A 92,937-nucleotide genomic window follows, 5' to 3' on the forward strand; every position below is an offset into this window, starting at 1 on the left:
CCGGGCCGGGGGGGGGGGGGGGGGGGGGGGGGGGGGGGGGGGCCCCCGCCCCCCCGGCCGGGGGGGGGTGGCCCCCCCCCCCCTGGGGGCCCCCCCCCCCCCCCCCCCCACCGCCCCACCTCTGACAGATTTCAGCGATCGGGTAGATCCACGCCAATCGAATATCTCGACAATTGATCGAAGAGCATCCACGCATGGCGTGGATCTACTGTGTCGACCAAGGTCGACACCTACCAACAGCAGCGGAATTCTGTCAAAGGCGGGGTGGGTCCGGTTGCGGGGGTGTCCGCGGCATGGATGCCGCGGCCAAGCCCCCAGGGACGGGTTTACGGCGCCCCCCGCAACCGGACCCACCCCGCCTACCCACAGGAAACCAGCTGTTGCTGTAGCTGTTGCCGGCCAGCGGCCGGCACTACCGCGGGTGCAGGGCGCAGCCCTGCCATACACCTACCCCTGGGCCATCGCCTGCCACCACTGCGACAGCAGCTCAGGCCTGCGCAGTCGCTCTCTCCACCAGCGCAGTGCCGCACCGTCCTCTCCGGTGCGCCAGGCCAGCCAGAAGGTCTCTTCCGGCTTGTGCTCCTCCACTTCGCGGATCACCAGCTGGCCACGGGCCACCGCCGCACGCGCGCAAGGCTCGGGCAGGAAGCCGAAGCCAACGCCTTCGCACTGCAGCTTCAATTTGCTGGCCATGTCCGGCACCGTCAGCATCTCCTGCCCCATCAGCAGGCCGACCGTACGTGGCAACAGCCGTCGCGCTGAATCGGAGACGGCAATCGCGCAATGCTCGACCAGCTGTTCACGACCGAGTACGCCTTTCATCGCGGCCAAGGGATGGCCGGGTGCCACCGCGAATACAAACTCCACCGTGCCCAGCGGCTCGACCACGTAGCCGCCGCCACTCGGCCCCTCGCCCGGTGCGCCGACCAGCAGATCGGCACGTCGGTCCAGCAATGCCTCCCAGGTGCCGGACAGGGCCTCGCCGATCAACCGCAACCGGGTCGGTGCCTGCGCCTCACGAAACGCGGCAATGTCCGGCCCAAGCAGCCAGGTCGGGAACACCGAGTCCACCGCCAGGGTCAGCTCCGTCTCCCAGCCCGACGCCACCCGGCGCACCCGCAGTTCCAGCTCACGGGCCGCGCGCAGCAGATGCCGCCCCTCGTCCAGCAGCGCGCGGCCGGCCTCGGTGGGTTCGGCGCGCGGGCCGACCCGGTCGAACAGCTGCACGCCCAGGTCCTCCTCCAGCTTGGCCACGGTGTAGGAGATGGTCGAAGGCACCTTGTGCAGCGCCTTGCCGGCTGCGGCGAACGAGCCGCGGCGGTCGATGGCGTCCAGGATCTGCAGGGCATCGAGGCTGAGCTTGAGCATTCGAATTTTTCGATGATGGCTGTCAAAACTATCCGTTTTTCAAACCCGGCGCGCAAGCGGATACTTCTCTCCAACGGGGAAACACAGTGGCCAGCGGCCCACCCCGCCCCATCGAAACCATCGAACAAGGAGATTCCATCATGCTGCAGATCCGCAAGAGCGTTACCCGTGGCCTGGCCGAGCATGGCTGGCTGTCCTCGCGCCACACCTTCTCCTTCGCCAATTACTACGACCCGCGCTACGTCAGCTTCGGCCCGCTGCGGGTGATCAACGAGGACAAGGTGATCGGCGGCCAGGGCTTCGGCACCCACGGCCACAGCAACATGGAGATCATCTCCTACGTGCTGGGCGGTGCACTGGAGCACAAGGACTCGATGGGCACCGGTTCGGTGCTGCGCTACGGCGACGTGCAGCGCATGAGCGCCGGCAGCGGTGTCACCCACAGCGAGTTCAACCACTCGGCCGACGAAGCGGTGCACTTCCTGCAGATCTGGATCTTCCCGGACACGGAGAACATCACCCCGTCCTACGAGGAAAACCACTTCACGCCGGACAGCAAGCGCGGCCAGCTGCGCCTGATCGCTTCGCCCGACGGTGCCGACGGTTCGCTGCGCATCCACCAGGATGCCCGCATCTTCGCCACCATCCTCGATGGCGGCCAGAAGCTGCACCATGCTCTCGGCAACGGCCGCGGCGCCTATGTGCAGGTGGCGCGTGGCCAGCTGCAGGTGAACGGCATCACGCTGGAAGCCGGTGATGCACTGCAGGTCAGCGACGAGGCACAGCTGACCCTGGAAAACGGCAACGACGCAGAAGTGCTGGTGTTCGACCTGCCGCTGTAACGAAAACGCCCGCGATGCCATCAAGCCTCGCGGGCGTTTTCCTGTACCTGCGTCAGAACCTGTACGTCATCGCCAGCCGCACGTTGCGCGGCTCGCCCCAGGTATAGGTGCTGTACCAGCTGAAGATCGTGTAGTAGCGCTTGTCCAGCAGATTGTTGACATTGAGTGTGGCCGACAGGCGATCGTTGAATTCATAACGTGCCATCGCATCGAGCAGCCAGTACGGCTGGGTGCGATGCACGACCTGCGCGTTGGTGGCCGGGTTGGTGATCGCGCCGAAGGTGGAATCCTGCCAGCGCGCGCCGCCACCCAGCGTCAGCCCCTTCCAGTCACCGCGCAGGCGATAGCTGGTGTGCAGGCTGAACTGGTTCTCCGGTTCCAGCGTGGTCACCTTGCCACCGGCCTGGCGGGCGATCTTGTGCGAGAACCCACCCTGCACCTGCCAGCCCTCGGCCAGCTGGCCCGACATCTCAAGCTCGTAGCCCTTGGTGCGCACGCCCATCAGGGCGCGATAGGCATCCTGCCCGTCCGGCGTCTTGCCACCGGTGGGCTGGGCGAAGTTGTCCTGATCAAGCTGGAACAGCGCTGCACTGGCATTGAAGCGGCCATCGAGGAACTCGGCCTTCAGGCCCATCTCGTAGCTGCGGCCCTCCAGCGGATCCAACGCCTTGCCCTGTTCGTCGCGCTGCCCCTGCGGCTTGAAGATGGTGCTGTAGCTGGCGTACACCGAATAGTGCTCGCCCAGGTCGTAGACCACGCCGGCGTACGGCACGAAGACACCGGTCTCGCGCGTATCCGGCGAGCGGTAGCTGGCCAGGCGACTGCCAACGATCACCTTCAGCGGATCGGCCAGATCGAAGCGGCCGACCACATACAAGCCGTTCTCGCGGGTCACTTCATCATTGCCGTAGCCGCGCTGCCATTGCGGCTCGGGAATGTCACCCTGCCATGCGCGGTAGTTGGGCACTTCCGTCGGGTAGCCCGGCTGCGGCGAGTAGCCGGTATTGGTCCAGCGCTTGCGCGAAGCACTGCCGCCCACCACGAGTTCATGCTCGCGGCCGAACAGGCCGAAATGACCGCTCAGGTAGAAGTCGGCAGCGTTGCTGACGGTCTTGCCGACGTACTTGCCCAACCACAGCGACACGCCTTCGCCGGTGACTGGGTCAGGATTGCCGCCGGCCGCGCCCGCCAGTGCGGCGTCATAGCCGTTGACCTGGTGATTGAGCTGCAGCTTGGCCACCCAGTCGTTGTCGAAGGTGTGCTCCAGCGTGGCAAAGCCGGTACGCACATACTGGCGCCAGCCACTCCAGCGGGTACCGTTGTTGAACGAGCGCGGCATCTCATTGAAGTTGCCGGCACTGTCCAGCAGCGGAATACCGCCCCAGGTCGAGCCCTTTGGATCGCTGTCCATCGCATCGCCACCCACGGTCAGCAGCGTGCGCTCGCCCAGATCGGCTTCCAGTACCGCGTACCCGACCTTGCCGGTGCGCTGGTAGTAATCGAGATTGGAATGCTTGTCCTGCCAGGCACCCACCGCACGGCCCCGCACGCGCCCATCGGCGGTCAGCGGGCCGCCGACATCGATCTCGGCGCGGTAATCATCCCAGCGCCCCACACCCAGCGTTGCACTGCCGGCAAAGTCCTTGCCCGGCTTCTTGCGCACCAGATTGATGGTCGCACCGGGATCGCCCATGCCGGTCAACAGCCCGGTGGCGCCCTTGAGCACTTCGATGCGGTCGTAGATGGCGGTGTCGCTGAGGGTGTTGCCTGCCGAATAGGCCGAGTCACGCGACATCGGAATGCCGTCGTACTGGAAGTTCTGCACAGCGAAACCGCGTGCGTAGTATTCGGTCCGCTCGCTGTCGTAAGTGACGATGCTGATGCCCGGGGTCACCCGCATCACGTCATCGATGCCGCTCAAGCCGAAGTCATCCATCTCCGCGCGGGTGATCACGCTGATGGTCTGCGGCGTCTGCCGTGGCGTCAGCACCAGGCGGGTGGCGGTGGCGATGGTGCCCGGGGTGTAGGCACCGCTGCCTTCGGTGATGGTGCCCAGCTGGTTGGCCGTGACCTGCACGGTCTGCAGGGTCTGCGAGGCCGGCGTCTGCTTGGCCTTGTCCCCTTCCGGCGTGGACTGGGCGGCAGCAGTGCCACCGGTCAGTGCGACCAGCAGCAGACCCAGGGCCAATGCCTGCGGCAGCGGCAGGCGACGCGGAAACGGGAGCGGAAAACGAACAGGCACAGACGACACGACAGGACCTCCACGATCGGGTGGGATCCTCTGGCGGCGGCTGGAGGGGATGGGGATTCGGCCAGGTGGCCGCAGGCGCAGGAGTGTACTCCCCTGCGCCCCGGCTGTCGTGCAACATGCTGTCGTGCGCAGCGATGGCGCGGGATCAACCGCCCACGGCGGCGCAGGCTTCAAGGATCAGGGCGGATACCTCGGCCGGCTTCGACGCCAGCGAGGCGTGGCTGGCATCCAGTTCCAGCAGGCGCTTGGGCTGCATCCGCTCGGCCATGACCTTCTGGTTCGCCGGCGCGATCATCCGGTCGTGGCGGGACAACTGGTACCAGCTGGGCTTGTGCTTCCACGCCGGGTCGCTGACCGCATCGCCGAAGGTACTGGCCAGCGGCGCCTTCTGGGTCACCGCCATCACCCGGCCTTCGTCGGCCGTCAGGTCCTGGCAGAAGCTTTCATGGAACTTGTCCGCGCGCAGCCACAGATAGCCATCGCTGTCCGGCGCCAGGTTGGGGGCGGCCTCGGGCAGATGCTGCTGGGTGATGCCGCCCGGGCTCTCGCCGGCATCGGGTGCGAACGCTGCGATGAAGACCAGTCCCTTCACGTTGGCCTCGTTGCCTGCCTGGCTGATCACCGCGCCGCCGTAGGAATGCCCGACCAGCAGCACCGGCCCGTCGATCTGGCGGATCATTTTCTGCGTGCGGCCAGCATCATCGGCCAACGAGGTGAGGGGCAGCTCCACCGCCTGCACGCGGTCATGGCCCTTGCGATGCAGTTCCAGGATCACCTTGGCCCAGTGTGCAGCGCCGCCCCAGAAACCATGGACGAGGAGGATGGTCGGTGTAGTGCTCATGCGCAGATCTCCGGAAGCGGCCAAGCGGAATGCGGACCGTGCAGCCACTGTCCCTGTGCGGCGTTAACCACTGGTGACGCAATCGGGACACTGCAATCGTATGCGTCGTTCGACGTCGTCCATGGCACTTGCCGATCCACCATGAAAACGTTTTCATTGATGCATTCACTGGAGCCCTCGAACGCGCATGACGCCCCCATCCCCCCGTGCCCAGCAGCATGCCACCCGTGCCGCCTTCTTCATCCCTGGATTTGCCACCGCCGCCTGGGCACCGATGGTGCCCTACGCCAAGGCCAAGGCCGGTCTGACCGATGGCAGCCTGGGCGCGGTGCTGCTGTGCCTGGGACTGGGGTCGTTGCTGGCGATGCCGCTGGCCGGCGCACTGACCGGGCGGCTGGGCTGCCGCCGGGTGATGGTCATCACCTGCGCGATCATGTTGTGTGCCCTGCCCGTGCTGGTACTGGCGCCGTCGCCGCTGGCGCTGGGCGCGGCCCTGTTCGTGTTCGGCGCCGGCGTTGGCGCGCTGGACTGTGCGATGAACATGCAGGCCGTGGCGGTCGAGCGCGACGCCGGGCGACCGATGATGTCCGGCTTCCACGCCTTCTACAGCATCGGTGGTTTCGTCGGCGCGGGGTGCATGACCGGACTGCTGATTCTGGGAACGCCATTGTGGATGGCTGCACTGGCCTCGGTGATGGCACTGTTGCTGGTTGCCGTGCTGTCGGCCCCGCACTGGCGCCCGCAGCGGATCCTGCATGAAGGCCCGATGCTGGCCCTGCCGCATGGCGTGGTGCTGTTCATCGGTGTCCTGGCCTTCGTGGTGTTCCTCGGCGAAGGCTCGATGCTGGACTGGAGTGCGGTGTTCCTGGCCGAGGTGCGGCAGGTACCGCGTGACCAGGCCGGTGCGGGCTTCGCCGTGTTCACGCTGGCAATGACGGCAATGCGCCTGTTCGGCGATGGCCTCGTCGAGCGCCTGGGCCGTACCCGCACGATCGTCATCGGCGGCATCACTGCAGCGGCCGGATTCACGCTCGCCACGCTGGTGCCGTCGTTCCCGGTGGCACTGGTGGGCTACGTTCTGGTCGGGCTGGGTTGCGCAAACATCGTGCCTGCCCTGTTTTCGATGGCCGGCCAGCAGCGGGTGATGCCCGAGAGCATCGCCATCACCGCAGTGACCACGCTCGGCTATGCGGGCATCCTCGCCGGACCCGCCGCGATCGGTGCACTGGCGCATGCCACCAGCCTCGGTTTCGCGTTCCTGTGTGTGGCCGCGCTGCTGCTCGGCGTGGCCGCATCTGCACGCGCGCTGGCAAACCGCCTGCCCTGACACAAAAAGGGGACGGAGGGGATTAAGTCGTACGTGACCCAAGTGGGCTGGAAACGACTTAATCCCCTCCGTCCCCTTTTTATCAGGTGCGTGTCAGCCACTCGGCTTGGGCCGGCAGCTGCGGGGCCGGGCAGGCGGCTTTGGGGTGGTGTTCGTCGCGCGCCATCCAGTCATCGACCACGCCGGCCAGCAGGTCCAACCGCAGCGGCAACGTGATGTGGTCCTCACCGCGCATCTCGATGTAGTGCGCGCGCGGATTGGCCAGGGCCAGCTCGCGACCCTGGCTGACCGGAATGTGCTGGTCGCCCTGCCCGTGCAGCAGCAGCACGCAGGCACGGGTATCGGCCAGCGCGCGCGCCACGTCCACGCGGTCCAGATCGACGTCGATGCGGCGGCTGGCGGTGGCGATCACCTGGTTGATGTCCTGGCCGCCATAGCGCCAGCGCGCATAGGACGCCACGGCCTGCGCCTTCAATCCTTCCGGCTGCAGCCCCATCAGGTGCGGGATCATCGTGCGGATCGCCACGCCGGCATTGGCGAACGATTCCATCGCCACCACGCCGGCCACCTGATCGCCCAGCTTGTCGGCAGTGAACACCGCCGTCGCTGCGCCATAGGACACGCCGAACAGGTACAGCGGACCGGTCACTTCACCGCGCGCGCGCAGCTCGCCGATCACATCCACCACGTCGTCGGATTCGTAAGTGCCATAGCCGGACGGGCCGGTGCCGGACTGGCCATGGTTGCGCAGATCAAGACTGATCACCCGGTAGCCGGATTCGGCCAGCTGCAGCGACCACGGCAGCATCGAATCACCATTCATCATCCAGCCGTGCAGCACCACCACGGTGCCGCGCGGCGCCTGTGCACGGAACGGCTGCGGCACGGCCAGGCTCAGGCCGGTATCCAACGGCAGACCGTTCTCGTGGCGCTGTGGCAGGTAGTGGTAGCGGGCGCCGTAGTCGCCCGGGTCGAACACGCGCCAGAAGATCGGCACACCATCGCGCCCCGGTGCGAAGCCATGGCGGTTGGGCAGCTCGGCAATGGCCGCGGCGATGCGCGGGCGATCGAGCAGGGTCGATACCCCACCCGGCGCGATCAGACGATCGGCGAGCGAGGTGGACGAGGCATTGATCGAAGAGGAGCATGCAGCCAGCCACAGGCCGGCGCACGCCAGCAACAACAGCAGCAGGCGCTTCATGGGCAATCAGGGAGAAGGTACGACAGCGTGGCAGGGTAACGACGTCGCCGCGGGCGTTCTATCGCACCCCGATGACGGCTTGATGACAGCGCAGGAACGATTCAGCTTGGTGCACAAGCGGTACCTGTTCAGTCATTGATCCGGATCAATGAACGCGCGCGCGGCAATGCCCACAGTGCGGCCATGCGCACCTCGCTCAAGCTCGCCCTTGCCCTGGCCGCCACCGTGGCCGCCACGTATGGCATCGCCCGCACGACACCCTACTGGTTCGCGCCACGACAGACGGCACAGGTCGACATCCATGATCCAACCTTGATCGCACAGGGCCAGTACCTGTCGCGCGCGGCCGACTGCGCGGCCTGCCACACCGCACCGGGTGGCAAGCCGTTCGCCGGTGGCCTCGGCATGCAGACGCCGATGGGCACGATCTACTCGACCAACATCACGCCTGATCCCGAAACCGGTATCGGCGACTACGCCTACGCCGACTTCGAGCGTGCCGTGCGCCGCGGCATCCGCCACGACAGCCAACCGCTGTATCCCGCGATGCCGTACGCCTCCTACGTGATCGCCAGCGACGCCGAGATCAAGGCGCTGTACGCCTACTTCATGGGAGCGGTGCAGCCGGTGAAGCAGAGCAATGCCGACAGCACGATTCCCTGGCCGGCCAACATGCGCTGGCCATTGGCGTGGTGGCAGCTGCTGTTCGCGCGCCCGCGCAGCTTCAGCCCGGACCCATCGCTGGATGCCGGCCAGCAGCGCGGCGCCGAACTGGTAGAAGGCCTGGCCCACTGCGGCGCCTGCCACACGCCACGCGGCCTGGCGTTCCAGGAAAAGGCGATGGCCGATGATGGCGGGCGCCAGTTCCTGTCCGGCTCAGTGCTCGAAGGCTGGTATGCGAAGAACCTGCGCAATGAATCCACCGGCCTGGCCAGCTGGAACGAGGGCGAAATCGTCGACTTCCTGCGCACCGGCCGAACCGACCGTTCGGCCGCCTTCGGTGGCATGGCCGACGTGGTCGAGCACAGCACGCAGTACCTGTCCGACGCCGACCTGCTGGCCATGGCCCGCTACCTGAAACAGCTGCCCGCGCGCGAAGGACGCAGTGCGCAGTGGTCGCCGGGCATCGACATCACCACTGCAGCACTGCGCAGCGGCAACTATCGTGTGACCGGCGCGCTGGCCTATGCCGAGCACTGCCAGGCCTGCCATCGCGCCGACGGCCGGGGCATGCCGCGCGTCTATCCAGCGCTGGCCGGCAACTCGATCGTGTTCGCCGACGACCCCAGTTCGCTGGTACAGGTGACCCTGATCGGTGGCCGCACACCGCATACCCCCCATGACCGCATGGCGTTCACGATGCCCGGGTTCGAGCAGCTGCCGAATGCACAGCTGGCACAGATCCTGACCTTCATCCGCAGCAGCTGGGGCAACCAGGCCAGCGCGGTAAGCGAGATCGACGTGGCGCGCATGCGCCGGGTGGTGCGCGACAAGCCAGTGCACTTCGTTCCACAGGAGACCGCACGATGAAGCGTTCGCGTACGCGTTCTCGCAAGCGTTCACGCGCGCTGATCAGCGGCACGATCGCCGTTGCGCTGCTGGCCGCGGCCGGCACCCTCGCCTACCGTCATCTGTATCTGGACCTGGATGCGGCAGTGGCCGGCACGCTCGACATCCTCGATGCGCAGGACAAGGTGGTCGGGCACTACCAAGCGCCCAGCGCCGAAGAGATTGCAGGCCTCGGCAATGCCGGATCGGTGATGCTCGGCCGTCGTATCCTCAACGAGACCGCGCGGCTGCTGCCTGACAACGTCGGCAATGATCTGAACTGCAACTCATGCCACATGGCGGAGGGCAAGCGGCCATTCGGCAACCACTACTTCAACACCGGTGGCGGTGCCTACCCACGTTACATGCCGCGACCGGGCAAGGTGATCGGCCTGGCAGAGCGCATCAACGGCTGCCTGCAGCGATCGATGAATGGCAAGCCATTGCCGAAGGATTCGCCGCAGATGCGCGCAATGCTCGATTACATGGCATGGCTCAGCAGCCCGGTACCGGAAGGCGCACGCGTAGCCGCCCCCAGCGAAGGACCGATCGACAGCACACTGACTCCGGATCCCATCCGCGGCCAGGCGTTGTATGCAGCGCAGTGCGCCGCCTGCCATGGCGACAGCGGCGAAGGCCGGCGTGACGCCAGCGGTGACATCGCATTCCCACCGCTGTGGGGTGATCGCAGCTTCAACATCGGCGCCGGCATGGCGCGCCTGTACAAGGCGGCCGGCTTCATCAAGCACAACATGCCGCCGGCAGTGACTCGCGAACCACCGCTGGGGCAGCGGGTGATGCCCGACCAGGATGCGGTGGACATCGCTGGCTACGTCATCCACCAGCCGCGGCCGGACTTCGCCAACAAGACCAAGGACTGGCCCCGCGACCCGAAGCCGAAGGACGCGCGCTACTGAGTTGCACGTGGCGGGCGTGCCGTCCATCGCACAACACGCATCCTGCATCTGTACGTCATGCCGATGTCATTGGCACTGCCGACACTCCGGAGCTTCCCTTACCTGAAGGTCCGGTTTCGATGCGAACGATTGCGCGCTTTCCCCGTGTTTCGCTGCTTGCCCTGCTGATCGCCCCCGCACTGGACGCCCTGGCCGAAGCACCGCAGGGCGACGCGACCGAAGCGCGCAGCAGCGATGCCCGCACCCTGGACCAGGTACAGGTGATCGGCCAGGCCACCAGCTACGCCAAGACGTCGGTGCGCGCGGAGACGCTCAACCGGCAGACGGTGATGAGCAGCGTCAACGATGCGCTCAACGAAGTGCCGGGCGTGGTGGTCAGCGAGGCCGATGCCACCGGCTCGTCGGTGTGGGGTACGCAGATCAGCATGCGAGGCTTCGTCACCAACCGCGACACGCAGCAGATCGGCACCACCATCGACGGTCTGCCCAACGGCGGCTCCGGCTACGGTGGCGGCTCGCTGGCCAACCGCTACATCGACACCCTGGACCTGGAAACGGTGGAAGTCAGCCAGGGCACCGCTGACATCTCCTCACGCTCGAACGAGGCGCTGGGCGGCACCTTGAACTTCCTCACCAGCGATCCGCTGCAGGACAGCCGCCTGCGCTTCGTGATCGGCGCCGGCGACAACGATGCGAGCAAGTACTACGTGCGCTACGACACCGGCCTGCTCGCTGGCCACACCCGTGCCTGGATCAGCGCCTCCTCGTCCAAGGTGCACGACTGGATCGATGGCACCGGCCACGCCAGCAACGATCACATCGCCGGCAAGTTCATCACTGAACTCGACCGCTGGACGCTGACCGGCTACCTGTCCTACAACGACGCCGACGAGCCGGAGTACACCAGCGTTTCGCCGAAGGGGTTCGCCACCAACCCGGAGCGTGACAACCTGGTCGGCACACTGACCGGCATCCCCTACCTGGACCAGAACTACCGTTCCGGTTCGCGCGCGCTGCGCGAGAACACCTTCGGCTACCTGCGCGCCGCATTCGACGGCGGCAACGGCTTCAAGGCTTCGGTGGCCGCGTACGGACATCGCATGCAGGGCCGTGGCGACTGGCTGCCGCCTTACCTGGCACAGGTCAGCGACGATGGCGCAGGTCGCCCCGAAGCGGAATATCTCGGCGGCAGCACGGTATATGGCGGCAGCAACCGCGGCCAGATCTTCTTCGTCAATCCCGATGGCAGTGCCGCACAACGCCTGGCCAGCTGCACCCCGCGACTGGGCTTCACTGCCGAATACGACCCGAACTGCTACGCAGGCAACGTGCGGGGCGCGCAGTCCTACCGCCACACCCACTACGACAACGATCGCATGGGCGTGACCGCCGACGCCGAATGGCGGCAGACCTTCGGCACGATCGACAACACGATCCGTGGTGGCCTGTGGGTGGAGAAGCTGGACCGCTCGGCCCGCCGTGACTGGCACCGCCTGCTCAACGTCGGCCAGGACATCGCCTTCGACCATCAGCCGTACTGGGTGCAGTTCGAGGACAAGTACAAGGTTGACGAGCAGATGTACTACATCGAGGATGTGGCCCGCTTCGGCCCGTTCAGCGCGCGCCTGGGCGTGAAGCAGTTCTTCGTGGACCAGTCGCGTCGACGCGTGATCGGTGCTGCCGAGCACGTGACCTCCGATTCCAAGTCCGACCCGCTGTTGTCCACCGGCTTCACCTGGGCGCCGGGCGTGGAAGGCATGGAACTGTTCGCCGGTTTCTCGCAGAACTTCGCTGCCATTCCGTCCGGCGTGCTTGGCGAGACCGACCCGCAGCGCTTCCGCAACGTCGAGCCGGAAACCGCTGACAACATCGAGGTGGGCATGCGCATCAGCCGCTGGCCGCTGACCGCCTCGGTGACGCTGTACAACATCAAGTTCGACAACCGCATCGTCTATCTGCCGGCCGGCTTCGTCAGCGGCATCGACTATCTCGGCGAAACCGATGGTGTCTACGAGAACTTCGGCGGCGTGGAAAGCAACGGCCTGGAAGCGGCGTTCGGCTATGGCTGGGACAACGGCTGGCGGATCAACGCCGCCTACACCTACAACCGCTCCAAGTACTTGGGGAGTGGCAGTGCGGCGCGTGATACCCAGCTGGGCATCGTCGACGGCGCCAAGGTGATCGGCCAGCCGGAGAACACCCTGGTGCTGTCGGCCGACTGGCAGGGCGCAAACTGGAACTTCGGCCTGTCCGGGCGCTACCTGGGCACCCGCTATCTGGACGCGGCCAACGTCAACAAGCTGCCCTCGGCCACCGTGTTCAACGCCAACATCGGCTTCGATCTGCAGGGCCTGTCGCCGCGCCTGAAGGGCATGGGCGCCAACCTGGTGGTGAGCAATCTCACCGACAAGCGGTATCTTGCAGGGGTGGACGGTCGTGACAACGCCTTCATCGGCGCACCGCGGACCGTCGGCATCTCCTTCCGCGTGGACCTGTGAGTGAGCCCGTGACCGATATCGGCCGACGCCGGTTGTTGCAGGCCGGCGTTGCCGCCGGCCTTTCTCCGCTGCTGCCCAGCATCGCGCGGGCGGCAGCGATCGCCCCCGCCGCGCAGACACGCAGCCTCCAAGACCTTCAGCACATCGTGGTATTCATGCAGGAAAACCGCTCGTTCGACCACTACTTCGGCACGCTGCCAGGGGTGCGTGGCTTCGGCGACCGTTTCGTCGCTCCCGCCGCCGCGCTGCAGGCCGGGGGCCGCACCCGCAGTCTGTGGCTGCAACCAGATGCCAGCGGCAAGCGCGCGATCGCACCGTTCCCGCTGGATACCGCGGCGCACTTCGGCTACATGCGGGTGGAAGGCACCCCGCATACCTGGCCCGACGCACAGCGCGCCTGGGACCACGGGCGCATGGGGCAGTGGCCAAAGGCCAAGCAGAACCACTCGATGGGTTACTTCCAGCGTAACGACCTGCCGTTCCAGTTCGCGCTGGCCGACGCCTTCACGATCTGCGACGCCTACCACTGCGCGATGCAGGCCGGCACCAACCCCAACCGGGTGTTCCTGTGGACCGGCCACAACGATGCGCAGGCCCGCGCTGGCGGGCCGGTGATCGCCAACTCGCACGACAACTTCCCCGAAAAGGGCGGGCACCCGGCGTCATACCGCTGGACCACCCATGTCGAACGCCTGCAGAAGGCGGGTGTGTCCTGGCAGATCTACCAGGACATGGCCGACAACTTCACAGATAACCCGCTGGCCGGTTTCGAGGCGTTCCGCCAGGCCTACCGCACTGCGCCGGGGCATGACCCGCAGCTGCGCGCCCGTGGGGTCAGCACGCGCGGGCTGACCCAGCTGCGCCAGGACGTGGTCGACGGCCGTCTGCCTCAGGTCAGTTTCATCATCGCCGACGCGGCCGGCAGCGAACATCCCGGCCCCTCCAGCCCGGCCCAGGGCGCGGCGTATACCGCGCGCGTGCTGGACGCGCTGACCGCCGATCCGGAAGTGTGGAGCCGCACCGCGCTGTTGCTGATGTTCGACGAGAACGATGGCTTCTTCGACCATATGCCGCCGCCGGCCCCTCCTTCGCCGCTGGACGGCGGCTGGGCCGGCGTTTCATCGGTCAGTACCGAGGGCGAGTACCACCGCCATCCGGCACCAGGGGACGAGAAGTACGATGCCGCTGAGCTGCGTGGCCGCCCTTACGGACTGGGCCCGCGCGTGCCGTTGTATGTGATCTCGCCGTGGAGCCGTGGCGGCTGGGTCGATTCACAGGTGTATGACCACACTTCGGTCATACGACTGATCGAACGCCGCTTCGGCGTGGCCGCACCGGATATCTCACCCTGGCGCCGTGCCGTCTGCGGGGACCTGACCAACGCCTTTGACTTCGCCCAGCGCGATACTCGCCCGTTCGTACGTGGCCTGCCAGATGTAAGTGCGGTGGCGGCACGTGCAGCGGCGCTGCCGGGACGCACCGTGCCGACCTTGCCGGAAGGACTCAAGCCGGCCAAGCAGGAAAGCGGCGTGCGCCCGGCACGCGCCCTGCCCTACCGGCCCGAGGCATCGCTGGCCTCGATCGATGCCTCGGGCCTGGATCTGGCGCTGTCCTGCGACGGCGCGGCGGCAGTGCTGCATGTGTACGATCGGCTGCGGCTGGATGCCGTGCCACGGCGCTACACACTGGTGCCGGGTGCGCCGCTGCGGGAGCGCTGGCCGCTGGATGCCCACGGTCGCTATGACCTGTGGCTGCTGGGCCCGAACGGCTTCCACCGCCATTTCCTGGGTGCGGCCAAGGGGCCCGCGGTGCAGGCTTCAATCGATCACGCCGATGGCCAACTGCGGCTGCACCTGCGCAACCTGGCTGACAGTGCACAGCCGCTGCGCGTGCAGGCCGGGGCCTACGCCGGGCACATGCCCGAGCAGGCGCTGGCGTTGCCTCCACGCGCGGAAACCTCGTTGGCGTGGGACGCCGCGCCCACTGCCGGCTGGTATGACCTGCACATCAGCGCAGGTGAGAGCATGCTGCGCCTGGCGGGGCGCACCGAGGATGGCCGTCCCGGCACCAGCGATCCGGCGATGGGCAGCGAACCGTTGCGCTTCGAGCACGACTGAACGGTCGTGCCCTTGTGGCGTCGAGTCGTACTCGACTGCTTCTCCTGATCAATGGGAAAAGCAGCCGAGCATGGCTCGGCTCCACACAAGCGAAACAACACTGGATTGGCGCAGACCCAAGCCGCGCCCGTCTACCCGCAATCCAGGCACGCACCTACGCTTGTCTCCTCGGTGGTCACCCAGGCCACCTCCCGCGTCACGGCCCCGCCGTTGCGACCCCGCTCCAGTGCTGTGCGCCCTGCCGGTGTTGTCGCCCAGGCAGCGGTCCGACCGGCGCCCTCTGGAGACAGCCATGAACCAAGCCCACATCCCTTTCGATACCGATCCCCTGGAAACGCGCGAGTGGCGTGAATCGCTGGAGGCGGTGATGCAGGCCAGCGGCCGGCCGCGCGCGCACTATCTGATCGATCAGCTGAGCGAGCTCGACGCCCAGCAGCACGGCGACCTGCATACCCGCGCCTGGACCGCCTACGTCAACACCATTCCGATCGAGCGCCAGCCGGCCTATCCGGGTGATCTCGCCATCGAGCGCCGGTTGAACGCGATGATCCGCTGGAACGCGATGGTGATGGTGCTGCGCGCCGGCAAGCACTCCAACGTTGGCGGCCACATCGCCACCTACCAGTCGGCGGCCGTGCTGTACGACGTGGGCTTCGACCACTTCTTCCGTGGCCGCACCGAGACCTTCGACGGCGACATGATCTACATCCAGGGCCATTCCGCGCCAGGCATCTACGGCCGCGCCTACGTGGAAGGCCGCATCGACCCCGCACGGATGGACAACTTCCGCCGCGAAGCCGGCCGCGACGGCCTGTCCTCGTACCCGCACCCTCGCCTGATGCCGGAGTTCTGGCAGTTCCCCACCGTATCGATGGGCCTGGGCCCGCTGACCGCGGCCTACCAGGCGCGTTACATGCGCTACCTGGAATACCGCGGTCTGAAAGAACACCAGGGCCGCAAGGTCTGGGCGTTCCTCGGCGACGGTGAGATGGACCAGCCCGAATCGCTTGCGGCCATTTCGCTGGCCGGGCGCGAGCGGCTGGACAACCTGGTGTTCGTGGTCAACTGCAACCTGCAGCGCCTGGACGGCCCGGTGCGCGGCAACGCCAAGGTCATCCAGGAACTGGAGGGCACCTTCCGCGCGGCCGGCTGGAACGTGATCAAGCTGATCTGGGGCAGTGGCTGGGACGACCTGCTGGCGCGCGATCACAGCGGCCTGCTGCGCCAGCGCATGATGGAATGCGTGGATGGCGACTACCAGACCTTCAAGTCGCAGAGCGGCGCCTATGTGCGCGAGCATTTCTTCGGCCGCTACCCGGAGCTGCTGGAGCAGGTCGCGCACATGAGCGACGACGAGATCTGGGCGCTGGCACGTGGCGGCCATGATCCGCAGAAAGTATTTGCCGCCTACCAGCAGGCGGTGAACACCAGCGGCCGGCCGACGGTGATCCTGGCCAAGACGGTCAAGGGATTCGGCATGGGCGAAGCCGGCGAAGGCCAGAACATCAACCATCAGTTGAAGAAGATGAGCGCCGAAGCAGTGCGCGCGTTCCGTGATCGCTTCGACCTGCCGGTCAACGACGACCAGCTCGAGGAGATGCCCTATCTGCGCCCGCAACCGGGCAGCGTCGAAGCCGCTTACTTCGCCGAACGCCGCCGCATCCAGGGCGGACAGCTGCCGGCGCGCCTGACCACGGTCGGCCCGCTGCCGCTGCCGCCGCTGTCGCTCTTCAGCACCCAGCTGCAGGGCAGCGGCGATCGTGGCCAGTCCACCACCATGGGCTTCGTGCGCATCCTCACCAGCCTGCTGAAGGACCCGGAACTGGGCAAGCGGGTGATCCCGATCGTGCCTGATGAGTCGCGCACCTTCGGCATGGAGGGTCTGTTCCGCCAGATCGGCATCCATTCGTATCTCGGCCAGCTGTACACGCCGCAGGACGCCGGCCAGCTGAGCTACTACAAGGAAGCCAAGGACGGCCAGATCCTGCAGGAGGGCATCAACGAATCCGGCGCAATCTGTTCGTGGATCGCGGCCGGTACCGCCTACAGCAACCACGGCCTGGCCACGATTCCGTTCTACATCTTCTATTCGATGTTCGGCCTGCAGCGTGTCGGCGACCTGGCCTGGGCCGCCGCCGATGCGCGCACCCGCGGCTTCCTGCTTGGTGCCACCTCCGGCCGCACCACACTGATGGGAGAAGGCCTGCAGCACGACGACGGCCACAGCCACGTGCTGTCGTCGGTGATCCCGAGCTGCGTGTCATACGACCCGACCTTCAACTACGAGCTGGCGGTGATCATCCACGACGGGCTGCGCCGCATGTATGTCGAGCAGGAAGACATCTACTACTACATCACCGTGCTCAACGAAAACTACCCGCAGCCGGCACTGCCCGAAGGCGCCGAGGCCGGCATCCTGAAAGGCCTGTACCTGCTGCACCCGGCTCCCGCCGACAACGCCTCGCAGCCACGCGTGCAGCTGATGGGCAGCGGTGCGATCCTGCGCGAAGTGGAGGCCGCGGCCGAACTTCTGCTGCAGGACTTCGGCATCGCCAGCGATGTCTGGAGCGCGACCAGCCTGACCGAACTGCGCCGTGATGGCCTGGCCGCCGAGCGCTGGAGCCTGCTGCATCCGGCCGAAGAACCGCGCGTGCCCTACGTGCAGCAATGTCTGCAGGGCCATGCAGGTCCGGTGGTGGTGGCCACCGACTACATGAAGATCGTCGGCGACCAGATCCGCCCCTTCATCAACGACCGCCGTTTCATCGCGCTCGGCACCGATGGCTTCGGTCGCTCCGATACGCGTGAATCGCTGCGTACCTTCTTCGAAGTGGACCGCTATTTCATCGTGCTGGCCGCGTTGAAGTCACTGGCCGACGAAGGCCGCATCGAACGCGCGCGGATGCAGGCCGCCATCGACAGGTACGGCATCGACTGCGGCAAGCCCGACCCCGCCGCCATGTGATCGCGGACGCTGCTAGGGCATCCGCTTGAACAGGTTGGTCTGCAGGATCGGCGTGCCGTCGTGGCCGTAGAACGCCTTGGTTTCGGTCATCGTCGCGCGGTCATCGGCGACGGTGTAGATGCGGGTGGAGGCCGGCGTGCCATGGTCCACCAGCTGCATCACCAGCGTGTTCGGCGCCGGCAGTTTCAGGTTTGCCTTGTCGGCGCCATAGGTGCCGGACAAGGCACCCGGCGTGCCATCCAGCGCCAGGGTGCCATCGGACTTCATCACCTTGCCATCGTGCAGGACGATGTCCACGTGCGAGCTCCAGCGTCCAGCACCAGCATCCTTGAACTCCAGCACCACCTGCCTGGGGCGGTGCGCCTCGGGCAGCGCCGACGTCGCGGTATCCAGCGACCAGCGTCCGAGCAACGGCGAAGGCGAAGCCTCCACTGCCAGCGCCGAGGCCACCGGCAACGAAAGTGCGGACAACAACACAACGGACAACAGCTTCATACGATGCTCCGTTCGAGTGAAGAGGGCTCTGCGTGAAGCGTTGTGGGGCGCAGCGCCCTGGATCCTGCGCGCCCGCCACGTTCCGCACAAGGCAAAGCGCTGAACGAACGGCAACCGGTGCCTTAATAGCCGACCTTCACCGTGAACATCACATTGCGCGGCGCTCCGTACCAGCCCTGGTTGTAGAAGCCGATCTGCGAATAGTAGTGACGATCGAACAGGTTGTTGATGTTGACCGCCGCCGATACGTTGGAACTGAACTGGTAGCGCGCCATCAGGCTCACCAGCGCGTAGCCGGGTTGTTGCACCGGCACCCGGCGGTTTCCGGGCGCGGTTGCGGTCTGGTACATGCGGTTCTGCCAGTCCACGCCACCACCGATCGTCAGCCTGTCCCAGGCACCGGGCAACCGCCAGGTGGTGAACAGCTTGAACAGGCTGCGCGGCTTGGCGGTGTTGACCGCCCTGCCCTGCGCGTCCTGTGCGATGAAGGTGGTGAAGCTGGTACCCAGGCTCCAGCCCGGCAGCGGCTCGCCGGCCAGTTCCAGTTCCAGGCCATCCACCGTTGCCCCCTTCACTGCGCGGTACGCCGCCTGGGTGCTGCCTTCGACCAACCCGCCGGTCGCTTCGGCAAGGTTGTCCTGCTGGGTGCGGAACAGGGCCGCCGAGGCATTCAAGCGCTCCTGCAACCAGCTGCCCTTGAGGCCCAGCTCATAGCTGCGGCCGCTGATAGGCTCGAGGATCTGCCCGGATTCAGTGCGGTTGTTCTGCGGCTTGAAGATACCGGTGTAGCTTGCATAGGCGCTGCTGTAGCCGTTGAGGTCCCAGACCACACCGGCATACGGCACGAACTCGTTGCGATAGCGGTACTTCCGCTGGGTACCGAAGTAGACCTGGTCGGTCTCCCAGTTGCTCAGGCGAGCACCGACGATCACATGCAGCGGATCGGCCAGCGACAGCCGCGCTACCGCGTAGGCACCGCTCTGGTGGTTGTCCAGATCATCGGCCTGCGTCTTGCTGCTGGCCCACACCGGTTCAGGCGTGCCCGGCCCGTGCCAGTCGAAATAGCTGGCCAACGGTGGCAGCGGCGCCAGCGCGCGGTACTGCCCCAGCGCGATCTCGTCACGCGAGCGCGACCAGCCCACCGACACGGTGTGCTCGCGGCCGAACAGCTGGAACGGGCCGGACAGGCTGACACTGACCGCCTCGCGTCGCACCGGTCCATCGTAGCGGGTGAAGCTGTTGCCGCTGGGCATGGCCCCGGTCACCGGATCGGGATAGCCACCACGGTAAAGATGCTTCATTTCCATGTCGGTATGCGAGCGGCTGTAGGACACGCGAGCCCGCCAGTCGTTGCCGAAGCGATGGTTGAAATCGAAGAAGTCGTTGCGGGTATCGGTGGTCATCCGCGCCCACGGTGCAGTCGCCGACACCGAGCGATCGAATCGGGTGCGCGTGCCGTCGGCATTGAACAACGCAAAGCCACTGCCGAAACCACGGTTGTCGTTGCCCTGGTAGGAGAGGCCCGCAATCAGCCCGGTGTCTTCACCCAGGTCCACGCTGACCACGCCGTAGAGCGTCTTCGCCGTGCTGTCCAGGCCCGCCGTGTAGCTGTCGCCCTCGGCCTGCGCGGCGACCACGCGGCCACGCACCCGCCCTTCCCGGGTCAGCGGACTGGACACGTCCACCCACGCGCGGCGCGCATCCCAGCGGCCGATACTGACGCCCCCGCTGGCAGCGAAATCCCGCAGCGGTCGCTTGCGCACGTAGTTCACCGCCGCCGAGGGATTGCCGGCACCGGTCATCAGGCCATTGGCACCGCGCACGATCTCGATGCGGTCGTACACCACCATGTCCAGATTGTTCTCGCCGAAGTTCCACGGCGACAGCACCGGCATCACCACCCCGTCGAACTGGTAGTTGTCGATGTCAAAGCCACGCGCCGAGAACGAATAGCGATTGGCATCGCTGCGCGTGACCGAGATGCCCGGCGCCGTGGCCAGCGCATCGGCAGTGCTGAGCAGGCCACGATCTTCGATCTGCTGCCGGGTAACCACGCTGACCGACTGCGGCGTCTGCCGCGAGGTCAGCGACAGGCCGGTCGCAGTCCCCATGGAATCGGTGGTGTAGGAGCGCGATGTTCCGGTACTGCCATCGAGATCGGCGATGACCTGCACCGTCGGCAATTGCGAGGTCGGGGCCGCTGCAGGGCGCTCGATGGCGTGGACAGCATTGGGTAGCGCCAGGGTGATGCCGATGGCAGTGGCCAGGGCACATGGGCGGAAACAGGCAGGCATGGGAGGTCCAGCGGGAAGGAAAGGCTGGATGAGAATTATTGTCATTTGTGCGTGAGCGCACGTATGTACGGACGCAGCACACATATGCGTGCTGCCAGCATTGATCCAGTGTCAGCGCAGCTGGCTGGGGGCGACGCCGTAGCGCACGCGGAACGCCGTCGCGAAGTTCGTGGCATGCCGATAACCAACGAAATGCGCAGCCTGCTGCACGCTGCAGCCCTGCCGCAGTTGTTCGCACGCCAGTTGCAGCCGATGCTCGCGCAGCCACGCAAACACCGAACACTGGTGTTCCTGCTGGAACTTCAGGCGCAGGCTGCTGGGGCTCATGCAGGCCAGCCGTGCGAGGTCCTCCAGGCGATGGTCGGCCGCCGGAGACGCCTGCAGGCAGTCGATCACCCGCCGCAGCATGCGGCGGTCACGGGCCGAAACGCGCAGGTCAGGCGATGCCTCGGGTGCAGGTGCGCCCAGCGCCGTGGCCAGCAGCTGCAGGCCAACACCCTCGCACAGCAGCGCGTGCATCGCGCCGTGCCAGGTGCCCGACAACAGCTGATCGGCGGCGGACGCGAGATGCCCGGGCGCCTGCCATCCACGCAGCTGCGTGCGGCCGAAGCGGCGCGCGCCGTGCAACAACGTTGTGATCAGCGGATCATCCAGATCCGCCGGTGCATCCAGCGAAACATTCAGGCTGCGCATTCGTTGGCCAGCGGGATGAAGAGCGGTCATCGGCGCGGCGCCGGCCAGCACGGTCGCGCCCGCGCCCCGGCACAGGCCGAGCTCGGCCTGGCCGCCCAGCCGCGCACCTGCACGACCTTCCAGCATCAGGATCGCCGAGAACACCGGCGGCGACTCCGAGGTGGCCTCGAACGGCTGGTGGGCGATCACATCCGACAGCGCCAGCGTCACGCCCGGGCGCAGGCGGCGCTGCTCCACCCTGCCCTCCAGCACACACAGCGCATCCGAGGCAGCGCTGAGCGCAGGCAGCCGGTAGCGGAAGCCGCTGCTGCGCCCCATACGGTCCAGGTCGGCAAGGGTGAGTGTGTGCATGGGCCACCTGCGGGGAATCGTCCGTCATTTTCATATGAGAACCGCTCTCATCTCCACCCCCTCGCTGGAGAGCACGTCCCGCCCTTGCCGCTACAAATAGTTACGTTATAACATTTCACGTCATTTTCACGGAGCGTGTCATGCGTCGCCACCTGCTTGCTGCAGCCATCCTGTTTGCCGTCCACAGCGCGTATGCCGCGGATGAGCCCACCCTTCCCACTCTCCAGGTCCAGGCCTTCCAACCCTCGCGCATCGACAGCCGGGTTACCGTTGACAACCCGCAGGCGCAGAATCGCACTCTGGGCAACCTGCTTGAACACGTCTCCGGCGTGCAGAGCAGCGCGTTCGGGCCCAACGCCGGTGCTCCGGTCATCCGCAGCCTCAGCGGCAACCGCGTGCAGATCCTGCAGGACGGCCAGTCCATTCTCGGCATGAATGCGATCAGCGGTGACATCAACATTCCGTTCGACCCGCTGTTCGTGCGCAGCGTCACCGTCAACAAGTCCTCTGACACCGTGCGCTTCGGCGGCAACGCGATCGGCGGCAGCGTGGAGATCGACTCCGGCCTGATCTCGCGCACGATGGAAGACAAGGACCAGTCGATGGAGCTGGTCCTGCGCAAGGGCTTCAATGCGGCCGACGCCCAGGGCTTCCGCATGAACTTCAACAACCAGCGCAATCTCTCCACCAACCTGCAGGTGTCACGCCAGCGCATCTCGCACTACGACATCCCGGGCAACAGCAAGGCCAGCGTCTGCAACACCCGGCTGTTCCCGGCCACCGGTGGCGTCAACTCCGCACTGGCCGACAGTTGCCAGAAGGAAGCGCGCATCCAGCAGATCTACAACAAGGCCTCGCAGCCGTACATCGACCAGTTCATGACCGAGAACCCCGATTGGGCCGACGGTGATTTCTCGTTCTATACCAACAGCCCGACCTCGGTCTGGCAGCGCCGTACCTACATCAATCCCGCCAACCCGGCCTACGTGCCAGGCACGACGTCGTACGTGCAGAAGCAGATCAACAATGATGTGACGCCCGACTATCACCACCGGCTGGGCAACAGCTACTCGCGCAACTCGCAGGTGGCATTCGGCTCGACCCTGTTCTTCGACCGTGGCTACGTCGGTATCAGCATCGACGCCAAGGACAGCGAGTACGGCGTGCCGGGCTTCTCGATGCAGAACCTGTCGTTTGGTTCGAACTATGCCGATGGTCTGCCGGTGGGCGTGGTGATCAAGCAGGAACGCTATGCGCTGGAAGCGCTGCTGCGCGATCCGCTGCCCTGGTTCGAACGCGCCGAACTACGCGTTTCAAAGCTGGACAACACCTCGGGCGAGCGGCTGGGCGCCACCAGGGCCAACGACTACGACTTCGAAAGCACTCAGGCCGAGGTGCTGCTCAGCCACCAGCGGCTTGGCCCGCTCAGCGGCATGCTCGGCCTCAGCCATCAGTCGCGCGATGTCACCGGCAGCGGCTCGCTGCGCTACCTGCCCGACGTGGACACCCGCAGCAATGCGGTATTCCTGAAGGAGTCGCTGGACTTCGGCTGGGCCACCTTCGACGCTGGCGTGCGCCACGAACGCGTGGATCACGAACTGCGGCCCAGCCGCTTCAAGACCGCACGCAACGCTGCCAACACCCGGCTGGAGGATCGTTCCTACCGGCTCAACAGCTACAGTCTGGGCGCCTATGTCGAGCTGGGCCCGTTGTTTGCCGTCAAGGCGCGCTATTCGTCCTCGCAGCGCGCGCCGGAGATCAACGAGCTGTATGCCAGCAACGCGCACTACTCGGTGATGACCCAGGAAGAAGGCAACCAGAACCTCGAGCCGGAGCGCGCGAAGAACCTGGAGCTGACCGGTCTGTTCCATCTGGGCGGCTTCGAGCTGTCGGCCACCGCCTACCGCATGCGCTATGAGAACTATCTCTACCTCGGCTACTCCGGCGTGCAGACCGCCAACCGCCTGCCGTTGAAGTACTGGAAGCAGACCGACACCACGGTAAAGGGCTTCGAGATCGACGCGTCGCAGGCGCTGGACCTGGGCCGCTATGGCACCTTGAACGTCTCCGCCTTCGCCGATCTGGTGAAGAACAAAGCAGACCGCCCGGACTCGCTGCGTGCCCACAACGATGGCCAGTACCTGCCGAACATGCCGACCAACCGCTATGGGGCCAACCTGCAGTGGCAGCGCGAAGGCTGGAAGGCGCAGTTGTCCAGCACGTACTACGACACCCAGAGGTACCTCGGACGCAACGTCAGCGAGGAAGTGCCGCTGGATGCGTTCAACCTGGTCGATCTGCAGATCAGTCGCGAACTGCCGGTGCGCACGGCCTACATCGCCGGGATGGAAGTATTCGTCAACGGCAGCAACCTGCTCAACGAGGAAGCCCGCCCGCACAACTCGCCGCTGAAGTACATCGCGCCGCTGCCGGGACGTGGGTTCCAGGTGGGGGTGACCGTCAAGCTCTGAGGAAACACATGCTGAAGCGCCTGCAGGTCGATGATCTGCAGGCGCATCCCTGAATCTGGCGGAGTGGGAGCGGCCGCGATTTCCGCTGATGCCCGCCACACGTCACCCGCTAGCGCATTTCAACACAGCAGTCGTCGTATACCTTCGATGCGAGCTTCCGCGCAGCCTCGCGCTGCAGCGGATCCAACGTCGAGGCGAGTTCCTGTAGATCGCGTGGCCTCATGTGCACCGGGCTTGCCTTAGCTGCCGCCAATGCATATGCGTAAGCACTTACGCCATCGTGGGGAGTGATCCTCCCGATCGCGTATGCGCGCGACAACTGACTGACCGCGTCGATGCTGCCCGTTCGAGCCGCGTCATGGAGGTGGCCCATCGCGTTTTCCTTCCACCTGATCAGCGCTTCCGGGTGAACCAACCACTCCGATCGGGGCCCAACCACGGCTTCCGGATCAATGGCATAGAGCAGTTTCGCTTCTATTGACCCTTGGGACGCTGCCCTGGCAAGCCAGTGCCCGTGGTAAAGGCTCGGCGCAGCCACCAATGACTCGCACTCTCCAAGTCGCCGCTCATTGTCAACCAGACCCACTGGGTCCGGATGCATACCCGCATTGCGAAGAAAATCGAATGAAGCGACCGGGTCATTCTCTATCAGATCTCGGCACTCACGTACGGCAAGCTCCATCAGGTAGCTCGCGTCCGAATCACCCGCATCCGATCGCTTCTTCAGCGCGACCATGTACTCCAGCGCGTCCCCGGGAGGTCGTGGCTCACGGCTTCCCCCGATCTCATAGGCCTTCGGGCCAATCCAGCGGAAAACGGGGGAGTTCCTGGGCGGCCCCGCAAGTGGTACGGCGGTACCGGCCCGCGTCGGCAATGCATCGGCCGCAGCGGGACCACTTCTCGACGGCAGGTCACCGGTAACAGCAACACTTCGTTGGGGGCCTCCTTGCCTGCCCGGAACAAAGGCGCCAATCGCAATCAATGCCACAAGGCCACCCGCAAGCACCATCCACGTCACCGCACGCCAACGTCGCATCCACACCCCTCCCTGGACCACGCCAGCCGCTGCCTGACGTGGTCCAGTAGATCAGAACCTGTAACCCAGGCCCAGCATCACGCCATTCTGGATCTGCCCATCGCGGCGCTCGCCCACGTAGTCGGCCATGATCGACAGACGCTCGCTGGCGCGGCTGGTCACACCCACATTCCAGGCCAGCACCTGCTCGCCAACCGCCTGGCTGCTGGCGCCAAACACCAGGTCCGGCGCGGCGGCGAAACCGGTGCTGTAACGCGCCTGGGTATCGCCCAGTTCCTTCTGCCAGACCACGCGGGCACGCGGGGTGATGCGCTCACCCTTGTTGCCTTCGAAGGTCTTGAACAGCTGCAGGCCGGCACCGACCCGGATGCTCTCCAGGCTGCCACTGCGGCCGATCAGCGCACCGGCACCCTGCCCCTCGTTGAAGCGCGTGGCCGAGGTACGGGCGTAGTCCACCACCGGCAGCAGCGGCTGGATCACCAGACCCTTGCCGGTGGTGAAGGAGAACGCGTGCTCGACCCGCGCCGAGATCGCATCATTGCTGTACCTGGCGCGCAGTGGCTGCTGCAGGCCCTCGATGCCGTCGATGCTGCGGCGCGTGTCATGGCGCAGGTCGGTGTAGCGCACCGCGGCCGACAGGTAGCCACGCGAGTAAGTGGCATCCAGGTAGCCGCCGATATCCAGTGCACGCACATCGCCGGTGAAGCCGGAATTTCCGCTGCCCTTGGTCGACATGTCCGCCGCCGCAACGCTGACACCCAACGTCACACGATCGTCGGCCAGGCGCGTGTCGGCGCCGATCACGATGCCGCCCACGGTGTGGCTCAGGCCGGCAACGCCGCCCTCGGCGTCGATACGGCCATGGCTGGCGAAACCACGCGCCCAGAGGCCACGATTGCGGCCAGCCTCAGCACCACCCGCGGTACCGCCCGCCGTTGGCTCGACCAGATGCATGGCCAATTGATTGAACAGGCTGCCATGGCGGAGCCCCGGCTGTGTGGACACCGACTGTGCCACCTGCGAAGCCAGACCCTCGGCATCGCCACCGCTGCGCATTGCGGCCTGGTGCTGCTGCACCACGTTGCCGATGCTGCCCACCAGCGCGTTGTCGGCCAGGCGCAGACCGGCATGCGCATCGCCACGCAACGCACCTGCCTGCTGCGCGACCACGTCCCTGTCGGCGAACTGAAGCAGGCCGAGCAGAGGATGCAGGGCTGACGTCGATTGTGACGCCGCCGTTCTCAATGCTTCACCGAGTCCAGTGCCGGACACGCCATTGGCGAACACGGAAACATCATCGAAGGCCGGATTTGCGACCGCCCGGATGCCTTCGCCGGTCTGCAGGATGCTGAAGCTGAGCAGCGAGTTGTTGCGCGGATGGAACATGCGCTGGGCGGCGTCGGTACTGGTCAGGTCAACGCTGTATCCGGAGCCGTCCTGGCGCTCGGCTTTCGTGAAGGCCACCTGCCCGGGTTGCAGCGGCGCCACGCTTGCATCGAATGTGCTGCTGCGGTTCGCCAGCAGCTTGCCGGTCAGCTGGCTGCCTTCCTTGCTGCCATAGATGCGCCCCTCCACCAGCGGAATCGAAAGATCCTGCCGGTAGTACCCAGGTGCTACATCCAGCGCGAGCTTGCCTGCCGAACCGCCGATCAGGAAGCCTGGCGCCGTGATGGCCGACCCGTTTCCACAATTGAAGTACGTGCTGACGCTCTCGCAGCGATGCACCTCGAACGCACCGAGCACCAGACCCGCCTGGCTCGTTTCCGGGGTGATGTCGAACAGCAACCTGCCCGCGTTGGGATACGCGAAACTGACGTAGCCATTGACCGTCAGTTGCCCGCCCTGCGGATGAAGGTCACCGCCCGCCACTCGCAGCCTCGCAACCTGGGGGACGTTCCAGGGATAGTCGGGGCTGCTTTTGTCCTCGACATAGGCCGTGGCCCCGATGGTCCCGTGCCCGGTCAGCAGCGCTCCCGGGTCCAGCGTTGCGACGGCCGTGGAGATGCGCCCGCCCGCCATCACAGCGCGCCCCCCCTTCTTGATCAGAACCGTGTCCTTGTTGTCCAGTTCACTGCCCGCGCCGATGCCGAGCAGGCCCGACACCGTCGTGTCTTCCGCTTTCAGTCGCCCCCCTTCCAGGGTAACCGCGCCAGCGTCTCCCACGATCGTGTAAAGGGTGACCAGACGGCCGCTGGCTGTCACGTTCACATTGCCCGCTTCCGCCCACAGGATCTCGGTCCCGCTCGACGTATCGGCCAGCCATCTGCCACCACGTTCAAGTCGGATCATGCCGAAGACATCGCCGGACGCGACCTTGAGTGCATCGAACGATGCCGCACCGTAACCCACCGCATACTCATACTGCCCTGCGTGGAAATTGGGGTTCAGGTCGCCACGCGCACTCCCTGCCACACGGAGGTAGTCGGCGGACAGGTCGACGCGCTCTGACGTGGTGATGATCCGGTCACTGAAGATATCGACACCGTCATACACCGTGCAGTTGTCCACGGTCGGGCAGAACTGGGCCGGCTTGCCGGTCCTGGGATCGAAGTAAGTGAGAAAAGAACCGAACGGCACCTTCATCCCCTTGATGGCGCCCACGACGCGTGCGATGGCTTCCGGTGGCGCGGTACCCTGCATCATCTTCGCGTAGTGCAGATCGGAGACCTGCTGGGCGCTCGGCACCACTTTTCCGCCAGCCGTGCTGCCGTGGATCATGAAGATGTTCTCGGGATAGCTGGGGTCGATCTCGGGGAGATCGTAGTCGGCGATACGACGTTCAACGCCACCGATGAAGCTGGTGCCGCAGGCCGAAATGCACTTCCCCTGAAACACCGAGGTGATCCCGCGCTGGCGCAGCAGTTCTCCGGTTCCCCTGCCCGCAGCGGCGTCGCCGCCGGGGCTGTTGCGGAACACCACCTCGTTGATGACCCTGCCTTTGCTCGCCGCCGCATCCAGGATCATGCGCAGCCTGACGTGGTCCTGGTAGTTGACGCCACCCGTCGCGATGACCCGGTCACCATTGATGTGGAAGGTATAGGCCGAGGCTGCCATGGGAAGCCACGCACCCGCCAATGCAAGACAGACAGCGGCGCTGAGCGGAGTGCGGCGGCGGAATCCAGGCGCGCGGATAGCGCTTTTCATTTGGACCATCCTGAAAGGTAAGGGAGGACGCGGGGTCGTGCGGGCGCGGGCGACGGATTGACACTCGTCACGTCACGCGGTTGCTAACGCACGACCGAAGGCTCCTCCCCCAGTCAGAACCCGACCGGAATCGCGAACGTCGCCGGAACCGGCTGCTACCCCGAGCCTCATATGCCAGCCCAGGCCAGCAACCGGATCACGATGACGTGCGTCGGCAGTGAACACGTCGGTCCAGGCCTTGAACGGCGGCGAGCGCTGGGGGAATCAAACTGCCGCTGCAGGGAGAGCGGAGAACACGCCAACGCTGAAACATCAGAGCGGGCAGGAGAATTCGAGGCAACAAAAAAGCCCCTATTTCTAGGGGCTTTTTTGAGTAACTGGCGGAGTGAGAGGGATTCGAACCCTCGATAGAGCTTTTGACCCTATACTCCCTTAGCAGGGGAGCCCCTTCAGCCGCTCGGGCATCACTCCGGGGTTTTCACCGCGTCTGGTGCGTTGCACCTCAGCGGGGCGTGAATCATAACGTTAATCGAGTGCGAAGGTAAAGCGTTATTCGGCAGAATTTTCACTACCGGTGCCACCGGCTTCGTCACCACGCTGGATGCGCTGATAGATCTCTTCGCGATGCACAGCGACGTCCTTCGGCGCAGTGATGCCGATACGCACCTGGTTACCCTTGACGCCAAGCACGGTGACGCTCACCGAGTCACCGATCATCAGGGTTTCGCCGACGCGGCGAGTCAGGATCAACATTTTTGTAAGTCTCCATGGAACCGTGTGGAAGGGTATCCCCCACCGGCTTGACGCTCCGTCAAGAAGCGCTACCACGACAAAGGGAAAAGATTCGCAATGGTACCGCCAGCCGTCCCGCTCCTACAAGGAGGGGGACGGCGGGGTTCATCACAGGCGGGGGCTGACCCATTCGACGACTGCAGCCAGCGCAGTGGCAAGGGCGGGCCCGTCCTCGCCACCACCCTGGGCGAGGTCCGGGCGTCCGCCGCCCTTGCCCCCGATCTGACCGGCAATATGGGACAACAGTTCCCCGGCCTTGACCTTGCCCATTGCGCTGCCGTTCACGCCCGCGACCAGGGCAGCCTTGCCGTCCTGGGCGCCGGCCAGCACGATCACGGCGTCGCCCAGCTGCTGCTTCAGGCGATCCATGGCATCACGCAGGGCCTTGGCATCGAAACCCTCCAGGCGGGCAGCCAGCACCTTCACACCGGCGACCTCGACGGCCTGCCCGGACAGGTCGGCGGTGGCACCGGCGGCGGCCTTGGCCTTCACGGCCTCCAGCTCACGCTCCAGCTGCTTCTGCCGCTGGCCGAGCACACGGATCTTCTCGACCACGTCAGCGGCGCTGCCGCCGAGCAGTTCGGCGGCCTCGGCCAGGCGGGCCTCTTCGGCATCCACGTAATCCAGCGCGCCCTGGCCGGTGACCGCCTCGATACGGCGCACGCCGGCGGAGACACCGCCCTCGGAGGTGATCTTGAACAGACCGATGTCGCCCGTACGGTTGACGTGGGTACCGCCACACAGCTCGGTGGAGTAGTCACCCATCTTCAGCACGCGCACGTGTTCGCCGTACTTCTCGCCGAACAGCGCCATCGCGCCGAAGTCCAGCGCCTCCTGCATGCCCATGTTGTGCACTTCGGCGGCGTTGTTGGCGCGCACCTGCTGGTTGACCTTGCGCTCGATGATCGCCAGCTCTTCGGCGCTGATCGGCTGGAAATGCGAGAAGTCGAAGCGCAGGCGGTCCGGTGCCACCAGCGAGCCCTTCTGCTGCACATGGGTGCCCAGCACCTCGCGCAGCGCGGCGTGCAGCAGGTGGGTGGCCGAGTGGTTGAGGATGGTGGCGCCACGGCGCTCGCCATCGACCTCGCCGGACAGCACGTCGCCCACCTTCAGGCCACCTTTGGACAGGGTGCCGACATGGCCATGGAACTGGCCGGCAAACTTCTGGGTGTCGTCCACCGCCAGGTGCACGCCGTTGCCGGTCAGCACGCCGGTGTCGCCGACCTGGCCGCCGGACTCGGCATAGAACGGGGTCTGGTCGGTGATCACGATGACCGCATCGCCCGCATCGGCCGACTGCACCGGACGCCCGTCCTTCAGCACTGCCAGCACGGTCAGGCCTTCGGCCTGCAGGCGGTCGTAGCCAAGGAAGCGGGTCGGGCTGAGGGTTGCCACCAGATCGGCCGGCAACGTCACGCCACCACCAAACTTGCCGGCCGCACGCGCGGTCTCGCGCTGCTGCTCCATCGCGGCATCGAAGCCGGCGATGTCCACCGTCAGGTCACGCTCACGGGCGATGTCCTGGGTCAGGTCGAGCGGGAAGCCGTAGGTGTCGTACAGGCGGAACGCGTCTGCGCCCGGGATCACGCCATGGCTGGCCTTGGCCGCCACGTCCTCGAAGATCTTCATGCCGGCGTCGAGGGTCTCGGCGAAACGCTCTTCCTCAGCCTGCAGCGCTCGGGTCACGGTATCCACCGCTGCCGGCAGCTCCGGATAGGCAACGCCCATCTGCTCGACCAGGGTCGGCACCAGCTTGCTGAAGAACGGCTGGCGCACGCCCAGCATCCAGCCGTGACGCAGCGCGCGGCGGATGATCCGGCGCAGCACATAGCCGCGACCTTCGTTGGACGGCAGCACGCCGTCGACGATCAGGAACGAACAGGCACGGATGTGATCGGCGATCACGCGCAGCGACTTGTTCTCCAGGTCGGCGGTACCGGTCAGCTCCGAGGCCTTGCGGATCAGCGCCTGGAACAGGTCGATCTCGTAGTTGGTGTGCACGTGCTGCAGGATCGCCGCCAGGCGCTCCAGGCCCATGCCGGTATCCACGCACGGCGCCGGCAGTGGCACCAGGGTGCCGTCGGGCTGGCGGTCGAACTGCATGAACACCAGGTTCCAGATTTCGATGAAGCGATCGCCATCTTCATCCGGCGAACCCGGGGGGCCGCCGGCGATATGGTCGCCGTGGTCGTAGAAGATCTCGGTGCACGGGCCGCACGGACCGGTGTCGGCCATCTGCCAGAAGTTGTCCGAGGCGAAGGGTGCGCCCTTGTTGTCGCCGATACGCACGATGCGCTCTTCCGGAATGCCGACCATGTCGCGCCACAACGCGTAGGCTTCGTCGTCAGTCTGGTACACGGTGACCAGCAGGCGTTCGGCCGGCAGCTTCCAGACCTGGGTCAACAGCTCCCACGCCCAGGCGATTGCGTCCTTCTTGAAGTAATCGCCGAACGACCAGTTGCCCAGCATTTCAAAGAAGGTGTGGTGGCGAGCGGTGTAACCGACCTGATCCAGGTCGTTGTGCTTGCCGCCAGCGCGCAGGCAGCGCTGGACGTCGGCTGCGCGCACGTAGCTGCGCTTCTCCGCACCAAGGAACACGTCCTTGAACTGCACCATGCCGGAGTTGGTGAACAGCAGGGTCGGATCATTGCCCGGCACCAGCGGCGCCGACGGCACGATGGTGTGGCCTTTGCCCTTGAAGAATTCAAGGAAGTCGCTGCGGATCTGGGAAGTCGTGAATTTGGCGGATGCGTTCATTGGGGGCTGGCAGTCTGCGGGCCGGCGGACCCGGACCACCGGCCGCGCTGGCCAGGGTCACGAGGGACCGCCGAAAACCTAAAGGGTATCAGGCCCGGCGCCGCCAGTCTCAGTCATCCGGGTCGTAGCGGGTCGCCCGGCGGATGCTGTCGCCATCAAAGCCCCGCCGGGCCAGCAGATCGGCCGCCTTGCGCCGCTGTGCAAGGTCCTGCGGGCCGGCCTCGCCAAAGCGACGGCGGACCAGATCCCGGGCGTTCTCGGTCCAGTCCCCTTCAAAGGTGTCCATCGCCGCAGCAATCTGCTCGCTGTCCAGACCGTGGGTTCCCAGTTCGGCACGCACATGGATCGGCCCGTAACCGGTATTGGCGCGCATCCGCACCAGGTTCTCGGCGAACCGGGTGTCGTCCTGCCATCCAGCCTCGGTCAGCTTGTCGACCGCAGCCTGCGCCGCCTCGTCCTCGATGCCACGTGCGGTCAATTTGCGCGCCAGCTCCTTGCGCGAGTGTTCGCGACGCACCAGCAGGCCCAAGGCGCGCTGTACGGGCGTCTGTTCGCGGATACGGCGCTTGCGGCCGGGTGCCGGGGCGTCGGAATCGTGCATGCTCGCCTTCAATCAAATGCGCCGTCCCTGGCGCTTCCCCCGTCGGGGAATACCGAATCTGCAGGACAGGGCGACGTCACTGACGGCGCCGCCCTGCCCCACAGCAAGACTTACTCGTCGTCGCCTTCGTCGTCGCCTTCCTCGCGGGTGGCTTCGGTCGGCTGGAACTTCTCGCGCAGCTCAGCCTCGAGCTTGGCGGCAACGGTCGGGTTGTCGCGCAGATACCCACGGGCATTGTCCTTGCCCTGGCCGATGCGCTCTTCGCCATAGCTGTACCAGGCGCCGGCCTTCTCGACCAGCTTGGCCTCCACGCCCATGTCGATCAGTTCACCTTCGCGGCTGATGCCCTCGCCGTACAGGATCTCGGTGATGACCTGCTTGAACGGCGGTGCCAGCTTGTTCTTGACGACCTTGATCTTGGTCTGGTTGCCGATGATCTCGTCGCCCTTCTTGATCGCGCCAATACGGCGGATATCCAAGCGCACCGAGGCATAGAACTTCAGCGCGTTGCCGCCGGTGGTTACTTCCGGGCTCTGGCCCGGCATCATCACGCCGATCTTCATGCGCAGCTGGTTGATGAAGACCACCAGGGTATTGGAGCGCTTGATGTTGCCGGTCAGCTTGCGCAGCGCCTGGCTCATCAGGCGGGCCTGCAGGCCTGGCAGCTGATCGCCCATCTCGCCTTCGATTTCCGCCTTCGGGGTCAGCGCCGCAACCGAGTCGACCACCAGGATGTCCACCGAGCCGGAACGCACCAGCATGTCGGCGATTTCAAGCGCCTGTTCACCGGTATCCGGCTGCGACAGCAGCAGGTCGTCCACGTTCACGCCCAGCTTGCCCGCGTAGATCGGATCCAGCGCGTGCTCGGCATCGATGAAGGCCGCGGTGCCGCCCATCTTCTGGCATTCGGCGATGGCCTGCAGGGTCAGGGTGGTCTTGCCCGAGGATTCCGGCCCGTAGATCTCAACGACACGGCCCTTCGGCAGACCGCCAATGCCCAGTGCGATGTCGAGCATCAGCGAGCCGGTCGGGATGGCTTCAACGGGCTCGACCACGCGGTCGCCCATGCGCATCACCGAGCCCTTGCCGAACTGCTTCTCGATCTGGCCCAGAGCTGCAGCGAGGGCGCGCTTCTTGTTCTCGTCCATCGGATTGGTCCTTGCAGAGGTGATGTCGTTGGAGGTGCTGTCTTTGGGGGTCTTCTTTGCCATGGGTTCACTTTAAGTCGGACGTATCGCACAGGCTGAGATTCTGCCCGGCGCTCTGAAAAGAATTATCGGACATCCGTACCAACCTCAGTGGAACCAGAGAATCGCCACAAAAGACCGCGGGGTAATGCGCTATGGAACAGGTCAACGGTTGGGCCGCAGCAGGCCGCAATAGAGGCCCTCGATCGCGAAATCCTGGTCCGGCAACACCTCGATCGGCTTGTAATCGGGGTTGCGCGGCAGCAGGCGGATGCGGTCCTTGGCGATCTTCAGCAGCTTGACGGTGATCTCGTCATCGATGCGGGCCACCACGATCTGCCCGGAATGGGCGTCGCGGGTGCGATGCACGCCGATCAGGTCACCATCGAAGATGCCCTCGTCGATCATCGAATCGCCCTGCACCTTCAGCAGATAGTCCGGCGCTGGCGAGAAGAACACCCGGTCCAGCACCACGAAATCGTCCGAGCCGATGTCTGCACCGATCGGCAGGCCGGCCGCGACCCTGCCCAGCACCGGCAGGCGCAGGACGCTGTCGGGCAGGCCCGGCTCGGCCAGCTTCTCCACCGGCGGCGCCTGCACCAGGCGGATGCCGCGGGCCTGGCCCGGAATGCGACGGATCGCACCGGCCTGCTCCAACGCCTCCAGGTGGTACTGGGCCGCCCGTACGCCCTTGAAGCCGAACGCACGTGCGATTTCAGTCTGCGACGGCGGTGCGCCTTCGCTCTCGATACGCTCGGCGATCAACTGCAGGATCGCCTGCTGGGTGTCGGTCAGGTCCATGGTTAGTAGTATTACTACTAATACCCGTGACCGCAAGTGCCGAGGGCGACCCGGCGTGGTGTCGACCCAGGCCGACCTGTGGTGACCAGCCATGCTCGGCAAGCGTCGCCGGGCACGGCCCGGCGCTACCGGGGAATCGCTGCGCGATTCTGCGGTTCCTCTGGAACCGCGACAGGCGCACTTCGTGCACCTGCCTATGTGTGTTTACCGCTTCTCCAGATCGAGAACAGGATCCAGACGCCGCAGAAACCGGCGCCGATGAAGCCGCACACGCCCAGAGCCAGCAGCCAGCGGCTGGAGACACCACCGACACTGTGCATCACGATCGAAGAGCCGATGATCAACGCAGCGGTGACGATGCCCATCACCAGCCGGTTCGCCGCACGATTGACCTGCTCGCCGAACCCCTGCAGCGCGCTGGTCTCAACCTTCAGCTGCAACCGACCACTACGTGCGGCCTGGACCAGCTTGCGCAGGTCGCGCGGCAGCTCGCCGGCGAAATCGACCAGGCCCAGGAGGCTGCGTCGCCCACGCTTGAGCAGCGCCCGCGGCGCATAGCGTTGCAGTACCACGCGCTCCAGGAACGGGCGTGCTGCGCTGGCCATGTCGAAATCCGGGTCCAGCTGCCGGCCCATGCCTTCCAGTGTCAGGAACGCCTTGATCATCAGTGCCAGGTCGGCCGGCAGGGTCAGGCTGTAGCTGCGCAGCAGCTGGGTGATGTCGCCCAGCATCAGGCCGATGCGCAGGTCCTTCAGCGGCACGCCACGGTACTGGTCCACGAACTGGCTGATGTCGTGCTGCAGCCGGTTCTCGTCCACCTCCACGCCGCCGGCCCAGTCCAGCAGGACGTCGGCCACACCCTGGGGGTCCTGCTCGACCAACCCATGCAGCAGCTGCGCGACCTGGAAGCGGCGCACCTCGGACAGTGCGCCGACCATGCCGAAATCGATCACGCCGATGCGGCCGTCGCGCAGGTAGATGATGTTGCCGGGGTGCGGATCGGCGTGGAAGCTGCCGTCCTCCAGCACCATCTTCAACACGATGTCGGCGCCACGCCGTGCCAGTTCGCGGCGGTCCAGCCCCGCTGCATCGACGCCGGCCAGATCACGGCCCGGAATGCCGTCGACGAAGTCCTGGACGTTCAGGCTCTCGCAGGTCCATTGCCAGTGAACGCTTGGGATCAGGATGTCATCGCGGCCGCTGAAGTTGCGCGCGATACGCTCGGCGTTGCGGCATTCGGCGGCGAAGTCCAGCTCACGGCGCAGCGACACGGTGAACTGCTGCACGACCTCGGTCGGGCGGTAGCGGCGCAGGTCAGGCAGGCGCGCCTCGACGATCTCGGCCAGGCGCGCCAGCAGCCGCAGATCGGCCTCGACCACGTCACGGATGCCAGGGCGACGTACCTTCAGTACCACCTCGCGGCCGTCATGCAGGCGCGCACGGTGGGCCTGCGCCAGCGACGCGGCCGCCATCGGGGTTTCATCGAGGAAGGCGAACACCTGTGCCGGCGATGCGCCGAGGTCAGCCTCCAGCTGCTCGCGGATATCCGCGTAAGGAAGTGCAGGCACCGCGTTCTGCAGTTCGGACAGCTCGGCGATCCACTCCGGCGGCAGCAGGTCGACGCGCGTCGCCAGCACCTGGCCAAGCTTGACGAACGTCGGCCCGAGATCCTGCATTGCGCTGCGCACGCGCACCGGCGCGGTCATCCGCAGCAGCTCCTGGCGGTCCTCGTTCCAGTGCAGCAGGCGCCCTGCCCGCTCCAGCGTGGAGGCCAGGCCGATGCGCCGCACCACATCGCCGAAGCCATAGCGGATCAGGACGCCAGCGATTTCCTGCAGGCGGCCCAGGTCGCGGACGGTGCCCAGCGTTTCCCACATCATGCATGCTCCGGACGATTACCGGAGCAGCATGTCACAGCTGGGCGTCGATACCGCGCAATGCCGCCGCCACGGTCTGCCGGCGGATGGCTTCGCGGTCCCCGTCGAACTGGAACAGCTCGGCGCGGGCATAACCGCCACGGCGCTTCCAGCCGATCCAGACGCTGCCGACCGGTTTGTCCGGGCTGCCACCACCCGGACCGGCGATGCCGGTCACCGCCACGGCGATACCGGCACCGGAATTGACCAGTGCACCGGACACCATCTCCAGCACGGTTTCGCGGCTGACCGCGCCGAACTGCTCCAGGGTCTGCGCGCGCACGCCGAGCAGGCGCTGCTTGGCTTCGTAGCTGTAGACCACCATGCCGCAGTCGAAGAACGCCGAGGAGCCGGCGATATCGGTCATGCACTTGGCGATCCAGCCGCCACTGCAGCTTTCTGCGGTCACCAGCTGTAGCGAGGCCTGCTGCAGGCGCTGCCCGAGCGCGGCGGACTGGGCGTTGAGATCGGCGTCGGTGGGGATGGACATCGGCATGACGGTGCGGTGAAGAACCTGCACGTTGTACCGCAGATGACCGCCTGATGTCGCGGGCCGCAGCGATGGCAGGCGCCGGGCAGAACCCGGCGCTAGCTCACCACTCCGGCAGCTTTTCCGGCAGCAATGCACGGATCGGTGCACCGTCGGCGCTGGCGGCCAGCTTCTCGGCTTCGGCGATCGGCAGATCGACCTGCAGCAACCAGCCCTCTTCGTCAGCCTGTTCGCTGCGGATCACTTCCAGCTGGTGCAGGCGCGCGCGCAGGCGGCCGGCGTCCGGCGGCAGGCGCAGCTCGCCGGTGACATGCTGCAGGCCCAGGCGCTTGCCCAGCACTGCCTGCAGCAGGTCCAGGCCCTGCCCGTCGCGCGCGGAAATCCACACTCGCTCGCGGCGCGACTCGTCGGGCACGCCATCCTGTCCGTCATGACGGACATCAGCGCCGTCGATGCGGTCGATCTTGTTGAACACCAGCAACTGCGGCAGATCGCCGGCACCGACCGCGGTCAGCACCTCGTCGACCTGAGCGATGCGCTCCTCACGGTGCGGATCGGCAGCGTCAACCACATGCAGCAGAAAGTCGGCCTCGCGCGCCTCCGACAGGGTAGAGCGGAAGGCGGCGACCAGGTCATGCGGTAGATCACGGACAAAGCCGACGGTGTCGGCCAGCACCACGTTGCCACCGGGCACCGCGATGCGGCGCACGGTCGGGTCCAGGGTCGCGAACAGCTGGTCGGCGGCGTACGCTTCGGCACCGGTCATGGCGTTGAACAGGGTCGACTTGCCAGCATTGGTGTAACCCACCAGGGCCACCCGCGGCAGCTCGCTGCGCACACGCGCACGGCGCATCTGGGTACGCTGGACTTCCACCTTCTCCAGTCGCTTCTGCAACTGCTCTACCCGCTTCTGCAGCAGGCGGCGGTCGGTTTCCAGCTGGGTTTCACCCGGGCCGCGCAGGCCGATCGAACCACCACGCTGGCGCTCGAGGTGGGTCCAGCCGCGTACCAGCCGCGTGGCCAGATGGCGCAGCTGCGCCAGCTCGACCTGCAGCTTGCCTTCGTGGCTGTGCGCACGCTGGGCAAAGATGTCCAGGATCAGGCCGGTACGGTCAATCACCCGACGCTCGAGGAAGCGCTCAAGGTTGCGCTCCTGGCCGGGACTCAACGCATGGTTGACCAGGATCAGGTCGGCACCGGTCGCGTCGGCCGCGGCCTTGATCTCGTCCAGCTTGCCGCTGCCGATCAGGGTCGAGGGATTGGGACGGTCCAGGCGCGCGGTGATCGTCGCGGCAATGCTGGCCCCAGCCGAGCGGGCCAGATCACCGAACTCTTCCAGCACATCGTCTTCCAGCTTGCCGAAATGGGGCTGGATCAACAGGGCGTGTTCGCCCTTTTTCGAGCGGTCAAACATTCACCACTCCGGTCTTACTCGTCTGCTTCATCACCCGCCTGACCATTTTCACCTGACTGCACATAGCCACCGCCCGGACCGACCTTCACATTGCGTGCCGGAACCACGGTGGAAATGGCGTGCTTGTAGACCATCTGGCTGACCGTATTGCGCAGCAGGACCACGAACTGGTCGAACGATTCGATCGTGCCCTGCAACTTGATGCCGTTGACCAGGTACACCGAAACCGGCACGCGTTCGCGCCGCAGTGCGTTCAAGAAAGGATCCTGCAGCGATTGCCCCTTGGACATTGCACACTCCTGATTATTGTTCTTATTGGGTTGCCGACGGTTGCCACGGCCCCCGAGCCGACCGCCGACCGATGATGTTACACGGCTGGCGGGGATTCAGCGTGCGACGAAGGTCGACACGGCGCCGGCCAGGCGCTCCTGATCCATATGGGGGTCGAACCAGCGCGCATCAAGCTCGCCGCGCAGCCAGGTCAGCTGGCGCTTGGCCAGCTGACGGGTGGCGAAGATGGCCTTGTCACGGAAACGGGCGGCGTCGCCCTCCCCGTCCAGGTATTCCCAGGCCTGGCGATAGCCCACCGCGCGCACCGCTGGCAGGTCCAGCGGCGACTCCACCGCAGCCATCTGCGGCATCGCGCGCAGCGCCCGCACCTCGTCGAGGAAGCCCTGCGTCAGCATGGCCTCGAAGCGCGCTTCGATGCGCTGATGCAGTACGGCGCGGTCGCGCGGCGCCAGGATCAGCTTGAGGGTGCGCACCGGCAGCGGCGCCACACCCGGCCGCCGCTGCCATTCAGAGATGGGGGTACCGGTCAGGCGATAGACCTCGAGCGCTCGCTGGATGCGCTGCGGGTCGGTGGCGTGGATGCGCGCGGCGGCGGCCGGATCGACCTTGGCCAGTTCCGCATGCAGCGCCGCCCAACCGCGTTCGCCTGCCTCGGCGCTGAGCGCTTCGCGCGTCGCCGGATCGGCCTCCGGCATCGGCGACAGGCCCTGCAGCAGGGCCCGGAAGTACAGCCCCGTGCCACCCGCCAGGATCGGCAACTTGCCACGCGCGACGATGTCGGCCACGACCCGGCCGGCATCAGCGGCAAATTCGGCCGCCGAATAGGTCTGCCACGGATCACGCAGGTCCAGCAGGTGGTGCTGCGCCAGTGCGCGCTCAGCGGCGTCGGGCTTGGCCGAACCGATATCAAGGTGGCGGTACACCAATGCCGAGTCGACGCTGACGATCTCACCATCCAGCTGCCGCGCCAGGGCGATCGCCGTGGCGGTCTTGCCACTGGCAGTCGGCCCCATCACGGCGATCGCCAAGGGCCGCCGGTCGATGCCCATCAGTCTTCGTCCGGCCAGCGGATCGTCGGCGCAGCGTCGGCACGCGGCGTCGGCACAGCTTCCACCGCCTGCCAGATCTTCAGCGCATCGACCGTGGCCGCCACGTCATGCACGCGCACGATGCGCGCGCCACGCTGGACCGCAATCAGGTGCGCGGCCACCGAAGCCGCCACTCGTTCGGAGGGCGTGTCGCGGCCGGTGAGTTCTCCCAGGCTGCGCTTGCGAGACAGACCGGCCAGCATCGGCACACCCAGTTCCAGGAAGCGCTCCGAACGCGCCAGCAGGGTCATGTTGTGGGCGGTGGTCTTGCCGAAGCCGAAACCGAGATCGATCAGCAGGTTCTTCTTCGCGATACCTGCCATCTCGGCGGCGAACAGGCGCTGCACCAGGAAACCGTGCACCTCGGCGACCACGTCGTCGTAGTGCGGACCGGCCTGCATGTGGCCCGGTTCGCCCTGCATGTGCATCAGCACCACCGGCACGCCGGTTTCAGCGGCGGCGTCCAGCGCCCCCTCCTGACGCAGGCCGAAGATGTCGTTGATCATGCCGGCGCCTGCGGCCACCGCCGCACGCATCACGTCCGGCTTGAAGGTATCGATGCTGATCGGCACCGAGGTGCGGGCGGTCAGCTGCTCGATCACCGGAATCACCCGGCGCAGCTCGTCCTCGACCGATACCGGCGCGGCGCCCGGACGGGTCGATTCGCCGCCGATGTCCAGCAGATCGGCACCCTCCTCGACCAGTTTCAGGCCGTGCGCGACCGCCGCCTCGGTGCTGCCGTGCGCGCCGCCATCGGAAAACGAGTCCGGGGTGACATTGACGATGCCCATGACCCGGGCACGGTCGAGGCGCAGGATGCGGCCGGCGCAATCGAGCTGGGGCGAGGTATCGAACATGGGCAATCCTGCAGGGACAACAGCGGGTAGTTTAGTTCGGCAGGGCGGCGCCCTGCACCCGCAGAGGCAACGGCCGAAGCCAAAACCAAAGCGGCTCTGAATTGCTGATGGCCTGGCGGGGCGGTGTGGGGCAGCAGGACACGCCGTAAACCCATCCTTGGGGGCTCGTTGGCGCCATCCATGGCGCCAACGGTCCTGCAGCCCCACACCGCCCCACCTCCGACAGATTCTCGCGATCTGCAGTAGATCCACGCCATGCGTGGATGCTCTTCGTTCAATTGTCGAAATGTTCGATTTCGACGGAGATTGATCCACGCATGGCGTGGATCTGCCGTGTCGACCAAGGTCGACACCTACCAACACCTGCCGAGACCCCTCAACGGCGGCGGCGCTTGCGGTCCACGTACAGGGTCTTGGCGATGCTCAGCACGATGCCGACCACGATGCCCACCACGCAGCCCAGCAGCAGGTTGTCGGCGCCCAGGCCTACGCCCACGCCGACCACAGTGGCGATGACCATTTCGACGGTGTGGGAAATCGGTTCGGGCTTCGGGGCGGACATGCGGGCTCCAGCGTCAGTTCGGTTCTTCGGGAGGGTTTGACCCCAGAAACGACGAAGCCGGGTTGCCCCGGCCTCGTCTGGTATCACCTGCAGCCGGCCGTCAGTGCGATTCGGCCGGGCCTGCGATCGGAGGCAGCGGACGGGCATCGCCGCCCTTGTCGTTGCCACCGTCCTTGTTGGACTTGTTCCAGCCCATCGGCGGCGGCGGATCGCGACCTTCCATGATGGCGTCGATCTGCGGCGCATCGATGGTTTCGTACTGCAGCAACAGCTGCGACATCGTGTGCAGCTTGTCGATGTTGGCCGTCATCAGCTCGGTGGTGCGCGCGTAGGCCTCGTCGAGGATGTTGCGCACTTCCTCGTCGATACGGCGAGCGGTGTCGTTGGACACGCTCTTGTGCTGCGTGACCGAACGACCCAGGAACACCTCGTCGTCTTCTTCGCCATAGGCGATCGGGCCAAGCTGGTCGGACAGGCCCCACTTGGTGACCATGTTGCGGGCCATCTTGGTGGCGCGCTCGATGTCGTTCGAGGCACCGGTGGTGACCTTGTCGGCACCGAAGATCAGTTCCTCCGCCACGCGCCCACCGTACAGCGAGCACAGCTGCGACTTGATCGCCACGCGGTTCATCGAGTACTTGTCACCTTCCGGCAGGTACATGGTCACACCCAGCGCACGACCGCGCGGAATGATGGTGACCTTGTAGACCGGGTCATGCTCGGGCACCAGGCGGCCGACGATGGCGTGGCCAGCCTCGTGGTAGGCAGTCAGCGTCTTCTCTTCCTCGCTCATGGCCATCGAGCGGCGCTCGGCACCCATCAGGATCTTGTCGCGGGCACGGTCGAAGTGGTCCATGCGGACTTCCTTCTCGTTGCCACGCGCGGCGAACAGGGCCGCCTCGTTGCAGAGGTTGGCCAGGTCGGCACCGGAGAAGCCCGGGGTACCGCGCGCGATCACCATCGGCTCGACGTCATCGGCCAGCGGCAGCTTGCGCATGTGCACCTTCAGGATGTGCTCGCGGCCCTTCACGTCCGGCAGGCCGACCACGACCTGACGGTCAAAGCGGCCCGGACGCAGCAGCGCCGGGTCCAGCACGTCCGGACGGTTGGTCGCGGCGATCACGATCACGCCCTCGCCACCTTCGAAACCGTCCATCTCGACCAGCAGCTGGTTCAAGGTCTGCTCGCGCTCGTCATGACCGCCGCCCAGGCCGGCACCACGATGACGACCGACGGCATCGATTTCGTCGATGAAGATGATGCACGGGGCGTGCTTCTTGGCCTGCTCGAACATGTCACGCACGCGGCTGGCGCCGACGCCGACGAACATTTCCACGAAGTCCGAACCGGAGATCGAGAAGAACGGCACCTTGGCTTCGCCGGCGATGGCCTTGGCCAGCAGCGTCTTGCCGGTACCCGGCGGGCCGACCATCAGCACGCCGCGCGGGATCTTGCCACCCAGCTTGGTGAACTTCGACGGGTCGCGCAGGAAGTCGACCAGCTCGCCCACTTCTTCCTTGGCCTCGTCGCAACCAGCGACGTCGGCGAAGGTGACCTTGATCTGGTCCTCGCCCTGCAGCTTGGCGCGCGACTTGCCGAAGGACATCGCGCCCTTGGCACCGCCGCCACCGCCCTGCATCTGGCGCATGATGAACAACCAGAAGCCGATGATCAGGATGACCGGCAGGAAATTCATCAGGATCGCGCCAAGGGAGATGCCGCTGGACGGCTCGTCCTGCACGATCTCTACATTCTTGGTGCGCAGCACGTTGATCAGGTCACGATCGAACGGAGCGGTGATGGTGGACGACTGCCCACCACGGGTGGTGTAGGTCAGCTGGCTGGTACCACCGCGCATGTCACCGCCGAAGGCGACCTTCTGCACGTTGCCGCTGTCCACCTGGTCCAGGAACTGCGAATACGACGCGCCCTGCGCCCCAGCCCCGGAGGTCTTGGGCGAGAAGCTCTGGAAGACCACCATCAGCACGACGGCGACGACCACCCATAGCAGGAGGTTCTTGGTCAAGTCGTTCATCCTCATTGGCTCCGGTGTTCCTCTTAGTGCTGGCGTTGCGTTGGGGTCGAACTTGCGTACATTGCGAGCTTACTTCATGTGGGCGCGTTTTCCCTGACCCAAGGCATACACCTCGGGCGAGCGCTTGCGCGAGGCTTCCGGCTTGCGGATGGAGACCTTGTCGTACCGGCGGCGCATCTCGCGCACGTAGTCGTCAAAGCCTTCGCCCTGGAACAGCTTGATCAGGAACGCCCCACCGGTCTTGAGGTGGTTGTCGGCAAAATCCAGGGCCAGCTCCGCCAGGTGCATCATCCGCGGCTGGTCAACCGCGCCCACACCACTCTTATTGGGGGCCATGTCCGACAGCACAAGGTCTACCGGCTGATCCCCGAGCATGGCTTCAAACTGCGATAGGACGGTTTCTTCCCTGAAGTCACCGTGAAGGAACTCCACACCGGCCAGGGGCGGCATGTCCAGAATGTCCAGGGCCAGCACCCGGCCGGTATCGCCGATCTGTCTCCGTACCTGCTGCGACCAGCCGCCCGGCGCCGCGCCAAGATCGACCACGACCATGTGCGGCTTCAGCAACCGGTCACGTTCAAGCAGCTCTTCGAGCTTGTAGGCCGCGCGCGAGCGCATGCCTTCGGCCTGGGCCTTCTTCACGAAGGGGTCGGAGAAGTGTTCCTTGAGCCAGCGCTGGCTGCTTTTGCTGCGGGTAGCCATTGAAAATAGGGGCTGATGGGGTCCTCATGATACCCTGATCGCCCTATTCAACCGTGTTTTCCTGCATGTCCATCGCCCTGACCGCCTCCCAGACCCGTTTCCTGCGCGGCCACGCCCACGACCTGAAGGCCCTGCTGCAAACCGGCGGCAAGGGCGTGACCCCGGCCTTCATCGCTGAGCTGAACGAAGTGCTCGAGCGCCACGAACTGGTCAAGGTGAAGGTCGCTGCCGAGGACCGCGACGCCCGTGACGTGATGATCGGCGAGATCGTCGCAGCCACCGAGAGTGCACTGGTGCAGCGCATCGGCCACGTCGCCGTGCTTTACCGCCCGAGCAAGGAACAGCGCCAGATCGTGCTGCCGCGCGGCTGACCGGCCTACCGTCATGCAGCTGAACCACGAACCGCCTGATTACGCCTACAGCCTGCGCGCCGCCGATGGCCGCTCGGCCAGGGTCAACGAGCAGGTGCTGGGCAGCAGCTTCTTCCTGACCCCGGAACAGCTGGTCGCGCAGTGGCCGGTGGCGCGCGCCGCCGAGCTGCAACTGGCTGACCTGGAGCCGATTCTGGCCCTGAACCCGGCGTTGATCGTGCTCGGTACCGGCGAGCGCCAGGTGTTTCCGCCGGCTGCCGTGATGGCCGCCTGCCTGTCGCGCGGCATCGGCCTGGAAGTGATGAACAACCCAGCCGCCGCGCGCACCTTCAATATCCTCGCTGGCGAAGGGCGCAAGGTCGCCGCCGCCTTCATTCTCGAAGGCTGACGCGCCAGCCTGAAAGCAGGCCGACGGGCCTGAGCCGGCGCGGCTCGCCGGATCCGTTACGGCACGCAGCGGACGCCGGCGAACTCCTTCAGCCGCCCGATCAGGCTGCCACCCTGCACCCAGCGGACATCCATGACCTGCCAGTCCTGCTCCTGCCTCTGCAGCAGGACCCGGTCGGTCCAGCGATAGTCGCCTACCGCCATCTCCACGGGTACCCAGGTGGCATCGCCGCTCGCACCGGGCGGCCCAACCGTTACCGTTTCCGGTCGATCCGGTGCCATGAGATAGGGGCTCTGGTCCAGCATGTACGGCTTTTCGTCGGGCGCAGCCAGCGCGGCGCAGGCCTGTTCGTACGCGCGCTGCGCATTGATGGCTGCGCGCAGGGCATCGCCCAGCAACGGCTCCATCACCGCCTGATCCGACCCGCCGGCCTGTATGGCCGCGTAGAAGCGGGTGACGACATCATGTGGATTGTTGGCTGCGGCAATCAGGGGCGTGGCGAAGAGAAGCACGAAGACTGAAGAAAAGCGGGTCATGCGGCACCGGAGACGGCTGGGTCCGCTGCAGAATGCCGCCTCCCCGGCGGTCCTGGAAGATGGACAAACGGCAATCAGAGGCGCAAATGGCCATTGCCGTTCAGTCTGGGCGCACGCCGGGCATGGCCCGGCGCTACCGAAAATCGCGGTCGCTGCCGGGCTCGGGCCGACGCTACCCGTATCCGCCTGCGCTAGCGCGCCGGCAGATACTGCTGCGGGTCGACCGGCTTGCCGTTGTAGCGGGTGAGCCGACGGCGTTTGCGGCCCATGGGCCGCGCCGTCGGCGAACGCCCGGCGCGCTGCGCAGGGCTGGGGATCCGCCCATACGGCGAATCCGCCTATCAGCGCGCCGGCAGATACTGCTGCGGGTCGACCGGCTTGCCGTTGTAGCGGATCTCGAAGTGGACCATGTCGCGGTTCGCACCGGTGCGGCCCATCTCGGCGATCTGATCACCGGCCTTCACGCTCTGGCCCTCGTTCACCAGGCGCTTGCGGTTGTGGCCGTAGGCCGACAGCCACTGGTCACTGTGCTTGATGATGATCAACTCGCCATAGCCGACCAGACCGGCACCGGAATACACCACCACGCCATTGGCGGTGGCTTTTACCGCCTGGCCGCTGGTGCCGGCAATGTCCACGCCCTGCTTGGTCGCGTCACCCGCCACGTAGCGGCCCACGATCGCGCCATCCGCCGGCCAGCGCCAGGCGATATTGCTCTTCACCGGTCCCACCGGCGCCGGGGCCGGCGTGGTGCTTCCACCGCTGCTGCCACCCGGACGCGGCGCGGTGACCACCGTGGTCGGCGCGCGACCACCGCCGGCACCCGCGGGGTACAAGCGGATCACCTGCCCGGGATGGATGGTCGAGGGATTGTCCAGGTTGTTCCAGGCAATCAGATCGGCCGGCGTGATGTCGTGGATGCGGGCCAGCGCATAGATGGTGTCTCCCTTGCGCACCACCACGGTCTGCCCAGGCTTGGGCACCGAGGTCTTCGGCGTGGTCACGCCACCACCGGCGCTGCCGCCACCCGGGCGGACCACGGTAGCGGTGCCGCAGGCGGCCAGGGTGGAAACCAGCAATGCCAGTGCGCCGATGCGCACTCCCTTGCTCAGACGATCAGGACTCATGCGAACTTCGACCTCCATACAAGCCAGGCAACCAGCACCACCACCAGCACGGTGGCGATCCAGCCCAGCGGTTCAATCCAGCGACGCAGTGCCGCTTCGGCACGCGCACCACCGATACGGATGACCGCGGCCAGCACGAACACGCGCTTGCCACGACCGATCAGCATGCTCAACAGGTATTGCGGCATCGGCACGCCGACGATACCCGAAGCCCACGTGAAGACCTTCATCGGGATGGGCATGAAGCCGCCCAGTACCAGGAAGGTGAACACCGCCCACGGCGACTCGACCATCTTCGCCTGTACGGTGGTGATGCCCTGTTCGATCGTCGGCAGCATGCCCAGCGCCTCGAACAGCGGCTTGATCGCCTCGAAGGCGTAATGACCCAGCGCGTAGCCAACCACCGCGCCGACCATTGAGCCGGCCAGGCTCAGCGTGGCGAACCACCAGCCACGCTTCGGCTGGGCCACGCACATCGGCGCCAGCATCACTTCCGGCATCACCGGAAAGATGATCGCCTCGAAGAAGCTCAACACCGTCAGGTAGGTCGGTGCGCGTTCGTGCGCCGCCCACTTCATCGCCCGCTCGTACAGCGGCCCGAAAATCTTCATGCAACCCTGCTCCGTGGATTAGTCCAGCATGCCAGACAGCAGCGGCACGAACGTGACCGGCGCCAGCACGCGTTGTTCGATGCTGCCGTCGGCGTTGCGGTCCAGCTGTACCAGCGACTGACCGCCAGGCCCACCGACCGGGGCCACCAGGCGCCCCCCTTCGGCCAGCTGCCCCACCAGTTCATCGACCAGCGCCGGCGCCGCAGCGGTGACCACGATGGCGTCGAACGGGCCGTGCTCGGCCCAGCCGGCGCGGCCGTCATCATGCTTGGTGCGGATGTTCATGCCCAGCGCACGGAAGCGCTTGCGCGCCTGGCGCAGCAGGTCGCCGATGCGCTCGACGGTATAGATCTCCAGGCCCAGCGCGCCCAGCACGGCAGCCTGGTAGCCGGAACCGGTGCCGACTTCCAGCACCTTCTTCGGCGACACCTGCAGCACCGCCTCGGTCATCCGCGCGACCACCCAGGGCTGCGAGATGGTCTGGCCGTGGCCGATCGGCAGGGCCGTGTCTTCGTAGGCGCGCGACGCCAGTGCTTCATCGATGAACAGATGGCGCGGCACCACACGGATCGCATTCAAGGTCGCCTCGTCGACGATGCCAGCTTCGCGCAGGCGATCGACCAGGCGGTCACGTACGCGCTGCGAGGTCATGCCGATGCCGACGGCTTCCGGCTGCAGGCGCAGGCGTGGGCTCATGCCGGCCGGTCCAGGGCGGCACTGAGGCCGCCGACCCAGCTGGCCACCTTCTCCAGTGCCTGGTAGCGGGTCAGGTCGACCTGGATCGGGGTGATCGAGATATGGCCGGTGCGCACCGCGTGGAAATCGGTGCCGGGGCCGGAATCCTGCTCACGGCCCGCCGGGCCGATCCAGTAGACCTCATTGCCGCGCGGGTCCTTCTGCGCGATGCAGCCTTCGGCACGATGGCGGTTGCCCAGGCGCGTGACTTCGAAGCCCTTGACCTCGCTCCACGGCAGGTCCGGCACGTTGACGTTGAGAATGGTGTCGGCCGGCAGCGGGTCGGCCTTGAGCCGGGCGACGATCTCGACCGCGGCACGCGCGGCGGTCTCGAAGTGCTTCGGGTCGTGGTTGCGGCTGACCAGCGAGACCGCCACCGCCGGCAGACCCAGGAAGCGACCTTCCATTGCCGCCGAGACGGTGCCGGAGTAGATCACGTCATCGCCGAGATTGGCCGCGTTGTTGATGCCGGACACGACAATGTCGGGTTCGAACTCAAGCAGCCCGGTCAGTGCCAGGTGCACGCAGTCGGTTGGCGTGCCGGCCACCGAAACGGTGTAGTGGTCGATGCGCTTGAGGCGGATCGGCAGGTCCAGGGTCAGCGAGTTGCTGGCGCCGGAGCGGTCGCGGTCGGGTGCGACCACCGTCACTTCGTGTCCGGCCTCGCGCAGAACGGAGGCAAGCATCCGGATGCCTGCGGCGTCGACACCATCGTCATTGCTGACCAGGATTCGCATCTTCGATTTAACCGCTTGATTTTCCAAGAATTCGATTCCGTCACCGTGCAGTGTGGGCGGGACCGTCGTGCTCCCCTGCGGAAGCCGTCGACCCTGCAAGGGCATCGTCTATTGTGCCGCATGCGAGCCGCAGGTCCTACCCTGTCTGCGGTCACGACCGACATCGAATCGTCATAGGCAGACCCGTGCCGGCGGTTTACCCTGTGCGCATGTCGCACCCTGAAGACGAAGATCCGGCCGCATTGTTCCGAGCGGCCATCGGCGAAGTGACGCCGCTGCGCAAGGACGCCGAGCCGGCACCCGCCGCGCCACGGCCGAAGCCGCGCGCGCGCATGGCCGAACGCGACGAGGCCGAGGCGGCCGGCGAGTTCGCCCGGTTGCTACGCGACGGTACGCCACTGGAGGCGGGCGATGTAGCCAGCTATCGGCGTGACAACCTGCCGCCGCGGCTGTTCCAGCGCCTCAAGCGTGGCCACTACTCGGTGCAGGACGAGCTGGACCTGCACGGCGCCACCGCGGCGCAGGCGGAAGTGCTGCTGCGCCAGTTCCTGCTGGACGCCCATGCACACGAATACGGCTGTGTGCGCATCATCCATGGCAAGGGCCTGCAGTCCGATGGTGGCGCGCCCGTGCTGAAGAACCGGGTCGATCGCCTGTTGCGGTTGCGCAACGACGTGCTCGCTTTCCACTCGGCACCGACCGGACAAGGCGGCACCGGCGCGGTACTGGTACTGCTGGCGCGTCGCTGAGAAAAGGGGACGGAGGGGATTAAGTCGTTTGTGGCACAAACGACTTAATCCCCTCCGTCCCCTTTTTCTATCAGGCCTGGGAGGCGTCTTCGACCGGGCCCAGCTCGTGCAGGACGGCCGTGGCATAACACCCGGGCGGCAGTGCGAACGACAGCTCCAGCACATCGTCAGCCAGCCACTGATGCTGCAGCAGTGCCGGGCGCAGGCGCAGCGCGCGGCGCTCGTGCTTCAGGCGGGCGTCTTCCAGGCCAGCACGCAGCGCCTTGGACTCATCGTCATCCAGCGCAGCCAATTCCAGCGCGCGTGCGGCCTCGGTACTGCGCAGCTCACCCTCCCCCCACAGCGGTGCACTGGGATGGATGTCGAAGCGCGCCAGGCGTTCGGCCAGCAGGTCGGTGTACGGCTCGGGGCCGAACACGCTGCGGCTGCCATCAAGCATCCACACTTCACCATCCAACGGCTGGTCCCAGCTGCCCTGCTCAACGCGCGCGGCCAGCACGCGGTTGAACAACGCCGAGCGTGCGGCCGACAGCAGCAGCGAACGCTGGTCCTTGCGCATGCGGCGACCACCAAACATCGCCAACGCCGCCGGCACGTTGCCGCCATCGCGGCCAAAACGCTGTTCGCCGAACCAGTTCGGCAGGCCGCGCACGGCGATCTGCTGCAGGCGCTCGCTGATCGCTGCAGCATCACCCTGTACGTCACGCAACACCAGCTTGAAGCGGTTGCCGGCCAACGCGCCACGCTGCAGCTTGCGGTTGTGCCAGGCAGCCTCCAGCACTTCGATCTCGTCACTGGCCAGTTCGGCCAGGTCCGGTGCGACGCGCTTGGGCAAGTGCACGCTGAAGCGCTGGGTGGTGACAGCATGTCGGTCTTTCATGCCCGCGTAGCTGACCGCCATCTCAGGCAGACCCGCCCATTTGGCCAACACCTTGGCCACGTGCACGGTGTTCGCGCCACGTTTGCGGATGTGCAGCAACAGGTGCTCACCTTCGCCACTGGCCTCGAACGCAGGCAGTTCATCGACCTGGAAGTCTTCCGGCGTGGTGCGGATGCGTGCGGCCAGCAACGGCGCGCCGAACGCGAGCGGCACCGGGATCATGCCGCCACCAGCAGCACGACCGCCTGCGCGGCGATGCCTTCACTACGCCCGGTGAAGCCCAGCTTCTCCGAGGTGGTGGCCTTGACGCTGACCGCGTCCAGCGGCAGTTGCAGCAGTCCACCGATGCGCTCGCGCATGGCCACTGCATGCGGGCCCACCTTCGGCCGCTCGCAGATGACCGTGATGTCGGTATTGCCGACGCGCCAGCCGCGCTCGCGCAGCAGGCTGTCGCAATGGCGCACGAAGTCGCTGCTGTCGGCGCCCTTCCAGCGATCGTCGCTGGGCGGGAAATGCTGGCCGATGTCACCCAGCGCAAGCGCGCCGAGCATCGCATCACACAAGGCATGCAGGATCACGTCGCCGTCGCTGTGCGCGAGCACGCCGCAGTTGTGCGGCACGCTCACGCCGCCAAGCATGATGTGGTCGCCTTCACCGAAGGCATGGACGTCGTAGCCCTGGCCGATGCGGACGGGCGGGAACGGTGCGGTGCTCATGGATGCAGCCCTTGCAGCAAGGCCGCGCGGGCGATCAGCCGGCGCGGCGGGAAAGTATGAATTCGAACCGGTCCAGATCGGCCGGGGTGGTGACCTTGAAGTTGTCCTCGCTGCCTTCCACCAGCAGCGGGCGCTGACCCTGGCGCTCCATGGCCATGGCCTCATCGGTGACGTCGACACCGGCGGCGGCGGCTTCGGACAGCGCGCGGACCAGCTGGTGGCGACGGAACAGCTGCGGGGTCAAGGCACGCCACAGGCGTTCACGCGGCTCGGTGCCATCGATGCCGCCATCGTCGCCCGCACGCTTGAGGGTGTCGCGCACGGGTGCAGCGAGGATCGCCCCGACCGGGTCGGCACGACCGACTTCGAGCAGACGGCCGAGATCGACCGACGACAGGTTCGGGCGTGCCGCGTCGTGGACCAGCACGAACTCGTCGGCACGCACCGTCTCCGGCAGCGCCTGCAGCCCGGCCAGCACCGAGGCGGCACGGGTGGCGCCACCCGTGCAGGTCAGCACCGGCTTGCCAGCCCATTCACTCCAACCCGGCCAGTCGGCATCCTGCTGCCCGATCACCACCATCGCCCCGGCCACGGCTGGATGCGCCAGCAGCGCATCCAGCGTGTGAGCGAGCAGGATCTGCCCGCCCGCCTGCAGGTACTGCTTGGGCAACGGTGCGCCGAAGCGAGCGCCACGGCCGGCGGCCGGAACCACCACCCAGATCGCCGCGCTCATGGCACGTCCGCCGGATGCTCACCCGCCTGCGCACCGGCACCGGCCACAGGCTGCACCGGACGGACCGGCGCATCCTCGACCACGCGGTAGAACTTCTCGCCGGGCTTGATCATGCCCAGCTCGCTGCGCGCACGTTCTTCGATGGCGGACTGGCCTTCCTTGAGGTCCTTCACTTCAGCCGCAAGCGCATCGTTGCGCTGCTGCAGACCCTCATTGTCCCGCTCCTGGTTGGCGACCTGGGCTTCGAGCATCATCACTTCACCCGAGTTACCCGGGCCGAACCAGAAGCGGTACTGCAGCCAGCCCAGCAGCAGGGCCAGCACCAGCAGCATCCAGCGCCAGTCGCGCATCGGTTCAGCGCTTCAACGAAACGAACGCGTCACGACCAGCGTAACGCGCGCCAGCGCCGAGAGCTTCCTCGATGCGCAGCAGCTGGTTGTACTTGGCCACACGATCGCTGCGGCACAGCGAGCCGGTCTTGATCTGGGTGGCGGTGGTGGCCACTGCGATGTCGGCGATGGTGGTGTCTTCGGTTTCGCCCGAGCGGTGCGAGACCACGGCAGCGTAGCCCGCACGATCGGCCATGGCGATCGCTTCGAGGGTTTCGCTGAGCGTGCCGATCTGGTTGACCTTGATCAGGATCGCATTGGCGGTGCCCGAGTCGATGCCTTCCTGGAAGATCTTCGGGTTGGTGACGAACAGGTCGTCACCGACCAGCTGCACCTTCTTGCCGATGCGGTCAGTCAGCAGCTTCCAGCCGGCCCAGTCGTTCTCGGCCAGGCCGTCTTCAATCGTGATGATCGGGTACTGCGCGGCCCAGTCGGCAAGGAAGTCGACGAACTGTTCGGAGGTCAGGCGCTTGTTCTCGCCGACCAGGTTGTACTTGCCGTTCTCGAAGAACTCGCTGGAGGCCACGTCCAGGCCCAGCAGCACGTCTTCACCGGCGGTGTAGCCCGCCTTGCCGATCGCTTCAAGGATGGTGTCGAGCGCTTCGACGTTGCTGCGGAAGTCCGGCGCGAAGCCGCCCTCGTCGCCAACCGCCGTGCTCAGGCCATGGCCCTTCAGCACCGACTTCAGCGAATGGAAGATCTCGGTGCCGGCACGCAGCGCTTCGGAGAACGAGGTGAAGCCGACCGGCAGCACCATGAACTCCTGGAAGTCGACGTTGTTGTCGGCGTGCGCGCCGCCGTTGATGATGTTCATCATCGGCACCGGCAGCGACGGGGTGGCGCCGGTCTTGCCGGCCAGGTACTGCCACAGCGCCTGCTTGTTCGATGCGGCAGCGGCGTGCGCGGCGGCCATCGAAACACCCAGCAGCGCATTGGCGCCCAGGCGGCCCTTGTTCTCGGTGCCGTCCAGATCGATCAGGCGACGGTCGAGGCCGGCCTGGTCGGTGGCTTCGAAACCCTTCAGCGCATTGGCAATGGTGGTGTTGACGTTGTCGACGGCCTTGCGCACGCCCTTGCCCAGGTAGCGGGTCTTGTCGCCATCACGCAGCTCCACCGCTTCCTTGGTGCCGGTCGAGGCGCCGGAAGGAACCGCGGCGCGACCGAACGAACCGTCCTCCAGGGTGACTTCGGCTTCCAGCGTGGGGTTGCCACGGCTGTCGAGGATTTCACGGGCATGGATGCTGCGGATCGTACTCATGGTCGGGCCGGTTACCTGTATGGAGAGGGGGCGACAAAAACGAATGCCGCGTGATTATCCCCGGCTGCCCGCCACTTGCCAAATGGCCTGTACGGCATCAGCCCCAGCTCGCCCCGATCACCATCAGCAGCAACGACGCCAGCAGGACCAGCAGGACACCGGCAATGGACGCGCACACGGGCCCGCGACGACGCCTCCAGGCCAACACGATCGCCACCAGGCTGCCCACGAAAGACAGCGCCAGCGTAACCAGCGCTGCCAGAATCCAGTACTGCATGGCCTGCATGCCGCGATTGCCATCGCCAGGCGAGCCGACGCTGGCGGCAAATGCCAGCACGGCGGCCACCAGGCCGCCCCAGGCAAGCGCCGACAACGCCAGCGCGATCGGGCCCCATGCCCAGCCGTGAGCGGGATTGTTCGTATTCATCAAAACAGGTCGTGCAGCAGGACGCCGAGCCACAGCGACAACAGGATGATCGCCAGCGCGGCACTTGCCTTGCCCCGGTTCAGGCGCCAGGCCAGTACCGCAGCGGCAAAGCCCCCGCAGGTGGCCAGCAGCTCCGCCGCCAGCAGCGCAAACAGATAGGGCTTCAGATTGATGGCGCTGCTGCCGTCACCGGGAGGGCGCATCGACGCCGCACCGACCAGCAACACCCCGAACAGCCCCACCCAGCACAGCACCGCCAGGCCCAGCGCGATCAGGCCCCATGGCCACTGCTTCCAGTGCCGGCGGCGACGCTGGGTCTCCAGCGCCACCCACGGGTCCAGACTCACGCGAAGCGCGAGAAGCCGTGCTTCTTGGTCACCGCGTCGAGCTCCATCAGGGTCTCGAGCAGCGCTTCCATCTGATCCAGCGGCCACGCGTTGGGGCCATCGGACAGCGCCTTGGACGGGTCCGGATGGGTCTCGGCGAACAGGCCGGAGATGCCCACCGCCACAGCGGCGCGGGCCAGCACCGGCACGTGTTCGCGCTGGCCGCCCGAACTGGTGCCCTGCCCGCCTGGCAGCTGCACCGAGTGGGTGGCATCGAACACCACCGGGCAACCGGTATCGCGCATCACCGCCAGCGAGCGCATGTCGCTGACCAGGTTGTTGTAGCCGAAGCTGGCACCGCGCTCGCAGACCATGATCTGCTCGTTGCCGGTGGACTTGGCCTTCTCCACCACCGGCTTCATGTCCCACGGCGCCAGGAACTGGCCCTTCTTGATGTTGACCGGCTTGCCGGCCGAGCACACCTTGCGGATGAAGTCAGTCTGACGGACCAGGAACGCCGGGGTCTGCAGCACATCCACCACCGAGGCCACTTCGTCCATCGGGGTGTATTCGTGGACGTCGGTCAGCACCGGCACGCCGATCTGCTTCTTGACCTCGGCCAGGACCTTCAGGCCCTCTTCCAGGCCCGGGCCACGGAACGCGGTGCCCGAAGTGCGGTTGGCCTTGTCGAAGCTGGACTTGAAGATGAAGTTGACGCCGAGCTTGTCGGTGATCTCCTTCAGCTTGCCGGCGGTATCGAGCTGCAGCTGCATCGACTCGATCACGCAGGGGCCGGCGATCAGGAACAGGGGCTGATCCAGCCCGACCTCGAATCCACACAGTTTCATGGCGTTTCCTTGTTGTCCGCGGCACCGGCCGGGCCGGTGCGCTGGGGGTTGAAGCGTGCAAGATGGGGGCCGGCGGCCCCCATCACAAGTCAGGCGCGGGCTTCCTGCAGCAGCTTGCCACCGGCCTTGCGCTCGCGTGCGGCACGGATGAAACCGATGAACAGCGGATGGCCATCACGCGGCGTGGACAGGAATTCCGGGTGCGCCTGGCAGGCCAGGAACCACGGATGCGCATCGCGGGGCAGCTCGACCACTTCCACCAAGGTGTCGTCCATCGACTTGCCGGCAATCACCAGGCCTGCATCTTCCAGCTGGGTGCGGTAGCGGTTGTTGAACTCGTAGCGGTGGCGGTGGCGCTCGGCGACCACGTCCTTGCCGTACAGCTCACGGGCCAGCGTGCCCGGCTTCAGGCGTTGCTCCTGCAGGCCCAGGCGCATGGTGCCACCCAGGTCGCTCTTGTCATCGCGCTTCTCGACATCGCCGGTGGCGGTACGCCATTCGGTGATCAGGCCGATCACCGGGTTCGGCGACTGGCGATCGTTCTCGGTGCTGTTGGCGCCTTCCAGGCCGACCACGTTGCGGGCGTAGTCCACCACCGCCGCCTGCATGCCGTAGCAGATGCCGAAGTACGGCACCTGCTGTTCGCGGGCGAACTTCGAGGTCAGCACCTTGCCTTCGAAACCACGGTCACCGAAGCCACCCGGCACCAGGATGCCGTCGACATCGGCCAGCGCGGCCATGTCGGTGCCTTCCAGGTCCTGCGCTTCCAGCCACTTCAGGTTGACCTTGGTGCGTTGGCGCAGACCGCCGTGCTTGAGGGCTTCGCCGACCGACTTGTAGGCGTCCTGGTGGTCGACGTACTTGCCGACCACGGCGATGGTCACTTCGTCCAGCGGGTGCAGGGTCGCATCGACCGCGTCTTCCCACATCGACAGGTCCACCGGACCGACCTTGTCGGCCAGCTTCAACTGGTTGACCACGATCTCGTCCAGTCCCTGCGCGTGCAGGCCCGACGGGATGCGGTACAGCACGTCCACGTCCGGCACACTGATCACCGCACGCTCGGAGACATTGGTGAACTGCGCGATCTTGCGGCGCTCCGAATCCGGCACGGCCTGCTCGGAACGGCACAGCAGCACGTCCGGCTGGATGCCGATCGAGCGCAGCTCCTTCACCGAGTGCTGGGTCGGCTTGGTCTTCAGTTCACCGGCGGCGCCGATGTACGGCACCAGGGTGAGGTGCATGAACAGCGCCTTCTCCGGGCCGCGCTCGGTACGCACCTGGCGGATCGCCTCCAGGAACGGCAGCGACTCGATGTCGCCGACGGTGCCACCGATCTCGACCAGGGCCACGTCGTAGCCTTCGGTGGCTTCGTCGATGCAGCGACGGATCTCGTCGGTGATATGCGGAATGACCTGCACGGTCGCGCCCAGGTAGTCGCCACGGCGCTCCTTGCGGATCACGTTCTCGTAGATGCGGCCGGTGGTGACCGAGTTCTTGCGGCTCAGGCGGGTGCGCACGAAGCGCTCGTAGTGGCCCAGATCGAGGTCGGTCTCGGCGCCATCGTCGGTGACATAGACCTCACCGTGCTGGAACGGGCTCATGGTGCCCGGATCGACGTTGATGTACGGGTCGAGCTTCATCATCGTGACCTTCAGGCCACGGGCTTCGAGAATGGCGGCCAGTGACGCGGCGGCAATACCTTTGCCGAGCGAGGACACCACGCCGCCGGTTACGAAAATCAAGGGAGTCATGGCTGCAAGCATCCTGTCTGGAAATGGAAAACGGCAGCACCACGCGCACCCGGAGGGCGGGCATGGTGCTCAGAGGGGGTTTTCCGGTTCGCTGGGGCAGCGAGGGAGGTGCGGGTCCGTGCGGCGGCAGGCGCCGGACGGGGACCACCGTGCGAGGTCGGGGCGGCCGTGCCGGTCAAATCGACCGTCACCTGCGACCCGCATTGCTGGCGGCCACGCTTGGCCGTGCCAGCCCATTCGCAAAGGGTGGACACGCACTTACTCCCGGAAAGCCATAGTTTACAGATTGATGGCCGCCAACCCAAGGGGCTGAGGGCGGCATCGGCAAAAAGAAACGCCCCGCTGGGCGGGGCGTTCGAAGGTGAAACCCTTGTGGCAAGGGCCTCGGAGGAACGGAAGAGTTACTTCTTCTTCCGTGCCTCTTCTTCCTCTTCCTGCTGCGGCGCCGGCTGGCCACCGGCCTTCATTTCGGCATTGGCCTGCGCGCGGCGCTTGGCCTTGGCATCGGCCTCGGCCTGCGCCTTGTCGGCCTGGTCACCCTGCTGCGGAGCCGGCTGGCCGGCGTTCTGCGCCACCACCAGCGGCACTGCAACGGCGGCAGCGGCCAGGATTGCAATGGTCAGCAACTTCTTCATGGAGTCCTCCTCGCGGTATGGCTTGGACGTTTCGATCCAACTAGGGTCGCCGGCGTTCAGATTCCAGCGCCTGTCATTTTACCCCCTCCCCGCCGCCAAGGCTGAACCGCAGGCGTGCAAAATCCCGGTCCAGACCGCACACTTGCCCGTCGCTCCAAGCTTTAGAAGACAGATGAACGCCCGCTATAACGCTGCCGATATTGAAGTCCTGTCCGGCCTTGACCCGGTCAAGCGCCGTCCCGGCATGTATACCGACACCGCGCGCCCGAACCACCTGGCGCAGGAAGTGATCGACAACTCGGTGGACGAGGCCCTCGCCGGCCATGCCCGCTCGATCGAGATCACCCTGTACAAGGACGGCAGCGTGGAGGTCAGCGATGACGGCCGCGGCATGCCGGTGGACATCCATCCGGAAGAAAAGATTCCGGGCGTCGAACTGATCCTTACCCGCCTGCATGCGGGCGGCAAGTTCAACAACAACAACTACACCTTCTCCGGCGGCCTGCATGGCGTCGGCGTCAGCGTGGTCAATGCGCTGTCGACCCTGGTGGAAATCCACATCAAGCGCGAGGGTGCCGAACACCGCATCACCTTCCGCAACGGCGACCGCGCCTCGCCGCTGGAAGTGGTCGGCACCGTCGGCAAGAAGAACACCGGCACACGCCTGCGTTTCTGGCCGGACCCGAAGTACTTCGATACGCCCAAATTCGCCGTGCGTGCGCTCAAGCACCTGCTGCGCGCCAAGGCCGTGCTGTGCCCGGGCCTGACCGTCAAGCTGACCGACGAAGCCACCGGTGAAGTCGACACCTGGTATTACGAAGATGGTCTGCGCGATTACCTGAAGCTGGAACTGGGCGATCGCGAGATGCTGCCGGCCGAGCTGTTCGTCGGCAACCTGAAGAAAGACACCGAGATCGTGGACTGGGCCGTGGCCTGGCTGCCGGAAGGCGAGCTGGTACAGGAAAGCTACGTCAACCTGATTCCGACCGCGCAGCACGGCACCCACGCCAACGGCCTGCGCACCGGCCTCACCGAAGCGCTGCGCGAGTTCTGCGACTTCCGCAACCTGCTGCCGCGCGGCGTCAAGCTGGCCCCGGAAGATGTGTGGGACCGCGTGTCGTTCGTGCTGTCGCTGAAGATGACCGACCCGCAGTTCAGCGGCCAGACCAAGGAGCGCCTGTCCTCGCGCCAGGCCGCCGGCTTTGTCGAAGGCGCCGCCCACGATGCCTTCAGCCTGCTGCTGAACCAGAACGTGGAGCTGGGCGAGAAGATCGCGCAGATCGCCATCGAGCGTGCCAGTGCGCGCCTGAAGACCGAGAAGCTGGTCGTCCGCAAGAAAGTCACCCAGGGCCCGGCCCTGCCCGGCAAGCTGGCCGACTGCATCAGCCAGGACCTGTCGCGCACCGAGCTGTTCCTGGTGGAGGGTGACTCGGCAGGCGGCAGCGCCAAGCAGGCGCGCGACAAGGACTTCCAGGCGATCCTGCCGCTGCGCGGCAAGATCCTCAACACCTGGGAAGTCTCGTCCAACAGCGTGCTGGCCTCGGAAGAAGTACACAACCTGGCCATCGCCATCGGTTGTGATCCCGGCAAGGACGACATCAGCGGCCTGCGTTACGGCAAGGTCATCATCCTGGCCGACGCGGACTCCGACGGCCTGCATATCGCCACCTTGCTGACCGCGCTGTTCCTGAAGCATTTCCCGGCGCTGGTCGATGCCGGCCATGTGTTCGTGGCGATGCCGCCGTTGTTCCGCATCGACGTGGGCAAGCAGGTGTTCTACGCCCTGGATGAGGAAGAAAAGCGCTCGATGCTGGACAAGATCGAACGCGAAAAGATCAAGGGCGCGATCAACGTCACCCGCTTCAAGGGCCTGGGCGAGATGAACCCGCCACAGCTGCGTGAATCCACCATCCACCCGGATACCCGCCGCCTGGTGCAGCTGACCATCGACGATCGCGAGCAGACAAGTTCTTTGATGGACATGCTGCTGGCCAAGAAGCGCGCCTCCGACCGCAAGGGCTGGCTGGAGACAAAGGGCGATCTGGCCTCGCTGGAAGCCTGACCCGGACCGGGGTCGGATCCGTTTCCCCTCGGGAAACGGCTCTGACCCCATGCACACGGTAACGAAGTCGGCCCCCTTTCCTGCGGAAAGGGATCCGACCCCGGCCATCCGCCCCCATCGGCAAACCCGCCGGCGCCATAATGCGCGCCTACCCGCGCGGACCACTGCATTGCCCAGCCACTCGCTGCTGTTCCCCGGCCTGCCGTTGCACAGCCAGCGCCTGGTCCTGAGCCCGATCCGCCGCGACGATGCCACCGCGCTGTTCACGCTGCAGTCCGACCCGATGGTGATGCGCTGGTGGAACCATCCGGCCTGGACGCGACCGGCCGAAGCCCGCGAGCAGATCGACGACGACCTGGCGGCGCACGCCATCGGCACCCAGCTGAAGCTGGCGGTGCGTGAATCCCTGGACGGGCCGCTGCTGGGCATCTGCGTGGTGTTCGCGGTGGACCGTGATGCCGCGCGCGCCGAAATCGGCTACCTGCTTGCACCCGACCGCCAAGGCCAGGGTTACATGCACGAGGCGCTGCGGCAGGTCCTGGCCTACCTGTTCCGCACCCTGCGCCTGCACCGCGTGGAAGCGGAGATCGACCCGCGCAATGCACCCTCCGCGCATGTGCTCGAACGCCTGGGCTTTCATCGCGAGGGCGTACTGCGCCAGCGCTGGCGCATCCAGGGCGAATTGTCCGACTCTGCCGTGTATGGCCTTCTGGCCGACGACGACGCGGCGACCACCCTGCCCGCTTGACCTGATCTGGCCGCAACGGGCCGCAGCGCGCGGGCATGTCTTTGGACACATCCGGCGCGGCCCCCACCGTCCTAGCATCGGAATCCCCTTCCGCTGCCGATCCGGTGCCATGAAGTCCCTGCTGCACACTGCCGCGCTCTGCGTCGGCCTGCTCGTCGCCCCTGCCAGCCTGCTGGCCGCGCCCGCCACCGACGCCACGCCCGATGCGAAGGATGACAAGACCGAAGCGGCACCGCTGCCGGCCGACGCGTCGGCCCGTCAGAGCATCCGTCTGGGCGGACGCACCCTCGACTACACCGCCAGCGTCGGCACCCTGCCGGTGCGCGATGCCAAGGGCAAGGTGATCGCCGATGTGGTGTTCACTGCCTACACGATGCCCGGCAAGGACCGACCGGTGACCTTCGCCCTCAACGGTGGCCCGGGCGCCTCCTCGGTGTACCTCAACCTGGGCGCGATCGGCCCGAAGGTGGTGACCTTCGGCTCCGAAGGTGACAGCGCCTCGGCGCCGGCCACCCTGCATGACAATCCCGGCACCTGGCTGGATTTCACCGACCTGGTATTCATCGATCCGGTCGGCACCGGCTTCAGCCGCGCACGGATCGGCGACGACGAGGCGAAGAAGCAGCTGTACAACCCCAGCGCCGACATCGAGTACCTGTCGCGCACGATCTACGACTGGCTGCTGCGCAACCAGCGCATGGCCTCGCGCAAGTACCTCACTGGCGAGAGCTACGGTGGCTACCGCGGCCCGCGCATCACTCACTTCCTGCAGACCCGGCTGGGCGTGGCGATGAACGGCCTGGTGCTGGTGTCGCCGTATCTGAGCCCGACCCTGGAAGACAACGCCGATGTCTCGCCGATGGCGTGGATGCAGACGCTGCCGTCAATCGCCGCAGCGCACCTGGAGCGCCAGGGCAAACTGACCGATGCGGCGATGCAGGAGGTGGTCGAGTACACCCGCGGCGACTACGCCACGGCACTGATGAAGGGCCGCAGCGCCCCACAGGCCACCGAGGCGATGCTGCGCCGGGTGGCCGCGCTGACCGGGCTGGATCCGCAGTTCGTGCGCCGCGCCGGTGGCCGCCTGGAAACCCAGGCCTACCTGCGTGAAGTGTTCCGCGACAAGGGCACGCTGGGCAGCCGCTACGATTCCAACGTGACCGCGTTCGACCCGTTCCCGAACGATCCAGAGCAGCGCGCCAATGATCCGCTGCTGGACAGCATCATCGCGCCGACCACCACGGCAATGGTCGATTTCGTCACCCGCGTGGTCGGCTGGAAGGTGGATGCGCGCTATCAAGCACTGAACTACGACGTGAACCGGTTGTGGGACCGCAATGGTGATCTGCGCCAGGGCGCGGTTACCCAGCTGCGCCAGGCCGTGGCGATCGATCCGCATCTTCAGGTATTGATCGCGCACGGCTGGAATGACCTGTCGTGCCCGTTCATGGGCTCGATCCTGACCGTGGACCAGATGCCGACGATGGGCAGCAACCCGGACCGGGTACAGGTCCGCAGCTATCCGGGCGGGCACATGTTCTACAGCCGGGCGGACAGCCAGGCGGCGTTCCGCAGGGATGTGCAGGCGCTGTTCCAGCGCAACTGAAGTGGGTTGCAGGCCGGGCCTGCGGCCCGGCACCCACTGAGGCCAAAGCAACGGCAACGGCTCAGTCCCTGGAGGGCGGCGGGATGGGATGGGTGCGCAGGACACGCCGTAAACCCATCCCTGGGGGCTCGATGGCGCCATCCATGGCGCCAACGGTCCTGCGCACCCATCCCATCCCGCCGCTGACAGGTTCCTGGCGCTGATGGTGGGTGGTCGACCGTCTGCTGTTGGTGGGTGTCGACCTTGGTCGACATGCTGGATACGGATAGTGATCTGCCATGAAAAAAGCCCGCCGGGATCCGGCGGGCTTTTTCTTTTTCGGGGCCAGATCCCTTTCCCGCAGGGAAAGGACTGTGACCCCAGGGTCGCTGGCATCAGGTCCAGCCGAACAGCTCGAACAGCTTCAGGATCAGGTACGCACAACCGCCGGCGGCCGGAATGGTCAGAATCCAGGCCCAGACGATGCGCTCGATCACGCCCAGGCGCAGCGAGCGCGGGTTCTTGGCAAAGCCCACGCCCATGATCGCGGTGGAGATGCTGTGCGTGGTCGACACCGGCATGCCGAAGTGGGCGGCCAGGGTCAGCACCGTGGCCGAGCTGGTTTCAGCGGCGAAGCCGTGGATCGGGTGCAGCTTGACCATCTTGTGACCCAGGGTCTTGATGATCTTCCAGCCACCCGAAGCGGTACCGGCCGCCATTACCACTGCACAGGTCAGCACGATCCACATGGCGATACCGTCGCCGGCATGCGCATCCGGGTGCATGAACGCCAACCACGAAGGCAGGTCGTTCAACGCACCGGTCGCTTCGGCACCGATCAGGGTCATGGCGATGATGCCCATGGTCTTCTGCGCGTCGTTGTGGCCGTGGGCGAAGCCCATGTAGGCCGCCGAGGCGATCTGCGCCTTGCCGAAGAACGCGTTGACGATACGCGGACGGGCCAGGCGACCGATGGCGCCACCGATCCTGGCCAGGCCGGCGATCAGGCCCCACAGCAGCAGCATCACCACGATACCGAGCAGGAAGCCGGCGATCGGCGAGGTGATCATCGGCACGAACACCTTCCACAGCAGGCCCTTGTTCTGCGCCCAGCTGCCCAGTCGCTCGGACCAGATCAGCGCATCCCAGTTGTTGTGGGCCGCGGCCAGGCCGGCACCGCACAGGCCACCGATCAGCGCGTGCGAGGACGAGGACGGCAGCCCTTTCCACCACGTGATCAGGTTCCAGATGATGCCACCCAGCAGGGCGCACAGGATCACCTGTGGGGTGACGTCGACCACGTTGGTGTTGAGCAGGCCGGAGGCGATCGTCAAGGCGACGGCCGTACCGGTCAGGGCACCGATGAGGTTCATGAAGGCGGCCAGCATCACTGCCCAGCCGGGCGAGAGCACCTTGGTCGCGACCACGGTGGCAATGGAGTTGGCGGTGTCGTGGAAGCCGTTGATGAACTCGAAGACGAGCGCGGCCAGGATCACCACCAGGACAAGGGTCAACATGCGGTGGCGTCCGTCAGCTGTTCTTCAACACGATCTGGTACGCCACCACGCCGGCCTCGCGGCAGCGGTCGATGGCCTTTTCCAGGATCTCGAAGAATTCCTTCAGCAGGAACATCTGCAGGTTGTCCAGGCGGCCGGAATAGATGTCGCGGTACAGCTCGAGCATCAGGCGATCGGCCTCGTTCTCCAGCGAGCGCAGCTTCTCGTTGAGCGCGGTCATCCGGTCCAGGTTCATGTGGCGCAGGTCGGCCACCATCTCCACCACCACGCCGGCAGCCTGCTCCAGCATCGCCGCGCGCGGCGCGAAGTCGATGTGTTCCAGGTGGGTGGTGGCCAGCGAATAGCGATCGGCGAACTTCTCGATCTGCTTGGGAATCTTGTACAGCGCCGAGCCCAGCGCTTCGATGTCCTCGCGCTCGATCGGGGTCATGAAGCTGTCCACCAGCGCCTGGCTGATCTTGTCCGAGGCCGCGCGTTCACGCAGGCGGGCCAGCTTGAAAGCGTCCAGCGCGGGCTGGCGATCGGCTTCGCGCAGCATGGAGTGCAGCGCCTTGGCGGCGTCGGACGCCGCGACGGCAGCCTCATCGAGCAGGGTGTAGAACTGTTTGCCGGAACCGAAAATGGTCTGCAGAGAGAACATTGAGAAACCTGTCAGCCGTCGCGGGAAGGACGGCACCAGACGGAATTATGACGGCTAGATGACCATCTCGGGTATCCCCGCCACCTTTCGGGGCCTCGGCCGGCCAAACCTGAACAGGCAGTTGCCACCCCGCCACGCCCCTTTGCTAAGATGCCAGCGCGCCTTCGGGCGCACCTTATGGACGACGACCCTTACCCCCCAGCGCCGCGCCGGACACTGCTCCTGAGCGCCTGCCGCCACCGCAAGCACCCGCCCTCCCTGCCACCAACCGGGGACGACGCCCGTGTTTGAGATCCTGATTGTCCTGGCCTTGATCGTGTTCAACGGCTTCTTCGCCATGTCCGAGATGTCGGTCATGACCTCGCGCAAGAGCCGCCTGAAACAGATGGCCAGCACCTCCAAGCGCGCAGCCAAGGCGCTTGAGCTGTCCGAGAAGCCCGAGAACTTCCTGTCCACCGTCCAGATCGGCATCACCCTGGGCGGCATCCTGACCGGCGTGTACGGCGGCGAAGCCATCGGCAACAGCATCGCCCACCACCTGCAGGCGATGTTCCCCACCCTGGCCGACACCATCACTCTGTTCGGCGAGCCGCAGTCGCTGGCGAACCTGATCGGCAAGACGCTGGCCGTGGCGCTGATCACATTCCTGACGCTGATCTTCGGTGAGCTGGTGCCCAAGCGCCTGGCCATCACCCGCTCCGAAGACATCGCCGGCATGGTCGCCGTGCCGATGGGCTGGCTGGCACGGATCGCGTTCCCGGCGGTCTGGCTGCTGTCCCATTCGACCCGCCTGGTCCTGCGCCTGATGGGTCTGGGCAAGGACGAGGCCGCCCAGGTGACCGAAGAAGAAATCCGCATGCTGGTGGCCGAAAGCCACGAAGCCGGCGTGATCGACGCCCACGAGCGCGACATGATGAACCGCGTCATGCGCCTGGGCGACCGCACCGCCGACAGCCTGATGACCCCGCGCAACCGCATTGCATGGCTGGATACCCAGGCCGGACTGGAGCGCAACCTGGAGATCATGGCCGAGCACGAGTTCTCGCGGTATCCGGTGTACCGCGACGACGACATGGACGTGGTCGGTGTACTCGAACTGAAGTCGCTGGCCACGCGCATGGCGCGCGGCGACAACACCCTGTTCCAGACCCTGCGCGAGCCGCTGTACGTCTCCGAATCGACGCACGCGATGAAGCTGCTGGAGATCTTCCGCGAGGAACAGCAGTCGATGGCGCTGGTGGTGGACGAATATGGCGAGATCCAGGGCCTGGTGACCATCAGCGACCTGATGGGCGCCGTGGTCGGCCGACTGCAGGCGGTGGAAAACGCCGATGAGGACGCGCTGGTGGTGACCCGCGAGGATGGTTCGCTGCTGGTGGATGGCTCGCTGCCGATCGAGGATCTGCGCGAGCTGATCGGCAGCAACGACCTGCCCGATGCCGAGGACGGCGACTACTACACGCTGGCCGGCATGTGCATCCACTACTTCGGCCGCATCCCGCATGCCGGCGAGTACTTCGACTGGGCCGGGTGGCGCTTCGAGGTGGTCGACCTGGACGGTGCGCGCGTGGACAAGCTTCTGCTGCGCACGCTGTCCGACGAGCAGGCCGATGAGCTCACCGCCTGAGGCCGGCCAGGGCCCGGGTGCCGAGCGCCCGACCTACCGCAACGAGGGCATCCGTACCCTGCTGGAGATGTTCGCCTCCGGCGACCCGGCCGAGCACATGCCACTCGGCCAGATCCTCAGCAACCTCCAGCAGAGCGCGTTCGGCGTGTTCCTGTTCGTAGCGATCCTGCCCTCGTTCATCCCGATTCCCGGCATGGGCGGGGCGGTCAGCGGCCCGCTGGTGATCCTGATCGGCCTGCAGATGCTGTGCTGCCTGCGCCGGCCCTGGCTGCCCGGTTTCATCGCACGTCGCGGGCCGAAGCGCGGCATCATGCACCGCTTCCTGGATCGCATCGACCGCCCCTTGCGACGATTGGACCGGATGTTGAAACCACGCCTGCCGCACCTGCTCACCCCGCTGCCGGCACAGGCCTTTACCGGGCTGTTGCTGGTGTTGCTGGGCATCCTGCTGTCGTTGCCGATTCCGTTCACCAACTTCCTGTTCGGCTTCCAACTGCTGCTGTTCGCGCTGGCGCTGCTGGAACGCGATGGTGCGCTGATGCTGTTCAACTGGATCGCGGCGCTGGCGGCGATCACCTTCTTCGGCTTCAGTTCCGGGCAGCTGGTCGGCTACACCGTCGATCTGTTCCAGCGCTGGTTCTGAGTCCCGGAATTCATCGGGCACGTCCCATCCACGCATGGCGTGGATCTACTGGGTCACACGAGTGCCTGGAATCAGTAGAACCACGCCATGCGTGGATGAAGCGATCAGCGCAGATCGATGAACCCGTTGTCGGCCAACGTGGCCGGCTCGTCCTGCATCGCCGACAGCACAAAGCTCAGCGCCGTGCTCAGCAGCGTGCCCGGCCCCTCCCAGTATTCGGCCGACTCGGCGCGCACCTGGATCAGGCGCAGGTTCGGATCCTCCTTGCCGCCGGGGAAGAACAGCTTCATCGCCGGTGACCACAGTTCCTCGATCTTCGCGCGGTCATCGACGATGCGCGCACGTCCCGCCACCGACACATAAGTGTTCTTCGATGACGAGGCATAGGCCACATTGACGCGCGGATCAAGCGCGATCTCGGCCACCTTCGGACTGTCGGCGGTGATGACGAACCACAGATCACCCTCGAAGGAGGCCCGCTGGGTGGCCAGTGGCCGACTGTAGAGCCGGCCGTCGACGCCGGTGGTGGTGAACATCGCCACCTCCACGTCCTTGATCAGTTCGGCCAGTTGAGCGATATGGGTGGCGCGGGTGTCGGCCATGTGGGGGCTCCATCGGTATGAGCCCCCATCAGACGCGCCCGGCCCGCAATGGGCCGTGACGCAATTGTTCAGCCCGCGTGGCGGGCGTGCCAGGCGTGCATCGCCAGTTCGAACGAACGCAGGCGCGCGCGGTGGTCATACAGGTTGGCGGTCAGCATCAGCTCGTCGGGCTTGTGACGCTCGACAAAGGCGGCGATGCCCTCGGCCACCTGCTGCGGATCGCCGAGCACGGTGCAGGCCAGCGCCCGTTCCACGCCCAGCTTCTCGTGCGGCTCCCAGAACGATTCGATGTCATCGATCGGTGCCGGAATCTTGCCCGGACGGCCACGGCGCAGATTGACGAAACTCTGCTGCTGGCTGGTGAACAAGCGACGCGATTGCGCCTCGCTGTCGCTGGCGACGACGTTCAAGGCCAGCATCGCGTGCGGCTGCTTCAGCGTGGCGGAGGGGCGGAACTCGCGGCGGTACACCGCCAGCGCCTCGTCCATCACATCCGGGGCGAAGTGCGAGGCGAACGCGTACGGCAGACCCATCGAAGCGGCCATGCGCGCGCCGAACAGGCTCGAGCCGAGGATCCAGGTCGGGACCCGCAGGCCGCCCCCCGGAACAGCCTGCACTGCCTGCCCGGGCTGTACCGGTTCAAAGTAGTGCAGCAGTTCGCGTACGTCCTGCGGGAACTGATCAGCGCTGTCGAAGTAGCGGCGCAGCGCACGCGCGGTCGGCTGGTCGGTACCGGGCGCGCGGCCGAGTCCAAGGTCGATGCGGTCCGGGTACAGCGACGCCAGTGTGCCGAACTGCTCGGCCACCTGCAGCGGTGCATGGTTGGGCAGCATGATGCCGCCAGCGCCAACGCGGATACGCTGGGTGCCACCGGCCACGTGGCCGATCAGCACCGCCGTGGCTGCACTGGCGATGCCGGGCATGTTGTGGTGCTCGGCCAACCAGTAGCGGCGGTAGCCAAGTGCATCGGCGTGCTGGGCCAGCTCCAGCATGTTGGCGAAGGCGGCGGTGGTGTCACTGCCCTCGCAGACCGGGGCCAGGTCGAGGATCGACAACGGGATCATCAGGCGGGTTTCCGTCACAGGATTCCCGCTGAGATGGGGACGCCCGGGCGCCGCACCCAGTGACGATGGCGGAATGCTGATTCCCGTAGGCCGGGTTCAGGGCCCGCCGGGAATGGCCCGCGGTGCCATGATCCGCGCCAAGCATGGTTGGTAGCGCCGGTCGCTGGCCGGCAGGCGAAGAGCTTTGCAGCCGGCCAGCGGCCGGCTCTACCGGGGAATCGACATTTCCCGCCGGGCATGGCCCGGCGCTACCGCAGGGCCGGTCAGAACGCGCTGGGGCGCGGCTCCGGCAGCGGCTGATCGACCATCGGCTTCAGCTCGGCATCCAGTGCAACGCGCTCATCGAACACGAAACAGCGGCCCTCATAGCCTTCTCCGCCCACCTCTTCGAAGTAGCCAAGGATGCCGCCATCGAGCTGCAGCACGTTGTCCATGCCATCGTTGACCATCCACAGCGCGGCCTTTTCGCAGCGGATGCCGCCGGTGCAGAAGCTGACCACGGTGCTGTCCTTCAGCATCTCGCGGTGCGGCGCCAGCGCTTCGGGCAGGTCGGTGAACTTGTGGATGGGCAGCACCAGCGCATCCTTGAAGGTGCCGTACTCCACTTCCTGCAGGTTGCGTGTATCGAGCATCACCACCGGCTTGCCGGTGTCATCATGCCCCTGCCGCAGCCAACGCTGTACGGTGCCCGGATCGACCGCCGGTGCACGCGGATAGTCCAGCGGCTGACCGTCATCGCGGCGGAAGCTGATGATCTCGTCTTTCACCTTGGCCCTCAGCCGCGCGAACGGCTGGTGCTCGCTGAGGCTGGTCTTGACCCGCAGACCGGTAAAGCGCGCGTCTTCATGCAGCGCCGCATAGAACCCCTCGATGGCCCCTGGCTCACCGGCCAGGAACAGGTTCAGCCCCTCACCCGCTACCAGGATCGTCCCCCGCAGCGCCGCCGCCTCGGCACGCGCCAGCAGCTGGTCGCAGAGGACCTGGGGGGCGTCGATGACGGCGAAATGGTAGGCGGCGGTATTGGCGATCATGCGGTCATTTTAGCGCCTCCAGACCTCGGGGCCAGAGCCCTCCGCCCAGCAGAGGGATCCGACCCCGGTGCCGGGTGCAACCCGGCCGGAAACCCGTCATCCCCGCAACAGCATGAACGGCAGCAGCACCAGCGCCGCGGCCCCGGCCATTCCCAACAGCACCAACAGCACGAACATCGGTCGTCGGCGCAACAGACTGCCGAAGGTCTCTGCGGTGCCATCGCGCAGCGCCTGCTCGCGCTCGGCCCGGATACGCGGGCCGCGCTCGGCCTGGTATTCGGCCATCAACGCCTTGGCACGGGGATGGTCGGCATCCTCCCGCAGCCACAGGCCGCCGTTGGAAATGCCCCACGGGCTGGGTTCGGTGCGGTACCAGGCGATGCGATGCTGGTCCAGCAGCGTGCAGACATCGGCATATTCGTCGTTGCCGACATTGCGCAGGTTGAGCAGGAGTTTGGCCATGCCACCATGATACCCGGCGCCGATGCGCTACCCTTGCCGCCCTCGCCCTGCCCCCTTCTGGAGACGCACGATGCGCCGCCTGCTGCTTCCCCTGTTGCTGTCCCTTGCTGCCATTGGCTGTTCGAGCGAGCCCGCCGGCCCGCCGCCAGGCGGCACCCTGAGCACCTTCGAGCGCATCGACAGCGTGCCCGGTACCGGCGCCGAAGCCGTCCCCGGCAGCAAGGTCACCGTGCACTACACCGGCTGGATCTATGACAGCCGCACCGAGAGCAAGCACGGCAAGACCTTCGACAGTTCGGTCAGCCGTGGCGAACCGTTCACCTTTGCGCTCGGCGCCGGCCAGGTCATCCGTGGCTGGGACGAAGGCGTGGCCGGCATGAAGGTCGGCGGCAAGCGCACGCTGATGATTCCCCCGGCGTATGGCTACGGCGACCGCGGGGTCGGCCCGATCCCGGCCGGCTCGTCGCTGGTGTTCGATGTCGAGCTGCTCGATGTCAAACCGTAATACCGCATCGCCCCAGCGGGTCGCCGTCGTTGGCGGCGGCCCGGCCGGCCTGTTCGCCGCCGAACGCCTGCGCGCCGCTGGCCTGGACGTGGACCTGTACGAGGCCAAGGGTTCGCCCGGCCGCAAGTTCCTGATTGCCGGCAAAGGTGGGCTCAACCTCACCCATTCCGATCCACGCCCGCTGTTCGACAGCCGCTACCGTGAGCAGGCCACCGCAGTCGGCTACTGGCTGGACGGCTTCGACGCGCAGGCACTGCGCGAGTGGGCCGCTGGCCTCGGCGTGGACACCTACGTCGGCAGCTCCGGCCGCGTGTTCCCGGTCGACCGCAAGGCCGCGCCGCTGCTGCGCGGCTGGGTGCGCCGGCTGAAGGAACAGGGTGTGCGCCTGCACGCCAATCATCGCTGGATCGGCTGGAGCGACGACGGCGCCCTGCGCTTCGCCACCGAAGCGGGCGAGATCGATGTTCGTACCGATGCCAGCGTGCTGGCGATGGGCGGCGGCAGCTGGCCACAACTGGGCAGCGATGGCGCCTGGACCGCACAACTGCAGGCTCGGGGCGTGGACATTGCGCCACTGCAGTCGGCCAACTGCGGCTTCGACGTGGACTGGACACCGTTCTTTGCCCAGCGCAATGCCGGCGCGCCACTGAAGCCGGTGGTTGCGCACTGGATCGACCTCGCCGGCCAGCCGCAGTCGCTGCAGGGCGAATGCGTGGCCAGCGAGTACGGCATCGAAGGCAGCCTGGTCTATGCCCTTGCCGCAGACCTGCGCGAAACCATCAACCGCGATGGCCACGCCATGCTGTGGCTGGACCTGGTGCCGGGCCGCGACGAAGCCCGCCTGCTGGCCGAGCTGTCACGCCCGCGCAAGGGCCGCAGCTTCGGTGAGCACCTGCGCCGCCAGGCCGGCCTGGATGCGGTGAAGGCCGCGCTGGTGTTCGAGATCCTCGGCAAGGAGGCTGGCAATGATCTGCCGGCAGTGGTGGCCACGCTCAAGCGTCTGCCGCTGCGTCTGCTGAGGCCGCGCCCGATCGCCGAAGTAATCAGTACGGCCGGTGGCGTGCGCCTGGAAGCACTGGATGAAGGGTTGATGCTGCGCGGCCTGCCCGGCGTGTTCTGCGCCGGCGAGATGCTGGACTGGGAAGCGCCGACTGGCGGCTATCTGTTGACCGCCTGCTACGCCAGCGGGCTGCATGCGGCCAATGGCGTGATCGCCTGGTTGGCAGCGCGGTGACGCCTGCCGGGTAGAGTCGAGTCATGCTTGACTCTACCGAAGCAGGCAACACCCCTTCACCACGGTCGGCGCATGCTTACCGAGGCCAGCGCAACGCCGCTGGGATGCGGATAGGCCTCTTCGCGCATGCTGATGAAACCCTGCCGCTGGTAGAACGGAACCGCGTTGAGCGAAGCTGACAGCACCACATCACGGCTGCGGTCGGCCATGTCCAGCAGGTGCTGCATCAGCGCTTGGCCGATGCCCTGGCCGCCACGGTCCGGGTCAACAAACAAGGCATCCACCTCGTTGCCGCTGGCATCGAACACACCAAACCCCAGCAAGGCACCCTGTACATCTTCGGCCACCACGCAACCGCCCTGCTCCAGCAGCCGGGTGTACTGCGCCGGTGCCGGCGAGGCTGACCACGGGGCGATCACTTCAGCCGGATAGTGACTGCTGCAGGTCTCGCGCACGCAGCGCGTGCGCAGGGCCCACAACGCATCCACATCATCCATGGTTCCGGTCCTGAACTGCATGATTTCTCCTCGTGGAGTCGAGCTTGCTCGACTCTACAAAAACAAGACAGTCGAGCATGGCCCGACGCTACAGAATCGCTATCGCGACTTGCTGGCGCGCAATGCCTGGATCTTCGGCGGCGGCTGGAACGAATCGCTGCGCGCGTCGGCCCAGAACGCATGGAACACCGCGTGGTCCGGCACCTTGTGCAGCAGTTCACCGGGTTCCAGGTAGCGGTACAGCGAGGCCAGCGAACGGATTTCCACCGGCGAAACCCGGCGCAGAATGTGTTCCGGCCCCAGTTCGGCCGGATCGTTCAGGCCGGCCGCACACAACAGTTCCTTCAGGGCATGCAGCGTGTGCTCGTGGAAGCTGTGCACGCGGGTGGCCTTGTCCGGCGCATCCAGGTGCTTCCAGCGTGCCGGGTTCTGGGTCGCGATGCCGGTCGGGCATTTGTCGGTGTGGCAGCTCAGCGACTGGATGCAGCCCAGCGCGAACATGAAGCCCCGGCCTGCATTGCACCAGTCGGCGCCCAACGCGATGGTGCGCGCGATGTCGAACGCACTGGTGATCTTGCCGGCCGCGCCGATACGGATACGCTCACGCAGATCGAGTCCGACCAGGGTGTTGTGCACCAGCAGCAACGCCTCATGCATCGGCACACCGACATGATCGACAAACTCGGCCGGCGCCGCGCCAGTACCCCCTTCCGCACCATCGACCACGATGAAGTCCGGCAGCAGGCCGGTTTCCTGCATCGCCTTGGCGATACCGAACCATTCCCACGGATGGCCGATGGCCAGCTTGAAGCCCACCGGCTTGCCACCGGACAGCTCGCGCAGGCGGGCGACGAACTGCAGCAGCTCGACCGGCGTGGAGAACGCAGAATGACGCGACGGTGACACGCAGTCCACGCCCATCGGCACACCGCGCGTCACCGAGATCTCGGCAGTCACCTTCGGCGCCGGCAGCACGCCGCCGTGCCCCGGCTTGGCACCCTGCGACAGCTTGATCTCGATCATCTTGACCTGGTCGTGGGTGGCGTTGGCGATGAATCGCTCCTCGCTGAAACCGCCCTTTTCGTCGCGACAACCGAAGTAGCCCGAGCCGATCTCCCATACCAGGTCGCCCCCCATCTCACGATGGTAAGGTGAGATCGAACCCTCGCCGGTATCGTGGTAGAAGCCACCGCGCCGCGCGCCTTCGTTCAACGCACGGATCGCGTTGGCCGACAACGAACCAAAGCTCATCGCCGAGATGTTGAACACGCTGGCCGTGTAGGGCTTGGCACAGTTGGGGCCGATCAGCACGCGGAAATCATGCTTGGCGATGGTGGTCGGCGCCAGCGAGTGGTTGATCCACTCATAGTCCACTGCGTAGGTACTGCGCAACGTGCCGAACGGCACCGTGTCCATCTCGTTCTTGGCGCGCTGGTAGATCAGTGCACGCTGCTGGCGCGAGAACGGCACGTCTTCCAGGTCGCTCTGCACGAAGTACTGGCGGATCTCCGGGCCGATCGATTCCAGGCCGTAGCGGAAATGCGCCATCACCGGATAGTTGCGGCGCAGTGTGCTGCGCTTCTGCAGCAGGTCCCAGGTCCCCAGCGCCACCATCGCGGCAGTCAGGCCGACGCCCCAGTACCAGGCCGGCCAGATCGTGGCCAGCCACAGGCAGATTGGAAACATCAGGATGGCGAGCAGGTAGACGATATACCGGTGCATGGCGTTCCTTGGTTGCAACTGCCGCAAGTCTACCGCGCCACCCGCCAACGGGGTTTACAGGCGATCGTCAACCACGTTGCGCGGCCAGGCCGATTTCACGTCGTAGACCAGGCCACCCGGCGCCAGCAGGGCTCGGATCTGCGCCTCATCCATCGTCTTGAAGCGGGCGTGGGCCACGGCCAGCACCACGGCGTCATAGCGTCCCGCCACCGGCTCGGCCAGCCAGTGCACCCCCTCGTCGGCCATCACCGCCGGGCCGACCCACGGGTCGCTGACCTCGACCTGCGCGCCGGAATCACGCAGGCGCTGCGCCAGCTCCAGTGCGCGGCTGTTGCGCAGGTCCGGACAGTCCTCCTTGAAGGTCACGCCCAACACCAGGATGCGGGATTGCGCCGGCGCGCGGCCGCGTTCGGCCAGCATCGCCAGCACCCGCGCCGCCACGTGCTCACCGACACGGTTGTTGACCTGGCGCGCAGTGTGGATCAGGTCCGGGTGGTAACCCACGCTTTCGGACTTGTGCAGCAGGTAGTACGGGTCCACGCCGATGCAATGGCCGCCGACCAGGCCCGGGCGGAACGGCAGGAAGTTCCACTTGCTGCCCGCCGCATCGAGCACGTCCTGGGTGTCGATGCCGAGCCTGTCGAAGATCAACGCCAGCTCGTTGACCAGTGCGATGTTGACGTCGCGCTGGATGTTCTCGACCACCTTGGCCGCCTCGGCCACGCGGATCGACGGCGCCGGGAACGTACCGGCGGTGATGATGCGCTGGTACAGGCGATCAATCACCGCAGCAACTTCAGGCGTCGAGCCGGAGGTGATCTTGCGGATGTCGGCCAGGCGCCGCTGGCGATCGCCGGGGCTGACCCGCTCCGGACTGTAGCCGCAGTAGAAATCGTCGTTGAAGCTCAGCCCCGAGCCCTGCTCCAGCAGCGGCACGCAGACCTCTTCGGTGGTGCCCGGATAGACCGTGGATTCGTAGATCACCAGGTCGCCGGCGCGCAGGTGGCTGGCGATCAGCCGCGTGGCCGAGCGCAACGGTTCCAGGTCGGGCTGCTCGTAGGCATCGATCGGCGTCGGCACGGTCACGATATAGACGTTGCACGCATCCAGCAGTGCAGGATCACCGCCGTACTGTAGCAGCGGCGCACCGGCCAGCTCATCGGCCTCCATCTCCAGCGTGTGGTCATGCCCGCGACGCAGCTCGTCGATGCGCACGGCATCGATGTCGAAACCGAGCGTCGGCCAATACCGGCCGAAGGCCACCGCAAGCGGCAGCCCCACATAGCCCAGGCCGATCACCGCGAAGCGCGGCATGTCCGCCGCGGCCAATGGCGCGCTCATCGAAGCACCGCGAGCAACGGAAGAAACCGCACGTCCGCCGCCATCGCTTCTGCCAACATGCTCATTTGCTGCACCATTCCGGAGAACCTACACCAGTAAGGCTACAGCGTAACGGCCGCGACACCCTGCCGCCAAGGCAGGATCACGATCCCAGTGCGACCGCCGCCGGTTCCAGTTCGCCATCGGCGCCGGTCCATGCCTGCCGAAGGCGCTCGAAGCCGCCACTGCCGAGCAGGAAGCCCGGCCACGCCGCATCGACAATCTGCACCAGCTGATCCGCATCGATGCGCCGCGTGCCCATCGACCAGCGCGGGAATGCGCGCTCCGCGACGGGCGCGCGGCACAACACCCTCATCTGCCCATGGCTGCGTGCATTGACGATGCGCTGGAATACCGAATCGATACCATCCTCCGGGCCTTCCAGGTACTGCAGGAAGCGGCTGCCATCGAACATGAGGACACCGGTGACGCCGGCTACACGGTTGAAGGTCGTGGCATCACCCAGCAGGCGATCAAGATCGGTTGTCTGCAGATCGGCGCGGGCCTCACTGGCATAGGCAATCGCGTGCAGCGACATCGGGCGGCTCCCCCCCTGGGAACGATGGCTGGGACTATGACATGAATGGGAACGACAGTTAAGCACATGGCCGCCCCGCCGCAATCCCGCTGCCACTCCGCCGGTGGGCTACAATCGGCGCCGCGCTGCAGGCCCGGATGGCGAAACTGGTAGACGCATCGGACTTAAAATCCGCCGGGGGCAACCCCATGCCGGTTCGATTCCGGCTCCGGGCACCATCGCATGTTTTGGGGAGCCAACGATGTGGGTCGCGATTGCTGGAATCGTGATCCCGACCGGTGCGCCCCTGAGTGAATTCTTCAGCAGTGCTTCGAGCCGATCCTCTCCAGGGCAACTGGCCCTGGAGAGTCGCAAGACTCTACCTCGAACCCCGCTCCAGCGGGGCGCTTCACTCCTTGCATTGAGCGCTCCACATGGCGTCCCACATGACGGCAGGCATGCTCGACTCAAAGAACGCAGTGGAGAGCGTCATCTGCCCGGCTTTCGTGTAGCTCATAGCTGCGAGGAAGCGCCCTTCACCGGCGTAGCCGCCAAAACCGTTCTTCGCATTGACGGTTCCGCACAGCGTCCCCCCGCCTCTCGCAGATGCCAACGACAGTTGGAGCCAGAGGGCGTGATCGGCAGACGATCCCAGTCACTGACAATGCCTGTTCGACCACCACCCTCCAGAACCCGGCGTCGGCAAGAAGCCCCGAGCGATCAGATCGCACGCGAGTAGCGCGGCTGCTCGTGTGCGGCACGCAGGTAGGGATCGAAACACATCGCCAACAGCCGCAGCAGCGGTCGACCCGGCTCGCTGGCACGTACCACGCCATCGCGGTACTCGGCCAGGCCATCCTCCTGCAGCCGCCGCACCGAACGCAGGTCCTCGGCGAAGTACCGCTCGAAGTCCACGCCGTGATGCTGTCCAAGCACCGCACCATCCACCTCGCCCTGGCACATCAGCTGTTGGATAAGCTCGGCGCGCAGCTGGTCGTCGGCACTCAGGGCCACGCCACGCCAGACCGGCAGTTGGCCCTGGTCCACCGCATCCTCCCACGACGGCAGGTCGCGCGGATTCTGACTGTAGGTGGCCCCGATATGGCTGATCGCACTGACCCCAAGGCCCAGCAGATCGGTATCGGCGTGGGTGGTGTAACCCATGAAGTTGCGGTGCAGCTGACCGGCGCGCTGCGCGCGCGACAGGTCTTCCTCAGGCAGCGCGAAATGATCCATGCCGATGTACTGGTAGCCGGCAGCGGAAAGTCTCTCCACCGCCAGGCCCAACAGCGCCAGCTTGTCTTCCGGTGAGGGCAACCGGCTCTCGTCGATCTGCTTCTGTGCGCGGAACAGGTGCGGCAGGTGCGCATAGCCATAGACCGCCAGGCGATCCGGGCGCAACGCCAGCACCCGTTCCAGGGTACGTCCGAAGCCGTCCAGGCTCTGCCCCGGCAGGCCATAGATCAGGTCGACGTTGACCGAACGCATGCCGCTGTCGCGGCAGGCCTGCAGGATGTCCAGCGTCTGCTGCACGCCCTGCACGCGGTTGATCGACTCCTGTACCAGCGGATCGAAATCCTGCACGCCCAGGCTGGCCCGGTTGAAGCCCAGCCGCGCCAGCATCGCCACGTCGTGGGTGTCGATGAAGCGCGGGTCGAGCTCGATCGAGAAATCGCGCTGGGCTGAATCACTGAAGTCGAAACGACGACGCAGCCCTTCCACCAGCGTGGTCATCGCCTCGGCATCGAGGAAATTCGGGGTGCCACCGCCCAGGTGCAGCTGGATGACCTCACGGCCGTCCTCGAACTGTGGCGCCAGCAGGTCGGCCTCGGCCAGCACACGCGACACATAGCTGTGACCACGGCCACGATCACGGGTGATGACCCGGTTGCAGCCGCAGTAGAAGCAGGGGCTGGAGCAGAACGGCACGTGCACGTACAACGACAGCGCGCGCGCCAGCTGGTTGCTGTCGGCGATCGCCTGGCGCAGTGCCGGCGCATCGAAGCCATCATGAAAATGCGGCGCGGTCGGGTACGAGGTGTAACGCGGCCCCGGCCGGTCATGCCGGCGCAGCAACTCGGGGTCGAACGTCCAGGCCAGGCCACCGGCGGTGGGAGAGAACGTGTCCATGCCGCCAGCATCGCGCCGGATGGCCTGCGCCGCCTTGACCCAGATCAATCCTTGGCAGGCATCCCCAGCACCGGCAGTCCAACCTGCGGCCAGCGCAGCATCTGGTAGCGCTTCCAGAAGGTGTCACCGATGCGCGCGGCGACATCGTCGGCCAGCTCCTGCATGGGCGGGTTGTTGCACTCGGCGGTGGTGATGCGGAACAGCACCAGCCAACGGTCGAACAGGTCCTTGTCCAGGTCGATGGCCATGTGCTTGGACATCGGCGAACCCTTGAAACGGCGGGTTCCACGCAGCATCGCAGACCAGAAGTCGACCAGCTGCGCCAGGTGCTCCGGCCAGTCGTGCACGTGCGCGTCGAACACCGGTCCCAGCCGCTCTTCCTCGCGTACCCGCGCATAGAAATCGTGGACCAGGCGGGTCACTTCCTGCTCGGTGCACAGCGTGAGCGAGGCGACGGGAAGAACAGGCGGCGGTGTTGCGTTCATCAGGGCACCCAAAGCTTGCCGGCAGTGTGCCGCAGCCGGCCGGCACCACCGTTGATCCAGATCAATGTCGGTGCAGTCCGCTGCACCTAGGCTGGCACGCTTGCAGGAAGCATGCCCTGCGGATGCCGCGCCAACTTCGGCGAAGTATACGCGCCGCCCTCATTTCGATCCGGGACAGCATGAACAGACCTTCTCCCAGCCGCCGCCAACAGCTGATCCAGCACTGGGGCGCCATCCTCTGGCCCAGCTTCATCGCTGCGGGCCTGGCCAGCGTGGTGTTCTTCGCCTTCGTCGACCCGCTGCGGCTGCAGGCGATCACCTTTCCGGGCTCGACGGTCAGCCGCGAGCTCGGCTACACGGCCGGCTTCTTCATGTTCTGGGCGGTGACGGCGCTGTCCAGCGCGGTCACCTGGTACCTGCAGCGCCCGCTGCCGGGCGACGACGATGACGAGCTGCCTCTGGGATGACTACGACCTGCACCCGAATTCCGCGCCCCTGGCGCTGGCGTGGCGCGCTGAGCGCAGCGTTGCTGGCGCTGTTCTACGCACTGCCCTGGCTGCAGTGGGATGGGCGCCAGGCCCTGCTGCTGGACATCAACGCACGGCGCTTCGACCTGTTCGGCTGGACCCTGTGGCCCAGCGACGTCGGCATGCTGATCGGCCTGTTGGCGGTACTGGCCATCAGCCTTGCACTGCTCACCCATCTGGCGGGCCGGGTCTGGTGCGGTCACGCCTGCCCGCAGACGCTGTGGCGACGCGCCTTCGACTGGATCGCGGCCGGCCTGGCGCGCGTAATCCCGGCGGCCGCCGTGCGTCCCGCCACCCAGGTGGCCTGGGCGCTGCTGTCGCTGTGGACCGGCATCACGTTCGTCGGCCTGTTCAGCCCGATCCACGCCCTTGTGAACGCCACTCCCCTGCTGGGCTGGAGCGGCTGGGAAACCTTCTGGGTGCTGTTCTATGCCGGTGCCACCTGGGGCAACGCCGGTTTCCTGCGCGAGCAGGTGTGCCATTCGCTGTGTCCGTTCGCCCGCATGCAGCCGCTGCTGACCGATCCGCATACGCCGCGCATGCTGTACGACGCACGTCGTGGTGAACCACGTGGACCACGCCCCTCCGGTCTGGGCGGCGTGCTGGGCCGCGGCCGCGGCCTGCTCGACCCGACCACCGCGCAGGACTACGTCTTCCGCGCCGCACACCCGTTGTTGGCCGGGCCGATGCCCACTTTCGGCGACAACCGCCTTGGCGACTGCACGGACTGCGCGGCGTGTGTCAGCGCCTGCCCGATGCAGCTGGACATCCGCCAGGGACCGCAGGCCGACTGCCTGGCCTGTGGCGCCTGCCTGGAAGCCTGCGCACGGCAGCAGCACCAGGCCGGTTTCGGCCCGGGGCTGGTGCGCTACTGCAGTCCGCAGGCGATGGCCGGGCAACCGCGGCGCTGGTGGCGGCCGCGGACCCTGGCTCTACTGTCGATGCTGCTGGCGCTGTTGGCCTGCGGCGCCTGGCGCCTGCTCTGAATCAGCCGATCAACGCGGCCCGTTGGCGTGTGGCGGCACCAGCTGCGCACGTCGGACGATGCCCAACTGCTCGATGATCAACGCCATCTCATTGGTGACCTCGGTACGCTCGGTCCCCTGCGGGACCAGGCGATCCAGCACCTGCTGGTACGTATCCCAGAACGCCGGACCGCATCCGTGTTTGTGATAACTGGCTTCCAGTTCGCGGCGTACCCGTTCAGCCAAGCCATGCATGCCGTATTCCATACGACCTCCGTTGGACTTGTTCTGCATCGTTGACGGTCTACCGATTCACTTGCGAGCTACTGAAAGACTCCCGGGCTTCACGTCCGGTTGATCCCAATTAGTCATAGATTTCACGACAGGTCAATTACATGCAGCGACTTTCGTGATCGAAATTATTAATCGTTCACGAAACTACATACGGGAGGACGGGCTCCGCGGATGGGCCGGACCCGACACGCCACCCCGCGCCTGCAAGTCGAATCCCGGTAGACCCAGCCAATGGCGATCCGTTGATCCATCGAAGTTTTCTATTTTGCTAAGCATACTTAGCAAGTGACCCAAATAATGCTGGATGCGACAAAATGCGGCGTTGATCAGCCCGAATTGCGCTCTGACGCCTCAGCAGCCGGGAACAGTGCCGGGTAGCACTGATGCAGGATGTATTGACGTAACGCAGGAATCGGCAGATCCCTGGGCCATTGCGACACTGCAGATCGGCTTATGCCAAAGAATCGCGCCAGTTCGGCATCGGTACGAAAGCCCAGCCGGGTTCGCACCTGCCGCTTGCTCCAGAATCCGGTCACGTCCAGTCCCTCTGTTAACCAGTCTGATTCTTGTGACAAGGATTCTTTGCGTTCCACCCGTTAAGCTGGCTTGCATAGATGAATACTCTTGGCCAACGACTCGCCACCGCCATGAAGAAAGCCGGGCACCCGCGCCCGGCCGATCTGGCACGCGCCGCCGAATCGACGACGGCAACCATCAGCAACTGGCTCAACGACCATGTCAGCCCCGCCCATGTGAAGGCCGAACAGCTGTTCCGCATCGCCGATGCGGCCAAGCTGGATGCGCGTGAACTGCTGTACGGGGTTAGTGGACGCGGCGTCGGCGAGCCCGGCAATGCCTACATCCCCAGCCAGGCCCATCTGGATGTTTGGCAGGACGCCTACGAGCTGGTCAGCCACCTGGTCGCCGAGAACGGCCTGGAGATCGACCACCGCCGCCACGCAGCGCTGGACCTGCTGGCCTTCGAGCTGCTGATGGACGGATTCAGTCGCAGCAAGGTGGCCCGCGTGCTGATGACCTCGATGACGTGAACGCGATGACGTTGGCACGCCACCGCTGGTAGCATGGTCCACGATGGGGATGGGGCTCCCCCGATAACCGCCCGATAAGGCTGATGGCTCCTGCCAGGACGAACGCGGTGTTCGTCGACGGCAGGCCGTGCCTGCCATCGGCGTTCGCCATCGACTCTGCGAACCCGCACTCGAGGCACGCAATGCAAGCATTGAACAACTATCTTCTGGTCTTCGTGGGAGGCGGCTTCGGCGCCTGCCTGCGGCACGCCTGCAATCTGATCGGCGCGCGGGTAGCCGTGGGCAGCCCATGGCCCTGGTCGACCTTCCTGATCAACATCAGCGGCGCCTTGCTGATGGGCGTGGTGGTCGAGGCCTTCGCCCTGCGCAATGGCGCGTCGCCACAGCTGCGCCTGCTGCTGGCCACCGGCATCCTGGGCGGCTACACCACCTTTTCCACCTATGCGCTGGAAATCGGCCTGCTGCTGGAACGCGGCCAGCATGGGCTGGCGGCACTGTATGCCGGCGGCTCGGTGGCACTGGGCCTGGCTGGCCTGTTCGGCGGCATGAAGCTGGCCCGGCTGGTACTGGGCTGAGACTCAGGCCACGCTGGCCCGCGCCTGCCCCCGCCACGCCCGAGGCGACTGCCCGGTATGCGCCTTGAACGCGCGCGACAGGGCTGCTTCGCTGCCGTAGCCCACCTCGTCGGCGATCCGCTTCAATGGTCGGCCCTGGCGTAGCGCCTGCTGCGCCAGCCCTACCCGCCAGCCCTGCAGGTACTGGCCCGGAGTGGTGCCCATCGCTTCGCGGAAACTGGCCGCAAACACGCTGCGCGACATGCCCGCAACGTCGGCCAGATCCTCCAGCGTCCACGCCTGTGCCGGCGCCTGGTGCATCGCCACCAGCGCCAACCGCAATCGTGGATGACCGAGGCCGGCGAACAGACCACCCCGCATCTCGCCCCCCTCCATCAACTGGCGCAGCACCTGGATCATCACCACCTCGAACAGACGGTTGACCATCGCTGCGCGGCCGCAGCGCTGCTCGAACGCTTCCTCGAACAGCAGTTCCAGCGCCGTGTTGCCGCCGTAAAGATCGGCCAGCGGCAGGCAGACGAAATCAGGCAAGGCCGCGCTGATCGGATTGAGCCGGCCCCCTTCGAAATGCAGGCTGGCACAGGCCATGTCGGCGCCCTGCTGCGGATCTGCGCTGAAGCGGTGCGGCATCGGTCGCGGGTACAGCAGCAGGCTGGGGACCTCGACCTGCACGGTCTGCTGGCCATGGCTGACCTGCAGCGGGCCACGTCGCACCAGGTGCAGCTGGCCGGCCTCGTCCTCACCCTCCAGCGTATTGATGCCACACAGCGCCCCGGCATGGAACACCGACGCCGTAACCGCGAAACGCTCGAGCAGGAGGGCAAGGCGATCAACCATGAAGGGGACTCCAGATCAAGCAGATAGCGCTCTATGCAACAAATCGTATCGGAATCACGACTGAAATGGACGGCACTGGCCGCTCGATTCCCAGGGCGCTATACAGGCCGCAGCATCCCGCGCATGGAGGCACCGATGTCGATCCGTACCGCCCTGGCTGTGCCGTTGCTGCTGCTCGCAGCTGCCCACGCCTGGGCCACCACGCCAGCGAAGATCGAGCACCTGGCCTGGCTGGCCGGTTGCTGGCAGCTGGACGGGCAGCCGGCCGGCGCCGGCGAGCAATGGTCCACCCTGGCCGGGGATACCTTGTTGGGCAGTAGCCGCAGCCTGCGTGACGGCCGCACCGTTGGTTTCGAATTCATGCAGCTGCGCCAGCATGAAGATGGCCGTCTGGTATTGACCGCGTTGCCCTCCGGGCAGCACGCCACCGACTTCAATGCCACCCGGGTCGATGCCGATGAGGCGGTGTTCGAGAACCCGGCCAACGACTTCCCGCAGCGCATCCACTACCGGCGCCTGGACGAGCAGCGTGCGCACGCGCGCATCGAGGTGGCGCAGGACAACCCCGGGCAAGCGATCGACTTCCCGATGCATCGCATCGCCTGTGGTGGTTCCGCGCCGGCGCGCTGATACCTCGCACGTTCATCCATCACCGCCGCGCATGGCGGATCACCACGAAGCCATTCACCAGTACAGGTGCCACGAAGTGGCAGATGAAGCGGCGTAGTCTGCCGGATCACGCGCCCAGTGCAGGACGACGCAGGAACAGTCCGAAACCCCGTGCGGCAGCGCAGCGCGCGCAGGTTCTGGCCCGGATCTATGCTCGACGCTGTTCCCGGATGAAGTCACCGCGATGCGCCCTTTGCTTCGATGCGTCCTGCTTCTCGGCCTGCTGCCTGCTTCGTCACCCGTATGGACGCAGGCCCCTGCTGCTGCCCGCATGCTCAGCGGTGAACTGCAGGGCGCCCCATGGCGACTGGACGTGCCGCAGCACTGGAACGGCGATCTGGTGATGCTGACCCATGGCTACGAGCCGGTGGGCGTGCCACGCACGACCCCGATGACCGCCAGCGACAGCACCGCACCGCTGCTCGCTGCCGGCTACGCCGTGGCCCAGAGCGCCTACGCCAGCCAGGGCTGGGCGGTGGCCGATGCGATCACTGACAACGAACGGCTGCGCCAGCACGTACTGACCGAACTGAAGCGTGTTCGCCATACCTGGATCCTGGGATTCTCGATGGGAGGCGCGGTGACGATCGCCAGCCTCGAGCGCTTTCCGCAGCACTACGCAGGCGGTGTTTCGCTATGCGGCGCCAATCTCGCTGGCGAACAGATCGCGGCCGACCTGCTGACCACGCTGCTGGCATTCGACTACTTTTTTCCCAAGGCAGATGGCCTGCCGACCGCCGGGCTGGCATCGCGCGAGGCGGCCGGACTTCCGCAGGCAACGCTGTATCAGGGTATTGCCAGTGCACTGCAACGTGACCCGCAGCATGCTGCGGTGATCGCCAGGCAGTTGCAGGTGTCCAGCGACGCACTGCCCGGCACGATCAGCCTGCACGCGCTGGTCCTGCATGAACTGGCCACGCGCAGCGGCGGCATGCCTGTCGGCAACGTTGGCGTGGTCTACAGCGGCTTCGGTGACGACGCCGCATTCAATGCCGGCGTGCGACGCATCGACGCCGTGCCCAGCGCGCAGGCGCAGGTGCGCGCAACGCTGGCATTGACCGGCAGGGTGAAACGACCGCTGGTGATCCAGTTCAACAGCAACGATCCAACCATCGTGCCGCACATGCAGACCGTGTATCCGCAGCTGGCGGCACAGGTTGGCGCGCGGCCGCTGCCACGGGTGCTGCCGGCGGTGGGGGAAGGACATTGCGACTTTTCCGAAGTGCAGGTGGTGCAGGCACTGAAGGCCGCCCGTTCATGACATGCATGGCCCGATCGGAACACTCGGCCAGGCGTTGACGGTACGCCCGTGAGCCCACGGCAGGCGGCGTCAGCCGCCCAGCGTGCCCATCGTGAAGGTGTAGCCGGAACTCATCAGGAACTCGCGCATGCGCATCTCGGCGCGCCTTGGTGAGGCCAGATTGGCCGGGGCATACAGGGCATAGACCGTGCCGGCGCCTTCGATGGCCTCGCGACGCACCCAGCAGTGGCGGGTTTCCGAAGCCACCACCCACCCATCCATCAACCGATCCGGCCCGATCGATTGCCCGTTCATCAGCCGGAACGTCAGCCAACGCACTTCCACTGAGGATTTGCTCATTGCCGGCGCACCGCCTGCATGCCTTGATCGTTCATGTCCTTGCTCGCCATTGCAGCTCCCTAAGACTTGGAACATGACGATAGCGCCTCGCTATGTCGTGGGTGGCTGAGACTGGCGGTGCGGCTCAACAGGTCAGCCCAAACAGTCGCCACAACGCCTCACGCCCTGGGGGAGTGAGGCGAAGTTCCCGGCGACCTTCGACGCGCCTGAACCAATCGTTCTTCACGAAGCTGTCCAGCATGGCCTCGCCCACCAGACCGGCCAGGTGCGGTCGTCGCTCGGTGCAGTCCAGGCAGCCACGGCAGAAGCGCGCCGGCCGGCCAGTCGGCTGCTGCAGCAGCTCGGCCAACGGTTGGCCAAGCCCACGCAGGAAGTCAGCGCCTTCTGCGCTCAACTGCCAGTGGCCCTCGCGCGGCAGCAGGTGCCCGGCCAGCAGTAGACGATCGGCAATGGCCACCGCATGCACACCCGCCATGTGCCGGTAACACGAGCGCGCCTCGCGCAGCGCCGGCAGATTGCGCGATGCGGCCGCCGTACACGACGGCGTGCGCTGGGCTACGCGCAGGATACCTTCCAGCATGTCGCCGACCTCGCTTGAGGCCAGACGGTGGTAGCGATGGCGCCCCTGTGGAATGACCACGAGAAGATCGCCCTCGATCATCCGCCGCAGGTGCGTGCTCGCCGTCTGCGGGGTGACCCCGGCCACCCGTGCAAGCTCCATGGCGGTGTACGCACGGCCATCCATCAACTGCAGCAGCATCGCCGCACGCGCCTGGTCACCGACCAGAGCACCGACACTGACAAGGGAACCGGAGGTGTGGACCATGGCGGCATTGTGGCACGCAGCCGCAGGCAGACAGTTCGATGCAGACCGAAGCGTCTTCGGCCCGCTACGCGACACACTGACCGCCCTTCATCCGTGGAACTTGCCGTGACGACGTCTTCGATCCAGCGCCGGCGCATCACACCCTCGGTCATGTATCCGGGCACACCGGTCCTGCTGATGACCACGCTCAACGACGATGGCAGCAACAACATCAGCCCACTCTCTTCCTTCTGGGCGCTCGGCAACCGCGTGGTACTGGGCATCGGCGTACAGGGCCAGGGCTATCGCAACCTGCAGCTGCGCAACGAGTGCGTACTCAACTTTCCGTCAGCCACACAGGCCGCGCAGGTGGAAGCCATCGCACGTGCCACCGGACGCGATCCGGTGCCTGCCGCCAAGCTGGCACTGGGGTACCAGCATGTGCACGACAAGTTCGCACAAGCTGGCTTCACTGCAGTGGCCTCGGCGCAGGTTGCCCCGGTCGCGATTGCCGAATGCCCGCTGCAGGTGGAAGTGACGGTCATGGCGATGCATCCGCCCAGCGAAGACGACGATCAGGGCTTCGTGATTGTCCAAGGCCGCATCCGCTGCGTGCATGCCCACGAGGACATCACCGTGGCCGGCACCCAGTACATCGATGTGGCCCGATGGAAGCCGCTGATCTACCTGTTCCGCCACTACCTGGGCGTAGGTGAACCGCAGGGCCGCAACTTCCGCGCGGAGACGCCGCTGCACGATCCCACATGATGACCGCGTTTCAGCGCGTGGTTTCCGGTGCGTTGCTGAATGTCTCGCGCACCGAGCGCTCGCGCTCGCGGCGGGTCGAAGCGCACTGTTCGCGCGCACTCGACATCTGCGTGTCCGCCGCAACCCGCTCCGCGCTGAGGTATTGCTGCAGGCTGGCAATCTGCGCACGGATGCCCGAGTCCTGGGTGGCACCGGCCAGATTCGCGTTGGTCGCGGTCAACTGCCGATTCAGCTCCGCGACCTGGCGGCCCACCTGCTGGCCGCGTGAGTCCAGCGGCCCGTAGATCCGCGAGCGCTCGCCCTGCACGCAGTGGCGTTCCTCGATGCCGGCGTCTGCCAGCTCGGTGTTCTGATACACCGCCGCACGGTTTGCTGCTTCCCCGGCCGTTTCGGCCGATGATCGGTTGGAGCGCAGTTTCATCGGCTCGATGCCAACCGCACACGGATTCTGGCTGTAGACCGTCTCCCCGGATGCGCCCTTGCACTTGTAGACCTGGGCCGCCGCCAACGGTGCGCAGCCCGACAACAACGCTGCAACAAGCAGATTCCGCTTCATGCCGCACCTTTCCCTGGTCCGCATTGGATGACTGCCACGATACGACGGTTCGGCGGTATCTGCCCCCCAGCGCCCGCGCACGGCATCACCACGGATATCAGAGCAATGGCAGCCGGTAGAACACCATGTCCACGTAGCGGCCCTCCCGCTTTACCGCCTGCGGTTCCACGCCAACGACGATGAATCCAAGGGATTCATACAACCCACGTGCAGCGCCATTGTCGGCCAGCACCGTGCGGGTGAGCGTTTCAATGCCTTCAGCTGCGGCCGCTCAGATCGCGAGGAAAAGCTGTGGGGCGATGCCCTGGCCACGGTGGTTGAGGCCAACGTGGATGCGTGGAATCAGCGTAGCAGGCAGGCCTGGCGCAACGTGCAAAAACAAAAAAGCCCCGACCGGAGTCAGGGCTTTTCAATTGGAGGCCTCAAGCGGAATCGAACCGCTGTAAACGGATTTGCAATCCGGTGCATAGCCACTCTGCCATGAGGCCAACGTACTGCGCGCCAGGAACGAAGTCCCTGACATGACAAAACCCCGTGATGGGGTTTGTCGGAACATGGAGCGGGAAACGAGACTCGAACTCGCGACCTCAACCTTGGCAAGGTTGCGCTCTACCAACTGAGCTATTCCCGCATAAGCCGCCATGATACCGGAAATCCGGAACACACACCAGCGATTTCACCTTTCTGACTGCGCGTAAAGCCTTGTGGCTCAACGTGCCCCACCTTGCCGTGGCGGGAGAAAAACAAGGCCCCTACCGGGGCCCTGTAGAATCTGGAGCGGGAAACGAGACTCGAACTCGCGACCTCAACCTTGGCAAGGTTGCGCTCTACCAACTGAGCTATTCCCGCAGATTCTTCGACCTGCGTCGAAGGAGGGCTATTGTGTCCAAATTCCTTCACGCCGTCAACAGTCTTCACATTACGCGATCACGGGCGTCCGCACTGGGGTACGCTGCCCCGCCCGGCTCCGTTCGCCCATGTTCCTTCGTGGCAAGCCCCTGTTGATCGCCGTGCTGCTGCATCTGCTGGTGGCGCTGCTGTACTGGTCACTGATTCCGCTGGGAATGAACTGGTATCGCGACAATTTCGGCTTCACCTCCCATCGCGACATCGGCCTGGGCATCGCCCAGTTCCATCTGTTCTGGATGTTCCTCGGTGCCCAACCGCTGATCGCGGTGCTGCGGCCGCTCTTCGCCAAGCTGTTCGTGCTGGCCATTCCCTTGGCATTCGCGACCTGGACACTGATGCACAACCACCCGCTTCGCCTGCTGTACTTCACCGTCGGGCCCGGCCTGCTGGCACTGGCCGCAATCGTCATCTCCGCATGGTATGCATCACCCAACCGCCTGCCCGCCGCCATGGACACCGCCAATGCCTGAGCGCTACGTCCGATTCTTCTGGATGCTGGTCGCACTGACCTGGTTCGCGCTGATCGCTGCGCTGGTCAATGCTGGCTTCACTCCGGACTACTGGCTGCTGCACCACCTGGAAGGTGCCGAGTTGCCCTACCCGACCAGCACCGTCATCGTGTTCGCGTTGCTGGGCACGGTAGAACTGGTCGTAGTCGCGTTGATCGTGCGGCCCTGGAAACTGAGGCGGCTGTGGCTGCGCCTGCTGATCGCCTTCGCCCTGCTGCTGGCATGGTCGGTTCCGTGGATGCTGTCGGCGATGCACCAGCCGCCCGTGCATGGCACCCATCTGCTGTGGCTGTTGCTGCTGGACGTGGGCCTGCTGCTGGCGCTATGTCTGGTGTCGGCGGCAAGCGCGTGGCGAGCGCTGAAGCGTCGACGGCGCCCTGGCGCGCCGCCGCCGCATCACTAGACCTACTTCCGGAACTCCACACGCACATGCTGGCCGAAGCGCGCCTTGGCCTCACCGTCGAACTCCAGCACGCACTCCACCACCTTGGCCACACCGCGCCCGGCGTCTTCCGGCAGGCGTGCCTGCGCGAACACCGGGCTGATGCGCACCACGCGCGCCGGCGGCAACGTGCCCGTGTTCTCGGCGCCGTCGCTGTCCGGTACCACGGTGGCATGCATGCCGACCTGCACCGCGTCGGCATAGGCGGCACTGAGTTCGGCACGCACCTGCAGCGGGCGTGCCGGCAGCAGCGAAATCGCCGGCTTGCCGGCCTGCACGAAGGCGCCGAGGCCCGGCACCTGGCCGACCACGGTGCCGGCTTCCGGCGCGGTCAGCGACATCTGCTGCAGCTTCAGCCGAGCGTGCTCCAGCTTGTGCTGGGCCATGTCGACCTGCGCGCCTGCCACATCGACATCGGCACGCACACCGGCCAACTGCTGCTTGGCCGCGTCGGCCTGCTGGTTGGATGACACACCTTCGCTGGCGCCGGTGGCCAGGCGGGTGGCGTTGCGTTCCAGTTCGCGCAGCTGCGCCTGGCTGCCCTTCAACCGGTCGTTGGCCAGGGCCAGGTCGGCGGTCGCCATCGCCACTTCCTGCTGCAGCAGGGCGCCATCGAGTGACAGCAACAGCTGACCCTTCTTCACCGTGGCACCCTCCTTCACCGCTGCCGCGGTGATCGAGCCATCCAGCGGCGGCGCCAATGCGATCAGGCCCCCTTCCACATCGATGATGCCGCGGGCGACCGCGACCTTGCCGGCGGTGGCGCCAGCGGCCTTGCCCGCAGGTGCCTGAGCCGGGGCAGGCGCATCCTTGGAACAGGCACCGAGCAGCAATGCTGCGGACAGGGCCAGGCTGAGCGGGAGCAGGTGCGACGTCTTGGTCATGGGGCGGACTCTACAGTTTCGTTCTGGCGGCGATCATCACGGACCATGCCGTCTTCCATGGCGATCACCCGATCGGCATGCCGGATCAGGCGCGGATCGTGGCTCACGCACAGCACGGTGGCGCCATGCGCGCGTGCATAGCGGTGCAGGATATCGATCACGCGCTGGCCGTTTTCGGCATCCAGCGCGCTGGTAGGTTCGTCGGCGAAGATCAGCGTTGGCGACTTGGCGAAGGCGCGGGCAACGGCCACGCGCTGCTTCTCACCGCCGGACAGCTGCGCCGGACGCATGTGGCTGCGATGGCTGAGGCCGACCTCCTCCAGCGCCTGGCGGGCCAGCGGCTCGCTTTCACGATTGCTCATGCCGCGGTAACCCAGTGGCAGCTGCACCTGTTCCAGCGCGGTCAGCGCCGGAAACAGGTTGAAGCCCTGGAACACGAAGCCGACGTGGTGCAGGCGGAAGCGCTCCACCTCGCTGCGGCTCATGTGGCCCACATCCTGGCCCAGCGCGTGCACGCGCCCGCCATCAGGCGAGGACAGCCCGGACAGCAGCGACAACAGCGTGCTCTTACCGCAACCGGACGGACCGGATACCAGGGTCAGCTCGCGCGGATAGATATCCAGCGACAGGCCACGCAGCACGGGCACCTGCACATCGCCGGACATGAAGCCTTTTTCAAGTGCATCGGCCCGCAGGGTGGGAGCGACAGTGTGTGTGGATGTCATCGGCCGGTCCTCAACGCAGCAGCAATGATGGATCGGAGCGGACGACACTGCGCACCGCCATGATGCTCGACAGCATGGCCATCACCGCCACCAATGCCACGCAGCCGAGGATGACCATCGGCGTCAGCTGCACGGGCACGCGCTGGGTCTGCGCGATCAACAGCACCGCGGTACTGAACGCCGCCGCCAGCAACATGCCGACGCCACCGATCAGCAGTGCCTGCTCGAACACGACCCGGGCCAGCGCATAGCGGCCTGCGCCCAGCGCATTGAGTGTGGCGTATTCGCGCACCGACCCGGCCACGACCGAGGCGAACGACTGGTTGGTGATCACCGCACCGACGAAGCAGACAATGACCGCCATGAACAGCACCGCGATGCCGGCGCCGGTATCGAACAGCCAGTACTGCTGCGAGCGGCTGGCGAATTCGGGGGCGGTCCAGAACTCGACCGGCGTGGCCCGGCCCATCGATGCCGACAGTCGATCGCGTACGCGGTCAGCCAGCTCCGGCGAGCGCAGGCCTGCCACGAAATAGGTGCTGCCTTCATGCGGATCGGTACCGGCAATGGCCCGCGCGGTATCCAGCGAGGCCAGCACGTTGACGCCACCGAGGCCACGCAGGCCCGGTTGCGCGGCCACCACACGCACCGCCTTGCCGTTGATCCAGGCACGGTTGTTCTGCAGATCCACGCCCAGGGTATCGAGGTCGGCACTGTCGACGATCACCGTGCCCGGCTCGCGCAGCAGCACACGCACGTCGGCGGGCAGGATCCGCGCGAACATCATTGCGTCATCGCGGGTGGAGATGCCGGACAGATACACCGATACATTGCCGGTCCCCTGCGCGCTGGAACGCCATTCGCCATCAACCCACTCATAGGGCTCGACGCGGGTGACATCCGGGTCCATGCGCAGGTGGCTTTCCACATCCGCACTGATCGCATGGCCGTAGTTGACACTCTGCGTACCCGGAAACCCGGCCCAGATATCGGCCGAGGACGCCTTCACGTAGATCGCAGCGGTGCCGAAGATGCCCAGCACCAGCGCCGCCTGCACGATCAGCAGCACGCCGGCGAAGCACATCGCCATCACCACCGGCAGGAACCGGCGCCACTCATAGGCCAGGGTCTTGCGGGCCAGTGCGATCATTGCGACTCACCCTCAGCCTCGACCGGCAGCGGCGCACCGCCCAGCGCGCGGTACAGCGAAGCAAACGCCAGCACGCGCGCGCCCCGTGCACCGATCAGATCAGCCTGCGACGTGAGCGCGGCGCGCTGCGTGTCGAGCCCGTCGTATTCACTGGACAGCCCCAGCTGCACCTGCCGCGCCTGGCGCTTGACCTGCTGGCTGGCGGCATCATTGGCCGCGCCCAGCGATTGGATGCTGCTGTCCTGCCGCGCCAGACTGCCCAGCGCGCCTTCCACTTCACTCACACCTTCCAGCACCGCCTTGCGGTAACCGAGCAACGCGGCATCCAGCTGCTTCTCATCGGCATGGAAGCGTGCACGGCGCTGGCCCCAGTCCCACAGCGGGATATCGATGTATGGACCGATCGAGGGACTGGAATCGGAATTGGAGCGCGCGTTCTGGGTGAGGTTGTAGGCGTACAGAATGGAACCGCCGAGGCTGACCCGCGGATACATCGCCGCACGCGCGGAACCCTTGCTCGCCGCGGCCTGCATCACCTCCGATTCGGCCAGCAGGATCTGCGGCCGGTGACGCAGCAGATCCGCCGGAACCTGCTGCAGCGAGAACGCGCCCAGCTGCGGCGGCGTGCGGTACGCGCGCCAGGCCGGATCCGGTCCATCGCGGCCGAGCAGCAGCGCCAGCGCGCGGGCCGCGTTGTCCGCATTTTCGCGGGCCTGCGCGATCGCGGCGCGGGTCGCGGCCTGGCGCGCATGCAGGCGCTCCAGCTCACCCGGCTCATCCAGACGCAATCGCTGGCGCACGTGCGCGAGCTGCTCGCCACGATCGTCCACGGCCTGCTGTCGGGCCAGCAGGTCCTGCTGGGCCTGTGCCACGGTCAGGTCCAGATAGCTGCGCACCACGTCGGCGACCACAGCCACCTGCGCTGCGGTGCGCAGGGCCTCGGCATTGCCAGCCGAAGCCTGAGCGCTCAACTGCGCGCTTTCGGCGGCGCCGAACAGGCCCAGGTCCCAGATAGCTTCAATGCCGGCATGGAAGTAGGTATCGACGGCGGCGGCGTCCTGCACCTGCTTGGCGCTGGCTGAAATCTCCGGCAGGAAGCGCGAGTCGGAGGTACCGGACACGATCCGCACCGCCTGCAGACGCAAGGTGGCCTGCTGCAGGTCCAGGTTGCCGGCGATGGCCTGGTCGACCAGACCGTCCAGCGCCGGGTCGGACAACACCTTCCACCACTGCTTCGCATCCACGGCCACGCCCTGCCCCTGCGGCACCTGGGTCCAGGTGGTGGGAGTGCGGTCAGGCAGGTCCGGAACCGGCACCGACATGCAGCCGGCCAGGGCCAGACTGGCCAGCAGTGCGCTGGGGCGCAGCACTGCCTGCAGGGAGAGTCCGCGCCCGGTCCTGGGCACTGCCACTGAAGTGATACGCCTGACCACCAGCCCGCCAACGTGTAGAAGGAGCATGAAGGCTACCGTGCGATTGTGGAGCGAACATGGAGAATTGGTCCGAAAAAGGTCACAACGCGCGTTCGGTTCAGGCAACGCTGACCCAGCCTTTCACTACGCTTTCAATGCGTTCCCCGCGCGGAACACTGGACGCCTTTCACTGCGTATTGCACATTGCGGCACTGTCTTGCTTCGATGCTGCCTGCCTGTGAAACGCCCCCGCCGCTGGCTGTTGACTGCCTCGATCACGACACTGATTGTCGCTGCGCTCGTTGTCGCGCTGGCCACCCCACTGGCCTCGAACGCCCTGCTGCTCCTGATGGAGCGCAGCAACTTCATTCCTGCCGAATCCTCGATCCTCACCTTCGAACCGTATTCGATCAACCACGGCTCGTCGAACTACTGGTTGTACGGAAAGGACCGGACCTACTACTACCACTTCACCTACGAAGATGACGTCCCCTACGTCTACATCCCGCAGGACAACCGCTGCCCCGGTTTCGACCAGCAGGATGCCCGGACCTGGTGCAGCGCCCTGCCCGGCAAGAAACGCTAGCGCGGCGGTGGTGCAACCGGTGTGACAAACGAAAAACGCCCCCTTGCGGGAGCGTTTTTCTTGAATCTGGAGCGGGAAACGAGACTCGAACTCGCGACCTCAACCTTGGCAAGGTTGCGCTCTACCAACTGAGCTATTCCCGCTTGGGAGGC

88 protein-coding genes, 6 tRNA genes and 1 riboswitch are annotated in these 92,937 nt (G+C 66.1%); of the genes, 29 read left to right on the forward strand and 65 right to left on the reverse strand.

The window, feature by feature from the left end:
• Positions 1 to 447: 447 nt before the first annotated feature.
• The gene (locus ABH900_RS18640; RefSeq protein ID WP_429624609.1) at positions 448 to 1,368 is read right to left on the reverse strand and encodes a LysR family transcriptional regulator; all 921 of its coding nucleotides are present in this window, start codon (positions 1,366 to 1,368) and stop codon (positions 448 to 450) included.
• Between the two features lie 140 nt (positions 1,369 to 1,508).
• Between ABH900_RS18640 and ABH900_RS18645 the strand changes: the two genes are divergently transcribed.
• A complete protein-coding gene (locus ABH900_RS18645; RefSeq protein ID WP_429624611.1) occupies positions 1,509 to 2,210 on the forward strand; it encodes a pirin family protein in 702 nt (233 codons plus the stop codon).
• A gap of 52 nt (positions 2,211 to 2,262) precedes the next feature.
• On the opposite strand, the gene ABH900_RS18650 is transcribed toward ABH900_RS18645, so the two are convergent.
• Both ABH900_RS18650 and ABH900_RS18655 read right to left on the reverse strand, forming a co-directional pair.
• Positions 2,263 to 4,461, reverse strand: coding sequence for a TonB-dependent siderophore receptor (locus ABH900_RS18650; protein WP_429624612.1), 2,199 nt, complete (start codon positions 4,459 to 4,461; stop codon positions 2,263 to 2,265).
• Between the two features lie 145 nt (positions 4,462 to 4,606).
• On the reverse strand, positions 4,607 to 5,302 hold the full coding sequence (locus tag ABH900_RS18655; RefSeq protein ID WP_429624613.1) for an alpha/beta hydrolase: 696 nt from the start codon (positions 5,300 to 5,302) through the stop codon (positions 4,607 to 4,609).
• A 187-nt stretch (positions 5,303 to 5,489) separates the two neighbouring features.
• Between ABH900_RS18655 and ABH900_RS18660 the strand changes: the two genes are divergently transcribed.
• Complete coding sequence (locus tag ABH900_RS18660; RefSeq protein WP_429624615.1) at positions 5,490 to 6,629, forward strand: MFS transporter; 1,140 nt, start codon at positions 5,490 to 5,492, stop codon at positions 6,627 to 6,629.
• A gap of 82 nt (positions 6,630 to 6,711) precedes the next feature.
• On the opposite strand, the gene ABH900_RS18665 is transcribed toward ABH900_RS18660, so the two are convergent.
• Positions 6,712 to 7,830 carry an alpha/beta hydrolase gene (locus tag ABH900_RS18665; RefSeq protein WP_429624617.1) on the reverse strand — a complete coding sequence of 373 codons (1,119 nt, stop codon included), beginning with the start codon at positions 7,828 to 7,830 and terminating at the stop codon, positions 6,712 to 6,714.
• Positions 7,831 to 8,013: 183 nt separating this feature from the next.
• Between ABH900_RS18665 and ABH900_RS18670 the strand changes: the two genes are divergently transcribed.
• The 5 genes from ABH900_RS18670 to aceE all read left to right on the forward strand — a co-directional run bounded on the left by ABH900_RS18670 (position 8,014) and on the right by aceE (position 17,875).
• A complete protein-coding gene (locus ABH900_RS18670; protein ID WP_429624619.1) occupies positions 8,014 to 9,360 on the forward strand; it encodes a c-type cytochrome in 1,347 nt (448 codons plus the stop codon).
• A complete protein-coding gene (locus ABH900_RS18675; RefSeq protein WP_429624620.1) occupies positions 9,357 to 10,295 on the forward strand; it encodes a c-type cytochrome in 939 nt (312 codons plus the stop codon). Before ABH900_RS18670 ends, ABH900_RS18675 begins: the two co-directional genes overlap by 4 nt.
• Positions 10,296 to 10,414: 119 nt before the next feature.
• Entirely contained in the window at positions 10,415 to 12,793 is a 2,379-nt protein-coding gene (locus ABH900_RS18680; protein ID WP_429624622.1) for a TonB-dependent receptor, read from the forward strand.
• An 8-nt stretch (positions 12,794 to 12,801) separates the two neighbouring features.
• Positions 12,802 to 14,910: a phosphocholine-specific phospholipase C gene (locus tag ABH900_RS18685; protein ID WP_429624623.1), complete on the forward strand. Its 2,109-nt coding sequence runs from the start codon at positions 12,802 to 12,804 to the stop codon at positions 14,908 to 14,910.
• 292 nt (positions 14,911 to 15,202) lie between these two features.
• Entirely contained in the window at positions 15,203 to 17,875 is a 2,673-nt protein-coding gene (aceE, locus tag ABH900_RS18690) for a pyruvate dehydrogenase (acetyl-transferring), homodimeric type (protein ID WP_429624624.1), read from the forward strand.
• Between the two features lie 12 nt (positions 17,876 to 17,887).
• On the opposite strand, the gene ABH900_RS18695 is transcribed toward aceE, so the two are convergent.
• From ABH900_RS18695 to ABH900_RS18705, 3 genes are all read right to left on the reverse strand, one after another.
• Positions 17,888 to 18,370: a LuxR family transcriptional regulator gene (locus tag ABH900_RS18695; RefSeq protein ID WP_429624626.1), complete on the reverse strand. Its 483-nt coding sequence runs from the start codon at positions 18,368 to 18,370 to the stop codon at positions 17,888 to 17,890.
• A 122-nt stretch (positions 18,371 to 18,492) separates the two neighbouring features.
• Positions 18,493 to 20,664 carry a TonB-dependent alcaligin siderophore receptor FauA gene (gene fauA / locus ABH900_RS18700; RefSeq protein WP_429624627.1) on the reverse strand — a complete coding sequence of 724 codons (2,172 nt, stop codon included), beginning with the start codon at positions 20,662 to 20,664 and terminating at the stop codon, positions 18,493 to 18,495.
• Positions 20,665 to 20,775: 111 nt separating this feature from the next.
• Positions 20,776 to 21,708 (reverse strand): helix-turn-helix transcriptional regulator, encoded by a 933-nt coding sequence (locus ABH900_RS18705; RefSeq protein ID WP_429624628.1) that lies wholly within the window; start codon positions 21,706 to 21,708, stop codon positions 20,776 to 20,778.
• A gap of 140 nt (positions 21,709 to 21,848) precedes the next feature.
• Here ABH900_RS18705 and ABH900_RS18710 point away from each other — a divergent pair, with 140 nt between their 5' ends.
• Entirely contained in the window at positions 21,849 to 24,179 is a 2,331-nt protein-coding gene (locus ABH900_RS18710) for a TonB-dependent receptor (protein WP_429624630.1), read from the forward strand.
• Positions 24,180 to 24,288: 109 nt separating this feature from the next.
• Here ABH900_RS18710 and ABH900_RS18715 read toward each other — a convergent pair whose 3' ends face one another.
• The 17 genes from ABH900_RS18715 to rlmE form a co-directional block, all read right to left on the reverse strand.
• Positions 24,289 to 24,915, reverse strand: coding sequence for a hypothetical protein (locus ABH900_RS18715; RefSeq protein ID WP_429624631.1), 627 nt, complete (start codon positions 24,913 to 24,915; stop codon positions 24,289 to 24,291).
• Between the two features lie 351 nt (positions 24,916 to 25,266).
• A complete protein-coding gene (locus ABH900_RS18720) occupies positions 25,267 to 28,359 on the reverse strand; it encodes an autotransporter domain-containing protein (RefSeq protein WP_429624632.1) in 3,093 nt (1,030 codons plus the stop codon).
• Between the two features lie 378 nt (positions 28,360 to 28,737).
• A tRNA-Ser gene (locus tag ABH900_RS18725) sits at positions 28,738 to 28,830 on the reverse strand.
• A 78-nt stretch (positions 28,831 to 28,908) separates the two neighbouring features.
• Positions 28,909 to 29,112: a carbon storage regulator CsrA gene (gene csrA, locus ABH900_RS18730; RefSeq protein WP_004152909.1), complete on the reverse strand. Its 204-nt coding sequence runs from the start codon at positions 29,110 to 29,112 to the stop codon at positions 28,909 to 28,911.
• A gap of 147 nt (positions 29,113 to 29,259) precedes the next feature.
• Positions 29,260 to 31,908, reverse strand: coding sequence for an alanine--tRNA ligase (gene alaS, locus ABH900_RS18735; protein WP_429624634.1), 2,649 nt, complete (start codon positions 31,906 to 31,908; stop codon positions 29,260 to 29,262).
• A 109-nt stretch (positions 31,909 to 32,017) separates the two neighbouring features.
• Positions 32,018 to 32,509, reverse strand: a complete 492-nt coding sequence (recX, locus tag ABH900_RS18740) for a recombination regulator RecX (protein ID WP_429624635.1) — start codon at positions 32,507 to 32,509, stop codon at positions 32,018 to 32,020.
• A 110-nt stretch (positions 32,510 to 32,619) separates the two neighbouring features.
• The gene (gene recA / locus ABH900_RS18745) at positions 32,620 to 33,657 is read right to left on the reverse strand and encodes a recombinase RecA (protein ID WP_429624719.1); all 1,038 of its coding nucleotides are present in this window, start codon (positions 33,655 to 33,657) and stop codon (positions 32,620 to 32,622) included.
• Between the two features lie 204 nt (positions 33,658 to 33,861).
• A complete protein-coding gene (gene lexA, locus ABH900_RS18750) occupies positions 33,862 to 34,497 on the reverse strand; it encodes a transcriptional repressor LexA (protein WP_005412936.1) in 636 nt (211 codons plus the stop codon).
• A gap of 194 nt (positions 34,498 to 34,691) precedes the next feature.
• The gene (ubiB, locus tag ABH900_RS18755) at positions 34,692 to 36,374 is read right to left on the reverse strand and encodes a 2-polyprenylphenol 6-hydroxylase (RefSeq protein WP_429624721.1); all 1,683 of its coding nucleotides are present in this window, start codon (positions 36,372 to 36,374) and stop codon (positions 34,692 to 34,694) included.
• Positions 36,375 to 36,408: 34 nt separating this feature from the next.
• A complete protein-coding gene (locus ABH900_RS18760) occupies positions 36,409 to 36,903 on the reverse strand; it encodes a CinA family protein (RefSeq protein WP_005409020.1) in 495 nt (164 codons plus the stop codon).
• 103 nt (positions 36,904 to 37,006) lie between these two features.
• Positions 37,007 to 38,317 carry a ribosome rescue GTPase HflX gene (hflX, locus tag ABH900_RS18765; protein ID WP_429624637.1) on the reverse strand — a complete coding sequence of 437 codons (1,311 nt, stop codon included), beginning with the start codon at positions 38,315 to 38,317 and terminating at the stop codon, positions 37,007 to 37,009.
• 14 nt (positions 38,318 to 38,331) lie between these two features.
• Complete coding sequence (hfq, locus tag ABH900_RS18770; RefSeq protein ID WP_079221450.1) at positions 38,332 to 38,607, reverse strand: RNA chaperone Hfq; 276 nt, start codon at positions 38,605 to 38,607, stop codon at positions 38,332 to 38,334.
• Positions 38,608 to 38,703: 96 nt separating this feature from the next.
• Positions 38,704 to 39,657, reverse strand: a complete 954-nt coding sequence (gene miaA, locus ABH900_RS18775; protein ID WP_429624638.1) for a tRNA (adenosine(37)-N6)-dimethylallyltransferase MiaA — start codon at positions 39,655 to 39,657, stop codon at positions 38,704 to 38,706.
• On the reverse strand, positions 39,657 to 40,553 hold the full coding sequence (gene folP, locus ABH900_RS18780; protein WP_429624639.1) for a dihydropteroate synthase: 897 nt from the start codon (positions 40,551 to 40,553) through the stop codon (positions 39,657 to 39,659). Before folP ends, miaA begins: the two co-directional genes overlap by 1 nt.
• Before the next feature lie 376 nt (positions 40,554 to 40,929).
• Entirely contained in the window at positions 40,930 to 41,115 is a 186-nt protein-coding gene (locus ABH900_RS18785) for a hypothetical protein (RefSeq protein ID WP_429624640.1), read from the reverse strand.
• A 100-nt stretch (positions 41,116 to 41,215) separates the two neighbouring features.
• Entirely contained in the window at positions 41,216 to 43,150 is a 1,935-nt protein-coding gene (ftsH, locus tag ABH900_RS18790; protein ID WP_429624641.1) for an ATP-dependent zinc metalloprotease FtsH, read from the reverse strand.
• A gap of 69 nt (positions 43,151 to 43,219) precedes the next feature.
• Entirely contained in the window at positions 43,220 to 43,852 is a 633-nt protein-coding gene (rlmE, locus tag ABH900_RS18795; protein WP_008265654.1) for a 23S rRNA (uridine(2552)-2'-O)-methyltransferase RlmE, read from the reverse strand.
• A 65-nt stretch (positions 43,853 to 43,917) separates the two neighbouring features.
• Here rlmE and yhbY point away from each other — a divergent pair, with 65 nt between their 5' ends.
• On the forward strand, positions 43,918 to 44,223 hold the full coding sequence (yhbY, locus tag ABH900_RS18800) for a ribosome assembly RNA-binding protein YhbY (protein WP_429624643.1): 306 nt from the start codon (positions 43,918 to 43,920) through the stop codon (positions 44,221 to 44,223).
• Positions 44,224 to 44,236: 13 nt separating this feature from the next.
• Positions 44,237 to 44,611 carry an Mth938-like domain-containing protein gene (locus tag ABH900_RS18805; protein WP_429624644.1) on the forward strand — a complete coding sequence of 125 codons (375 nt, stop codon included), beginning with the start codon at positions 44,237 to 44,239 and terminating at the stop codon, positions 44,609 to 44,611.
• Between the two features lie 56 nt (positions 44,612 to 44,667).
• On the opposite strand, the gene ABH900_RS18810 is transcribed toward ABH900_RS18805, so the two are convergent.
• The 5 genes from ABH900_RS18810 to surE all read right to left on the reverse strand — a co-directional run bounded on the left by ABH900_RS18810 (position 44,668) and on the right by surE (position 48,357).
• Complete coding sequence (locus ABH900_RS18810) at positions 44,668 to 45,147, reverse strand: hypothetical protein (RefSeq protein ID WP_429624645.1); 480 nt, start codon at positions 45,145 to 45,147, stop codon at positions 44,668 to 44,670.
• 341 nt (positions 45,148 to 45,488) lie between these two features.
• Entirely contained in the window at positions 45,489 to 46,274 is a 786-nt protein-coding gene (locus ABH900_RS18815; protein ID WP_429624647.1) for a peptidoglycan DD-metalloendopeptidase family protein, read from the reverse strand.
• Positions 46,271 to 46,885 carry a YqaA family protein gene (locus ABH900_RS18820; protein WP_429624648.1) on the reverse strand — a complete coding sequence of 205 codons (615 nt, stop codon included), beginning with the start codon at positions 46,883 to 46,885 and terminating at the stop codon, positions 46,271 to 46,273. Before ABH900_RS18820 ends, ABH900_RS18815 begins: the two co-directional genes overlap by 4 nt.
• Before the next feature lie 18 nt (positions 46,886 to 46,903).
• Positions 46,904 to 47,581: a protein-L-isoaspartate(D-aspartate) O-methyltransferase gene (locus tag ABH900_RS18825; RefSeq protein WP_429624649.1), complete on the reverse strand. Its 678-nt coding sequence runs from the start codon at positions 47,579 to 47,581 to the stop codon at positions 46,904 to 46,906.
• Positions 47,578 to 48,357, reverse strand: coding sequence for a 5'/3'-nucleotidase SurE (gene surE, locus ABH900_RS18830; protein WP_075674796.1), 780 nt, complete (start codon positions 48,355 to 48,357; stop codon positions 47,578 to 47,580). The genes ABH900_RS18825 and surE overlap by 4 nt, the downstream gene beginning before the upstream one ends.
• Before the next feature lie 209 nt (positions 48,358 to 48,566).
• Here surE and ABH900_RS18835 point away from each other — a divergent pair, with 209 nt between their 5' ends.
• Entirely contained in the window at positions 48,567 to 49,106 is a 540-nt protein-coding gene (locus ABH900_RS18835; RefSeq protein WP_429624650.1) for a Smr/MutS family protein, read from the forward strand.
• A gap of 70 nt (positions 49,107 to 49,176) precedes the next feature.
• Here ABH900_RS18835 and truD read toward each other — a convergent pair whose 3' ends face one another.
• From truD to ABH900_RS18885, 10 genes are all read right to left on the reverse strand, one after another.
• On the reverse strand, positions 49,177 to 50,208 hold the full coding sequence (truD, locus tag ABH900_RS18840; protein ID WP_429624653.1) for a tRNA pseudouridine(13) synthase TruD: 1,032 nt from the start codon (positions 50,206 to 50,208) through the stop codon (positions 49,177 to 49,179).
• Positions 50,205 to 50,702, reverse strand: coding sequence for a 2-C-methyl-D-erythritol 2,4-cyclodiphosphate synthase (ispF, locus tag ABH900_RS18845; protein ID WP_429624655.1), 498 nt, complete (start codon positions 50,700 to 50,702; stop codon positions 50,205 to 50,207). The genes truD and ispF overlap by 4 nt, the downstream gene beginning before the upstream one ends.
• A gap of 34 nt (positions 50,703 to 50,736) precedes the next feature.
• Positions 50,737 to 51,435 (reverse strand): 2-C-methyl-D-erythritol 4-phosphate cytidylyltransferase, encoded by a 699-nt coding sequence (gene ispD, locus ABH900_RS18850; protein WP_429624657.1) that lies wholly within the window; start codon positions 51,433 to 51,435, stop codon positions 50,737 to 50,739.
• Entirely contained in the window at positions 51,432 to 51,785 is a 354-nt protein-coding gene (gene ftsB, locus ABH900_RS18855) for a cell division protein FtsB (protein WP_429624659.1), read from the reverse strand. The genes ispD and ftsB overlap by 4 nt, the downstream gene beginning before the upstream one ends.
• A 4-nt stretch (positions 51,786 to 51,789) precedes the next feature.
• On the reverse strand, positions 51,790 to 53,082 hold the full coding sequence (gene eno / locus ABH900_RS18860; protein ID WP_429624661.1) for a phosphopyruvate hydratase: 1,293 nt from the start codon (positions 53,080 to 53,082) through the stop codon (positions 51,790 to 51,792).
• Between the two features lie 97 nt (positions 53,083 to 53,179).
• Positions 53,180 to 53,509: a hypothetical protein gene (locus ABH900_RS18865; protein ID WP_429624662.1), complete on the reverse strand. Its 330-nt coding sequence runs from the start codon at positions 53,507 to 53,509 to the stop codon at positions 53,180 to 53,182.
• Positions 53,509 to 53,856 carry a hypothetical protein gene (locus tag ABH900_RS18870; protein WP_429624664.1) on the reverse strand — a complete coding sequence of 116 codons (348 nt, stop codon included), beginning with the start codon at positions 53,854 to 53,856 and terminating at the stop codon, positions 53,509 to 53,511. The genes ABH900_RS18865 and ABH900_RS18870 overlap by 1 nt, the downstream gene beginning before the upstream one ends.
• Positions 53,853 to 54,683 (reverse strand): 3-deoxy-8-phosphooctulonate synthase, encoded by an 831-nt coding sequence (kdsA, locus tag ABH900_RS18875; RefSeq protein ID WP_429624665.1) that lies wholly within the window; start codon positions 54,681 to 54,683, stop codon positions 53,853 to 53,855. Before kdsA ends, ABH900_RS18870 begins: the two co-directional genes overlap by 4 nt.
• A gap of 89 nt (positions 54,684 to 54,772) precedes the next feature.
• On the reverse strand, positions 54,773 to 56,437 hold the full coding sequence (locus ABH900_RS18880) for a CTP synthase (protein WP_277779303.1): 1,665 nt from the start codon (positions 56,435 to 56,437) through the stop codon (positions 54,773 to 54,775).
• A gap of 401 nt (positions 56,438 to 56,838) precedes the next feature.
• On the reverse strand, positions 56,839 to 57,072 hold the full coding sequence (locus ABH900_RS18885; protein ID WP_429624667.1) for a hypothetical protein: 234 nt from the start codon (positions 57,070 to 57,072) through the stop codon (positions 56,839 to 56,841).
• Positions 57,073 to 57,244: 172 nt separating this feature from the next.
• Here ABH900_RS18885 and parE point away from each other — a divergent pair, with 172 nt between their 5' ends.
• The 3 genes from parE (at position 57,245) to ABH900_RS18900 (ending at position 61,488) form a co-directional block, all read left to right on the forward strand.
• Positions 57,245 to 59,134, forward strand: coding sequence for a DNA topoisomerase IV subunit B (parE, locus tag ABH900_RS18890; RefSeq protein WP_429624668.1), 1,890 nt, complete (start codon positions 57,245 to 57,247; stop codon positions 59,132 to 59,134).
• Between the two features lie 169 nt (positions 59,135 to 59,303).
• Positions 59,304 to 59,882 (forward strand): GNAT family N-acetyltransferase, encoded by a 579-nt coding sequence (locus ABH900_RS18895; protein ID WP_429624670.1) that lies wholly within the window; start codon positions 59,304 to 59,306, stop codon positions 59,880 to 59,882.
• A 109-nt stretch (positions 59,883 to 59,991) separates the two neighbouring features.
• Positions 59,992 to 61,488: a S10 family peptidase gene (locus ABH900_RS18900; protein WP_429624672.1), complete on the forward strand. Its 1,497-nt coding sequence runs from the start codon at positions 59,992 to 59,994 to the stop codon at positions 61,486 to 61,488.
• A 374-nt stretch (positions 61,489 to 61,862) separates the two neighbouring features.
• Here the strand turns inward: ABH900_RS18900 and ABH900_RS18905 are convergent, their stop codons facing one another.
• Positions 61,863 to 62,984, reverse strand: coding sequence for an inorganic phosphate transporter (locus ABH900_RS18905; protein ID WP_429624674.1), 1,122 nt, complete (start codon positions 62,982 to 62,984; stop codon positions 61,863 to 61,865).
• Between the two features lie 13 nt (positions 62,985 to 62,997).
• A complete protein-coding gene (locus tag ABH900_RS18910) occupies positions 62,998 to 63,624 on the reverse strand; it encodes a DUF47 domain-containing protein (RefSeq protein ID WP_004152833.1) in 627 nt (208 codons plus the stop codon).
• Between the two features lie 283 nt (positions 63,625 to 63,907).
• On the opposite strand from ABH900_RS18910, the gene ABH900_RS18915 reads away from it, so the two are divergent.
• Positions 63,908 to 65,251, forward strand: coding sequence for a hemolysin family protein (locus tag ABH900_RS18915; RefSeq protein ID WP_429624676.1), 1,344 nt, complete (start codon positions 63,908 to 63,910; stop codon positions 65,249 to 65,251).
• Entirely contained in the window at positions 65,235 to 65,894 is a 660-nt protein-coding gene (locus tag ABH900_RS18920; protein WP_429624677.1) for an exopolysaccharide biosynthesis protein, read from the forward strand. The genes ABH900_RS18915 and ABH900_RS18920 overlap by 17 nt, the downstream gene beginning before the upstream one ends.
• A 104-nt stretch (positions 65,895 to 65,998) precedes the next feature.
• Here the strand turns inward: ABH900_RS18920 and ABH900_RS18925 are convergent, their stop codons facing one another.
• The 4 genes from ABH900_RS18925 to ABH900_RS18940 all read right to left on the reverse strand — a co-directional run bounded on the left by ABH900_RS18925 (position 65,999) and on the right by ABH900_RS18940 (position 69,053).
• Positions 65,999 to 66,496: a pyridoxamine 5'-phosphate oxidase family protein gene (locus tag ABH900_RS18925; protein ID WP_429624679.1), complete on the reverse strand. Its 498-nt coding sequence runs from the start codon at positions 66,494 to 66,496 to the stop codon at positions 65,999 to 66,001.
• A 68-nt stretch (positions 66,497 to 66,564) separates the two neighbouring features.
• A complete protein-coding gene (locus ABH900_RS18930) occupies positions 66,565 to 67,560 on the reverse strand; it encodes an LLM class flavin-dependent oxidoreductase (protein ID WP_429624680.1) in 996 nt (331 codons plus the stop codon).
• 263 nt (positions 67,561 to 67,823) lie between these two features.
• Complete coding sequence (locus ABH900_RS18935; RefSeq protein WP_429624682.1) at positions 67,824 to 68,591, reverse strand: sulfurtransferase; 768 nt, start codon at positions 68,589 to 68,591, stop codon at positions 67,824 to 67,826.
• A gap of 96 nt (positions 68,592 to 68,687) precedes the next feature.
• A complete protein-coding gene (locus tag ABH900_RS18940; protein WP_429624683.1) occupies positions 68,688 to 69,053 on the reverse strand; it encodes a DUF6164 family protein in 366 nt (121 codons plus the stop codon).
• A 70-nt stretch (positions 69,054 to 69,123) separates the two neighbouring features.
• On the opposite strand from ABH900_RS18940, the gene ABH900_RS18945 reads away from it, so the two are divergent.
• Together ABH900_RS18945 and ABH900_RS18950 are read left to right on the forward strand one after the other, a co-directional pair.
• Positions 69,124 to 69,558, forward strand: coding sequence for an FKBP-type peptidyl-prolyl cis-trans isomerase (locus ABH900_RS18945; RefSeq protein WP_429624684.1), 435 nt, complete (start codon positions 69,124 to 69,126; stop codon positions 69,556 to 69,558).
• Positions 69,545 to 70,792, forward strand: coding sequence for a TIGR03862 family flavoprotein (locus ABH900_RS18950; protein WP_429624685.1), 1,248 nt, complete (start codon positions 69,545 to 69,547; stop codon positions 70,790 to 70,792). The genes ABH900_RS18945 and ABH900_RS18950 overlap by 14 nt, the downstream gene beginning before the upstream one ends.
• Positions 70,793 to 70,848: 56 nt before the next feature.
• On the opposite strand, the gene ABH900_RS18955 is transcribed toward ABH900_RS18950, so the two are convergent.
• The 4 genes from ABH900_RS18955 to ABH900_RS18970 all read right to left on the reverse strand — a co-directional run bounded on the left by ABH900_RS18955 (position 70,849) and on the right by ABH900_RS18970 (position 74,929).
• Positions 70,849 to 71,310, reverse strand: a complete 462-nt coding sequence (locus ABH900_RS18955) for a GNAT family N-acetyltransferase (protein WP_429624686.1) — start codon at positions 71,308 to 71,310, stop codon at positions 70,849 to 70,851.
• Between the two features lie 78 nt (positions 71,311 to 71,388).
• Positions 71,389 to 73,011, reverse strand: coding sequence for an FMN-binding glutamate synthase family protein (locus ABH900_RS18960; RefSeq protein WP_429624687.1), 1,623 nt, complete (start codon positions 73,009 to 73,011; stop codon positions 71,389 to 71,391).
• A gap of 54 nt (positions 73,012 to 73,065) precedes the next feature.
• On the reverse strand, positions 73,066 to 74,352 hold the full coding sequence (locus ABH900_RS18965) for a nucleotide sugar dehydrogenase (RefSeq protein ID WP_429624688.1): 1,287 nt from the start codon (positions 74,350 to 74,352) through the stop codon (positions 73,066 to 73,068).
• 142 nt (positions 74,353 to 74,494) lie between these two features.
• Positions 74,495 to 74,929: a BLUF domain-containing protein gene (locus ABH900_RS18970; RefSeq protein ID WP_429624689.1), complete on the reverse strand. Its 435-nt coding sequence runs from the start codon at positions 74,927 to 74,929 to the stop codon at positions 74,495 to 74,497.
• Between the two features lie 131 nt (positions 74,930 to 75,060).
• Here ABH900_RS18970 and ABH900_RS18975 point away from each other — a divergent pair.
• Positions 75,061 to 75,147, forward strand: a tRNA-Leu gene (locus ABH900_RS18975).
• A 481-nt stretch (positions 75,148 to 75,628) separates the two neighbouring features.
• On the opposite strand, the gene hemN is transcribed toward ABH900_RS18975, so the two are convergent.
• Together hemN and ABH900_RS18985 are read right to left on the reverse strand one after the other, a co-directional pair.
• On the reverse strand, positions 75,629 to 77,038 hold the full coding sequence (gene hemN / locus ABH900_RS18980; protein ID WP_429624691.1) for an oxygen-independent coproporphyrinogen III oxidase: 1,410 nt from the start codon (positions 77,036 to 77,038) through the stop codon (positions 75,629 to 75,631).
• 44 nt (positions 77,039 to 77,082) lie between these two features.
• On the reverse strand, positions 77,083 to 77,523 hold the full coding sequence (locus ABH900_RS18985; RefSeq protein ID WP_429624692.1) for a group III truncated hemoglobin: 441 nt from the start codon (positions 77,521 to 77,523) through the stop codon (positions 77,083 to 77,085).
• Positions 77,524 to 77,702: 179 nt separating this feature from the next.
• Between ABH900_RS18985 and ABH900_RS18990 the strand changes: the two genes are divergently transcribed.
• Together ABH900_RS18990 and ABH900_RS18995 are read left to right on the forward strand one after the other, a co-directional pair.
• Positions 77,703 to 77,990, forward strand: coding sequence for a hypothetical protein (locus ABH900_RS18990; RefSeq protein WP_429624693.1), 288 nt, complete (start codon positions 77,703 to 77,705; stop codon positions 77,988 to 77,990).
• Entirely contained in the window at positions 77,987 to 79,036 is a 1,050-nt protein-coding gene (locus ABH900_RS18995) for a 4Fe-4S dicluster domain-containing protein (protein ID WP_429624695.1), read from the forward strand. Before ABH900_RS18990 ends, ABH900_RS18995 begins: the two co-directional genes overlap by 4 nt.
• Positions 79,037 to 79,045: 9 nt before the next feature.
• On the opposite strand, the gene ABH900_RS19000 is transcribed toward ABH900_RS18995, so the two are convergent.
• Both ABH900_RS19000 and ABH900_RS19005 read right to left on the reverse strand, forming a co-directional pair.
• Complete coding sequence (locus ABH900_RS19000) at positions 79,046 to 79,282, reverse strand: hypothetical protein (RefSeq protein WP_005416001.1); 237 nt, start codon at positions 79,280 to 79,282, stop codon at positions 79,046 to 79,048.
• A 353-nt stretch (positions 79,283 to 79,635) separates the two neighbouring features.
• Positions 79,636 to 79,845: a hypothetical protein gene (locus ABH900_RS19005; RefSeq protein ID WP_429624723.1), complete on the reverse strand. Its 210-nt coding sequence runs from the start codon at positions 79,843 to 79,845 to the stop codon at positions 79,636 to 79,638.
• 111 nt (positions 79,846 to 79,956) lie between these two features.
• Here ABH900_RS19005 and ABH900_RS19010 point away from each other — a divergent pair, with 111 nt between their 5' ends.
• Together ABH900_RS19010 and crcB are read left to right on the forward strand one after the other, a co-directional pair.
• The gene (locus ABH900_RS19010; RefSeq protein ID WP_429624697.1) at positions 79,957 to 80,358 is read left to right on the forward strand and encodes a transcriptional regulator; all 402 of its coding nucleotides are present in this window, start codon (positions 79,957 to 79,959) and stop codon (positions 80,356 to 80,358) included.
• Between the two features lie 36 nt (positions 80,359 to 80,394).
• Positions 80,395 to 80,458, forward strand: a riboswitch (Fluoride riboswitch).
• An 82-nt stretch (positions 80,459 to 80,540) separates the two neighbouring features.
• Entirely contained in the window at positions 80,541 to 80,933 is a 393-nt protein-coding gene (crcB, locus tag ABH900_RS19015; protein WP_429624699.1) for a fluoride efflux transporter CrcB, read from the forward strand.
• Positions 80,934 to 80,936: 3 nt separating this feature from the next.
• Here the strand turns inward: crcB and ABH900_RS19020 are convergent, their stop codons facing one another.
• Entirely contained in the window at positions 80,937 to 81,770 is an 834-nt protein-coding gene (locus tag ABH900_RS19020) for a cupin domain-containing protein (protein WP_429624701.1), read from the reverse strand.
• A gap of 135 nt (positions 81,771 to 81,905) precedes the next feature.
• Between ABH900_RS19020 and ABH900_RS19025 the strand changes: the two genes are divergently transcribed.
• On the forward strand, positions 81,906 to 82,400 hold the full coding sequence (locus tag ABH900_RS19025) for a DUF6265 family protein (protein WP_429624702.1): 495 nt from the start codon (positions 81,906 to 81,908) through the stop codon (positions 82,398 to 82,400).
• Between the two features lie 223 nt (positions 82,401 to 82,623).
• Positions 82,624 to 83,700, forward strand: a complete 1,077-nt coding sequence (locus tag ABH900_RS19030; protein ID WP_429624704.1) for an alpha/beta hydrolase family protein — start codon at positions 82,624 to 82,626, stop codon at positions 83,698 to 83,700.
• A 69-nt stretch (positions 83,701 to 83,769) separates the two neighbouring features.
• Here the strand turns inward: ABH900_RS19030 and ABH900_RS19035 are convergent, their stop codons facing one another.
• Positions 83,770 to 84,039, reverse strand: a complete 270-nt coding sequence (locus ABH900_RS19035; RefSeq protein ID WP_429624705.1) for a hypothetical protein — start codon at positions 84,037 to 84,039, stop codon at positions 83,770 to 83,772.
• Positions 84,040 to 84,163: 124 nt separating this feature from the next.
• Positions 84,164 to 84,865 carry an ArsR/SmtB family transcription factor gene (locus ABH900_RS19040; RefSeq protein WP_429624707.1) on the reverse strand — a complete coding sequence of 234 codons (702 nt, stop codon included), beginning with the start codon at positions 84,863 to 84,865 and terminating at the stop codon, positions 84,164 to 84,166.
• A gap of 150 nt (positions 84,866 to 85,015) precedes the next feature.
• On the opposite strand from ABH900_RS19040, the gene ABH900_RS19045 reads away from it, so the two are divergent.
• Positions 85,016 to 85,612 carry a flavin reductase family protein gene (locus ABH900_RS19045; protein WP_429624724.1) on the forward strand — a complete coding sequence of 199 codons (597 nt, stop codon included), beginning with the start codon at positions 85,016 to 85,018 and terminating at the stop codon, positions 85,610 to 85,612.
• Between the two features lie 10 nt (positions 85,613 to 85,622).
• Here ABH900_RS19045 and ABH900_RS19050 read toward each other — a convergent pair whose 3' ends face one another.
• The 4 genes from ABH900_RS19050 to ABH900_RS19065 form a co-directional block, all read right to left on the reverse strand.
• A complete protein-coding gene (locus ABH900_RS19050; protein WP_429624708.1) occupies positions 85,623 to 86,168 on the reverse strand; it encodes a DUF4124 domain-containing protein in 546 nt (181 codons plus the stop codon).
• A gap of 414 nt (positions 86,169 to 86,582) precedes the next feature.
• Positions 86,583 to 86,656, reverse strand: a tRNA-Cys gene (locus tag ABH900_RS19055).
• A gap of 67 nt (positions 86,657 to 86,723) precedes the next feature.
• Positions 86,724 to 86,799 (reverse strand) — tRNA-Gly (locus ABH900_RS19060).
• 142 nt (positions 86,800 to 86,941) lie between these two features.
• A tRNA-Gly gene (locus ABH900_RS19065) sits at positions 86,942 to 87,017 on the reverse strand.
• Between the two features lie 128 nt (positions 87,018 to 87,145).
• Here ABH900_RS19065 and ABH900_RS19070 point away from each other — a divergent pair.
• Both ABH900_RS19070 and ABH900_RS19075 read left to right on the forward strand, forming a co-directional pair.
• Entirely contained in the window at positions 87,146 to 87,547 is a 402-nt protein-coding gene (locus tag ABH900_RS19070) for a hypothetical protein (RefSeq protein WP_429624710.1), read from the forward strand.
• Entirely contained in the window at positions 87,540 to 87,989 is a 450-nt protein-coding gene (locus tag ABH900_RS19075; protein ID WP_429624711.1) for a hypothetical protein, read from the forward strand. Before ABH900_RS19070 ends, ABH900_RS19075 begins: the two co-directional genes overlap by 8 nt.
• Before the next feature lie 2 nt (positions 87,990 to 87,991).
• Here the strand turns inward: ABH900_RS19075 and ABH900_RS19080 are convergent, their stop codons facing one another.
• From ABH900_RS19080 to ABH900_RS19095, 4 genes are read right to left on the reverse strand one after another with little or no spacing between them, the layout of a single operon-like run.
• Positions 87,992 to 88,912, reverse strand: a complete 921-nt coding sequence (locus ABH900_RS19080; RefSeq protein WP_429624712.1) for an HlyD family secretion protein — start codon at positions 88,910 to 88,912, stop codon at positions 87,992 to 87,994.
• On the reverse strand, positions 88,909 to 89,637 hold the full coding sequence (locus tag ABH900_RS19085; protein WP_429624714.1) for an ABC transporter ATP-binding protein: 729 nt from the start codon (positions 89,635 to 89,637) through the stop codon (positions 88,909 to 88,911). The genes ABH900_RS19080 and ABH900_RS19085 overlap by 4 nt, the downstream gene beginning before the upstream one ends.
• Before the next feature lie 10 nt (positions 89,638 to 89,647).
• Complete coding sequence (locus tag ABH900_RS19090; protein WP_429624715.1) at positions 89,648 to 90,787, reverse strand: ABC transporter permease; 1,140 nt, start codon at positions 90,785 to 90,787, stop codon at positions 89,648 to 89,650.
• Positions 90,784 to 92,247 (reverse strand): efflux transporter outer membrane subunit, encoded by a 1,464-nt coding sequence (locus tag ABH900_RS19095; protein WP_429624717.1) that lies wholly within the window; start codon positions 92,245 to 92,247, stop codon positions 90,784 to 90,786. The genes ABH900_RS19090 and ABH900_RS19095 overlap by 4 nt, the downstream gene beginning before the upstream one ends.
• Positions 92,248 to 92,437: 190 nt before the next feature.
• On the opposite strand from ABH900_RS19095, the gene ABH900_RS19100 reads away from it, so the two are divergent.
• Positions 92,438 to 92,785 carry a hypothetical protein gene (locus ABH900_RS19100; protein ID WP_429624718.1) on the forward strand — a complete coding sequence of 116 codons (348 nt, stop codon included), beginning with the start codon at positions 92,438 to 92,440 and terminating at the stop codon, positions 92,783 to 92,785.
• A gap of 67 nt (positions 92,786 to 92,852) precedes the next feature.
• On the opposite strand, the gene ABH900_RS19105 is transcribed toward ABH900_RS19100, so the two are convergent.
• A tRNA-Gly gene (locus ABH900_RS19105) sits at positions 92,853 to 92,928 on the reverse strand.
• Positions 92,929 to 92,937: the final 9 nt, after the last annotated feature.

This window comes from Stenotrophomonas sp. AN71 (assembly GCF_050435725.1).
Lineage (GTDB): Bacteria > Pseudomonadota > Gammaproteobacteria > Xanthomonadales > Xanthomonadaceae > Stenotrophomonas.

Excerpts from the sequence above, each read along its gene's own strand:
- ABH900_RS18640 (WP_429624609.1), bottom strand. The coding sequence starts at position 1,368 with ATGCTCAAGCTCAGCCTCGATGCCCTGCAGATCCTGGACGCCATCGAC.
- ABH900_RS18645 (WP_429624611.1), top strand. The coding sequence starts at position 1,509 with ATGCTGCAGATCCGCAAGAGCGTTACCCGTGGCCTGGCCGAGCATGGC.
- ABH900_RS18655 (WP_429624613.1), bottom strand. The coding sequence starts at position 5,302 with ATGAGCACTACACCGACCATCCTCCTCGTCCATGGTTTCTGGGGCGGC.
- ABH900_RS18660 (WP_429624615.1), top strand. The coding sequence starts at position 5,490 with ATGACGCCCCCATCCCCCCGTGCCCAGCAGCATGCCACCCGTGCCGCC.
- ABH900_RS18665 (WP_429624617.1), bottom strand. The coding sequence starts at position 7,830 with ATGAAGCGCCTGCTGCTGTTGTTGCTGGCGTGCGCCGGCCTGTGGCTG.
- ABH900_RS18670 (WP_429624619.1), top strand. The coding sequence starts at position 8,014 with ATGCGCACCTCGCTCAAGCTCGCCCTTGCCCTGGCCGCCACCGTGGCC.
- ABH900_RS18675 (WP_429624620.1), top strand. The coding sequence starts at position 9,357 with ATGAAGCGTTCGCGTACGCGTTCTCGCAAGCGTTCACGCGCGCTGATC.
- ABH900_RS18680 (WP_429624622.1), top strand. The coding sequence starts at position 10,415 with ATGCGAACGATTGCGCGCTTTCCCCGTGTTTCGCTGCTTGCCCTGCTG.
- aceE (WP_429624624.1), top strand. The coding sequence starts at position 15,203 with ATGAACCAAGCCCACATCCCTTTCGATACCGATCCCCTGGAAACGCGC.
- ABH900_RS18695 (WP_429624626.1), bottom strand. The coding sequence starts at position 18,370 with ATGAAGCTGTTGTCCGTTGTGTTGTTGTCCGCACTTTCGTTGCCGGTG.
- fauA (WP_429624627.1), bottom strand. The coding sequence starts at position 20,664 with ATGCCTGCCTGTTTCCGCCCATGTGCCCTGGCCACTGCCATCGGCATC.
- ABH900_RS18705 (WP_429624628.1), bottom strand. The coding sequence starts at position 21,708 with ATGCACACACTCACCCTTGCCGACCTGGACCGTATGGGGCGCAGCAGC.
- ABH900_RS18710 (WP_429624630.1), top strand. The coding sequence starts at position 21,849 with ATGCGTCGCCACCTGCTTGCTGCAGCCATCCTGTTTGCCGTCCACAGC.
- ABH900_RS18715 (WP_429624631.1), bottom strand. The coding sequence starts at position 24,915 with ATGGTCGCGCTGAAGAAGCGATCGGATGCGGGTGATTCGGACGCGAGC.
- ABH900_RS18720 (WP_429624632.1), bottom strand. The coding sequence starts at position 28,359 with ATGAAAAGCGCTATCCGCGCGCCTGGATTCCGCCGCCGCACTCCGCTC.
- csrA (WP_004152909.1), bottom strand. The coding sequence starts at position 29,112 with ATGTTGATCCTGACTCGCCGCGTCGGCGAAACCCTGATGATCGGTGAC.
- alaS (WP_429624634.1), bottom strand. The coding sequence starts at position 31,908 with ATGAACGCATCCGCCAAATTCACGACTTCCCAGATCCGCAGCGACTTC.
- recX (WP_429624635.1), bottom strand. The coding sequence starts at position 32,509 with ATGCACGATTCCGACGCCCCGGCACCCGGCCGCAAGCGCCGTATCCGC.
- recA (WP_429624719.1), bottom strand. The coding sequence starts at position 33,657 with ATGGACGAGAACAAGAAGCGCGCCCTCGCTGCAGCTCTGGGCCAGATC.
- lexA (WP_005412936.1), bottom strand. The coding sequence starts at position 34,497 with ATGGACCTGACCGACACCCAGCAGGCGATCCTGCAGTTGATCGCCGAG.
- ubiB (WP_429624721.1), bottom strand. The coding sequence starts at position 36,374 with ATGTGGGAAACGCTGGGCACCGTCCGCGACCTGGGCCGCCTGCAGGAA.
- ABH900_RS18760 (WP_005409020.1), bottom strand. The coding sequence starts at position 36,903 with ATGTCCATCCCCACCGACGCCGATCTCAACGCCCAGTCCGCCGCGCTC.
- hflX (WP_429624637.1), bottom strand. The coding sequence starts at position 38,317 with ATGTTTGACCGCTCGAAAAAGGGCGAACACGCCCTGTTGATCCAGCCC.
- hfq (WP_079221450.1), bottom strand. The coding sequence starts at position 38,607 with ATGTCCAAGGGGCAATCGCTGCAGGATCCTTTCTTGAACGCACTGCGG.
- miaA (WP_429624638.1), bottom strand. The coding sequence starts at position 39,657 with ATGGGCATCGACCGGCGGCCCTTGGCGATCGCCGTGATGGGGCCGACT.
- folP (WP_429624639.1), bottom strand. The coding sequence starts at position 40,553 with ATGTTCGATACCTCGCCCCAGCTCGATTGCGCCGGCCGCATCCTGCGC.
- ABH900_RS18785 (WP_429624640.1), bottom strand. The coding sequence starts at position 41,115 with ATGTCCGCCCCGAAGCCCGAACCGATTTCCCACACCGTCGAAATGGTC.
- ftsH (WP_429624641.1), bottom strand. The coding sequence starts at position 43,150 with ATGAACGACTTGACCAAGAACCTCCTGCTATGGGTGGTCGTCGCCGTC.
- rlmE (WP_008265654.1), bottom strand. The coding sequence starts at position 43,852 with ATGGCTACCCGCAGCAAAAGCAGCCAGCGCTGGCTCAAGGAACACTTC.
- yhbY (WP_429624643.1), top strand. The coding sequence starts at position 43,918 with ATGTCCATCGCCCTGACCGCCTCCCAGACCCGTTTCCTGCGCGGCCAC.
- ABH900_RS18805 (WP_429624644.1), top strand. The coding sequence starts at position 44,237 with ATGCAGCTGAACCACGAACCGCCTGATTACGCCTACAGCCTGCGCGCC.
- ABH900_RS18810 (WP_429624645.1), bottom strand. The coding sequence starts at position 45,147 with ATGACCCGCTTTTCTTCAGTCTTCGTGCTTCTCTTCGCCACGCCCCTG.
- ABH900_RS18815 (WP_429624647.1), bottom strand. The coding sequence starts at position 46,274 with ATGAGTCCTGATCGTCTGAGCAAGGGAGTGCGCATCGGCGCACTGGCA.
- ABH900_RS18820 (WP_429624648.1), bottom strand. The coding sequence starts at position 46,885 with ATGAAGATTTTCGGGCCGCTGTACGAGCGGGCGATGAAGTGGGCGGCG.
- ABH900_RS18825 (WP_429624649.1), bottom strand. The coding sequence starts at position 47,581 with ATGAGCCCACGCCTGCGCCTGCAGCCGGAAGCCGTCGGCATCGGCATG.
- surE (WP_075674796.1), bottom strand. The coding sequence starts at position 48,357 with ATGCGAATCCTGGTCAGCAATGACGATGGTGTCGACGCCGCAGGCATC.
- ABH900_RS18835 (WP_429624650.1), top strand. The coding sequence starts at position 48,567 with ATGTCGCACCCTGAAGACGAAGATCCGGCCGCATTGTTCCGAGCGGCC.
- truD (WP_429624653.1), bottom strand. The coding sequence starts at position 50,208 with ATGATCCCGGTGCCGCTCGCGTTCGGCGCGCCGTTGCTGGCCGCACGC.
- ispF (WP_429624655.1), bottom strand. The coding sequence starts at position 50,702 with ATGAGCACCGCACCGTTCCCGCCCGTCCGCATCGGCCAGGGCTACGAC.
- ispD (WP_429624657.1), bottom strand. The coding sequence starts at position 51,435 with ATGAGCGCGGCGATCTGGGTGGTGGTTCCGGCCGCCGGCCGTGGCGCT.
- ftsB (WP_429624659.1), bottom strand. The coding sequence starts at position 51,785 with ATGCGCGACTGGCGCTGGATGCTGCTGGTGCTGGCCCTGCTGCTGGGC.
- eno (WP_429624661.1), bottom strand. The coding sequence starts at position 53,082 with ATGAGTACGATCCGCAGCATCCATGCCCGTGAAATCCTCGACAGCCGT.
- ABH900_RS18865 (WP_429624662.1), bottom strand. The coding sequence starts at position 53,509 with ATGAATACGAACAATCCCGCTCACGGCTGGGCATGGGGCCCGATCGCG.
- kdsA (WP_429624665.1), bottom strand. The coding sequence starts at position 54,683 with ATGAAACTGTGTGGATTCGAGGTCGGGCTGGATCAGCCCCTGTTCCTG.
- ABH900_RS18880 (WP_277779303.1), bottom strand. The coding sequence starts at position 56,437 with ATGACTCCCTTGATTTTCGTAACCGGCGGCGTGGTGTCCTCGCTCGGC.
- ABH900_RS18885 (WP_429624667.1), bottom strand. The coding sequence starts at position 57,072 with ATGAAGAAGTTGCTGACCATTGCAATCCTGGCCGCTGCCGCCGTTGCA.
- parE (WP_429624668.1), top strand. The coding sequence starts at position 57,245 with ATGAACGCCCGCTATAACGCTGCCGATATTGAAGTCCTGTCCGGCCTT.
- ABH900_RS18900 (WP_429624672.1), top strand. The coding sequence starts at position 59,992 with ATGAAGTCCCTGCTGCACACTGCCGCGCTCTGCGTCGGCCTGCTCGTC.
- ABH900_RS18905 (WP_429624674.1), bottom strand. The coding sequence starts at position 62,984 with ATGTTGACCCTTGTCCTGGTGGTGATCCTGGCCGCGCTCGTCTTCGAG.
- ABH900_RS18910 (WP_004152833.1), bottom strand. The coding sequence starts at position 63,624 with ATGTTCTCTCTGCAGACCATTTTCGGTTCCGGCAAACAGTTCTACACC.
- ABH900_RS18920 (WP_429624677.1), top strand. The coding sequence starts at position 65,235 with ATGAGCTCACCGCCTGAGGCCGGCCAGGGCCCGGGTGCCGAGCGCCCG.
- ABH900_RS18925 (WP_429624679.1), bottom strand. The coding sequence starts at position 66,496 with ATGGCCGACACCCGCGCCACCCATATCGCTCAACTGGCCGAACTGATC.
- ABH900_RS18930 (WP_429624680.1), bottom strand. The coding sequence starts at position 67,560 with ATGATCCCGTTGTCGATCCTCGACCTGGCCCCGGTCTGCGAGGGCAGT.
- ABH900_RS18935 (WP_429624682.1), bottom strand. The coding sequence starts at position 68,591 with ATGATCGCCAATACCGCCGCCTACCATTTCGCCGTCATCGACGCCCCC.
- ABH900_RS18940 (WP_429624683.1), bottom strand. The coding sequence starts at position 69,053 with ATGGCCAAACTCCTGCTCAACCTGCGCAATGTCGGCAACGACGAATAT.
- ABH900_RS18945 (WP_429624684.1), top strand. The coding sequence starts at position 69,124 with ATGCGCCGCCTGCTGCTTCCCCTGTTGCTGTCCCTTGCTGCCATTGGC.
- ABH900_RS18950 (WP_429624685.1), top strand. The coding sequence starts at position 69,545 with ATGTCAAACCGTAATACCGCATCGCCCCAGCGGGTCGCCGTCGTTGGC.
- ABH900_RS18955 (WP_429624686.1), bottom strand. The coding sequence starts at position 71,310 with ATGCAGTTCAGGACCGGAACCATGGATGATGTGGATGCGTTGTGGGCC.
- ABH900_RS18960 (WP_429624687.1), bottom strand. The coding sequence starts at position 73,011 with ATGCACCGGTATATCGTCTACCTGCTCGCCATCCTGATGTTTCCAATC.
- ABH900_RS18965 (WP_429624688.1), bottom strand. The coding sequence starts at position 74,352 with ATGAGCGCGCCATTGGCCGCGGCGGACATGCCGCGCTTCGCGGTGATC.
- ABH900_RS18970 (WP_429624689.1), bottom strand. The coding sequence starts at position 74,929 with ATGTCGCTGCACGCGATTGCCTATGCCAGTGAGGCCCGCGCCGATCTG.
- hemN (WP_429624691.1), bottom strand. The coding sequence starts at position 77,038 with ATGGACACGTTCTCTCCCACCGCCGGTGGCCTGGCCTGGACGTTCGAC.
- ABH900_RS18985 (WP_429624692.1), bottom strand. The coding sequence starts at position 77,523 with ATGAACGCAACACCGCCGCCTGTTCTTCCCGTCGCCTCGCTCACGCTG.
- ABH900_RS18990 (WP_429624693.1), top strand. The coding sequence starts at position 77,703 with ATGAACAGACCTTCTCCCAGCCGCCGCCAACAGCTGATCCAGCACTGG.
- ABH900_RS18995 (WP_429624695.1), top strand. The coding sequence starts at position 77,987 with ATGACTACGACCTGCACCCGAATTCCGCGCCCCTGGCGCTGGCGTGGC.
- ABH900_RS19000 (WP_005416001.1), bottom strand. The coding sequence starts at position 79,282 with ATGGAATACGGCATGCATGGCTTGGCTGAACGGGTACGCCGCGAACTG.
- ABH900_RS19010 (WP_429624697.1), top strand. The coding sequence starts at position 79,957 with ATGAAGAAAGCCGGGCACCCGCGCCCGGCCGATCTGGCACGCGCCGCC.
- crcB (WP_429624699.1), top strand. The coding sequence starts at position 80,541 with ATGCAAGCATTGAACAACTATCTTCTGGTCTTCGTGGGAGGCGGCTTC.
- ABH900_RS19020 (WP_429624701.1), bottom strand. The coding sequence starts at position 81,770 with ATGGTTGATCGCCTTGCCCTCCTGCTCGAGCGTTTCGCGGTTACGGCG.
- ABH900_RS19025 (WP_429624702.1), top strand. The coding sequence starts at position 81,906 with ATGTCGATCCGTACCGCCCTGGCTGTGCCGTTGCTGCTGCTCGCAGCT.
- ABH900_RS19030 (WP_429624704.1), top strand. The coding sequence starts at position 82,624 with ATGCGCCCTTTGCTTCGATGCGTCCTGCTTCTCGGCCTGCTGCCTGCT.
- ABH900_RS19035 (WP_429624705.1), bottom strand. The coding sequence starts at position 84,039 with ATGAGCAAATCCTCAGTGGAAGTGCGTTGGCTGACGTTCCGGCTGATG.
- ABH900_RS19040 (WP_429624707.1), bottom strand. The coding sequence starts at position 84,865 with ATGGTCCACACCTCCGGTTCCCTTGTCAGTGTCGGTGCTCTGGTCGGT.
- ABH900_RS19045 (WP_429624724.1), top strand. The coding sequence starts at position 85,016 with ATGTATCCGGGCACACCGGTCCTGCTGATGACCACGCTCAACGACGAT.
- ABH900_RS19050 (WP_429624708.1), bottom strand. The coding sequence starts at position 86,168 with ATGAAGCGGAATCTGCTTGTTGCAGCGTTGTTGTCGGGCTGCGCACCG.
- ABH900_RS19070 (WP_429624710.1), top strand. The coding sequence starts at position 87,146 with ATGTTCCTTCGTGGCAAGCCCCTGTTGATCGCCGTGCTGCTGCATCTG.
- ABH900_RS19075 (WP_429624711.1), top strand. The coding sequence starts at position 87,540 with ATGCCTGAGCGCTACGTCCGATTCTTCTGGATGCTGGTCGCACTGACC.
- ABH900_RS19080 (WP_429624712.1), bottom strand. The coding sequence starts at position 88,912 with ATGACCAAGACGTCGCACCTGCTCCCGCTCAGCCTGGCCCTGTCCGCA.
- ABH900_RS19085 (WP_429624714.1), bottom strand. The coding sequence starts at position 89,637 with ATGACATCCACACACACTGTCGCTCCCACCCTGCGGGCCGATGCACTT.
- ABH900_RS19090 (WP_429624715.1), bottom strand. The coding sequence starts at position 90,787 with ATGATCGCACTGGCCCGCAAGACCCTGGCCTATGAGTGGCGCCGGTTC.
- ABH900_RS19095 (WP_429624717.1), bottom strand. The coding sequence starts at position 92,247 with ATGCTCCTTCTACACGTTGGCGGGCTGGTGGTCAGGCGTATCACTTCA.